Origin of the sequence: Paenibacillus sp. FSL K6-2862, assembly GCF_038005125.1 — a bacterium.
Lineage (GTDB): Bacteria > Bacillota > Bacilli > Paenibacillales > Paenibacillaceae > Paenibacillus > Paenibacillus illinoisensis_A.
The window spans coordinates 188015-303357 of sequence record NZ_JBBOSN010000001.1; the positions used below are offsets into that span (position 1 = coordinate 188015).

The 115343-nt window shown below is 47.8% G+C and carries 86 protein-coding genes, 1 other RNA gene and 1 riboswitch (1 of these 88 cut by a window edge); of the genes, 70 read left to right on the top strand and 17 right to left on the bottom strand.

Features of this window, described 5'->3' with window-relative positions; all coding sequences use genetic code 11:
* From gap to smpB, 8 genes are all read left to right on the top strand, one after another.
* Positions 1–550: the 3' portion of a type I glyceraldehyde-3-phosphate dehydrogenase gene (gene gap, locus MHB82_RS00925; protein WP_095293026.1), read on the top strand. The gene continues 458 nt to the left of window position 1, outside the view; only the last 550 of its 1008 coding nucleotides appear in the window; its start codon lies beyond the left edge, outside the window; it ends in the stop codon at positions 548–550.
* Between the two features lie 149 nt (positions 551–699).
* A complete protein-coding gene (locus MHB82_RS00930; protein ID WP_095362034.1) occupies positions 700–1881 on the top strand; it encodes a phosphoglycerate kinase in 1182 nt (393 codons plus the stop codon).
* Positions 1882–1914: 33 nt separating this feature from the next.
* Entirely contained in the window at positions 1915–2667 is a 753-nt protein-coding gene (gene tpiA / locus MHB82_RS00935; protein ID WP_341173586.1) for a triose-phosphate isomerase, read from the top strand.
* Positions 2667–4211 (top strand): 2,3-bisphosphoglycerate-independent phosphoglycerate mutase, encoded by a 1545-nt coding sequence (gene gpmI / locus MHB82_RS00940; protein ID WP_095362033.1) that lies wholly within the window; start codon positions 2667–2669, stop codon positions 4209–4211. The genes tpiA and gpmI overlap by 1 nt, the downstream gene beginning before the upstream one ends.
* A gap of 240 nt (positions 4212–4451) precedes the next feature.
* Positions 4452–5738, top strand: a complete 1287-nt coding sequence (gene eno / locus MHB82_RS00945; protein WP_095293032.1) for a phosphopyruvate hydratase — start codon at positions 4452–4454, stop codon at positions 5736–5738.
* A 171-nt stretch (positions 5739–5909) separates the two neighbouring features.
* Complete coding sequence (gene secG / locus MHB82_RS00950; RefSeq protein ID WP_095362032.1) at positions 5910–6143, top strand: preprotein translocase subunit SecG; 234 nt, start codon at positions 5910–5912, stop codon at positions 6141–6143.
* A 507-nt stretch (positions 6144–6650) separates the two neighbouring features.
* Positions 6651–9383, top strand: a complete 2733-nt coding sequence (gene rnr, locus MHB82_RS00955) for a ribonuclease R (protein ID WP_341173587.1) — start codon at positions 6651–6653, stop codon at positions 9381–9383.
* 179 nt (positions 9384–9562) lie between these two features.
* On the top strand, positions 9563–10045 hold the full coding sequence (gene smpB / locus MHB82_RS00960; RefSeq protein WP_095362030.1) for an SsrA-binding protein SmpB: 483 nt from the start codon (positions 9563–9565) through the stop codon (positions 10043–10045).
* Between the two features lie 227 nt (positions 10046–10272).
* Here smpB and MHB82_RS00965 read toward each other — a convergent pair whose 3' ends face one another.
* Positions 10273–10509, bottom strand: coding sequence for a hypothetical protein (locus tag MHB82_RS00965; RefSeq protein ID WP_341173588.1), 237 nt, complete (start codon positions 10507–10509; stop codon positions 10273–10275).
* A 113-nt stretch (positions 10510–10622) separates the two neighbouring features.
* Here MHB82_RS00965 and ssrA point away from each other — a divergent pair.
* The 12 genes from ssrA to MHB82_RS01025 all read left to right on the top strand — a co-directional run bounded on the left by ssrA (position 10623) and on the right by MHB82_RS01025 (position 27122).
* Positions 10623–10987, top strand: a transfer-messenger RNA (tmRNA) gene (ssrA, locus tag MHB82_RS00970).
* A gap of 326 nt (positions 10988–11313) precedes the next feature.
* Positions 11314–12444 (top strand): protein kinase family protein, encoded by a 1131-nt coding sequence (locus MHB82_RS00975; RefSeq protein ID WP_341173589.1) that lies wholly within the window; start codon positions 11314–11316, stop codon positions 12442–12444.
* Between the two features lie 207 nt (positions 12445–12651).
* Positions 12652–13704, top strand: a complete 1053-nt coding sequence (locus MHB82_RS00980) for a PIN domain-containing protein (RefSeq protein ID WP_341173590.1) — start codon at positions 12652–12654, stop codon at positions 13702–13704.
* A gap of 769 nt (positions 13705–14473) precedes the next feature.
* Positions 14474–15673 (top strand): DUF262 domain-containing protein, encoded by a 1200-nt coding sequence (locus tag MHB82_RS00985; RefSeq protein WP_341173591.1) that lies wholly within the window; start codon positions 14474–14476, stop codon positions 15671–15673.
* Positions 15670–17112 (top strand): ATP-dependent nuclease, encoded by a 1443-nt coding sequence (locus tag MHB82_RS00990; protein ID WP_341173592.1) that lies wholly within the window; start codon positions 15670–15672, stop codon positions 17110–17112. Before MHB82_RS00985 ends, MHB82_RS00990 begins: the two co-directional genes overlap by 4 nt.
* Before the next feature lie 317 nt (positions 17113–17429).
* Positions 17430–18683, top strand: a complete 1254-nt coding sequence (locus MHB82_RS00995; protein WP_341173593.1) for a mechanosensitive ion channel family protein — start codon at positions 17430–17432, stop codon at positions 18681–18683.
* Between the two features lie 166 nt (positions 18684–18849).
* Complete coding sequence (locus MHB82_RS01000) at positions 18850–19704, top strand: aldo/keto reductase (protein ID WP_095362021.1); 855 nt, start codon at positions 18850–18852, stop codon at positions 19702–19704.
* A gap of 373 nt (positions 19705–20077) precedes the next feature.
* Entirely contained in the window at positions 20078–21655 is a 1578-nt protein-coding gene (locus tag MHB82_RS01005; protein WP_176476229.1) for an extracellular solute-binding protein, read from the top strand.
* A gap of 139 nt (positions 21656–21794) precedes the next feature.
* Positions 21795–22652, top strand: coding sequence for an ABC transporter permease (locus tag MHB82_RS01010; protein WP_095362071.1), 858 nt, complete (start codon positions 21795–21797; stop codon positions 22650–22652).
* Between the two features lie 30 nt (positions 22653–22682).
* On the top strand, positions 22683–23567 hold the full coding sequence (locus tag MHB82_RS01015) for a carbohydrate ABC transporter permease (protein ID WP_095362018.1): 885 nt from the start codon (positions 22683–22685) through the stop codon (positions 23565–23567).
* A 44-nt stretch (positions 23568–23611) separates the two neighbouring features.
* A complete protein-coding gene (locus MHB82_RS01020; protein WP_176476228.1) occupies positions 23612–25945 on the top strand; it encodes a helix-turn-helix domain-containing protein in 2334 nt (777 codons plus the stop codon).
* A 31-nt stretch (positions 25946–25976) separates the two neighbouring features.
* Entirely contained in the window at positions 25977–27122 is a 1146-nt protein-coding gene (locus MHB82_RS01025; RefSeq protein WP_127540576.1) for a glycoside hydrolase family 88 protein, read from the top strand.
* A 102-nt stretch (positions 27123–27224) separates the two neighbouring features.
* Here MHB82_RS01025 and pdxA read toward each other — a convergent pair whose 3' ends face one another.
* The 4 genes from pdxA to MHB82_RS01045 all read right to left on the bottom strand — a co-directional run bounded on the left by pdxA (position 27225) and on the right by MHB82_RS01045 (position 32377).
* Positions 27225–28226, bottom strand: coding sequence for a 4-hydroxythreonine-4-phosphate dehydrogenase PdxA (pdxA, locus tag MHB82_RS01030; protein WP_341173594.1), 1002 nt, complete (start codon positions 28224–28226; stop codon positions 27225–27227).
* Complete coding sequence (locus MHB82_RS01035; protein ID WP_341173595.1) at positions 28223–29518, bottom strand: four-carbon acid sugar kinase family protein; 1296 nt, start codon at positions 29516–29518, stop codon at positions 28223–28225. Before MHB82_RS01035 ends, pdxA begins: the two co-directional genes overlap by 4 nt.
* Before the next feature lie 61 nt (positions 29519–29579).
* Positions 29580–30566, bottom strand: coding sequence for a 2-keto-3-deoxygluconate permease (locus tag MHB82_RS01040; protein ID WP_095362013.1), 987 nt, complete (start codon positions 30564–30566; stop codon positions 29580–29582).
* A 167-nt stretch (positions 30567–30733) separates the two neighbouring features.
* Positions 30734–32377: a sigma-54-dependent Fis family transcriptional regulator gene (locus MHB82_RS01045; RefSeq protein ID WP_255248104.1), complete on the bottom strand. Its 1644-nt coding sequence runs from the start codon at positions 32375–32377 to the stop codon at positions 30734–30736.
* A 275-nt stretch (positions 32378–32652) separates the two neighbouring features.
* Here MHB82_RS01045 and MHB82_RS01050 point away from each other — a divergent pair, with 275 nt between their 5' ends.
* From MHB82_RS01050 to MHB82_RS01095, 10 genes are all read left to right on the top strand, one after another.
* On the top strand, positions 32653–32865 hold the full coding sequence (locus MHB82_RS01050) for a hypothetical protein (protein WP_095362070.1): 213 nt from the start codon (positions 32653–32655) through the stop codon (positions 32863–32865).
* Between the two features lie 171 nt (positions 32866–33036).
* Positions 33037–33741 (top strand): PspA/IM30 family protein, encoded by a 705-nt coding sequence (locus tag MHB82_RS01055; protein ID WP_095362011.1) that lies wholly within the window; start codon positions 33037–33039, stop codon positions 33739–33741.
* 40 nt (positions 33742–33781) lie between these two features.
* Entirely contained in the window at positions 33782–34813 is a 1032-nt protein-coding gene (locus MHB82_RS01060; RefSeq protein WP_127540562.1) for a TFIIB-type zinc ribbon-containing protein, read from the top strand.
* A 38-nt stretch (positions 34814–34851) separates the two neighbouring features.
* Positions 34852–35613 (top strand): TPM domain-containing protein, encoded by a 762-nt coding sequence (locus MHB82_RS01065; RefSeq protein ID WP_445671248.1) that lies wholly within the window; start codon positions 34852–34854, stop codon positions 35611–35613.
* 47 nt (positions 35614–35660) lie between these two features.
* Complete coding sequence (locus MHB82_RS01070) at positions 35661–36683, top strand: SPFH domain-containing protein (protein WP_095362009.1); 1023 nt, start codon at positions 35661–35663, stop codon at positions 36681–36683.
* A gap of 197 nt (positions 36684–36880) precedes the next feature.
* Positions 36881–37108, top strand: a complete 228-nt coding sequence (locus MHB82_RS01075) for a DUF896 domain-containing protein (RefSeq protein ID WP_095293145.1) — start codon at positions 36881–36883, stop codon at positions 37106–37108.
* Positions 37109–37198: 90 nt separating this feature from the next.
* Positions 37199–38158 carry a ring-cleaving dioxygenase gene (locus tag MHB82_RS01080; RefSeq protein WP_341173596.1) on the top strand — a complete coding sequence of 320 codons (960 nt, stop codon included), beginning with the start codon at positions 37199–37201 and terminating at the stop codon, positions 38156–38158.
* 102 nt (positions 38159–38260) lie between these two features.
* Positions 38261–39349 (top strand): low temperature requirement protein A, encoded by a 1089-nt coding sequence (locus MHB82_RS01085; protein WP_095362007.1) that lies wholly within the window; start codon positions 38261–38263, stop codon positions 39347–39349.
* Positions 39350–39772: 423 nt separating this feature from the next.
* Complete coding sequence (locus tag MHB82_RS01090) at positions 39773–42556, top strand: glycoside hydrolase family 3 C-terminal domain-containing protein (RefSeq protein WP_341173597.1); 2784 nt, start codon at positions 39773–39775, stop codon at positions 42554–42556.
* A gap of 114 nt (positions 42557–42670) precedes the next feature.
* Positions 42671–42862, top strand: coding sequence for a hypothetical protein (locus tag MHB82_RS01095; RefSeq protein WP_095362005.1), 192 nt, complete (start codon positions 42671–42673; stop codon positions 42860–42862).
* A 296-nt stretch (positions 42863–43158) separates the two neighbouring features.
* On the opposite strand, the gene MHB82_RS01100 is transcribed toward MHB82_RS01095, so the two are convergent.
* Entirely contained in the window at positions 43159–44064 is a 906-nt protein-coding gene (locus MHB82_RS01100; protein WP_341173598.1) for an AraC family transcriptional regulator, read from the bottom strand.
* Positions 44065–44229: 165 nt separating this feature from the next.
* Between MHB82_RS01100 and MHB82_RS01105 the strand changes: the two genes are divergently transcribed.
* From MHB82_RS01105 to MHB82_RS01180, 16 genes are all read left to right on the top strand, one after another.
* Positions 44230–44964: a copper homeostasis protein CutC gene (locus MHB82_RS01105; protein WP_341173599.1), complete on the top strand. Its 735-nt coding sequence runs from the start codon at positions 44230–44232 to the stop codon at positions 44962–44964.
* A complete protein-coding gene (locus MHB82_RS01110) occupies positions 44961–46421 on the top strand; it encodes an alpha-L-fucosidase (protein WP_341173600.1) in 1461 nt (486 codons plus the stop codon). The genes MHB82_RS01105 and MHB82_RS01110 overlap by 4 nt, the downstream gene beginning before the upstream one ends.
* Position 46422: 1 nt before the next feature.
* Positions 46423–48180, top strand: a complete 1758-nt coding sequence (locus tag MHB82_RS01115) for a glycoside hydrolase family 35 protein (protein ID WP_341173601.1) — start codon at positions 46423–46425, stop codon at positions 48178–48180.
* Positions 48181–48286: 106 nt separating this feature from the next.
* On the top strand, positions 48287–49153 hold the full coding sequence (locus tag MHB82_RS01120) for a sugar phosphate isomerase/epimerase family protein (RefSeq protein ID WP_341173602.1): 867 nt from the start codon (positions 48287–48289) through the stop codon (positions 49151–49153).
* A gap of 211 nt (positions 49154–49364) precedes the next feature.
* Complete coding sequence (locus tag MHB82_RS01125; RefSeq protein ID WP_095361999.1) at positions 49365–50423, top strand: Gfo/Idh/MocA family protein; 1059 nt, start codon at positions 49365–49367, stop codon at positions 50421–50423.
* A 225-nt stretch (positions 50424–50648) separates the two neighbouring features.
* Positions 50649–52061 (top strand): alpha-L-fucosidase, encoded by a 1413-nt coding sequence (locus tag MHB82_RS01130; RefSeq protein WP_341173603.1) that lies wholly within the window; start codon positions 50649–50651, stop codon positions 52059–52061.
* 313 nt (positions 52062–52374) lie between these two features.
* On the top strand, positions 52375–53352 hold the full coding sequence (locus tag MHB82_RS01135; RefSeq protein WP_095361997.1) for an ABC transporter permease: 978 nt from the start codon (positions 52375–52377) through the stop codon (positions 53350–53352).
* Between the two features lie 15 nt (positions 53353–53367).
* Positions 53368–54276: a carbohydrate ABC transporter permease gene (locus MHB82_RS01140; RefSeq protein ID WP_095361996.1), complete on the top strand. Its 909-nt coding sequence runs from the start codon at positions 53368–53370 to the stop codon at positions 54274–54276.
* A gap of 128 nt (positions 54277–54404) precedes the next feature.
* Positions 54405–56042: an ABC transporter substrate-binding protein gene (locus MHB82_RS01145; RefSeq protein WP_341173604.1), complete on the top strand. Its 1638-nt coding sequence runs from the start codon at positions 54405–54407 to the stop codon at positions 56040–56042.
* Positions 56043–56213: 171 nt separating this feature from the next.
* Positions 56214–58427, top strand: a complete 2214-nt coding sequence (locus MHB82_RS01150) for a helix-turn-helix domain-containing protein (protein ID WP_341173605.1) — start codon at positions 56214–56216, stop codon at positions 58425–58427.
* Positions 58428–58482: 55 nt separating this feature from the next.
* Positions 58483–60795, top strand: a complete 2313-nt coding sequence (locus MHB82_RS01155; protein ID WP_341173606.1) for a glycoside hydrolase family 3 N-terminal domain-containing protein — start codon at positions 58483–58485, stop codon at positions 60793–60795.
* A complete protein-coding gene (locus MHB82_RS01160; protein WP_341173607.1) occupies positions 60792–63890 on the top strand; it encodes an alpha-mannosidase in 3099 nt (1032 codons plus the stop codon). Before MHB82_RS01155 ends, MHB82_RS01160 begins: the two co-directional genes overlap by 4 nt.
* A 227-nt stretch (positions 63891–64117) precedes the next feature.
* Positions 64118–64993 (top strand): sugar phosphate isomerase/epimerase family protein, encoded by an 876-nt coding sequence (locus tag MHB82_RS01165; protein ID WP_341173608.1) that lies wholly within the window; start codon positions 64118–64120, stop codon positions 64991–64993.
* Positions 64994–65005: 12 nt separating this feature from the next.
* Entirely contained in the window at positions 65006–65878 is an 873-nt protein-coding gene (locus MHB82_RS01170) for a sugar phosphate isomerase/epimerase family protein (RefSeq protein WP_341173609.1), read from the top strand.
* A 223-nt stretch (positions 65879–66101) separates the two neighbouring features.
* Positions 66102–66338 (top strand): DNA-binding protein, encoded by a 237-nt coding sequence (locus MHB82_RS01175; protein WP_095293111.1) that lies wholly within the window; start codon positions 66102–66104, stop codon positions 66336–66338.
* A 276-nt stretch (positions 66339–66614) separates the two neighbouring features.
* Positions 66615–67043 carry a VOC family protein gene (locus MHB82_RS01180; RefSeq protein WP_110821800.1) on the top strand — a complete coding sequence of 143 codons (429 nt, stop codon included), beginning with the start codon at positions 66615–66617 and terminating at the stop codon, positions 67041–67043.
* An 81-nt stretch (positions 67044–67124) separates the two neighbouring features.
* Here MHB82_RS01180 and MHB82_RS01185 read toward each other — a convergent pair whose 3' ends face one another.
* Complete coding sequence (locus MHB82_RS01185; protein WP_095361988.1) at positions 67125–67979, bottom strand: hypothetical protein; 855 nt, start codon at positions 67977–67979, stop codon at positions 67125–67127.
* A gap of 195 nt (positions 67980–68174) precedes the next feature.
* On the opposite strand from MHB82_RS01185, the gene ytxJ reads away from it, so the two are divergent.
* From ytxJ to MHB82_RS01220, 8 genes are all read left to right on the top strand, one after another.
* Entirely contained in the window at positions 68175–68714 is a 540-nt protein-coding gene (ytxJ, locus tag MHB82_RS01190) for a bacillithiol system redox-active protein YtxJ (protein ID WP_341173610.1), read from the top strand.
* A gap of 305 nt (positions 68715–69019) precedes the next feature.
* The gene (locus MHB82_RS32065; RefSeq protein ID WP_390586954.1) at positions 69020–69082 is read left to right on the top strand and encodes a potassium-transporting ATPase subunit F; all 63 of its coding nucleotides are present in this window, start codon (positions 69020–69022) and stop codon (positions 69080–69082) included.
* A gap of 36 nt (positions 69083–69118) precedes the next feature.
* A complete protein-coding gene (kdpA, locus tag MHB82_RS01195; RefSeq protein WP_341173611.1) occupies positions 69119–70798 on the top strand; it encodes a potassium-transporting ATPase subunit KdpA in 1680 nt (559 codons plus the stop codon).
* 72 nt (positions 70799–70870) lie between these two features.
* Positions 70871–73039, top strand: a complete 2169-nt coding sequence (gene kdpB, locus MHB82_RS01200) for a potassium-transporting ATPase subunit KdpB (RefSeq protein WP_341173612.1) — start codon at positions 70871–70873, stop codon at positions 73037–73039.
* Between the two features lie 262 nt (positions 73040–73301).
* On the top strand, positions 73302–73862 hold the full coding sequence (gene kdpC / locus MHB82_RS01205) for a potassium-transporting ATPase subunit KdpC (protein ID WP_341173613.1): 561 nt from the start codon (positions 73302–73304) through the stop codon (positions 73860–73862).
* A gap of 131 nt (positions 73863–73993) precedes the next feature.
* Positions 73994–76333, top strand: coding sequence for a histidine kinase (locus tag MHB82_RS01210; protein ID WP_341173614.1), 2340 nt, complete (start codon positions 73994–73996; stop codon positions 76331–76333).
* 8 nt (positions 76334–76341) lie between these two features.
* Complete coding sequence (locus MHB82_RS01215) at positions 76342–77922, top strand: ATP-binding protein (protein ID WP_341173615.1); 1581 nt, start codon at positions 76342–76344, stop codon at positions 77920–77922.
* A 1-nt stretch (position 77923) separates the two neighbouring features.
* The gene (locus MHB82_RS01220; RefSeq protein ID WP_095361983.1) at positions 77924–78622 is read left to right on the top strand and encodes a response regulator; all 699 of its coding nucleotides are present in this window, start codon (positions 77924–77926) and stop codon (positions 78620–78622) included.
* Positions 78623–78732: 110 nt separating this feature from the next.
* Here MHB82_RS01220 and MHB82_RS01225 read toward each other — a convergent pair whose 3' ends face one another.
* Positions 78733–80034: an alpha-glucosidase/alpha-galactosidase gene (locus MHB82_RS01225; protein ID WP_153980516.1), complete on the bottom strand. Its 1302-nt coding sequence runs from the start codon at positions 80032–80034 to the stop codon at positions 78733–78735.
* Between the two features lie 195 nt (positions 80035–80229).
* Between MHB82_RS01225 and MHB82_RS01230 the strand changes: the two genes are divergently transcribed.
* The 6 genes from MHB82_RS01230 (at position 80230) to MHB82_RS01255 (ending at position 86490) form a co-directional block, all read left to right on the top strand.
* On the top strand, positions 80230–81057 hold the full coding sequence (locus MHB82_RS01230; protein ID WP_341173616.1) for an AraC family transcriptional regulator: 828 nt from the start codon (positions 80230–80232) through the stop codon (positions 81055–81057).
* 80 nt (positions 81058–81137) lie between these two features.
* Positions 81138–81327: riboswitch (cobalamin riboswitch) on the top strand.
* A gap of 178 nt (positions 81328–81505) precedes the next feature.
* Complete coding sequence (gene nikB / locus MHB82_RS01235; protein ID WP_341173617.1) at positions 81506–82429, top strand: nickel ABC transporter permease; 924 nt, start codon at positions 81506–81508, stop codon at positions 82427–82429.
* Complete coding sequence (gene nikC, locus MHB82_RS01240; protein WP_341173618.1) at positions 82430–83263, top strand: nickel transporter permease; 834 nt, start codon at positions 82430–82432, stop codon at positions 83261–83263.
* 14 nt (positions 83264–83277) lie between these two features.
* On the top strand, positions 83278–84873 hold the full coding sequence (locus MHB82_RS01245) for an ABC transporter substrate-binding protein (RefSeq protein WP_341173619.1): 1596 nt from the start codon (positions 83278–83280) through the stop codon (positions 84871–84873).
* Positions 84873–85670 carry an ABC transporter ATP-binding protein gene (locus MHB82_RS01250; protein WP_341173620.1) on the top strand — a complete coding sequence of 266 codons (798 nt, stop codon included), beginning with the start codon at positions 84873–84875 and terminating at the stop codon, positions 85668–85670. The genes MHB82_RS01245 and MHB82_RS01250 overlap by 1 nt, the downstream gene beginning before the upstream one ends.
* Positions 85671–85743: 73 nt before the next feature.
* Positions 85744–86490 carry a dipeptide/oligopeptide/nickel ABC transporter ATP-binding protein gene (locus MHB82_RS01255; protein WP_341173621.1) on the top strand — a complete coding sequence of 249 codons (747 nt, stop codon included), beginning with the start codon at positions 85744–85746 and terminating at the stop codon, positions 86488–86490.
* A 249-nt stretch (positions 86491–86739) separates the two neighbouring features.
* Here the strand turns inward: MHB82_RS01255 and MHB82_RS01260 are convergent, their stop codons facing one another.
* From MHB82_RS01260 to MHB82_RS01285, 6 genes are all read right to left on the bottom strand, one after another.
* Positions 86740–89682 (bottom strand): DUF5704 domain-containing protein, encoded by a 2943-nt coding sequence (locus MHB82_RS01260; protein WP_341173622.1) that lies wholly within the window; start codon positions 89680–89682, stop codon positions 86740–86742.
* A gap of 450 nt (positions 89683–90132) precedes the next feature.
* Positions 90133–91404, bottom strand: coding sequence for an S-layer homology domain-containing protein (locus MHB82_RS01265; RefSeq protein WP_341173623.1), 1272 nt, complete (start codon positions 91402–91404; stop codon positions 90133–90135).
* Positions 91405–91857: 453 nt separating this feature from the next.
* Positions 91858–92490, bottom strand: coding sequence for a uridine kinase (gene udk / locus MHB82_RS01270; RefSeq protein WP_095293127.1), 633 nt, complete (start codon positions 92488–92490; stop codon positions 91858–91860).
* 192 nt (positions 92491–92682) lie between these two features.
* Positions 92683–93258 (bottom strand): VanZ family protein, encoded by a 576-nt coding sequence (locus MHB82_RS01275; RefSeq protein WP_341173624.1) that lies wholly within the window; start codon positions 93256–93258, stop codon positions 92683–92685.
* A 33-nt stretch (positions 93259–93291) separates the two neighbouring features.
* On the bottom strand, positions 93292–94413 hold the full coding sequence (locus tag MHB82_RS01280; protein WP_341173625.1) for a DUF4179 domain-containing protein: 1122 nt from the start codon (positions 94411–94413) through the stop codon (positions 93292–93294).
* Positions 94397–94930 (bottom strand): RNA polymerase sigma factor, encoded by a 534-nt coding sequence (locus MHB82_RS01285; RefSeq protein ID WP_110821782.1) that lies wholly within the window; start codon positions 94928–94930, stop codon positions 94397–94399. Before MHB82_RS01285 ends, MHB82_RS01280 begins: the two co-directional genes overlap by 17 nt.
* A 347-nt stretch (positions 94931–95277) precedes the next feature.
* Between MHB82_RS01285 and MHB82_RS01290 the strand changes: the two genes are divergently transcribed.
* The gene (locus MHB82_RS01290) at positions 95278–95763 is read left to right on the top strand and encodes a hypothetical protein (protein WP_341176564.1); all 486 of its coding nucleotides are present in this window, start codon (positions 95278–95280) and stop codon (positions 95761–95763) included.
* A gap of 132 nt (positions 95764–95895) precedes the next feature.
* Here MHB82_RS01290 and MHB82_RS01295 read toward each other — a convergent pair whose 3' ends face one another.
* Both MHB82_RS01295 and MHB82_RS01300 read right to left on the bottom strand, forming a co-directional pair.
* Entirely contained in the window at positions 95896–98922 is a 3027-nt protein-coding gene (locus MHB82_RS01295; protein WP_445671212.1) for a DEAD/DEAH box helicase, read from the bottom strand.
* Positions 98919–100682, bottom strand: coding sequence for an SWIM zinc finger family protein (locus MHB82_RS01300; RefSeq protein ID WP_341173626.1), 1764 nt, complete (start codon positions 100680–100682; stop codon positions 98919–98921). Before MHB82_RS01300 ends, MHB82_RS01295 begins: the two co-directional genes overlap by 4 nt.
* Positions 100683–100959: 277 nt before the next feature.
* Here MHB82_RS01300 and MHB82_RS01305 point away from each other — a divergent pair, with 277 nt between their 5' ends.
* Positions 100960–101778 carry an endonuclease/exonuclease/phosphatase family protein gene (locus MHB82_RS01305; protein ID WP_341173627.1) on the top strand — a complete coding sequence of 273 codons (819 nt, stop codon included), beginning with the start codon at positions 100960–100962 and terminating at the stop codon, positions 101776–101778.
* A gap of 147 nt (positions 101779–101925) precedes the next feature.
* On the opposite strand, the gene MHB82_RS01310 is transcribed toward MHB82_RS01305, so the two are convergent.
* Complete coding sequence (locus MHB82_RS01310; RefSeq protein ID WP_095361968.1) at positions 101926–102753, bottom strand: methyl-accepting chemotaxis protein; 828 nt, start codon at positions 102751–102753, stop codon at positions 101926–101928.
* Between the two features lie 249 nt (positions 102754–103002).
* Between MHB82_RS01310 and MHB82_RS01315 the strand changes: the two genes are divergently transcribed.
* The 8 genes from MHB82_RS01315 (at position 103003) to MHB82_RS01350 (ending at position 115027) form a co-directional block, all read left to right on the top strand.
* A complete protein-coding gene (locus MHB82_RS01315; protein ID WP_341173628.1) occupies positions 103003–104931 on the top strand; it encodes an S-layer homology domain-containing protein in 1929 nt (642 codons plus the stop codon).
* Positions 104932–105236: 305 nt separating this feature from the next.
* Positions 105237–107573 (top strand): glycoside hydrolase family 88/105 protein, encoded by a 2337-nt coding sequence (locus MHB82_RS01320; protein ID WP_341173629.1) that lies wholly within the window; start codon positions 105237–105239, stop codon positions 107571–107573.
* Positions 107574–107769: 196 nt separating this feature from the next.
* Complete coding sequence (locus tag MHB82_RS01325) at positions 107770–109104, top strand: ABC transporter substrate-binding protein (protein WP_341173630.1); 1335 nt, start codon at positions 107770–107772, stop codon at positions 109102–109104.
* An 86-nt stretch (positions 109105–109190) separates the two neighbouring features.
* Positions 109191–110102 carry a carbohydrate ABC transporter permease gene (locus tag MHB82_RS01330; RefSeq protein WP_341176566.1) on the top strand — a complete coding sequence of 304 codons (912 nt, stop codon included), beginning with the start codon at positions 109191–109193 and terminating at the stop codon, positions 110100–110102.
* Positions 110099–110947 (top strand): carbohydrate ABC transporter permease, encoded by an 849-nt coding sequence (locus MHB82_RS01335; protein WP_337039361.1) that lies wholly within the window; start codon positions 110099–110101, stop codon positions 110945–110947. The genes MHB82_RS01330 and MHB82_RS01335 overlap by 4 nt, the downstream gene beginning before the upstream one ends.
* 25 nt (positions 110948–110972) lie before the next feature.
* Complete coding sequence (locus tag MHB82_RS01340) at positions 110973–112856, top strand: cache domain-containing sensor histidine kinase (RefSeq protein WP_341173631.1); 1884 nt, start codon at positions 110973–110975, stop codon at positions 112854–112856.
* Positions 112853–114457, top strand: a complete 1605-nt coding sequence (locus MHB82_RS01345) for a response regulator (protein WP_341173632.1) — start codon at positions 112853–112855, stop codon at positions 114455–114457. Before MHB82_RS01340 ends, MHB82_RS01345 begins: the two co-directional genes overlap by 4 nt.
* 21 nt (positions 114458–114478) lie before the next feature.
* On the top strand, positions 114479–115027 hold the full coding sequence (locus MHB82_RS01350; protein ID WP_341173633.1) for a GNAT family N-acetyltransferase: 549 nt from the start codon (positions 114479–114481) through the stop codon (positions 115025–115027).
* The last annotated feature ends 316 nt before the right edge of the window (positions 115028–115343 follow it).

The following is a 115343-nucleotide window of genomic DNA, read 5'->3' on the forward strand; positions in this document are numbered from 1 at the left end:
CTGCCTGGCTCCTATGGCAAAAACACTGCAAGACAAATTCGGAATCGTTCAAGGTTTGATGACTACAATTCACGCTTACACTGGCGACCAAAACACATTGGATGCTCCACACCCTAAAGGTGACTTCCGTCGTGCTCGCGCAGCAGCTGAAAACATCATCCCTAACACAACTGGTGCTGCTAAAGCAATCGGTTTGGTTATCCCTGAACTGCAAGGTAAACTCGACGGTGCAGCTCAACGTGTACCAGTAGCTACTGGTTCCCTGACTGAGCTCGTAACTGTTCTTGGACAAAAAGTAACTGCTGATGAAGTTAACGCAGCAATGAAAGAAGCTTCCGATCCACAAACTTTCGGATACACTGAAGACGAAATCGTATCTTCCGATATCCAAGGTATCACTTTCGGTTCCCTGTTTGATGCAACTCAAACTAAAGTTCTGACTGTTGGCGACCAACAACTGGTTAAAACTGTAGCTTGGTATGACAACGAAATGTCCTACACAGCTCAATTGGTTCGCACTTTGGAGCACTTTGCAAAAATGATTAAGTAATATCTGCAATAACATAGAGCGGAAACAGATGCTATTGTTTCCGCTCTTTATCTATCAACATTTTGCAAATTTCTCAAAAACACCAGGATTGACAGGGGATTTGGGCTCCTGATCGGTCCACCAAATACATGGGTGCGGAGGAAATACAGATGAACAAAAAAAGTGTACGCGATATCGAATTGACAGGAAAACGGGCTTTTGTCCGTGTAGATTTCAATGTGCCGCTCGAAGATGGTAAAATTACAGATGACAAACGTATTCGTGCAACACTGCCAACGATCAACTACTTGATCGAAAAAGGTGCGAAAGTCATTCTTGCGAGCCACATGGGTCGTCCAAATGGCGAAGTTGTGGAATCCTTGCGTTTGACTCCAGCGGCTGAGCGTTTGTCTGAGCTGCTTGGTAAAAAAGTGGTTAAAGCTGACGATTCCATCGGTGAAACCGTTAAAGCGCAAGTTGCTGAACTGAACAATGGTGACGTGTTGTTGCTTGAAAACGTTCGTTTCCATGCAGGCGAAGAGAAAAACGATCCAGAACTCGCAAAACAATTTGCTGAACTGGCTGACGTTTTCGTTAACGATGCTTTCGGAGCAGCTCACAGAGCACATGCTTCAACAGAAGGTATCGCTCACTTGCTGCCAGCAGTATCCGGTCTTTTGATGGAGAAAGAACTTGACGTGCTCGGCAAAGCCATTTCCAACCCTGAGCGTCCTTTCACTGCAATCATTGGTGGATCCAAAGTTAAGGATAAAATCGATGTAATCGACAACCTGCTTAACATTGCAGACAACGTAATCATCGGTGGAGGATTGTCCTATACATTCATGAAGGCTCAAGGCCACGAAGTAGGCCAATCCCTGTTGGATGAGTCCAAACTGGATGTAGCTCTGGGCTTCATCGAAAAAGCGAAAAAACTGGGTAAAAACTTCTATCTGCCAGTAGATATCGTCATTTCTGATGATTTCAGCGCTAACGCAAACACAAAAGTGGTTGAAGTTGGCGACATTCCTGCAGATTGGGAAGGTATCGACATCGGTCCTAAAACACGTGAGATCTATGCTGACGTTGTTAAAAACTCCAAACTTGTTGTATGGAACGGACCAATGGGCGTATTCGAAATTGAGCCTTTCTCCCACGGTACTCGTGCAGTGGCGGAAGCTTGTGCAACAACCGATGCTTACACAGTAATTGGTGGTGGCGACTCCGCAGCAGCAGCTGAGAAGTTCAAACTGGCTGATAAAATGGACCACATCTCCACAGGTGGCGGTGCATCGCTGGAATTCATGGAAGGCAAAGTGCTTCCAGGCGTAGTTGCATTGAACGACAAGTAAGTTTTAAGCTATAGCATGAAGGAGTTGAAAACCATGAGAACACCGATTATCGCAGGTAACTGGAAAATGTTCAAAACGGTTTCCGAATCCAATGACTTCATTCAGGAAGTTAAAGGAAAAGCGGAAGTTGAAGGCGTAGAGACTGTAATCTGTGCACCGTTTACGAATCTGCCTACATTGGTAGAAGCTGTGAAAGGCACAAACATCAAAATTGGTGCTCAAAATCTTCACTTTGAAGACAACGGTGCATTCACTGGTGAAATCAGCGGCGTAATGCTGAAAGACCTGAGCGTGGATTATGTAATCATTGGTCACTCGGAGCGCCGTCAATATTTTGCGGAAACCGATGAGACTGTCAATAAAAAATTGCATGCAGCATTCCGTCACGGATTGACTCCAATCTTCTGTCTTGGTGAGACACTTGAAGAGCGCGAAGCGAACCAAACAAAAGACGTATGCAAAGTGCAAACGGAAGCTGCTTTTGCAGGTTTGTCTGCAGATCAAGCGGCACAAGTGGTTATCGCTTATGAACCAATCTGGGCGATTGGTACAGGTAAATCCTCCACATCCCAAGATGCGAATGAAGTTATTGCTTACATCCGCAGCCTGGTGAAGGATCTGTACGACGAGAAGGTTGCAAGTGCAGTTCGTATTCAATACGGCGGCAGTGTTAAACCAGAGAACGTAACAGAATACCTCGGACAAAGCGACATCGACGGCGCGCTTGTTGGCGGTGCCAGCTTGCAGCCGGCTTCGTTCATCGCGCTTGTTGAGGGGGCGAAGTAATGACAGCTCCAAAACCTGTAGCACTGATCATCATGGATGGCTTTGGTCTTCGTAACACGGTGGAAGGCAACGCAGTAGCGCAAGCCAAAAAGCCGAACTACGATCGCTTCATGAGCCAATTCCCACACACAACTCTCACTGCTTGCGGTGAAGCTGTAGGTTTGCCAGAAGGGCAAATGGGGAACTCCGAGGTAGGTCACCTGAACATTGGTGCCGGCCGGATCGTATACCAGGATTTGACCCGTATCTCCAAATCAATTCGTGACGGAGAGTTCTTCGACAACGAAACACTTGTCAAAGCTGTGCGCGAAGCGAAACAAAACGGCAAAAAGCTTCACCTATACGGATTGTTGTCTGATGGCGGCGTACATAGTCACATCGACCACCTGTTTGCCATGCTGGATCTGGCCAAAAAAGAAGGAATGAATGACGTTTATATTCATGCCTTCCTGGATGGCCGTGACGTTATGCCGGATAGCGGTAAAGACTTCATGAAGAAGCTGATCGCCAAAATTGAGGAAGTCGGTGTAGGACAAATCGCTACGGTTCAAGGTCGCTACTACGCGATGGACCGTGACAAACGTTGGGAACGTGTTGAGAAATCATATCGTGCCATCGTTTATGGTGATGGACCAAAATACAACGACCCACTCAGAGCGGTTGAAGAATCGTATGAGAAGTCCGTATTTGACGAATTCGTTGAGCCAACGGTTATCGTTAAAGCGGATGGTGAGCCGGTAGGTTTGGTGGAAAGCGGCGATTCCGTTATCTTCCTGAACTTCCGTCCTGACCGTGCGATTCAGCTGTCACAAGTATTCACGAACAAGGATTTCCGTGGTTTCGACCGCGGTCCGAAATTCCCAGAAGGCTTGCACTTTGTCTGCCTGACGTTGTTCAGTGAAACGGTTGAAGGTTATGTGGCTTACTCGCCTAAAAACCTCGACAATACACTGGGTGAAGTTCTGGTTCAGAACAACAAGAAACAGCTGCGTATTGCTGAAACCGAGAAATACCCGCACGTTACCTTCTTCTTCAGCGGTGGACGCGACGTTGAGCTTCCAGGCGAAACTCGCGTGCTGATCAACTCACCAAAAGTTGCAACGTACGATCTGCAACCGGAGATGAGCGCTTATGAAGTAGCTGACGCATGTGTTCGCGAGATTGAAGCGGACAAACATGATGCGATCATTCTGAACTTCGCCAACCCGGATATGGTTGGACACTCCGGCATGCTGGAGCCTACTATTAAGGCGGTTGAAGTGACAGATGAGTGCATGGGACGTGTTGTTGATGCAGTACTCGCCAAAGGCGGCGTTGTTCTCATCACAGCTGACCATGGTAACGCGGATATGGTATTCGATGAGCAAGGACGTCCGTTCACTGCTCACACAACGAACCCGGTTCCATTTATCGTTACAGACGCTAACGTAACCTTGCGTGAAGGTGGAATCCTGGCCGATATCGCGCCAACGATTCTGGACCTGATGCAATTGCCTAAACCGGAAGAAATGACAGGTACTTCTGTCATCGCTACCCGTAAATAAGTTACACAGCCACATATACAAAGTGGGAAGTTTGGAGTTTGCCCCTGAACAAAGGAAGCAGAAATGGTCTGAAGAAACGAAGTGTTCGCCTTTATCACATGATTTCAACTTATTAAAATAAGTTCAAAGAAATCAGGGGATAACAGCGATCGGAAGACATTTCTGCTGACGTAGTGACATAAGGGCAAACACAAGTAGTCCCAAATTTAAATAATTCAAATTAAAAGGAGATTATCACTCATGACTATTATTTCTGACGTGTACGCTCGCGAAGTCCTCGACTCCCGCGGTAACCCTACAGTTGAAGTTGAAGTATACCTGGAGTCCGGCGCAATCGGACGCGCAATCGTTCCATCTGGTGCATCCACTGGTGCCCACGAAGCTGTTGAGCTTCGCGATGGTGACAAATCCCGTTACCTGGGTAAAGGCGTTCTGCAAGCTGTTAAGAACGTAAACGAAACAATCGCTCCAGAAGTAATCGGTATGGACGCTTTGGATCAACTGGGTATCGACAAAATGATGATCGCTTTGGATGGTACGCCAAACAAAGGTAAACTGGGTGCTAACGCAATCCTGGCTGTGTCCATGGCTGTAGCTCGCGCAGCTGCTGACGCTCTGGACCTGCCACTGTATGTTTACCTGGGCGGATTCAACGCTAAAGCACTGCCAGTACCAATGATGAACATCATCAACGGTGGTGAGCATGCTGACAACAACATCGACGTTCAAGAGTTCATGGTTCTTCCTGTTGGAGCACCAACGTTCAAAGAAGCTCTTCGCGTAGGCGCAGAAATCTTCCACAACCTGAAGTCCGTACTGAGCTCCAAAGGTCTGAACACAGCTGTGGGTGACGAAGGTGGTTTCGCACCGAACCTTGGTTCGAACGAAGAAGCAATCACTACAATCATCGAAGCGATTGAAAAAGCTGGATACAAACCAGGTGTTGACGTATTCTTGGGTATGGACGTAGCTTCCACTGAGTTCTACAAAGATGGTAAGTACACACTTGCTGGCGAAGGTAAATCTTACACTTCCGCTGAGTATGTTGACCTTCTGGCTTCATGGGTTGAGAAATACCCAATCATCACAATCGAAGACGGTATGTCCGAAGACGACTGGGATGGCTGGAAATTGCTCACAGAGAAACTGGGAGACAAAGTACAACTCGTTGGTGACGACTTGTTCGTAACGAACACTGAGCGTCTGGAAAAAGGTATCAACGAAGGTATTGGTAACTCCATCCTGATCAAAGTTAACCAAATCGGTACACTCACTGAAACATTCGATGCAATTGAAATGGCTAAACGTGCAGGATACACAGCTGTAATCTCCCACCGTTCCGGTGAGTCCGAAGACAGCACAATCGCTGACATCGCGGTTGCAACAAATGCAGGACAAATCAAAACAGGTGCACCTTCCCGTACAGACCGTATTGCGAAGTACAACCAATTGCTCCGCATCGAGGATCAACTGGGCGAACTGGCTCAATACAATGGTCTTAAAGGATTCTACAACCTTAAAAAATAAGCTGTGTTCACAGCTTCTAGGGCAAGCCGGGTAACCGGCTTGTCTTTTTCATTTCTTCATAGCATAGACAGTATCATGGATAAGGTTGTAGATTGGGAATAGCTGTGGTACAATTAAAGTAACTGTTTTTATGGTGAGATGTTATGCCCACATGGGTAGGAGGTGGAAAGAATGGATATTGCTTTGAAATTGCTGCTCGTTGTTTTCTCGATCGGTCTAATCACTGTAGTATTGCTGCAGCACGGGAAAAGCGCTGGTTTGGCGGGTGCCATCTCCGGTGGTGCGGAACATCTTTTCGGTAAAACGAAAGCGCGCGGATTGGATCTTTTCCTGCAACGTGCAACCGTTGTACTGGGTGCAGGATTTATGATCTTGGCTATCGTTGTTACAGTCATTTCCAAGTAAGGAATGCTGCTGTATTGAATGGTAGATCAAGCATATATGAATGAACGACCTAAGATGATGAACCTTCGTTTCGAGAAGAAACGGAGGTTTTTTAATACATTGGCGCATGTCCAAAGATTCCCAACTGCATTTTTTTAACCCATGTAATCTTCGGTTCCCCACTTCCATTTCGTTTTCCTTCCCGTTACTTAGCCCAGTTGCCTATTTAGTGGTTCAATACCAACGACTCTGCTCCATACATTTCATATTTCATCTTTGAACGTAGTTCTTTAAGGAATTTGTTATCCTAAAATCCAATGAAAACGTGTACTCATGAGGTGAAGTGCTGCATTCAGCTAAGGTTTGGATTATTTTGCGGGGTACGGATGCGGTGGATTGAATTCGTGTATACTAGGGTATGAGATAGTGAGGGCATGTGTTACGTGGCATGAAAAGTGCAAAAATTCCGATACATAAAGACAGGTTACAAACCAGATTACACTTTTACGTTTCCCGAGGTGAATATTAATGATAACAGAACAACAATTGCTCGACTTCATGCGGGAAACCGCTTATAAACCGATGACCTATCAGGAGCTGGAACAGCACTTCGAGATTGAAGATGCAGCTGATTTCAAAGCGTTTTTGATCATGCTGAATACACTGGAGGAATCCGGTAAGATTCTGCTTACCCGCAACAACAGGTACGGCATGCCTGAACGCATGAACCTGGTTCGCGGAAGGCTGCAGGCACATGCGAAGGGATTTGCTTTTCTCATCCCTGAGGATAAAGAGCATCCGGATGTCTACATCCATGCCAATGATATGAAGAGTGCGATGAACGGGGACACGGTCCTTGTTAAAGTGACGTCGCAGGGTCCATCCAATGGACGTTTGGAAGGCGAGATCGTCCGCATCGTTACACGTGCAGTTACCCAAGTGGTTGGTGTGTTCCAAAACCATGAGGTTTACGGCTTCGTCATTCCGGACGATAAGCGGATTAACCGTGATATTTTCATTCCGCGCACGAATTCTGCAGGGGCTGTAGATGGACAAAAGGTCGTTGCCAAAATCGTGAGCTACCCGGAAGGTCGCGCTGCAGCAGAAGGCGAAATTATTGAGATTCTTGGACATAAGGATGATCCAGGCATTGATATATTGTCCGTCATTCGCAAGCATCAGCTGCCGGAAGCATTCCCGGATGAAGTGGTGGAAGAAGCAGAACAAGCTCCGGAATCCATTACGGATGAAGAGATCGTGCAGCAGGGCCGCCGTGACTTGCGTGGATTAAACATCGTAACCATCGATGGCGAAGACGCCAAGGATCTGGACGATGCCGTCAATGTGGAGAAGCTGCCGAACGGGAACTACCGTCTGGGTGTTCATATTGCGGATGTCGGCTACTATGTACGCGAGAACTCCAAACTGGATCAGGAAGCATACAACCGCGGATGCAGCGTGTACTTGGTAGACCGCGTTATTCCGATGCTGCCGCATCGTCTATCGAACGGGATCTGCAGTTTGAATCCACAGGTGGATCGCCTTACGCTGTCCTGTGAAATGGAGTTCAACGACCAGATGAAGGTTGTGAACCACGACATCTTCACGAGTGTGATCAAAACCAAAGAGCGTATGACGTATGCCAACGTTCGTAAAATTCTTGAAGGCGAAGAGCCGGAATTGCTGGAGCGTTACAAGGATCTGGTGGATGACTTCCATCTGATGAAAGAAATTGCCCTTAAGCTTCGCGCCATGCGTATGCGCCGGGGTGCGGTTGACTTTGATTTTGAAGAGTCCAAAATCATTGTGAACGAAGAAGGTAAACCGGTCGATATCGTGAAACGCGAGCGTTCCATTGCAGAACAAATTATTGAAGAATTCATGCTGGCAGCCAATGAGACCGTGGCAGAGCACTTCCACTGGTTGAAGGTTCCGTTTATCTACCGTGTGCATGAAGATCCCGATCAGGAAAAATTGCAAAACTTCCTCGCTTTTGCAGCGAACTTCGGACACCATGTAAAAGGACGCGGTAACGCGATCCACCCTCGTGCACTCCAATCCCTGCTTGAGGATATCAATGGAACGAAGGAACAGACGGTCATCAGTACGATGATGCTGCGTTCCATGAAGCAGGCAAAGTATGATGCGGAGATGTCGGGACACTTTGGCCTCGCGGCTGAGTTCTACAGTCACTTCACATCACCGATTCGTCGTTATCCCGATCTGGTCATTCACCGTGTCATTCGGGAAGTGATTGAAAACAAAGGTGCTTTGCCTGAGAATCGTCAGGAATACCTGGCGTCACGCATGTCCGACATTGCGCAGCAATCGTCTGAGCGTGAACGTGTGGCTGTTGAAGCCGAGCGGGATACAGAGAAAATGAAGAAAGCCGAGTACATGCTCGATAAGGTCGGCGAAGAATTCGAAGGCATGATCAGCAGTGTAACCAGCTTCGGCATGTTCATTGAACTTGAGAATACGGTAGAAGGCTTGATTCGACTTAGTGCACTAACGGATGATTATTACCATTTTGACGATCAGCACATGGCTCTCATTGGTGAACGGACCTCGAAATTGTTCCGTATCGGAGATGAAGTGAAAATCCGTGTTGCTCGCGTGAGCATGGAAGAGTACACGATTGACTTTGAAATGGTGGATATGAAGCCACGCAGCGAACGGCCAGGCGGTTTTGGTGGTGGCAACCGAGGCGGCAGAGGCGGACGTCCTGCTGGCGGTGGTGGCCGGAGTGGCGCCAAAGGCGGTTCTGGTGGATTCAGTGGCTCGCGCGGAGGCAGCGGCAGCGGTAGCCGTGGTGGAAGAGCAACGGAAGAGAGCAGCAAGGGTGGACGTGGCAACTTCAGTGGAAAAGGTGGCGGTAAACAGAAAGGTGAACGCCGCACGGGAGATGCCAGTGCACCAGCTGCTGCTCGCGGCAAAGGCACAGGAGCAGTAAGCTTTGGTTTTGGATCGGGTAAAGGTGGATACAGCTCTGGGCCGTCTAGCCAGGACAGCAGCACTGGCAGTCAAGGGACTGATCTGAACAGCGGTAAAGGTCGTGGCGAAGGCAGCTTCAAATCCGGCAAGGGCGGGGGCAAAGGTGGCGGTGGACGCAAAAAGACGTCACCTAGCGGTATCTTTATCGGCGAAGCAGCTACACCTGGAGGTACGCAAGAAGGCGGAGCTCCGCGCCGTAAACGGAAAAAGAACAAAGGTGCATCCGCTAATGGAACTGCCGCTTTTGTACGGAAGAAGAAAAAGTAATATTCGTTTCGCACACTATGAAATGTGTGTAATGAGAAGGGGCGGCATATGCTGCCTCTTTCTTGATTTTAACAGCGGTCCTTGCTACAATTAAGGTCTGGCATGGGGTACCTGGGCTTCATTGGGTGCGCGGCTATAGAGCAAGGTACCGGCTTATTTTACGGAGAAGGAGTGAGGACATGGGCAAGAATGATGGACAGAGTAAAGTGCTTGCACAGAATAAAAAGGCTTCCCATGACTACTTCATTGAAGATACGTATGAAGCGGGCATGGTGCTTACCGGAACGGAGATCAAATCTCTTCGTAACGGCCGTGCGAATATTGGAGATGCGTTTGCCACCATTCGCAACGGTGAAATTCACATTCATAATATGCATATTAGTCCTTTTGAACAAGGGAACCGTAATAATCCCCTCGATCCAACACGTACGCGAAAGTTGCTGATGCATAAAGTGCAGATTCACAAACTGCTCGGGCTGTCGAAGCAGGATGGATACAGCATTGTGCCGCTGAAGATCTATATCCGCAATGGATACGCGAAGTTGCTGCTTGGCTTGGGTAAAGGTAAGAAACAGTATGATAAACGTGAGACTGCGGCCAAGCGGGATGCACAACGCGATATTCAACGGGCAATGCGCGAGAAGCAAAAGATCGCTCGCTGAGTTGAATTATTGTAGTATTGCGACGCGTAATAAGTTAACACTAGATGCGAAATAACTGAGGATCTCAAGTTTGGCCCAGGATTGGGCGGAGCTTGGGATTTTTATTTTAAGTGAGAATTGCTGTTTAAACATTTGGGGAGAGCCTTGAGAAGGTAAACCTGCAAGCACAGGATGCATAAGATAGAGTTAGGTGTGAAGTTGCTGAGCGAACGGATTCAGTTGATGCATTAAATGTAGCTGCTCTCTGCGTAGTCTGTACCAATTGTGGGTAAAATAAAGGAGGTACAATTGTTCGCAATCTCATGCTGGTAAACTTTACTTCGTCCGAGGGACGCGGTATAATATGTAGACGATTGAGCCTCAGATGGTGCATTGGTTAATCTTGCACAGATGCTCAGCCTGCTGGTACGACTTCCAGTAATCTGTACTATATCTGCATTCGGTACTGTGATATGATTATTCATGTAGCAGATAGGAATGCCGAGTTTGAAAGAGCATCTTTTTACCTTGGAGGAAAAAGATGTGCAGCACCTTTGCTCCGTATTCACGGATTAATCCTGGAGCCCTTCTTATATGAGGGGGCGTTTATGGATTCGACGGGGATAGTTCGAGCATGGGTAGCGGGTAGTGGGGACGCGTCCGCTTCATCAACGCTAAAGCCTATTAAACGGCAAACAACAAAACAACTACGCTTTCGCAGCCTAAGAAACTGTGTGCGTGCTTCTAACCTGCATCGCCCATGTGACAGGATTAGGGGCTAACAAGTAGTGGGATACGCTGTCACATCTCCGCCTGGGGTGTGCTGAAGAAGACAATCAGGCTGACCCAACGTATAGCCGGTTACGGGGCGATACTCGGGTGACATCAAAACTGTGACTACACCCGTAGAAGCTTATGTGTCGTTATCTTCGGACAGGGGTTCGACTCCCCTCGCCTCCATTAGTAGTATCAGCAACGGTCACCATTCGGTGGCCGTTTTTGCTTGTATACGAAGGGGAAGGTGTATCGCTCTAGATTTAGGGCATAGGGGTTATCTGACCGAGAATACGAAGTATCTTAGATAGTGTACATTCCTCTCGTATTTGAATCACCTGAGTATCGCCTCTTAATTAGCTTTACATTTTATCGATGAGTCGGTCCTCTTCAGTTTTTGTGACAGTTGGAGATGTGACACTCTATCTTAGTAGAATGCATAATATTGTCCTGGATTGACAATCTCCATCAACTTATGAGACCATAATTTGCAAGTTGATAAAAGGAGGATTACTATGTTGGTGCCAGGGGAACTTGTGAAGTTTGACAGTATGAAAAACTTTAGATATCTTTCTCCATTAGGGTCTGGAGGAACTGGAGACGCTCACCTTTTTAAGGATGAGACGACAGATATGTTGTTTGCGTTTAAGAAATACGCTCCTAAAAATGGTAACAACTCCGAAGATACATATAGACGTTTTGTAGATGAGATTAAAATCTTATTTAATATATCTCACAACAATATTGTGAGAATTTTTAATTACTATTTGTATCCTGAAGCCAAGACAGGCTACCTTCAAATGGAGTATGTAGAAGGCACGGCTCTTAATGAATTTGAACCGGGTTTCGGAAAAGTTTGGGAAGATGTTTTCAAAGATGTTATATATACATTTGAATATTTAGAAGAAAAGAAAATATTACACAGAGACATTCGTCCTGCGAACATACTAATAGACAAAAATGAAGATGTGAAAGTTATAGATTTTGGGTTCGGTAAAAAGTTAGAATTTGAAGAGGCAGGAGGAGAAAGTGTATTTCTTAATTGGCCGGTTACTCAATGGCCTCACGAGACTCAGTTAGAGGGTATATATAATCATCAATCTGAAATTTATTTTATTGGAAAGTTGTTTTATAACATTCTCAGAGATAAAGGGTATGCAAAGCAATTTAAGTTTAACTATATTATTGATAAAATGATTAAATTGGAGCCACACGAACGTTATACCTCATTTAATGATATTTCTCAAGCCATATCACAAGGAGTGATAAGTGAGATTGATTTCTCAAGGATAGAAAAGGAAACATATAAGAAATTTGCTGACGCTCTAGTTGATCATATCTATTACTACAATGATAAAAATGAGCCAATAAATGATATTGACTATATATTAAATAGATTAGGCTCCCTAATCCGGAGTAGTTCACTCGAAACGTTTATACAAAATAACTCTCAACTTATTAGATGTTTTGTTAAAGGGAGTTTTGGGTTCAATGAAAAATGCGATATTATGGTTCAGCATGTGAAAGACTTTTATCAATTATTAGTAAGACTAGATCCATATAAGCAAAAGATTGTACTTGATAATATTCAAACTCGTTTAAGTAGCATCGCAATTAATATAACAGACGATGATTTGCCATTCTAATTTGTGCAAAAAATCATATTCCTGTATCTTGATGAACTTAGTAAGATTTTCGTCCAAACTTCGTATCTGAGGGCTTAATATTAGTTGGGAAAGAGTATAACTCAATACTTAATAATCGGGGTAAAGTACTAGTTATGTTTGATTTTATGAGCTATTGTGGCAGGGCTTAGTGAATTTAATTTAAAATATTATCTAAGGAGAATTTAAATGAGTGGACTATTAACCAATAATGTTTTTATAGATTCCTCTATATACATTCAACGAAATTTTAATTTTACTGATCACTTGCTCGGACAAATATCAACTTTGTCTGCAAATAATCATATTAAACTTTATATAACTAGCATAGTGACAAATGAAATAAAGAATAAAATTGACGACAGAACTAAGGAAGCTAAATCAGCAATTGAATCACTTCGTAAAAAAGGAATGATTCTACGTAATATTAAGGAGTATGACGTAATCTTTAACAACGAAACAAGCGATTTGGTTAGCTCAGCGGTAAAGAAACAGTTTGAAGATTTTATAGAAAATTCGGGGGCTTTAGTAATCCCAGTAGAAGCTGTCTCGGTTGATAAACTTTTAGAGGGTTACTTTCAAATGATACCTCCGTTTAGTAGATCCAAAAAGGCAGAATTTCCTGATGCTATTAATTTGCTAGCAATTGATAATTGGTGTATTACTAATTCCGAACAAATGTATGTTATCTCTTTAGACAATGATCTTGTTAACTATTGTGAAGATAATGTGCGCCTACATTGTCTAGACAGCATTGACTCTTTCCTTAATTTAGTTAATAGTAGTGATGAATACAGGCATAATTTTGTCGTAAATTTATCAGAGAAGTTTTTTGAAAATATTGAAGAGAGTATTATCGAGAATTTCGAATGGCATGGTTTCTCATTAGAAAATGAGAACGGTTCGGTGGAGAATATTAATGTTCTGAGTGTTGAGTTAGAAGATGAAATTAACATTATTCAACTTGAAGAAGATAGAGCAACCCTTCAGTTTGAAGTTAGAGTTACTTTTGAAGCAGAAGTATCATATACTGACTATGAAAATTCATTGTATGACAAGGAGGAAGGAAAGTATATTTTCGAAAAAGAAGTTGAGTTAAAAGTTGAAACTGATGTTTTAGTTCCTGTAATCGTTGAAGTAAGTTTCGATATAACAAATGAATATAAACTTGAAATTACAAGTTGTGATCTTAATGAATCAAAAGATATATATATTAGATTGTACGAAGACGATTACTATTAATGAAGCGCAGGGAGTGGGGACACGACACCTTTATCAACGCTAAAGCATATTAAACTGAAAAAAAAGAACAACTAAGCTTCGTAGCTAATAATTTTTGAGTGCGCTTTCGCTATGTATCAAACATGTACCAGAGTGAGGTCTCAACTTTAGTTGGGATACGGTGTCACATTTCAGCTTCTGGTATGCTACAATAAACAAAGAGCTGAGCCAAAGCAAGAAGTTTGCGGGGCAACACTCAGATGACATCAAAACTGTGAATAAACACGTAGAAGCTTATGTGTCGTTGTCTACGGACAGCGTTTCCCCTGCCTCCATTACGTTAACAAGAAGCACCGATGAGGGTGCTTTTTTATGCTTTTTTATCAATTTAAGTATTAAGATCAATGTGATTTTTTTAAATAAATCCTTTGTATACCCACCCTACTATTGATGGTTTAAAAACAGTATTTTTAGGGATCAGTGATTGTGAATAAAGCTTTTTAATTGAAAGTTAAGATTTTATAATTTAATGAGTGATGAAAAATATGTGTATATAAATTGTTGACGTTACCTGGGTTGGATGTCCATTAAGCTTATGAGATTTTTAAAATAACAAGGTCTAATAATATTGTACTACAAATACACTTTGAGAATCGTTTTTCGTAATCTTATCCTAATTTCTCAGAAACATTTGAGAATTTTTAGATTTAAGTGTTCGTTTATGAACAAAAAAGGTAATTTAAAAATTGTGTCGAATGACTATTCTTATTACGAAAGTTGGAGGGATTGTATGAGGCTTTTACCTTCTGATCCAGATGTGCAAACAATAATTGCTAGAATAAAAAGTGGTGTTATTAATTTACAACCTGAGTTTCAACGTGGTGAAGTTTGGGGAGATGCTAAAAAGCGTAGATTAATAGATAGTATTCTGAGAGATTGGCATGTTCCGCCTATTCATATTATAGAAATTAAAGAGAATGGAAGACAAGAAGTATTAGACGGGCAGCAACGACTAGTGGCGATCAGAGATTTTGTTAATGGGGAAGTTTTAGTCGATGGCAATACAGAACCCCTCGATAATGAAATTTGCGAATTAAACAATCTTGACTATAATTCTTTACCAGAGTTTTGGAAAAATAGATTCGATCAGTTTACTATTCGAATATTTAAGATAGTTGATTATCTTCCTTCGGAGCCAGGCGAACTTTTCTACAGGTTGAATCAGCCGACTAGTCTTACAGCAGCAGAACAAAGAAATGCATTTTTTGGTCCAGCACGTCAGCAAGTTAAAGATATTGTTACAATGTTTGAGAACATTGGGCTAAATAAAGATTTTTTAGGGTTTTCCAACTCGAGAATGGCATTCGATGATGTTATTTCTAAATTTTTCTATATTCTTGATTCGGGGACATTACTAGAAAAAGTAACTTCAAATAGTGTAACTAATAAATATAGATCTCAAGAAGAGTTTAGTAAGGATACTCTGTATAGAGTACATAAGGCAGTTGATTTTTTTGGAGAAGCTAGCATTTTTGTTGACTTTAAAGCCAAATTCAACAAAGCAACATTATTCTCTTGGCTTTGTTTTATTGCACAATTACACTCTAATAGAATTGGTATATCTTCAAAAATACTTGGAAGATATATAAGTTTTTTTGAATACAATAGAGTTAGCCTTAAAACAATTAATATGCAAAATAAATTGAATATGTATAAATATGAAATGAGTTCATTTGATGAAGAACTACTCCGCATATTTAATGACAGAGCTAGTTCTAGAGTAGCTGATACCACATCTGTTATAGCAAGAGATATCGTTTTATGGTACTTTTTTAATAAGTTTCTAAGAGCAGAGTCAATATTGATTGATAATCATATAGAACAGATAGAGAAAATTGATTGGTTTTTCAAAACAAGTTTATTCCCTGATGACCCTAGTATGCTTATTTCTTCTTTAATTGATAGTGCTTCTTGGGGTGTTCATATATGAGATCGGCTCGTACTAATGATCACTGGAGAAGAGTTTACGCGCGCGAATATAGTGTAAACATATCAACTTTAAAATTTAATAATATTGCTGGAGTAGGCGAAGGTACTATAGATTTTAATGGTGGAATAACAGCATTATGTGGTGCAAATGGAGTTGGTAAATCTACCCTATTGAATGCAGTTTTAAGTGTGTTAAAACCTAAGGAATTTCAAAATTCAGTAAGTTATACAAGGTTGTTAGGGTCAATCCTTGATGCTCAAATTACTACGTCTAAGGGAGCAATTAATCAGAGTTTATGTTTCCGTGATGGTATTATTGATGCATCAGTAATTGATGAGGATATTGGGGTAGAGGTAATTATGATAGATCCGTCATCTAATTGCTATGAACAAGTTAAATTCTACAGAAGTATGTCGAATATGGAAGAGTTGTTAGATGGGTATGAGCCCATTATTTCAACTGAAGCCGAAATGAAACAAGTTTCCTATATTATTGGGAAAGAATACACATCTTGTAGTACATATGAAATTGAGGATATAGGCAAATATGGAGTGATCCCCTATTTTCAAGTATCTACTTTAAATGGTAATTATGGCACTGAGACCATGGGCTTAGGGGAGCTCTCAGCACATCAAATTGTTTGGCAGCTTAGGCGTTGTTCTAAAAACTCAATAATACTAATAGAGGAACCAGAGTCATTCCTAGCACCAAAATCACAAGAAGCCCTATTAAATGTTATTGCTAAATATGTGGAGGAAAAAGGGGGGTGGGTTATTTTATCTACCCACTCACCAAACATCTTAGAAAGAATACCAATTGATCACATCAGATTACTAACAAGAGTTGGTGATAAGGTCCAGGTTATGACCCCGAGTAGTCGTGATGCACATTTGACATCATTTGGGGTAGATCCCAAAAAATCATCCGTTCTTCTAGTTGAGGATAAGTTTGCTAGAGAATTCATTAAAATACTATTATCTTACTATGATCCATTTCTTATTCAAAAAATAGATATACTTGAAGCTGGCGACGAAAGTAAATTGAAGAGTATAATTAGGGTTTTTCCAAAATCGAGTTGGTTGAAGATTATTGGTGTTTTTGATGGTGATATGAGAAGTTTTAAGGAAGTGTGTAAATGGCCTTACACATTCTTGCCAGCTAATGTTGCTCCAGAACAGATTCTAAAGGAGGAGGCTCTTCAAAATATAAATTTACTATCTAGCTTGCTCGGTAAATCAGAAGATTTAATATCAATTATACTCTCTTCACTGGAGGGACTTGATCACCATGATTGGTTTATAGAGCTTCAACATAAATTAAGTGTTTCTTACGAACAACTTATCTTTACATTGTTCAAAGTATGGATAAATAAATCAAAAAATAATGAGATAGCTTTAGATGTATATACTAAGATTAATGGATTAATTAATGAGGACTAGAATTTTATTTAAATAATCACAAGTTTCTTCACAACAAAGCCGGAGGGAAATCCAGCTACTTGTCTATTGTTAATATTTTTTTCATTTGCAATAAATAATTGTGATCCAATAAATTAATTTGTGAGTAGATGCTTTTTGAACAAAAACAAGTTTGCCCTCTCGCTGGCCACAACTCATGCTTCTAAAACAAGTTCAGAAGGACCTCCCCAAAAGGATGGTCTTTTTCTTTTGTTAAAATTACATTATCTTGAATTTTGCTTCGTACGAGAGAGTCATTTATAATGAAAAGCTAAACTAGACTGCGTTAGGAGGAAACAATGGATTTTATCAAAAAACAACTAGACGGAACGGGCATGAGTGAACAAACCATTGGCATTCTTTCAAACATCATCATGGTTATTTTTATTGCGGTGGTCTCCATCCTGGCGAATTATATAGCCAAAAGAATCGTGCTGAAGACGGTCCATCATATCGTCAATAACAATCGGTACAAATGGGGCCATATCATTGTGGAGAAAAAGCTGTTCCACAAGCTGTCACATCTTGTGCCGGCCATTATTATCTATTATTCTGCTTATGTCTTTCCATCCTATCAGGCCTTGATTGAAAAGGCTGCAATGACCTACATGATTGTCATCATGATTACGGTTCTCAATGCCTTACTCAATGTGTTTGATGACATATATCGTTCCTATGAAGTCTCCAAGATCAGGCCGATCAAAGGTTATATCCAGGTCGCCAAGATTATTCTTTTCATCATCGGGGGCATTATCGTCATTTCGAGCCTTATTGGTCAGAATCCGTTGATCATTCTCAGTGGACTTGGTGCGTTATCGGCTGTGCTGATGCTGGTATTCAAGGACTCCATCCTGGGCCTCGTGGCAGGCGTTCAATTGTCATCGAATGACATGGTACGTGTTGGCGACTGGATTGAAATGCCGAAATATAATGCAGATGGTGACGTCATTGACATTACACTTAATACGGTTAAGGTAAGAAATTTTGATAAAACAATCACGATGATTCCGAGTTATGCCCTGATATCGGACTCGTTCAGAAACTGGCGAGGCATGCAGGTATCGGGCGGCAGAAGGATTAAGCGAAGCGTCTATATTGATACAAGCAGTATCACCTTTTGCACCGAAGACATGATTGAGGAATTCCGGAAGATCCACTATCTTACCGATTATATCGCTACGCGAATCAATGAAATTAACGAGTACAATATGGAGCATCAGATTAATACGGAGAGCAAAGTAAACGGCAGACAGCTCACGAATGTGGGGGTATTCCGGGAATATATCCATCAGTATCTGAAAAATCATCCGAAGATTCATCAGGATATGACGTTGATCGTGAGACAGCTAGCACCGGGAGACAACGGACTTCCGCTCGAGATCTATGCATTCAGCAATGATATCACCTGGGGAGTGTATGAATCGGTGCAGGCCGATATCTTTGACCACATCTTTGCTGTGGCGCCGACGTTTGGTCTTCGTGCTTTCCAAAACCCAACGGGTCACGATATCGTTCAGCTTAAGGAAAGCCCGCAATTTTCGCGTGGCTACTAAAATATAAATACCAAAGGATACTGAGTTCAGCTCATATGCATTAATGAAGGCCTGCACCGTCTGGAAAGAATTGATTCAATCGTGCATGGAGGGGTAGAATAAACGAGAGGGACTAACTAATTTTCCATTCGTTTCGTATACCTTTTTAGCAAAGGAGAGTCTTCAGATGAATCATCAAATTCCGGAATATACGTTGAATGATGGCTTGAAAGTACCGGCAATTGGGTTTGGTACCTATAGCTTAAAGGGTGCAGAGGGCGTTAAATCCATCGTATCTGCGCTGGATGTGGGTTACCGATTGATTGATACGGCCTATAACTATGAGAATGAGGCGACGGTCGGAAAGGCCATCAAGCAGAGCTCGATTGCGAGAGAAGAACTGCTGATCTCTTCCAAACTGCCTGGGCGTTATCATGATTATAATAAGGCAATCGTAGCCATCGAGGAATCCTTATACAGAGCAGATCTAGATTACTATGACCTATATCTGATTCACTGGCCGAATCCGAAGCAGGGTAAGTATGTAGAAGCCTGGCAGGCACTCATTGAGGCGAAGAAACGTGGATATATCCGCTCTATCGGAGTTAGTAACTTCCTGCCTGAACATAATGAGCGTCTGATTAAGGAGACTGGGGTAGCCCCAAGTCTGAACCAGATCGAGCTGCATCCGTTTTTTGACCAGGCTGAGCAGCGGAAGAAGGATTCGGAGCATGGCATTGTCAATGAATCCTGGAGTCCTATTGGCCGCGGTAATGACGCCGTGCAGGATGTGGTGAAGGATGAGAAGATCCTCCGCATAGCAGAAGCTCATGGCAAAACGGGAACACAGGTCATTTTGCGCTGGCATACCCAGCTGGGTTCCATTCCAATTCCGAAAGCAGGCTCCCTTCAACACCAGAAGGAAAATATCGATATCTTCGATTTTGAGCTGAGCGAGCAGGAGATGGAAGTGATCTCGTCGTTCAATCGTCAAGATGGACGGTTATGGGGACAGGACCCGAGCGAATACGAAGAATTTTAAAAAGTTATAACGAAGACGCGCTTCTTCCCGTAAGGTGAAGTGAACGTGTTTGTAGGCATATTGCCTCCTATTCTGCAGAAATGCAGATAGGAGGCTTTTTGGTGTGTACTGATGTATTTGTTGATCCGACTAAAGTATCCCCTTTCAGGAAAGTGGGCCGTTCATATTTCGGTTTGCCATCAATGCTGGAATATGATCTTGATCTTTTGCCTGCATGTGCAAATCCTGCTCTGGATAAGGGATTATCAAATTTTGGATATCTCGGCAAGAATGGAGGATAGCCATAATAGCGGTCAGGCAGTACCTTTATGAAGAGAGCTCCACATCAAGGGTCAGACATCTTACACGAACACACATGGGGGGACGTGAAGCGATGAAACGGTCATGGAGAAAGCGGCTAGCGGTTGGAATCTGTCTGATGATGGGATTAACTGTCCTTGCAGGCTGCGCAGGAGACAATGGAAACGCTGGCGGGGCAGAGGGAGATGGCCCTACACCAATATCGATCTGGATGTCGATGAACACGAATGCTTCCATTACGCTCAAGAGTATGAATGAAATTACGGCGATTAAGGAATGGGAGAAGAAGACCAACACCAAAATCGAATTCCAGCACCCTGCGGTGGGTGCCGAGACCGAACAGTTCAATGTCATGATTGCCTCGAATCAGCTGCCTGATGCCATGTTTGTAAATGGAGATTACGCCAAGCTGTTCAATGATGGTACCATCATTCGTCTTAACGAGCTCATTGATGAATACGCTCCCAATTTGAAAAAGATTTTGGATGAGAATCCCGAAGTCGCTAAACAGTTAAAAGCAGACAACGGCGATATCTATGCCATTCCGCATCTACGCTTGGGGGAATACAAAACCTTCGGCGGTACATTCATCCGTCAGGATTGGCTCGATGAGCTAAAGCTGGAGAAACCGGAAACGCTGGAAGAATGGGAAACCGTACTTAAAGCGTTCAAAGAGAGAAAAGGCGTGTCCGCGCCTCTGTTGTTCGGTGCACCGCCTAAAATGACAACGATGGGGCCCGCAGCACCGACCTATCTGGAAGCCTATGGGATAACCAACAATGTATTTATGAGAGATGGCAAAGTAGTCTACGGACCAATTGAGCCGGAATACAAGGAATTCCTGACGATGTTCCATCGCTGGTATCAGGAAGGGCTGATCGATCCCGACTTTGCCACCAATGATCAAAAAACATATGACGCCAAAATTTTGAGTAGTCAGGCAGGTGCCTTTTTCACCTTCATCGGTGGAGGTGTAGGCCGCTATCTGCCCGCTCTGCAGGAAACCGACCCGAACGCCAATCTGACAGCCGTGCAATATCCGGTGCAGAATAAGGGCGATGAACCGATGTTTACCGGACGTTCCTGGGAGTGGAGCAGCAGCGGCATCGTAATCACCAATAGCAACAAACATCCGGAGGAAACGGTCAAAGCGCTGGATTACTTCTTCAGTGAAGAAGGGCATATGCTGAAAAATTTTGGTGTGGAGGGCCTGACGTATACGATGAAGGACGGTTACCCGACCTATACCGATGAGATTTTGAAAAATCCGGATGGATTGTCGGTTGCCCAAGCGATGGCGAAACATTTTATAGCCAACTATCCCTTCGTGGGTGAAGATGATGACCGGTACAATGAGCAGTACTATCAGCTCCAGCAGCAGAAGGATGCCGCGATTCTCTTCTCCAAATACAGCGAGAATACACTGAAGGTGGGCCTTCCTCCAACCAGTCTGACAACAGAAGAATCCACGGAATACAGCAAAATCATGAGCGATATTGGAACGTATCGGGATGAAATGTTCGTCAAGTTTGTCATTGGGGTCGAGCCGATCGAGAACTTTGACAAGTACATCGATCAGATCAACAAGTTTAACGTCGAGCGGGCCATTGAAATTCAGCAGGCTGCGCTGGACCGCTATAACGCCAGATAACGAAGAAGCTGTCTGTGGGGAAGCCCCTTTTTACCTCACGGATGCTCTCCTTCGAATTTATAAGGAAGGGGATGGAAAGGTGTCGCACAAGCTCTCCTTGTTATGGCTCAATTACAAAAAGAATAAAGCGATCTATTGGATGGCTCTACCCGTCGTTTTGTATTTTCTCATCTTCAAATATCTGCCGATGTATGGAGCAATCATTGCATTCAAGGATTACTCGGTGGGCAAGGGCATATGGGGCAGTGATTGGGTGGGACTGCAGCACTTCCGCGATTTCTTTCAGAGTTACTATTTCTGGCGGATTTTGAAAAATACCCTGGTGCTGAGCTTCTATCAACTATTGTTCGGATTCCCAGCACCGATTCTTCTTGCCCTTCTTCTCAATGAGCTTCGCAATGAAATATTTAAGCGCACCGTGCAGACGGTCTCATACATTCCGCACTTTATTTCCATCGTGGTCATCTGCGGCATGATTGTGGATTTCTCATCCCGGGATGGGCTGTTTAACACCATTATTGAATACTTTGGCGGCCAGAGCAGTGCTCTTCTCAGTGATCCGGCCAATTTCCGCACCATTTATACCGCTTCATCCATCTGGCAGGAGCTTGGCTTCTCCAGCATCATTTATCTGGCTGCACTCAGTGGAATCAATCCCGAACTCTATGATGCTGCGAATGTCGATGGGGCAAGTCGCCTTCGCCAAGTCTGGCATATTACGTTGCCCGGCATCATTCCGATGATTCTTATTCTGCTGATTCTCCGTATTGGTGGATTGATGGAGATCGGTTTCGAAAAAATCATTCTGCTATACAACCCGAACGTCTATGACACGGCGGATGTCATCTCGACATTTGTGTACCGTAAAGGGATTAGCGAAAGTGCCGAATTCAGCTATACAACCGCGGTAGGCTTATTCCAATCGGTCATTAACTTTACATTGCTCATTGGTGCCAATCGCCTGTCCAAGGCGATATCCAATACCAAGCTATTCTAGTCAGGAATGAGGTGAAGGAGGGGAGTTCAGATGAGAATAAAACGATCACTCGGGGAGCGGCTGTTTGGTGGTGCCAACGCCATCCTGATGACGGGCCTGATTATTGTTACCTTGTATCCGCTGCTGCATGTGCTGAACGCATCGTTCAGTGATTCCGGTCAGCTAATGGCCCACAGAGGTCTGCTGCTCTTTCCGAAAGGACTGACACTGGAGAGCTACAAGCTGGTTCTCAGCAACCCGAACATTCTGTCCGGGTACCGAAACACCATATTCATCGTCGTGGTGGGTACGGCACTGAATCTGTTATTCACCATTCTGGGAGCGTATACCTTGTCTCGCAAAAGCTTCATGCTTCGCAACCCGATCATGCTGGCGATCGTGTTTACGATGTTTTTTAACGGGGGAATCATTCCATCGTATCTATTGATCAACAACACGCTTCATATGGGGAACAGCCTGTGGGCACTGATTATACCTGGGCTGATCAGCAGTTATAATCTCATTATTATGCGGACTTCGTTTCAGGAAATCTCGGAAAGCCTGCTGGAATCGGCACGTATGGACGGGGCGGGAGAGATGTTAATCCTCTGGCGGATCGTAGTGCCGTTATCCATGCCTGTGATTGCAGTGATGATTCTCTTTTATGGAGTTAGCCATTGGAATTCTTGGTTCGGTGCCATCCTGTACATCCGGGATCGAAATCTGTTTCCGCTTCAGCTGGTCCTGCGCGAAATCCTCATCCAGAACAGCACGGACTCCATGACGACTGGGGCATCAGCCGTGGACAAAGAGGCGATCGGGGAAAGTGTAAAATATGCAACGGTCATGGTTGCCACGCTTCCGATTTTGTTTATCTATCCTTTTCTGCAGAAATACTTTGTCAAAGGTGTTATGATCGGAGCAATCAAGGAATAAATCAGTCGTAGGCCATGCCAAACCACCAAGTGAGGAGGAGACTCATGAAGAAGAAAAGCATCCTGTTGTCCTGGAGCATTTCTTACATGGTCATTCTGCTCATCCCGATTGTGATCGGTGCTGCTGTATTTGCCGAGTCCCGCATCTTGCTTGAGGAAGAAGTGAATCGCTCCAACATGGTGCTGCTCTCCCAGGTGCAGGAGACGATCGATAACCAGATTGGGGATATTGGCAGCATCAGCAATCAACTCATGGCCGACTCTCAGTTAACGAGCTTCATTAATCATGCGTCTGAACAGGATGGCCGGTGGCGATTAATGGGACTTGAGCTAATCAAAAATCTGAAGTCTACACGCGTCGGAAACGGCCTAATTAGCGAACTATATATTTATATTAAAGACGCCGATGTTGCCTTGTCCTCTTCTTCTCTTATTCAGAAGACCTATCTGTATGACATGTTCTACAAAGGCACGGATGTATCCGAGGAGGCGTGGACCGGACTTATGCACGATACCGGCACCAGCAGGTTCAGGAAAATGGCGGTTCGGAGTGAAGATCGGCGCATTGAAGACACGCTTGTTTACCTGCAGCCGTTCCCCATCCAGAGTGCTGCGGACAGTCCTGCAACCTTTGTGGTGAATCTTGACCCGAATCGGTTTCAACAGGCGATTGATAATGTCCGTTTGGAAAAAGAGAGCACGGTATTCATCCTGGACGATGAGGGGAACACGTTGTTTTCTACAGGAGGTTCTGAAACCCCTTACAAAATAAATGGAGATCTGAATTACGGGCAAGATTCGGGAGTCAGAACCGAGACGATCGAGTGGAACGGTGAATCCGTCACCATGTCCCAGATCTCTTCCAAGGTCCAGGATTGGAATTATGTATCGATTATACCTACCCGGATCTATGCCAAGAAACTAACGGTCATTCGCAATATCACGATGGGAGGCGTGGCAGCTGGACTTCTGCTGGGCGGGGTAGCGGCCTGGTGGTTCACCAGGAGGAACTATCGTCCGCTGGGACGGATCATGAACATTATCTCCGATAAGGTCAAATGGAAACTGGAGCAGCCGGACGATGAATATGGCATTCTGCAATCGGTGTTGGTCCGTGCATGGGAAGAGCAGGATCAATTCGCGAGCAGGCTCAAGGACCAGCAAAACGTTGTAAGGAGCAATGTGCTTGCCAAGCTGATGAAGGGCAGGGTTCAGGCAGGTGAAGAATTTGCCTCAACGCTGGAACGGCTTGGTATTCACTTCGAGACTCCATCGTTTGCCGTACTGCTCCTTCACATTGAGAATGTGGATGGGTTGTTCCGGACAAAAGTACGCGAGCAGGACCAGGAGGAGAAAGAACAATTTGTGCAGCTCATTCTGACCAATGTGCTTGAGGAAATGATAGGCCCCATTGGCCAAGTGTTCTCGGCAGATATTGATGGAAGGATTGCATTTCTCATCAACATTCGGGCAGATGAGGAGAATACCGGAAACCGGCTGATCAGCGCCATTGAGGAAGCCCAGCGTTTTATCGGATCACGGTTTTGTGTGTACTTTTCGGTGGGGGTAAGCGATGTTCATCACGGCATTGCAGCGATTGGAGACAGCTTTCAGGAATCGGAAGAGGCACTGGAATATCGGCTGATATTGGGGATCGGACAAATCATTGACCAAAACCGGATTCGCAGGCCGAAGGAGGAATTATATTATCCTCTCGATCTGGAGAGACAGCTCATTAATTATATCGCGACAGGCAATTATGCCCGTTCAACCGAAGTGATGAACGAAATTCTCATGACCAATTTTACAGGAGAGCCCTTGTCTGTTGAACTGGCACGCTGCCTGATGTTTGAGTTAATCGGTACCATTCTGAAAGCCACGGAACAGATCAAGTCAGATGACCAGAACGAGATGACGCATCGTAATGATCTGATTCGGCAATTGCTTGCATGCGAGACATTTGAGGAGATTGAAGCCGAGCTGCTGCGAATTCTGGAGACCGTCTGTCAGATGGTGAATGAACGCAAGCGCTCCCGCAACGAAGAGCTGAAAGACCAGCTGATCGAATTCATTGTAGAGAACTATGCAGACGTTAATCTGGGTTTGACCCATTTGTCGGAACGCTTTCGCTTCCATCCAACCTATGTCTCCAAGTACTTTAAGGAGCAGACCGGAATCAACGTGATCGATTACATCAACCAATATCGCATCGAACAATCCAAGAAAATTCTGCAGGCAGAGGAAGGGACCATTCAGGACGTATCCGAGCGCGTAGGGTTTCTCAACAGCAATTCATTCATTCGTGTCTTTAAAAAGTATGAGGGCATTACGCCTGGTCAATATAAGCAAAATAGCAGACTTGTCCAACATGAAGGATGAAAAAATAGATGCATAGAGGAGGACTTGTTCCATGTGGAAAAATGCCATTGATGATGCACTCCAAGTCACGAGAAGCAACATTGACCGATTTGGGGGGCGATTTCCCCATGTAAGTAACGGGGATGAGCATTATGTGCTGAATGATAATACGGAGTGGACGGCTGGTTTCTGGTCAGGCATCCTTTGGTTATGCTCGGAATACACGCAGGACCCGCTGTATCGCGAGGCAGCTGTTAAGACCGTTGATAACTTTCGGGGGCGCATGGAACGGAAGAGCATTTTTGACCATCATGACATAGGTTTTCTCTACTCGTTGTCCTCCAAGGCCCAATGGATCGTGGAACGTGACCCTGCTGCACGTGACCTCACGCTGGAGGCTGCAGATATGTTGATGAAGCGCTGGCGTGAAGAGTCAGGGCTGATCCAGGCTTGGGGACGCAAGGGTGATGTGAATAACGGAGGTCGTATTATTATCGATTGCCTGCTTAATCTTCCATTATTGTTATGGGCGTATGAACAGACCCATAACGAAGAATATCGGCGAGTCGCCAAACTCCACGCGGAGAAAAGCCGGCGTTTTCTGGTTCGTGGAGACGATTCCAGCTATCATACCTTTTATTTTGATCAGGCTACTGGCGAAGCCATTCGTGGAGGGACCCATCAGGGTTATAATGATGGCTCAACATGGACCCGCGGTCAGGCATGGGGGATATATGGCTTTGCGTTATGCAGCCGATATCTGCAAAATGCAGAGATGTTCGAGACAGCGAGGCGTCTAGCCCGTTACTTTATTACTCATGTGCCTGAGGATCATGTAGCCTATTGGGATTTCGATGCACCACAGACCTCCGAAACAAAGCGCGACAGCTCTGCATCCGCTATTGCTGCGTGCGGGATTCTGGAGATCGCCGAGAGATTGGATCCAACAGATCCGGAGCGTCAGTTCTTCCTGGACGCGGTGCAGAATTCAATGGCGTCCCTGGTACAGAATTACTCCACTCACGGGTCCGAAACCGAAGAAGGCTTACTCAAGCATGGTTCCTACTCCGTAAGAGGTGGGGATTCACCGGATGACTATGTCATCTGGGGCGATTATTTCTATCTCGAAGCATTGATGCGTTTGGAACGAGGCATTCCTGGATATTGGTATGACCGGAGATCGAATGGTAGGCAATAATGCAGCAGGGTGTACAAAAGAAAAAGCAGCGATTCTTCCCGACGGGGGAGAGTCGCTGCTTTATTTTGCTTTAATAGTGGAATTCGTTTTGGATACGTTCGGTTACATTTGCGTTTTTGGAGCAAGCTCAATTGCCGAGCGAATGGCTGCCAGCATGCTTTTGTCATCGGCGATGTTTTTACCAGCGATATCGAAGGCGGTACCGTGGTCAACGGAAGTGCGGATGATGCCGCCTTTCAAGCCAACGGTGATATTCACGCCTTCTTCGATGCCCATAACTTTAATCGGAGCATGTCCCTGATCGTGGTAGCAAGCAACTACGATATCGAAGTCACCGCGGCCTGCACGGAAGAACAATGTATCCGCAGGGAGAGGACCAACCACGTTAATGCCTTCCTGCTGCGCACGCTCGATACCTGGCTGCAGTTTTTCTTCTTCTTCACCATTACCGAACAATCCGTTCTCACCTGCGTGTGGGTTAATACCGCATACCGCTACACGTGGATTCTCGAAGCCTGCTTTTTTGAGTGTATCGTGAGCAAGCTTAACTACCGTGTAGGTTCTTTGGGGATTGATGCTGGCAATCGCATCGATCAAGCCCATGTGTGTTGTCAGGTGAATAACCCGCAGGTTAGGCGTCGTAAGCATCATGGAGAAATCCTGTGTATCCGTCAGATCGGCCAGAATTTCGGTATGTCCCGGATACAGGTGTCCACCTTGGTGCAAGGCCTCCTTGTTCAGTGGGGCAGTGCAGATCGAGTTGATCTGCTGTTTTTTGGCTAGGTCAATGGACTTGGCCAGGAATTGAAAGGCTGCATCTCCCGCTATAGGAGACACCTTTCCATATTCGAGATCGGCAGGGATTAGATCCAGATCAATGACATCCACGGTGCCGAATTCATATTTGGCTTCTGAAGGCTCCTGAATGGCATTGACGTTCAAGCTTGATCCAATAACGGGCAGAACGCGTTTCAATATTTTTGCATCACCAATAACGAGTGGGTTGCAGTTGTCGTAGACCTCCTGATGGCCTAGTGCCTTCATAATAATCTCGGGTCCGATACCTGCTGCATCGCCCATTGTAATTCCAACTGTGGGTTTCATACTGGAATCCCTCCTTTTAATTTTTCAATCGCATGGATGAAGACTTCTGGTGTGCCGAAGCCTCCTGCTTTGGTAATGACATGTAAGTCTTCTATTCCAATAAACTTGGATATTGGAACACCAATCTCAAGTTCGTCCAGCAGCTCGAAGCCGCTAATATTCCACTTCATGCAAATTTGCTTGGCGGTGTCCCCACCGGTCATGGATACACCCTTGAAATTGCCCTCTTCAAGTAATCTGGCACAAATCTCGCCCATGGCCCGGACGATTTCGTTGCTGACCTCGGTATGATCCAGACCGCGGGCTTCACCCGTGGCACGTGCCAGTTCAATGTCAACCTGCTCTGCCGTGGAATACAAGACAACGTCATGGCCTGCAAGAGACTTGGCTTTTACTTCTTTATACACACGCTCCATTTCCTCTGTCCGATCTGCTGCGGCGGATACGGCTTTGAAGGAGTGGAATGCAACGGAAGAAACGCTGGTCTGTCCCAGCAATTTCTTCAACTGAGCACGTGAGTTTTTGTTTACACTGCCTACGACAGTTAGAATAGGTCCAGAATTTCCCGGTATAGTCAGTTCCGTTGATTTACCCTCCAGACTGAAATGTCCGGGAAGATAGTTGGCAATTCCTGCAGAGCCTGCCCATGCAAAGGTATATTCCAATGTACTGGTCATTTGCAGGATTTGCTCCAGATGCAGTTCCTCCGTCGAATCAACAAGTACGTATGGAATGCCATTTTCTTTGAACTGGGTTAACTTCTTCTGGATATGCTCCTTGCCTGCTTCCAGATCCGATACGCTGATCTCACCTACTTCATACTTCGTTTGAAGCTTCAGCAGTTCAGGAAGATACGAAACAGTCACAGGTGTTTTGGGATCGTTCGCGATCTCGGTGTCAGCCAGTGGAATTCCGTTCAGGTAATGTACCCCGCTCAGGATCGTACGATTATTCTTCGGATAACCTGGTGCAATCATCATGAAATCCGGTTTAATCACGTCATACAGCGCATCAATCTCAATTCCAATGTTACCACGCATGGTGGAATCCATTTTTTTGAAAATGGTATCGAATCCATTTCTCGTCAGAAACTCGGCTGCATTACGAACGCGCTGGTAAGCTTCATCCGAGGCAATGGAACGGCTGTCCGTGTCGAAAACAACAGCATCGTAATGACGAATATTATTCTCGTCCATGTTAAATAATACACTGGTTTTCAAGCCATGACGGGCAAGCTGAACCCCGCTGTCATTGGCACCAGTCAGATCATCTGCAATAATGGCTAATTTCATGCTGTTCTCGCCTCCTTGAGAAAAAAGTGAATTCATGTCCGCTCAGGATAAGTTCGTTGCTTTATGTGGTCGGTCTTTGATTGTATTTCTCGACGCCGCCTGATTTCTCCAGCCTTTTGGATAGGAAACCGATGAAGATCGGCAATAGAATAGCGGTGGTTACGACACTTGCCGCAATTTGTACGGTAGCAATTTCAGCAATAGGGGCAAAGGAAGCATTGGCCGCTACGATAGCAGCAGGTGTACCTACAGCGTTACCCGCTGTGGAACCTTCCGAAGCTCCGACAATAGGGTTCCAGCCGATGGCTTTGAAGAGCAGGTAGCCAACGCCGCCAGTGATCAATACTGTAATTACACCCAGCATGATGCCGCTTAGTCCACCTTGAATGATAGACGAGAAGTTGATTCCCATACCGAGTGAAAAGGCGAAGAATGGAACGAGCTTGTCACTGCCTTTATGCAGCCATTCAGCCAAGTTGCGATCCAGATTACCAATAACCACACCGACGATCAGTGGAAGCAGTACCGCTACAAAAGCCATCGGGGAGAACATGCCATTGGCGAAGCCCATCGCACCGAAAATAGAGAGTGCAACCATGGTAAGAAAAGGTCCGTCGCTCAGTGCGAGGAATGGATAAGCTGCCTTGTCATCCTCTTTGCCGTATTGTCCGGCCAGGGCGATGTACAGTCCGCCGTTGGAATTCGTCATCGCAGCAATAATGGCAAGCGGTGCCAGACCAAGGAATAATCCATTGGAATCTGCGAAGAAAATGGCGATCAAACCTAATATTGCACCAACAGCCCACTTGAACACAAGCAGTGTAACACCTTTACCGACAGATGAACCGGCTGTCTTGAACGTGATTTGTGTTCCGGCAATCAAGAGGAACAGGGCGATCAGCGTGCTTGAACTGTTAACGAACAGGGCTTCGGTAAATCCACCAATCCGCAAGGCATTGGGGAAGAATGTGTTAATCGTTGCACCAAGTAACAGCGGGACAACCATCATACCGCCAGGAATACGATCTAATGTCGCTTTAATGTTCATAGTAGTAGCTCCTTATTTAAGTAATCGTTTTTATGAAGCGCTTGCAGGGACTATCTTAACGCAGATTGTTTATTTTAGCAACAATAATTTGCTGTAAATTTTAAGTAATCACTCAAGTGTTTAATAATGCAACACATCGAGCAGTAAAAAAAGCACAAACTTAAAGATTATTCTTTAAGTTTGCGCCAAAGTGTGGCCCGGTTAATCCCCAGGCGATCTGCAGCCTTGGATTGATTATTGTTTTCTTCCTGCAGAACGTGTTGAATAATTTCCTTCTCGATCTCTTTCAGCGTACCGTTCAACCTCATCGTGTTTGTTGCGGAATGCTGATTAAGCAGGCGGGACAACGTATCTGTTGAGATCACATAATCCTGCTCATTCAGGGCAGCCTGTTTGATAAGATGCTTCAGCTGGCTGACTGTCATCTGTGGAACCTGCTCCTGGATTAACTGTAGAGCATCCTCTTTGATCTTCACCGCAGCGGTTCCATACTTATGATAATAGTCGGTAAGGAACTGCTGGATCAGTGGTGCCAGATCCTCCAGCCTGTCCGCAAGACTTGGCATCATCATGGTACTCAGCTCGATATCAAGCGTCCAATACGGATTCAAGGGTTCTTCTCCCAGAATGAATACACCAATCTGCCTGCTTAGACAGGTTTGAATAAATGAGGTCACCTCTTCATCATGGAGCCGTTGTTCGATATGATTCAGCTCCACGTTGCGGACTTTGGAGAGCGGTATTTTATGCAAATGACCGGCAGGTACCTGCGATAGGTTTATTTGCAGCAAAAGTCCACCGCCTGAGTACATCTGATGCATGTGTTTTACGAGAAATGATTTGCCTGAATCTGCATGTCCGAGCAGATAGATGGGTTCGTGATTTTCATATAAAGCCCGAATGTTCTTCAACATCACCTGCATGGCTGGTGATTCGGCAACAATGGGCTCGATGGTTATATCCGTGTAGGTGGTTATGCCGAATTGTGCAAACTGGTAGGGCTGTCCTTTTTCAAGCGTGTAGACTTTATAACCCTTATTATTCAGCGTTGTTTCATGGGCCGTTACCGTCAGCTGATAATCGTCGACCATGAACATATGTTGAACCTGGGATTGCTCAAACTCCAGATTGGTATTTATCAAATGAATAAAATTTTCCGTCAGTGGGTTCTGCTCGAAATCGGTCAGGTTTTCAAATACAATATCGTTCCGTTCATCTAAAATAAGCAGATTGGGGTGCTCTTGTGTGACCAGGTTGTTCAAAATGACGGAGATGGCTTGATTCTTGCTCAGATAGCGAAACACCAGCTGGGCATCTTCAAGCGCGCGCATAATGGCTTCCTTGCCAGACTGGATCAATAACCCTTCGAGCCCATAGGTTCTGGCGGTATCTACGGTGATAACATCCCCGACAATCTGACGGTACCCGGATGCTTTCAGCTCCAGCAGCAGCCTGGCGACATCTTCGGAACTGCGAATCGTGTATACCTTGAGGGGCAGGTCCATCAGATCAATAATGGACTGTGCACCTGATGTGATATTGGAAAAGCCAACGATGGCCGTTTTGCCGTTAAACTGGCTGGCCAGAGTCAAGGAACGAATCATGTCATATCCCGAGAGCTGCACATCAATGACGGGAATGGTGACGGCTTCCTTGATCAACTGTGCAGTACCCCCACGGCTAATAATAATTTCGGCCCCGTTTCGTTCGGCTTGTGAGGCCAGTTCGGCCCCCTTTGCCAAGTCTCCCACATCGCATTGAATTGATAATTGAGGAAACCGGGGAATGCACTCTTGTATAATGGTAGTCATGGATTCGTAAGGAGCAATGATATGAACTCGTGTACGCATAATGTTCCTGCCTTTTATAGAAATCTCATTTAATGGTTCCCTTATTATAGCCAACTTACGAGAGATTGGCATCTTTGGCGTAGGACAGCTTCAGAGTGCAGGAGGGTAGAGAAGGATTGCCATGCTGTTTGCTAGCAATGCGACCTGTGATAATTATCACGGAAGATCGGAATCCATTTTTTCAAAATGAATACATAAGCATCAACGATGGCAAGGGAAGAAAGGAGCGTCATGCGATGTCAGCATTTCGTGAAGCGGTAGAGCCGGATCATATCATTCAATGCGTGGTTAATGAGTTTACGTGCAGAGTGCTCTGGAGCGAAGGTCGTCCATGTCTGGAGTATCAGCATGAAGAGGATCTGAAGCATATTACGGCATATGTTGAGGCAAACTTTGGTGTAGAACTGCTGGATGTATTCTTTACCACGGTAGAGAGTCTTCCCGCCTGATCCGGATAGCCATACCATTAAAAATGGATAGTGCAGCGTAAGAGCAACCATCAGCAGGAGCTGATGGTTTTTCATTTGGGAAATGCCGGCCAATCCAGGGAAATGAAACCTCGTTCTTGGAATTCATGTATTATAGGGTATATGTAAACTTTTCGGAGGAGGAACACAGGAATGGGAATCTTATCGAGGTTTAGGGACGTGATGAAGGCCAATGTGAACAGCTTGCTGGCTCGGGCGGAAGATCCGGAGAAGACCGTGAATGAATATATGCGGAGTCTGAGCAGTGATCTGGGACAGGTGAAAGCGGAGACGGCGGCCGTTCTGTCGGAGGAGAGCAGGGCGAAGCGGGCTTTGGATGAATGCAGCGCCGAGATGAAGAAATTGCAGCGGTATGCAGAGAAGTCGGCAGAATCAGGCGATGAAGATAAGGCTCGGAGTTTTCTGGAGAAGAAAGTGAAGCAGACGGAGAAATGGAACGAATTACAGGCAGCGTATGAGCGTGCCTCCGCAAAAGCCAAAATGATGAAGCATATGAATGATAAATTGGTAGCAGATCTGGGACAATTGGAAGCCAGACATACCGAGCTGAAAGGCAGAATGGCAGAGGCGAAGGCCCAGCAGCAGGCCAATGAACGGAATGCTTCAGTAGGGAAAGCAAATGCGGCTTTTCAGGCGATGGAAGAGAAGGCCAATCTGGCTTTGAATGAAGCAGAGGCACTTGCTGAGCTCCGGGCAGGGAAGCAGGAAGATGATCTGGATGAACTTATTGCGCAGCTGGAGAAAGAAATGAACGCGAAAGCGGGTAATAGTGACAATACAGTTCCCAGTGCGGAGGAAGAACTCGCAGCAATTCAGGAGAAGCTGAAGAATAATTAGGATGGATACGTTTATATTTCGTTAATATTGAGGTGAGCAGATGCCAGTTATTGAATACAAGTGTCCCAACTGTGGCAGTGGTATGGTTTTTGACAGCGCGACAGGTTCATTATCCTGCCCGAGCTGTGGGAGACAGGACAACATTGAGCAAATCCCTGATCCGCTCAAGAAACAGGTGTTCACGGAAAATGAAGTGAAGCAATATCACTGTAACAGCTGCGGCGCGGATATCGTCACGGAACCGGAGACAAGTGCAACCACTTGCAGCTTCTGCGGGGCAGCTGTTGTGCTGAGCGATCGGCTGACGGGTGATCTGGCACCCGTCATGGTTATTCCCTTTTCCATCAGCAAGGAGCAGGCGAAGCAGGCATTCAAAAAGTGGTGCCGGAACGGCCTGCTGACCCCGAGCGGATTCATGAGCGCAGACCGGATTCAGAATATTACGGGGATGTATGTGCCGTTCTGGTTATATGAGTTACATAACAAAATCGAAGTTCACGGCCGCGGAACCAAGGTGAGAACCTACACGCAAGGCGACTACCATTATACGGAAACACAGCATTTTGATATTTACCGGAAAATCCGGCTCAACTATGTGAATCTGCCCATTGATGCTTCGGAGAAAATGAAGGATGAGCTGATGGATAAACTGGAGCCGTTTCCCTATAACCAGCTGAAAGAGTTCAAGACCCCGTATCTTGCGGGATACATTGCAGAGAAATACAGCTATACCGATGAAGAGTTATATCCGCGGGCCAAGGAGAAGACCCGATCTTATATTGATTCATATATCGCTTCAACCGTATCCGGATATAACAGTGTAAGTTACACGGACAAACAAATTGATACGACACTTAAAAATGCAGACTATGTGCTGCTTCCCGTATGGATGGTCTATTATGACTTCAATCGTGCCCAATATACCTTTGCCATGAATGGCCAAACGGGAAAAGTGGTCGGCAAACCGCCCATTAGCAAAGCCAAAGTGGCCGGATGGTTCGCTGGCGTTTCCGCCGTGTCCTTATTATCCTTGAAACTGATCTCCTGGATGATGGGAGGTGGGTTCCTTTGAAACAGGTCAAACAGCTTGCAATGGTGAGCACCCTGGTAATGATGATGGTGTTTGGTCTGGCATTCTCCTTTTTGACTGTTCAGACTGCCTCGGCAGCCGAGAGTAAAAATCTCATCTATGATGAGGCCAATCTGCTGAGTGAGCAGGAGAAAAGTGAATTGAACGCACTGGCGAATGAGTATGGAGCCGAGAGGCAGACGGATTTTGTTATCCTGACAACAAACAATACAGATAGTCAAGATGTCGAGCTGCTGACCGAGGATTTCTATGATGAGCAGGGACTGGGGTTCGATAAAGTTCATGGAAATGCTGTCATATTGACGATGGATATGAATTTTCGGGAAGTATACCTGGCTGGATTTTATAAAGCAGAGGATTATCTGGATAACGGGCGACTGCAAGCTATCCGCAGCAGGATCACTTCTGATTTATCCAACGGAGACTACAAGCAAGCTTTCGAGAAATATATAAGGCTCTCTTACGAGTACATGGGATACGAACCAGGGGTAAATCCGAACAATATTTTATTCAACGGATGGTTCCAACTAGGTGTGGCTGTCGCCATCGGAGGCATTGTAGTGGGAATCATGGCCTTTCGTTCAGGAGGGCGGGTTACCGTCAATCGCGCCACGTATGAAGATTCCAGTTCCTCCAGTGTGATTGATCGTCAGGATCGGTATATCCGTACAACGGTGACCAAACAGAAAATTGAAAGAAACAATAACAACGGTGGTGGAGGCGGTGGTGGAGGTACCACCCGTGGCGGCCACTCGCATAGTGGAAGTAGAGGTTCTTTTTAGTATCTGAGCATTTGGGGCAGGACCACATAGAAGGGATGGGAACGAGTATGGGTTTTTTCAAAAATCAATTTTCGAATGTAGTGGAATGGGAAGAATTCAGAGATGACATGATTTTCTGGAAGTGGAGCAACCGGGAGATCAAGAAGGGCAGTAAGCTGATTATTCGTTCGGGTCAGGATGCGATCTTTTTGAACAACGGCAAGGTTGAGGGAATCTTTGAAGATGAGGGCTCATTTAATATCGATTCTGAGATCATTCCGTTTCTGTCTACATTAAAAGGGTTTAAATTCGGGTTCAACAGCGGCATGCGGGTCGAAGTGCTGTTTGTGAATACAAAGGAATTTACCGTTCGGTGGGGAACGCAAAGTCCTGTACTGATTCCGACACCCCAGCTCCCCGGCGGAATGCCGATTCGGGCCAACGGTACGTTCAACTTCAAGGTGAGTGACTACGTCACGCTCATCGATAAAATTGCCGGCATCAAGCAGAGCTATCTGGTCGAGGATGTCAAAATTCGCATGACTTCTGTACTGGATCAGCTGCTTATGAAGTGGATTAGCCGTGAGGGCAAGGATATGTTCAACCTGCAGGCGAACGCGTCGGAGATTGCAAAAGGTATACAAGAAGACCTGGATATGCAAATGATGGACATCGGAATCGGCATTACCGGATTCCAGGTGATGAGTTTCAATTACCCACAAGAGATTCAGGATATGATCACGAAGACCGCTTCGCATGAGATGATCGGTAATCTGCAGAAATACCAGCAGGTTAGCATGACGGATGGCATCGCATCCGGCAAGGTGAAAGGCGGCGGTGCCGCATCGGATATGGCGGGCATGATGATGGGCATGAATATGGCTAACGAAATGATGAAGAACATGAACCAGAATCAAGGCCAGAATCAAAATAATAACAATAACAGTTCAGGCCAAAATACGGATCAACCATCCGCGCCCAAGGAAGGATCTTCTTCCGAGGGGGCCAAGAAGCCGAACTTCTGTCCGAACTGTGGTGCCAAAAATGAAGGTGCCAATTTCTGTCCCAACTGTGGTCAAAAGCTGGTTTAACATAGCGGAATTGAAGAAGGGCTCACATCGGAGTGGAAACTCCGTATGGAGCCTTTTTTTCTTTACTATTTAATTTTGATAAAAGTGTTGACAATACCTCAAAAATGATTTATCTTTAATTTAAGATATTTAATTCAAAGAAAAACGACACCAAAGAATAATATCTGAATCCAATTACAAGGAGAGAGATCAAGATGATGATTCCAACATTGACCAGAATAAATGAACTTTCCAGAAAAGCTAAAGAGGCAGAACTGACAGAGATGGAGAAAGCGGAACAAATTCGTCTGCGCCAGGAATACCTGCAAATCTTTCGCGGTTCGATCAATGATATTCTGCTGAATGTCACCATCTATGATCCGAACGGCGATGACGTTACTCCGGACAAATTGAAACAGGAGCAAGCAAGCCAAAACAACAACTAATTTCAATCGGTCATATATCTTAAAATAAAGATAATACAAATTACAATAAATAAAAAAACTAAAACCACCATATCCAAGGAGGAATTTATAATGACACTTCAAACTGCAGGTATCCACCATATTACGGCTTTTGCGGGAGATCCACAGGCCAATGTCGACTTTTACGCTGGGGTTTTGGGACTTCGTCTCGTAAAAAAAACAATCAACTTCGATGCACCAGACGTGTACCATCTGTACTTCGGGGATGAAAAAGGCAGCCCGGGCACCATTATTACCTTCTTCCCATCTGCCGGATCACCTCGAGGCAAAATTGGCGGCGGCCAAGTCGGCATTACCTCTTATGTCATTCCTCCTGGGACTATTGGCTTCTGGCAGGATCGGCTGGAACGTTATAACATTGAGGTAACCAAAACAAGTCGCTTCAATGAAGAGCTTCTTCAATTCGAAGACAGCGAAGGCTTGCGGCTTGAGCTTGTTGAACGGGAAGAGGGTGCTGCCAGCACATGGGAGCATGAAGGAATTCCGGCAAACAAAGCGATCAAAGGCTTTGGCGGTGCTGTATTGTTCAGTGTGAATCCACAGAGAACAATGGATGCACTGGAGAACATTCTGGGATTCGTCAGAGTGGATGAAAATGAAGAGTATGCCCGTTTCCGTTCCAGCGGAGATATCGGTAACGTCGTGGACGTTCCAGTTACCCGCATACCTCTGGGTGTAGGCGGCTCAGGAACAGTACACCACATTGCGTGGCGTGCCAAAGATTTTGAAGAGCATGAGGCATGGAGAGGGGCCGTATACCAATATGGCTACCAACCAACCCCGGTCCGCGACCGCCAATATTTCAATGCCATCTACTTCAGAGAAGCAGGCGGAATCCTGTTTGAAATTGCAACAGATCCACCGGGATTTGCCAAAGATGAACCTGCTGATGCACTCGGAGAAAAATTGATGCTGCCAGAGTGGTTCGAACAATACCGTGAACAGATCGAAGGCAATTTGCAGCCGATTGTGGTAAGAACGTTGGAACCTGCCGCAACAGCTGCTCAGTAATGGACAATATAAACCATAGCGGCCAGGACGATGTTCCGGCCGCGAATGGATTAACTTTTACATAAGACAAATGAAGACTTGAACCCAAAGGAGCATCGAAGGATGATGGAGAAAAAGGTTACCTGGCTGGAGCTGTTTTACGATCTGCTCTTCGTCGCAGCCGTATCCAAAGCAGGACATGTCCTGCTGCATGCCGAACACGGCGTTATTACGTTTGAATATCTAATGAAATTTGTATTGATCTTCATCCCCGTCTGGTGGGCATGGGTGGGACAGACCCTATTCATTAATCGATACGGTCAGGATGTCCTCAGCCATCGCATCTTTCTCATCCTTCAGCTTCTGTCGGTTCTCGTGATGACGGCAAGTCTTTCGACCCATTTTGATCAGTATTACCTGTCATTCTTCGTAGGGTATATCGGTTCGAGGGCGTTTACCGCGATTCAGTATCTTACGGTTCACAAGTCCAAAAGCCCACATCAACAACAGGCGGCCCGCTATCTGGGGATCTGCTTTATCATCGGTATTCTAATCTCCTCCGGTTCCCTGTTCTTCGATTCATGGGTGCGCTACGTCGTGCTGTATGCGGGGATTGCGGTAGATATCGTGCTTCCGCTGATTGGACGCAAAAATCTGGTAAAGGTACCGATTCAGACGCATCACCTGCTCGAACGCTTTGCACTCTTTACACTCATCCTGCTCGGTGAGTCGGTAGTTAGTATTATTGCTGTACTGCAGGCCGATCACTGGGATCTGAGATCCATCCTGTTTGCCGCCTTTACTTCCATATTCGTCATTGCGATGTGGTGGCAGTATTTCGATAACGTGGAGAAAAAGGTCAGCAAGGAAATTCAGACGGCCGGGCAAGCGATCATCTATGGCCATCTGTTCATCTACATTTCAATGAGCATGATCGCTGCTTCAATTCAGCTGCTGTACCTGAATGAGCTTAATTATGTATTCATGCTGGGATTTGGCTTCGGATCTGTACTGCTCTACTTCTTGTCGACCTCGCTCGTATTTCATCGTTACCGACATGCACACTCAAGACTTCGTCCGTTTCATCTGGTAACGATGGTTGGCGTGCTGGCTGCATTTGTCATTGTGGATCTGATCTATCAGGTTCCGAACTACGTTATCGTGGGTGAAGATATGTTATTCTTTCTTCTATATGCGAAGCTGACGACTTGAATAGCAATTTGAAACGAATTTATAAGTCACGAACGGATTGCGTTCGTGGCTTTTTGGTTTAATTTTTCTAAAATGTCATGTCGACAATGTGAAAAAGCGGTTTCGTGAGTTATTTTCTTCTATAGAATCTGTTAATATGGGACTATGTACAAGTGAATCTACCAAATCACTGAATATCTCATTTATAAGAGGGGCTTGATATAACAATTACATGAGAACGGAGAGGGCAGAAATAACCTGGAGAAGCGAAGCGTTCGCCTTTATCACCGGATTTCTCCCTTAAAAAAGGGAGTCAGGAAATCTGGGGATAAGAGTGATCGGATGGTTGTTCTGCAATTGAAGTGGTCTAATGTAGGTTGTTCTAAGTTCATTTTATACATAGCGATTCATGGATTATGGGGAGAACAATCAGGAGGGAAATCATTGAGTACACATCAAATCGGGGTTCCATTGGAAGGGTTTGCAGAATTTAGCCGCACGGTTGCCGCAGAAGGCGCGGTTCTATTGAGAAACGAAGGTCAAATACTTCCTCTTCGTGACAACGAAAACGTTTCAGTTTTTGGCCGGATTCAAGTTAACTACTATCGCAGCGGCACAGGTTCAGGCGGAAGCGTGCATGTAGCATATACAACGAACCTGCTGGATGGGCTTCGCAGCAAGAAGAACATCACCGTTAATGAAGAACTGGCAGCAGTCTATGAAAAGTGGATTGAGGAAAATCCATTTGATGATGGCGGTAAAGTATGGGCTGCTGAACCTTGGAACCAGAAGGAAATGCCTCTGACAGATGAATTGGTTGCACAAGCAAGAAGCAAGTCCGGCAAAGCCATCGTGGTAATTGGACGTACTGCTGGGGAAGATCAGGATAATGCCGATGCACCAGGCAGCTACCAGCTGACCGAAGATGAGAAAGCCATGCTGAAGCAGGTTACAGCGCATTTTGAACATACCATTGTGGTGCTGAATGTCTCCAATATTATCGATATGAGCTGGTTGAACGAAACGTATGTACATCCGATTCAGGGCGTCATCTACTCCTGGCATGGTGGTATGGAGGGTGGTAACGCGATTGCCGATGTACTGGTGGGTGACGTTACACCGAGCGGTAAACTGACGGATACGATTGCGTATTCCATCGAAGATTACCCTTCAACAAGCAACTATGGCAACGAGTTCAAGAACCTGTATCAGGAAGATATTTATGTGGGTTATCGTTATTTCGAAACGTTTCGACCTGAAAAGGTTCAATTTGAATTCGGTTACGGCCTGTCTTATACGACGTTTGCCATTCAACCGCAAGATGCTCGCACGATTTCCAGAGAAGGCCAAACCTTCATTGAAGTCCGAGTAAACGTGACCAACTCGGGTACAACATATGCGGGCAAAGAGGTTGTACAGGTGTACTACGAAGCACCACAAGGCAAGCTCGGACAACCTGTGAAAGCTCTGGCTGCCTTCGGCAAAACAGGACTGCTCCAGCCTGGAGAATCGGAATTGCTGACGGTAAGCTTCCCGGTACATACTATGGCATCCTACGATGATGCAGGCGTCACAGGATATGCATCTGCTTACGTTCTCGAAGAAGGCACGTATCGTTTGCACGTTGGTACCAGTGTAAAACAAGCAGACCACATCGAAATTGACGGTCAGGATGGGTACATCGTAGAAACGATTCAATTGGTGGAACAGCTGCAAGAGGCGATGGCCCCAACCGAAGATTTCACGCGGATGAAGCCGGGTGTTCGCAAGGCAGATGGGTCATACGAACTTATCTATGTGGACGTGCCGAAGCGTCAGATTTCCATGGCAGACCGGATTGAGAAGAATCTGCCACAAACGCTGGAGCAAACGGGTAACCAAGGTTACAAATTGAGCGATGTCAAAAACGGAAAAGTCAGTCTGGAAGCCTTCATCGCCCAATTGAGCGATCAGGATCTGGCTGCGATCGTACGAGGCGAGGGTATGAGCAGTCCGCTTGTTACCTCGGGTACAGCATCCGCATTCGGTGGTGTCAGCGACAGCCTGTTTAACTACGGCATTCCTGTAGCCTGCACAGCGGATGGCCCGTCCGGCATTCGTATGGATAGTGGGGAGAAAGCGACACAAGTTTCGATCGGTACGCTGCTGGCAGCGACATGGAACACGGATCTGGTTGAAGAGCTGTACGTCATGGAGGGCCAGGAGCTGTTAAGAAATCAGGTGGATACCCTGCTCGGACCTGGACTCAATATTCGCCGCAGCCCGCTCAACGGTCGTAACTTCGAGTACTTCTCCGAAGACCCGCTGATCTCGGGTGTGTTTGCGGCAGCATGCACCAAAGGTATTATGAAGGGCGGATCCAACGCGACCCTGAAGCACTTTGCCTGCAACAATCAGGAGAAACACCGCAGCAAGGTCGATGCTGTAGTCTCGGAGCGTGCCCTGCGTGAGATTTACCTGAAAGGGTTCGAAATTGCTGTGAAACAAGGCGGCGCCAATTCCATCATGACCTCTTACAACCCGATCAATGGACATTGGGCTGCATCCAATTACGATCTGAACACGACTATTCTTCGCGGAGAGTGGAATTTCGACGGGATCGTTATGACAGACTGGTGGGCCATTATGAACGATGTGGTCGAAGGCGGAGAGGCTGACCGCAAATATACAAACTGGATGATCCGTGCGCAGAACGATCTGTACATGGTTGTGCCGAACTATGGCGCAGAGATCAACGGCTGGGATGATAACACGATTGAGTCCTTGGCAAATGGAACTCTGACACGCGGAGAGCTCCAGCGCTCGGCAATCAATATTTGCAAATTCATCATGAATGCACCGGTTTCCTCAAGAAAACACGAAATCGTGGAGAACGTGGCTTCCTTCCAGGCCAATGCATCCCTTGCTGCAGATCAGGTCCAAGTTCTGGCTGAGAATGCACAGGTGAAGCCTGCTGTAGGCGAGCCAGTCTATATGAAAGTGGATGAGGCAGGCCAATATCGGATTATCGTACAGATCATGTCCCCTGAGCCGGAACTGGCCCAAAGCGCATGTAATGTGCTTTTGAATGACCAGTTGATGACGACCATTCAGACCAATGGTACCGAAGGCAAATGGATCAGACAGAAGCTTGTAAAAGTAGAGCTGGAAGCAGGGCTGTATGAGTTGAAGCTGGACTTCACCAAACCGGGTCTGCAGATCGACTGGATTGAATTCAAACAGGTCTAGTACAGGCATACAGGCATCCTGTGATGGGCATGTTGTCACTGGACAGGCTGACTGTTATGATGTTGTTAGGAGATCCTGGAATTCTGAACAATCTGGTCAGGAGTGTTGCGAAGGATGAGAAGGTATAATTTTTGGAGTCCAATCCTGCTGATTGCAGTGGCATTGATTGTAAGAAGCCTGGTAACCAACCTGGGTATGCTGTTCGGCATGTCGCAGGAATCAGCAAGTAGTATCGCCATGATTGCCATGGTGATTGCCGCACTTATTATGTTTAATCGAATGACGAAGGCTCGTCGCAAAAAATAAAAAAAGCCAGGATGACCGATAAGGAAATCAAGGCAAGATAGACACCCTCTGGGGTGTCTTTTTTTTGTATTGACGTGCTGAACCTAACGTTTTAGACTAAACCTAAATCATAATAACGAAAATTAAATAACGAAAATAACAAATCAAGAAATGGATTAAATTTGCACAATGACATGGGAACGCAAAGGACAGAAAAAAAATGAAGAGGCGTAAAGCTCCCCCTACCTGGGATGTTAACCTTCAAAGAGTGAGGAATAAGGACCGCAAATGCACAAGTGATGAGGCTTTGACGGTCCTTATGTCATGGGGCGTGGACGGAACTGGTTCGGTGAGAGTCCGGTACCCCGTCTGAATTGCCTGGAGAAGTGGCTGACGGAGTGATAGCCAAGTTCATCCGCGATATCCTCAATGGTCTTGTTGGTACTGACGAGCAGCTGTTTTGCATGGTTAAGCTTCTTCTCCGTGACATATTGCCGAGGGGAGATGCCGTATATTTCTTTGAATATTTTGGTGCACTGGCTGCGGCTCAGGTTCAGCTCTTCGGCCATCTGTGTGATGGAACCTTCACTCGAAATGATGGTCTGCAGCTGCTCTTCGATGCGATGTGCAGTATCAGCCTTATGCATGGTGACCTCCGGTATGGCGTCCGGGATAGAATCAGCTTCTCCGGATTGCAGCAGGATGATCTCCTGAATGATCAGGAGGATGTAGGCTTGCAGTGCCATTTTCTGAACCGAAGTCAGGGTGATTCTGGTTTCTGTGCCATTTGGAGCTGATAGGGAAGTGGAGGACAGATTGTGCTGCATCTCCCGTTCAATCTTGGCTACATAGGCAGGCAGTTCAGTGGCAGCTGCCTTGCTGTGGGGAATCAGGCGATATTCCTGCTGGCTCAGCGTTCTTCGCAGTTCGGAATCATCAATGTCGAAGTGAATATTAAAAAAGTCAAAGCGTAAATGATGAATCGGTTCCATGTCGCCTGTGGACTCGTTGGTATGGGCGTTCTCCATCTGGTGTCTGGCACCTGCCCGGATGAAGAACCAGTCTCCTGGACCAAGCAGAATTTCATCCGCACCGATCAGCATTCTGCCTTCTCCAGATTGGCAGTACAGAACTTCATATAAATGATGATGGTGCTTTGGATAGACCCAGCCGGGTGATTTCCTGCCAAAATGACAACCCGTAACCTGCAGAGTGCTCGTCATATTGGGAAAGATCACATCCGTATCCATGGAATCACCGCCTTGAACTTGTTGTCACAGATTATACCACTCGGCCAGTAGGCACAAAAGGTCAAAAAACCGGACGCTTTGTGAATGGTGAGAAGCCTCCAGGACTTATATATTGGAAGGAACGAAGGGAGTCATCCAATGAAGAGACAGCCCATACTGGAAGTGATTGCAGTAGATGCAGCAGACGCTAGGACAGCCGAACAGGGTGGAGCAGATCGCATCGAACTAGTCTCTGCCATGTCTGAAGGAGGCCTTACCCCCAGCGTTGGCATTATCGAGCAAGTGGTGTCCCAAGTTACCATTCCGGTATATGTCATGATTCGTCCGCATAGCCGCTCGTTCTGCTATAGCGCCGAGGACATCCGTGTTATGACCCAGGAGGTGCGTATGGCTAGAGAACTTGGGGCATCTGGCATTGTGGTCGGTGCCTTGTCGGAAGGCGGAGAGGTTGATCTTGCAGCCATGGCGTCATGTCTATCCGAAGCACAGGGACTTGGCGTTACATTTCATCGAGCCATGGATGTGAGCGCAAGTCTGTCAGGAACACTCCATTCCATCAGCACGCTGGGACAGGTAGAACGTGTACTGACATCTGGAGGAAAACGGGCAGCACCTGAAGCCATTTCTGAATTGAAACAGCTCCATGAACTGAGTCAGGCGTTGGATATAACGGTAATGGCTGGCTCAGGGGTAACCTTGGACAGGATTAGGGATTTGGTAAGGCAAACGGGTATCACGGAAATACATATGGGTTCAGGTGTCCGATATGAAGGCAGTTTTCATAAGCCCATTCATCCGCAGATGGTTGAAGAAGCCAAACGACATCTGTTAAGTGCATTCCAATCCACGAAAGACGGGAGTGATACACGATGAGTCATGGACTGCAAGCAGCCGATTGGGTCAAGGCAGTAGCACAAGTCAGGCCTTCCAAGCGCCAGCTGGAGTGGCAGGAGATGGAGTTCTACGCCTTTATTCATTTTACGGTAAATACATTCACGGATCGCGAATGGGGGACTGGCGAAGAAAGCCCAGCAATCTTCCATCCTTCGGAACTCAACGCAGAGCAATGGGTAGAGACGTGTAAGGCGGCAGGTATGAAGGGATTGATCCTGACATGCAAGCATCATGACGGGTTTTGTCTGTGGCCAAGTCAGTTTACCGAGCATACAGTCGCAGCCAGTCCGTGGAGAAGCGGCACAGGTGATCTGGTAAAAGAAGTGGCCGATGCCTGCCGTGAGGGCGGATTGAAATTCGGCATTTATTTGTCCCCTTGGGATCGTCATGAGGCATCATACGGGGATTCAGAGAGGTATAACCAGTTTTTCCTCCATCAGCTGCACGAGCTGCTCACCAATTATGGCGATATCTTCTGTGTGTGGTTTGACGGAGCATGCGGCGAAGGTGCGAATGGCAAAAGGCAGGTCTACGACTGGGACGCATACTATGCGCTTATTCGGGAACTCCAGCCGGAAGCTGTGATCTCGGTATGCGGCCCGGATGTCCGCTGGTGCGGCAACGAGGCGGGTCATACACGAGATTCGGAATGGAGTGTTGTGCCGGCAGATATGCAGGATAATGAGAAGATTCAGGAGCAATCCCAGCAGGTGGATGATGGGGAGTTTGCCAGAAGGGTCAATACGCAGGACAGTGATTTGGGAAGTAGAGAGGTCATCCGTGATCTAGGTGACCAACTGATCTGGTACCCTGCCGAGGTGAATACATCCATTCGTCCAGGTTGGTTCTATCATGCAAGTGAAGACAATCAAGTCAAAACGCTGGAGGAGCTGCTTAATGTTTACTACGGCGCAGTAGGGGGCAATGCCAGTTTTCTGCTCAACCTGCCGCCGGATACGCGTGGCCTTATTCACGAACGGGATGTGGAACGGCTGCAGGAGTTGGGAGATGTCCTGCGTACTACGTTTCGAGAAAACCTGGCATTGCATGCAAAGGCTGAAGCATCGGAGACGATGGATGAACAACATGAAGTCTCGCAAGTGCTGAGTGAACAGCGGGATACGTATTGGTGTCCGAGCGAAGGAACGGAGCAAGCGTGGATTGAGGTGGATTTGCTGACGGAGACAGCGTTTGACCGGGTTGTGCTGATGGAACATATCCAGATAGGTCAACGGATTGAGCATTTTACACTGGAGGTTAGCAGGCCAGACGGTACCTGGGATGAGATATATAACGGAACGGTTGTAGGGTACAAGCGAATTTGTCGCTTTCCGAGGGTCACATCGAGAAGGGTTCGATTAACCATTCATCAATCCAGGTGGTACCCGACGTTGTCCAGGATGGGCGTATATCTGAGCGAGCGGGGAGAGGTGTAGCATGGCGGTTTTGACCTATCAAGGTTCACAATTCATGTATGATAACAAGCCTGTTCAAATTTGTTCAGGAGCCATCCATTATTTCAGGGTAGTGCCCGAATATTGGGAAGATCGACTATTGAAGCTGAAAGCTTGCGGATTTAATACCGTGGAGACATACGTGCCGTGGAATTTCCATGAACCAAAGCCGGGACAGTATCGTTTTGAAGGCATGGCGGATCTGGAGCGTTTTATTCAAATTGCAGCAGATGTGGGTCTATATGTGATTATCCGTCCGAGTCCTTATATATGTGCCGAATGGGAATTCGGGGGATTGCCTTCCTGGCTGTTGGCTGATGATGCTATCCGTCTTCGATGTAATGATGAGCAGTTTCTGGCGAATGTGGATCGGTATTATGATGTGCTTTTGCCCAAATTGCAACCGTTCCTCAGCACCCGAGGCGGACCAATCATCGCGATGCAGATCGAAAACGAATACGGCAGCTTCGGAAATGATGCGAGTTATCTGAAATATTTGCGCGACGGCATGGTGAGGCGTGGTATCGATGTACTGCTCTTTACCTCAGACGGACCGACAGACCACATGCTGCAGGCTGGATCAGTGCCGGGGCACCTGGCTACAGTTAATTTTGGCTCAGGGACGCAAGGGGCTTTTGCCAAGCTGCGGACATATCAAGCCGAAGAACCATTGATGTGTATGGAATACTGGAACGGTTGGTTTGATCATTGGGGAGAGTCACATCATACTCGTGATGCAGAAGATGTAGCTGGTGTATTCGAAGAGATGCTGCGAGAAGGAGCCTCAGTTAACTTTTATATGTTCCATGGCGGAACAAACTTCGGATTCTACAACGGGGCGAACTGTCAGCAAAAGAATCAATACGAGCCTACCATTACAAGTTATGATTACGATTCTCTGCTCAGCGAATCAGGGGAGCCGACAGCAAAATTCCATGCAGTACGTGATCTTATTGCCCGGTATAGCGGCCGCGATATGGGAGAGCTCGTGCTGCCTGAATCAAAGGGTACCTTTGCCTACGGGCAAGTGAAGTTGACGGAACAGGCCGAACTGCTGAGACAGGTGGACCGGATCTCGGTCCCGGTTCAGCGAACCAATCCGGAACCGATGGAAAAGCTCGGTCAGGATTATGGATTTATTTTGTACCAAACCCGAATTTCCGGGCCCAGAGAGCGGCAGGAGCTGGTAGTTCAAGAGGTGCATGACCGTGCGCTGGTGTTTGTGGATGGACAATTCCAGGGCGTGCTGGAACGCGGGAACGATGCTTTGTCAGTATCCTTTGAAGTGCCAGAAGAGGGTGCGGACATTACAATCCTTGTTGAAAACATGGGGCGAATCAACTATGGACCTTACCTGAGAGATCCGAAGGGCATTACAGAGGGGGTGCGTCATGGCTTTCAATTTCTATTTGATTGGACGATTCATTGTCTGCCGCTGACGGATCTGTCCGGATTGCAATTCGGCGAAATATCTTCTGATATTGAGAATCCGGCACTTTACCGGGGAAACTTTCAAGTAAACGAACCGCAGGATACCTTTCTGCGTCTGGACCATTGGACCAAGGGTGTTGTTTATGTAAACGGATTCAATCTGGGACGGTATTGGGATAAGGGGCCGCAAAAAACCTTGTACGTCCCTGCGCCTCTGCTGCGCCAAGGAGTAAATGAAATCATCGTGTTTGAGCTGCATAAGACGACTGATCAGGCAGTAACTTTTGTTAATAAGGCAGATTTGGGCTAGGAAAAGGAAAAAAGCATAGCAAACGATTATTGGGAATTGTCGAGCCATCCGGAAAAAGGTATACGTTGGGTATGGTCATCGACTACAAGAGAGGATGAGGTGAAGTATGAAAGTTGGACTCAGTACCTACAGTCTGCAGCAGGCACTTGATCGCAAGGAATTGACTGTGCCGGGTGCCATCCGATTTATTGCCGAGCAGGGCGGCGAGCATGTGGAGATTGTACCGATGGGATTCAGTCTGATCGACAATCCGGAGTTGATTGATGAAATTAAACAGACTGCAGAAGAGGTCGGAATCGACATTTCCAATTATGCGATTGGTGCAAACTTCGCTGTACAGGAGGACGGCGATGCACTGGAGCAAGAGATACAGAATGTGATGAGGCATGTGGATGTCGCTGCTGCACTGGGTGTTAAGCTTATGCGTCATGATGTAGCTTTTCGTCCAGCCGAAGAAGGGACTGTAGCGCAGTTTGAGAAGGACCTGCCGATACTGGTGCAGGCCTGTCAGCGAATCGCCGATTATGCGGCAGGCTTCGGAATTACAACGAGTGTAGAGAATCACGGTTATTATGTGCAGTCCAGCGAGCGGATTCAGCGACTGCTGCATGAAACGGCACGGGAAAATTTCAAGACCACGTTGGATGTCGGCAATTTCCTCTGTGTGGATGAAGATCCGGCGAGTGCCGTGAAAAATAACATTCCATACGCGTCAATTGTGCACGCCAAGGACTTCTACTGGAGATCTTCGTACCGCAATCCCGGTGAAGGATGGTTCCAAACCTCGCACGGCAATTACCTGCGCGGTGCCATTGTAGGCCATGGCGATATAGACATGCCTGAGGTGTTTCGTGTACTGAAGCAATCCGGGTATGACGGATATATTTCGGTTGAGTTCGAAGGCATGGAAAATTGCCAAACCGCCTCACGCATTGCGATGGATAACGTTCGCCGCCTATGGGAAGAGGCATAGGGCTGAGTACTTGTTTTAAATGAAAGTATGAATTACACAGAGCAACGGAGAGGGCAGAAAAAACCTGGAGAAGCGAAGCGTTCGCCTTTATCCCCGGATTTCCACCTTTATAAAGTCATTGAGTAATCTGGGGATAACAGCGATCGGAAGGTGGTTCTGCCAGCGTAGTGTTAGTGTGTTAATAATTTTTATTTATGGAGGGATCAGCACAATGTCCAAATTGAAAGTCGCCGTCATCGGTGCCGGGTCAATATCCGATTGCCACCTGCAAGCCTATGCCAGTAATCCAGACGTTGAAATATACGCCATATGCGACCTGAATGAAGCACGTGCCGCAGACATGGCAAAAAAATATGATGCAACTCATGTATTCACCGATTACAAGGAACTGCTGGCCTTGCCCGAGATTCATTCCGTCAGCATCTGTACATGGAACGATTCACACGCAGAGATCAGCATTGCCGCACTGGACGCGGGTAAAAACGTGCTGTGTGAGAAGCCGCTATGCCAAACCGTAGAGGATGCCCTCGAAGTAGAGAAGGCCGTTCATCGCAGCGGCAAGCTGCTGCAGGTCGGTTTTGTACGCCGCTATAGCGACAATGCGCAGATTCTGAAGAAGTTCATCGATGCGGGTGAGCTGGGCGAGATCTATTATGCCAAAGCATCCAGCTTGCGTCGCCTCGGTAACCCGGGCGGCTGGTTCTCGGATATTAATCGCTCCGGCGGCGGTCCGCTGATTGATATTGGTGTGCATGTCATCGATATTTGCTGGTACCTGATGGGCAGACCAAAGGTGAAATCCGTTTCTGCCAACGTGTCCAATCGACTCGGCAATCGTGCCCATATCAAGAATCTGTCCTTTTACAAAGCAGCAGACTATGACGCTGAGCAGAACACTGTCGAGGATATGGCGAATGCCCTGATTCGTTTCGAAAATGGGGCAAGTCTGCTTGTCGATGTCAGCTTCACACTTCATGCCAAAGCGGATGAAACCTCAGTCAAACTGTACGGCGACAAGGGTGGTGCAGAACTGGAGCCGGAAATCTCGATCATTGGCGAGAAATTCAATACCATTTTGAACATGACCCCGCAGGTAGATTTCAAATCCTTCGATTTTATGGGCTCGTTCCGTAATGAAATCAATCATTTTATCGACAGCACGCAGGGCCGGAAGGAAACGCTTAGTCCGGTAGAGGACGGCGTGGAAGTGATGAAAATGCTCTGTGCCATTTACGAGTCAGCACGCGAGGGACGCGAAATTTCACTGTAATAATGCCCTTATTTGTTGAACTGAACGTTTAAGCCAAAACGGAGAGGGCAGAACCAATCTGGAGAAGCGAAGCGTTCGCGTTTATCCCCGGATTTTCCCTTTGGGAAAAGGGAATCCAAAAAATCCGGGGATAACAGCGATCGAAAGATGGTTCTGACCGCGCAGTGGCCCAGGGTAAAGCTATTTATTCAGCTTATGACATCTAATCCAAAGGAGATGAACGGGATGAGCGAAACCAAAGACGCGGTGCTGGAACAGGAAGAACAGGTCGTTGAAGCAGGGGTACACCATTTTAGCAAAGAGGAAGAATGGGTCAAACCGGATGATCCGCTGCTGCTTGAACGGCTGGAGTGGTTCAAGGACCAGAAGCTGGGGCTGATGATGCACTGGGGCCCCTATTCCCAGCTTGGACTCGTGGAGTCCTGGGCACTGAGCGATGAGGATGGCGATTGGTCGCGCGATGACATCGACTGGACGGACGACATGGAGCATTTCAAGCGAGAGTATTTCGATCTGAACAAAACCTTTAATCCGATCCGCTTCCAACCCGAAGAATGGGCACAGATGGCAGCAGACAATGGCTTCAAATATTTCCTGTTCACGACGAAGCACCACGACGGTTTCTGCATGTGGGACACCCATACGACCGATTATCGGATCACGGGCAAGGATACTCCTTTTCATACTCATAAATATGCGGACATCTGTAGAGTACTCTTTGACGCATTCCGGGCCAAAGGGCTGGGGATATCGGCGTATTTCTCCAAAGCGGACTGGCACACCCCGTATTATTGGGCACCGGGAATGAAGCGCGGAAGCCACATGTGGCGCGGACCATCGTACGATCCCCACAAGTATCCGTGGCTGTGGGAGAAATTCGTGGAGTTCACACATGAACAGATCATGGAGCTGCTGACGAATTACGGGCGGATCGAATGTCTGTGGCTGGATGCCGGTTGGGTGCGAGAGGGTCGCCACGGCCAGGATATCCGGCTGGGAGAAGTTGTGGAGCGGGCTCGTCAGACAACCCAGCCATGGCTTCTATCAGCAGACCGCACGGTGGGTGGACCATATGAGAATATTGTTACCCCTGAGCAGACCATCCCGGAACACCCGATGAATATCCCTTGGGAGAGCTGCATTACGGTAGGTAATTCCTTCGCCTTCGGATTTGATGACCAGTATAAATCGGGGAGACAGCTGGCGCATATTTTGCTGGAAGTAGTGTCCAAGGGCGGCAACTTGGCGCTGAATGTTGGACCGCAGCCGGATGGTCGTCTTCCCAAAGGGGCAGTGAGGGGCATCAAGGCACTTGGTGAATGGCTCAACACCCACGGTGAAGGAATCTATGGAACCCGGATCTGCGGACCTTATTTTACGAAGGATTGGGCCTTTACGCAGAAGCAAGATATTAACACCGTGTACGCCTTCCGTTTATACAGAAACGAGAACGAAGCAGTAGAAGCACAAGTCATCATCCCTTATATGGAGAAAGTAGAGCGAGTCGAACTCATTGGCACCAATGACGCAATTTCGTATCAACAGACGGAAAATGGACTTGTTGTTGATCTGCCACCATCGGCTGTTTCTGGGGCAGCACCGATCACGCATACGTTCAAATTGTTAACACGTGGGTAGATGGCATGTGAATTCCGGGGGAGCAATCAGGGCCTCCGGGATTTTTGTATTTAAGCATATGGAGGTGGAATTCCTGATAATAAAGGCGCAAAAATGCTTGTGCCGCAAGGGTTTATGGAATATGGAGAGGTGGGAGAAAATTACGAATTGATCAAAAAACAAGGTTCCATGTACTATCGAATTAAGAAAGCGCTACCTGATACTATTACTAACACAGTTAGCGCAAAAACATCAAATGGATCGAAAAATAGGATGTTTAAGTGAAATGAATGTAATGTATTATTACACTTGAGGTGTAGAAGGAGTGACGCAAATGAGTCGAGCTACGGAAAGCATACCCGCCAGCCTGGAACTCCAGCAGAGGAATCAGGTGGAGCCCAAAAGGCAGCATCCATTCATCAAAAGCCTCAAGAAGCATTGGGAGCTCTATCTGCTCGTTCTGCCTCCCGTGTTGTATCTGTTGATCTTCAAGTACATCCCCATGGTTGGGGTCCAGATCGCCTTTAAGGATTTTAGTGTAGTCAAAGGAATCTGGGGAAGCCCTTGGGTCGGATTCAAACACTTCGAAGCATTCTTTGAATCCCCCAACTTCTGGCTCCTGATCAAAAATACGATCGGCATCAGCTTCTACTCCCTGATCGCCGGATTCCCCATTCCGATCCTGCTTGCGCTGGCGCTGAATGAAATCCGAACGGGTTACTTTAAGAAGACCGTCCAGATGGTCACCTACGCTCCGCATTTTATCTCCACGGTTGTGATGGTATCCATTATTATTTTGATGCTGTCCCCGCATGTGGGCGTGGTAGACAAGCTGTTCACGCTGCTCGGCTTCCCGATGACCAACTTCATGGGCATTCCGGAATACTTCAAATCCATCTATGTCTGGTCCGGTGTGTGGCAGGGCATGGGATATTCATCCATCATATACATCGCCGCTCTTGCTGGTGTTGATCCATCGCTGTATGAGGCAGCGAAGATGGACGGGGCTTCAAGGCTTCGAAAAATATGGCATATCGACCTTCCAACACTCGTTCCAGTCACCGTTATCATGCTGATTCTGAGTTTGGGCAGCATTATGGGTGTCGGCTTTGAAAAAATATATCTGATGCAGAATCCGCTCAACACAAGCGCATCGGAGGTCATCTCCACGTATGTGTACAAGGTTGGTCTGATCGGTGCAAATTTCAGCTTCTCCTCGGCAGTAGGGTTGTTCAACTCCATTATCAATCTGATCCTGCTGATCATCGTCAACGGCATTTCCCGCAAAGTATCCCAGAACAGCTTGTGGTAAAGGAGGAGCTCATCCATGTTCAACCTGTTTAATCGCAACCGGATCAAGGATCCGCTCGGTGACCGCATCTTCATGGCACTCAACTATATCTTTCTGTTTGCCATACTGTTAACGGTATTTTACCCCCTCTTGTATATCATCAGTTCTTCATTCAGCTCTTCACGAGCCGTTACATCTGGTCAGGTGTGGCTGTTCCCGGTGGACTTTAACATCAAGGCGTACATCTCCATTTTTAAAAGTCAGCAGCTCATGCTCGGTTTCTACAACACGATCATCTACACCGTGGTCGGCACATTCATTAACGTGGCCCTGACCGTCATGCTGGCTTATCCCTTGTCACGCAAGTCGTTCTATGGACGAGGAGCCATTATCATTTTCATGATGATTACGATGTTCTTCGATGGCGGTTTGATTCCAACCTATCTCCTGATGAAGGATCTGCACCTGCTCGATACACGCTGGGCGATGTGGCTGCCAGGGGCGCTCGCGGTGTTCCAGGTCATCGTAGCGAGAACCTTCTTCCAGTCTTCCATCCCGGAAGAGCTCGGAGAGGCGGCGGAAATGGACGGCTGCCGAGATATCCGGTATCTGATCAGTGTCGTTCTTCCGTTGTCGAAGCCCATCCTGGCTGTTATGACACTCATGTATGCCGTAGGTCACTGGAATGCATATTTTGATGCTCTGATCTATCTGCGTTCCGAAAAGTTGTTCCCGCTGCAATACGTTCTGCGCAATCTGCTCATTCTGAATGCGGCTGATCCGGCGATGCTCGCCAATACCAGTCAACAGATGCGGGATCAGGGATTCGAGCAGGTATTGAAATATGCACTTATCGTTGTCGCAAGTATTCCAATTTTGATCATGTATCCGTTTGTACAGAAGCATTTTGTCAAAGGGGTCATGGTTGGTTCCCTCAAGGGATAATTCACAGAAATGATGCCCGGCTGGCCTCTTGAAAGGAGGTGGAAGGAACACGCCGGCTTCCGGGATCGGTTTTATACAAGTGCAGTAAACGAGTTGTATGCCGTTTTGAACAAAAAGGAGGAGTCAGATTGAGAAAATCTTGGATTTCGATGTTGTTTCTGGTCTTTGCTTCAATGGCTTTGTTGTCCGCATGCGGTTCATCCGAAGAATCGGGTACAGGTAGCGATGGTAGCGGCGAGAGCGGTGGCCCTGTAACGATGACTTTCTTTGCCCCGCAAGGCAAAGCGTCCATGGAAGAGAATGAGTTCACCCAATTTATCGAAGACAAGTTCGACGTTACCCTGAAATGGGATCTGGCCCCGACAGACGCATTGCAGGACCGCAGACAATTGCTGCTCGCCAGTGGTGATTATCCCGAAGTGTTCCTTCACGGCAAGTTCACCACCTCAGATCTTCAGAACTATGGAAAACAAGGCGTGTTCCTTCCGCTGCAGGATCTGATTAAGGAATATGGCCCGAATCTGACCAAGATCATGGAAGAGAAGCCATATTTCAAAGAAGCCATTACAGCTCCGGACGGCAACATCTATGCCCTGCCGATTTTCAACGAATGTTACCACTGTACGTACGCACAGAAATACTGGATCAACACGGAATGGCTCGATAACCTGGGCCTGAAAATGCCAACAACGACGGATGAACTGTACACGGTGTTGAAGGCGTTCAAGGAGCAGGACCCCAACGGTAACGGCAAGGCTGATGAGATTCCTCTCACTGGCGCGCCGAACAAGTACGTATGGAACGGCAACATTGATGCCTACCTGATGAACAGCTTTATTTACAACGATAACGATAAGTACCTGATCGTGAACGATGGCAAGGTTGATTTTGCAGCAAACAAGGATGAGTGGAGAAAAGGGCTGGAGTACATGAACAAGCTGTATGCGGAAGGCCTGATTGATCCGGCTTCCTTCACGCAAAACGATCAGGCGATCGGACAGCTGGGGAATAAGGAAGGCGACGAAGTGGTCGGCTCCATTACGACAGCACTGGTCAGCTATCTCGTGAACACCTATGACAAAGATATTACACGTCATCAGCATTGGGAGATCGTTCCCCCATTGAAAGGACCGGATGGCGTACAGACAACAGGTGCTACACAGAGCGTAGGGGAGTTTGAGTTTGCCATCACGAATAAAGCAACAGAAGCACAGCAGATTGCGGCGATCAAAATTGTGGATTACATGTTCAGTGAAGAAGGTGCCCTGTACGCGGAATATGGCCCGACCGAAGGCAAAGGGTGGAAGAAGGCTGATGCAGATGAGAAAAACATTAATGGTGAGCCTGCCAAGTACAGCTACTACAACCTGCCTGAACGTGACCCGAACGTTGTCGTTAATGAAAGCTGGTCGCAGATCGGAGCACATGACTTGTCCAATACGTTCCGTAACCTGTTTGCCGAAGGTCAAAATCCATTAGAGGCAGAAGGCTATGGTACAAGACTGGCTCAAGCGACCAATGTGTATGAACCATATGCACCAAAAGAAGTATATCCGGCAAATGTATTTATTCGTCCGGAGGATACCGAATCGGCAGCACAACTTACCACGGCCATCAAGGATTATGTGCAGACCAATATGGCACAGTTCATTATCGGCAGCAAAAGCATCGATAAGGAATGGGATTCATATGTCAAAGGCTTCGATGGACTGGGACTCAGCAATTACCTTGAGATCTACCAGCGTGCAATTGAGAAGGATCAATAATAGTTGAGGAATTCAAAATCGAGACTGTCCCGAAGTCACCCGTGACCGGGACAGTTTTATCCTTTGACAACCCCACTTCCTCCGATATAATACGGATTATTTATAGGTAGTTAACGACCAGAGCGAGTGGTTGTCGTCACATGTATAAACAGTGGTGGGGGGACCTTGGGGATGAACAACAATTGGTTTAGACGTTTGCTGCTTTCGTATCTGCCTGTGTTCTTTATTGTGACTACGATTCTATTTATTATCTTCTTCCAGATTTTCAATGAACAGAACCGCAAGGAAGCGCTAAAGGCCAATGAATTTCTGGCTTCACAAGTGACGCAGTATTTGGATAATTCCCTGCGCTCGATCGATTTCAAGGTGCTGCGCGAGATTTTGACCAATCCGAATCTGAAAAATTATTACGCGGTAACCGGAAGTGATGATGTCTATGCCGGCATTCAGGCAGTTCAGGTTATCGACGAATTGAAAATAGAATATCCGCTGATCGACTCTATTTATATGGTCCGTTACAGGGATGACAAGGTATTCAGCAATGGCAAGCCCGTGCCCATCGAGGAGTTCCCGGATGCGGCATTTATAGACGACAGCCGGGCTGCAGAAACGCAGAAATGGGTCGGCGGAAGAACCTTCAGGGCCTTTCCCACAGAGGAAGGGAAACAGGTCATTACACTGATCCGCGGAGTCGGCAATGGGAGTGGCCTGATTGTGGTGAATGTTGATCTGCAGACGCTGCAGAAGTCCATTATGCAGATGTATGATCCGGAGTTCACCTTCGTCAATATCTACAATCGGTCAGGCGGCAATCTGTGGGATAGCGGTGTGACAGAAGAGCATACAGTCAAAGCCTCTTCCGGCGAGGTTTTCTCTGAGTTTACTTCCAGCTACAGCGGTTGGAAGGTACAAACGGGGCTGAACAACGGGAAAGTCGTCAAATTTGCTCTGAAATTCTACAATATCTGGTTTGTGTTTGCCGTGGCTGTTGTCCTCATTGGTGTGGTGTGGGTGATCTATGTAACTCGCAGGAATTACAAGCCGATTCAGCAGATCGTCACGTTAATTGAGACGGTTGCTTCACAGAAACAGCCAGGCATGGGCCATTCCAAGGAGAACGAATTCCGATTTATCCAAGCCACGCTGGAACAGATGATTGACCAGACGAAGCAGTACCAGGAGGAGTACGAAGAGAATCTGATTTTGAAGAAGAAATACTTCTTTCAGGAACTGCTGGAGGGAACGAGGGAGTTTACCGCCGATGAACTCTCGGCTGAGATGAACAGGTTCAGTCTCCCGCAATTGGATGACAGATGGACCGTAATGGTCGTTGAGATTGACCGCTATTCCCGCTTCATTGACGAATATCATGTGCAGGACCAGTCCCTTCTGAAATTTGTATTGTCCAGCATTCTGCAGGAGAGTGCCCGCAAGGAAGATACGGAGGTATGGGCGGAGTGGATCTCGGACCATCGCCTGTATGCCATCTTATGGTTGCCGGACACACCGCAGCCGGAAGAGAGTGAACGCAGACTGTTGGAAGGCTATCTGGATCAGGTGGAGCAGTATCTGAACTTCACGGTAACCATTGGAATTGGACGGGTGGCTGTTGATCTGCGTGGTCTCAGAGCATCCTTCAAGGAAGCGGTCCATGCGCTCGATTACAAAGCGGTGCTGGGTGTGAACCGAATTATTCCGTATGGTGATGTACCAGGCTCAACCAATGATGTGTATGAGTTCTTGAAGACCATATCGCTGTTGGTGCAGGCCATGCGGCTGTCTGATGACGATTGGGATAAGCATTTTGACAAACTGTTTAAGCAGATTCATGCCTCGATGCTATCCCGTCAGGAAATTATGAACACGATCCAGCTGCTGTTCCAGCATGTGAACCGGGAATTCGCAGAGCTACCGCGTGAGTATCACGAGCTGTGGGCAGAGGTCATGGGTCATCTGCTTCGGAATTTGGAGGATTGGGAAACGGCTGAAGATCTGCAGGAATTGTGCAAGGATGGCTTCCAAAAACTTGCCGGACAGATGCAGGCGCTCCGTTGTTCCAAAAAACATCGGACGCATATTCTGGAGATTCGCAAGTATATCGAAGAGAACTATAACAATCCTGATCTGTCTTTGAATTATTTGAGTGACCTGTTCGATATTAATCCGAAATATTTAAGCAAGCTTTTCAAGGATGAGATTGGTGAGAAATTTGTGGATTTGCTGATTAGTCAGCGGATTGAGAAGGCCAAACAGTTGATGCAGGAGACGGATAAGGCCATTCAGGAGATCAGTGAGGAAGTCGGATACACGAATTACAACTCATTCAACCGGGCCTTCAAAAATGTGGTAGGGGTCGCACCGAGCGATTACCGAAAAGCCATTTGATCGCAAGTGGAACACAAGCAGCAAGCCAAGCCAAATGCATAAGGAGAATGTGCACATGGATTATAGAGATGCTTCGTTACCGATCCCCGAGCGGGTACAGAATTTGCTTGAACGGATGACTACGGAAGAGAAAATCGGTCAGCTGATTCAGCCGATGGGCTGGAAGACATACCGGAAAGAGTCGGATGGCACCGTACAAGTGACGGAGGAATTCAAGGAGAATATCGCGCAAGGTGGCGTTGGTTCACTATACGGCGTGCTTCGTGCCGATCCGTGGACCGAGGTAACACTGGAAACCGGATTGACCCCGGGCCAGGGAGCGGCTGCCACCAATGAAATTCAGCGCTACGCGATTGAAAACTCGCGTCTGGGCATTCCCATTTTGTTCGGGGAAGAATGTTCGCACGGCCATATGGCGATCGGGGCAACGGTATTTCCGGTGCCGCTGACTGTAGGAAGCACGTGGAATACAGAATTGTACCGCAAGATGTGTGAGGCCATTGCAGTCGAGACTCGCAGCCAGGGCGGAGCAGCAACCTATTCGCCTGTGCTGGATGTGGTACGGGACCCAAGATGGGGACGGACCGAGGAGTGTTTTGCCGAAGATCCGTATCTGATTGGCGAGTTTGCTGTGGAAGCGATCAGGGGATTACAGGGTGACCGTCTCGATTCGGACCGAACCATTATGGCAACGCTGAAGCATTTTGCGGGATATGGAAGCTCGGAAGGAGGGCGTAATGCCGCTCCTGTGCATATGGGTCTGCGCGAGCTGCACGAGGTAGACCTGCTGCCTTTCAAAAAGGCAGTGGAAGCCGGTGCCTGTTCTGTAATGACAGCGTACAACGAGATTGATGGTGTACCGTGCACCTCCAGCACGTATCTGTTGAATGATCTCCTGCGTGAGCAGTGGGGCTTTGAGGGGTTTGTCATCACCGACTTTGGTGCCATTCAGATGCTGGTTAGCGGACACAACACAGCGGAGAACGGGGAGCAGGCTGTAGCTCAGTCTCTTCAAGCGGGTGTGGACATGGAGATGTCCGGATTCATGTATCGTAAACATCTGGCGAAGGCACTGGAGCAGGGATTGATTCATCATCAGGATCTGGATACAGCGGTATGCCGGATTCTGGAGATAAAGTTTAGATTGGGGCTGTTCGAGCAGCCTTATGTCGACCCAGAATTCGCAGAGCGAGTAATTGGTTGCGAAGAGCATGTAGAGCTGGCAAGGAAGGCAGCCCAGGAAGGGATTGTTTTGCTCAAAAATGAGGAGAATCTCCTTCCGATCAGCAAGACGAATCCGAAGATCGCGGTACTGGGTCCGAACGCCAATCATACGTATAACCAGCTGGGAGACTACACCTCTCCACAACCGAGTGGACAGATCGTTACAGTGTTGGAAGGCATACGCCGCAAGGTTGGTGCTCAGGCAGAACAAATCCTGTACGCGCCCGGCTGCCGGATTAAAGGGGATTCCAAAGAGGGCTTCACGCAAGCACTCGCTTGTGCTGAACAGGCTGACGTAATTGTGATGGTTATGGGTGGATCAAGCGCTCGCGACTTCGGGGAAGGCACAATTGATCTGCGGACGGGTGCATCGGTCGTAACGGATAATCCATGGAATGATATGGAATGTGGTGAAGGTATCGACCGTTCATCACTGAATCTGATGGGTGTGCAGCTGGAGTTGGTGCAGGAGGTATATAAGCTGGGCAAACCCGTGGTTGTTGTATATATAAACGGGCGACCTATTGCAGAGCCGTGGATCGACGAGCATGTGCATGCCATTTTGGAGGCCTGGTACCCGGGGCAGGAGGGCGGCAATGCAGTGGCAGACATTCTGTTTGGAGATGTGAATCCGTCCGGGCGTCTGACGATCTCCATTCCCAAACATGTCGGACAGCTCCCCGTCGTTTATAATGCCAAACGTACGCGGGGGAAGAGATATTTGGAGATGGATCTGGAGCCGCAATATCCGTTCGGCTTCGGGCTCAGCTATACCGAATTCGAGTATGACCATGTGAGAGTTGTGCCTGAAATAATCGAACCGAATGGTGAGGCTGAGGTTCAGGTGGAGGTTACGAATACAGGTAAGGTAGCCGGAGCTGAGGTTGTGCAATTCTATATAACGGATGAAGCTGCTTCCGTCACTCGGCCGGAAATGTCACTTAAGGGATTTCGCAAGATCCATCTGGAGCCTGGACAGACTCAAACCGTTACTTTTGCCGTAAATGCAGAGCACCTGGAACTCATGGACTCCCGCCATCAGTGGGTGGTTGAGCCAGGCAAGTTCCGTCTGATGGTTGGCAGCAGCTCTAAAAAGTGGAAGGCATGCGATTTACAAGTGCAAAGTGAGGTGGGATCGGTATGATTCGGCTAAGTCGATTTATAGAGGATATGTCACAGCAGCAATGGTTAGCGAAGCTGGAGCTGCCCGAATGGCAGATGCAGAGGGCCAGATATATACGGCCTGGGGAATACCGGATGGAGCAGGAAGAGGCCTCCGTCCAATCTGTAAATCCCCTTCATAGTACACATGGAACGACTTATTTTATGAGCAAGCTCATTGAAATCCCTAGCGATTGGGAGGATCATGCCATTGCTTTGACTTTTGAAGCGGGTGGTGAAGGATTGCTGAAGGTGAACGGCAAGCCGTATCACGGACTGGATCGCAATCATTGGCTGGTCCCGCTTCCCCGGAGACGGGTTGGGGAATCACCCCTGCTGGAGATTGAGCTGTATGATCCCATTCCGGAGCCGCATGATCCACTGAATCGCCAGGCGGTCATACAGCCGCCGATTCGGGGAGTACGTTCAGCCCTCGTACATATCAATCGTCCACTGCAAAGCCTCATGTATAGCGTAACGGTGCTTGCAGAATCGCTAAAGGCGCTGCCTGAAAAAGATCTGAAGCGTATCCGGCTGGTTCGGGCCATTCACCAAGTCATGGATGAGATGTACAACGAGCCGAAGCGGTGGGTTGAGCCAGCGTGGGTGCAGCGCTTCGAACAATCGCTTGCACTGTCCGTACAGGAGCAGGATCCAGAAGAACAACGGGATGGATTCATGCATCTTGTGGGACAGTCACATATTGATATCGCCTGGCTCTGGCCTGTACGGGAAACCGTGCGCAAGTCCAGTCGTACCTTCTCCACGATGTGTACCTTAATGGACGAACATCCGGGGTTCGTGTATTCACAGAGCCAGCCTCAGCTATACGCATTCGTGAAGGAGCATTATCCGGATCTGTACGAACGGGTCAAGGCTCGCATTGCCGAGGGTCGATGGGAACTCGTCGGTGGCATGTGGGTAGAGCCAGACTTGAATATCCCGAGCGGAGAGTCCCTGGTGCGACAGATTCTGTACGGACAGAACTTCTACCAGGAGGAGTTTGGCAAGCGCTCAAGCATCGAATGGCTGCCGGATACCTTCGGCTACTGTGCGTCCCTGCCGCAAATACTTCAGCTTGCGAATGTTCCCTATTTCATGACCACCAAGCTCAACTGGAATGACACCAATGTGTTTCCTTACGACCTGTTCGACTGGGTAGGCATAGATGGTACCTCAGTGCTGGCGTATCTCAATCACGGGGTGAATGAGCATACGCGTCCCAAGGATGTGGATGAACACTGGCAATCCTATAAACAGAAGGATCTGCATCCGGAGCAAATGCTGCTCTATGGACATGGAGACGGTGGGGGCGGGGTTACACATGAAATGGTTGAGTTCGCGGAGCGCGCCCAGTTCATGGTGGGTCAGCCAATCAGCACATTCAGCACGGCTCAGGCCTTTTTTGAAGAGATTTCAGCCAGCAATCCAGCGTTACCGAAATGGCATGGCGACCTGTATCTGGAACTGCATCGCGGAACATATACGACTCATGCGCGAAATAAACGCAGCAATCGCAAGGCTGAGGTGCTGTATCGGGATGCAGAAATCTGGGGGCAGTTTGCAGGGACTGAAGCAGAGCAGATCAAGAGCAACCTGGACGGCGGATGGAAACTGATGATGCTGAATCAGTTTCATGATATTATCCCTGGCACATCCATTCCGGAAGCTTACGTTACGTCTGCGGAAGAGTACACGAGGGTGTTTGAGCTGGGCACGTCAGCTCTGAATAATTCACTCGGCAGCCTCGCAGAGCGCATTGCAACGGATGGATGGGAAGGCATACCGTATGTCATATTTAACAGTTTGGGCTGGGAGCGAGGAGAAGTGGTGACCCTTAGCGGGGGTGCTGAACTCAGCGGCATGGCAGCGTTTGACCAGAACGGTAATCGGTTGGATTGTGATCTGGTGGAAAAGGAAGACGTACGGACCCTGTCTGTCGTTATCCCATCCATCCCTGCGTTTGGTTATACGACGATATGGCTTCGCCCAGACAAGTATTCTTCTCCGGCTGCATTGACGGAGGACTCTTTCCCTTCCGTTTGGGAGACCCCATTTTATATGGTTGAATTCAACGAGATCGGCGAGATTACCAGATGGTATGACAAATCTGTGGGCCGGGAGTGGTTGAAGCCAGGGGACAAGGCAAATGAGCTGCAATTTTTCCACGACAAGCCAACCTACTGGGATGCATGGGACATTGATCCGAGGTTCGAATCTCAGCCTGCAGGCAAGGTACAGCTAATCTCGAAGGAGATTGTACAGCGGGGTGCAGCCAAGGATGTACTGCGGTTTCGCTGGAAGTTGAATGAATCAGACATCAGCCAGGATATCGTATTTTATCGTCATCAGCGCCGGGTGGATTTCCAGACAAAGGTCAGCTGGAATGAGAGTCATAAGCTGCTGAAGGTTGCCTTTCCGGTGGATCTGGTGGCTGCCAAAGCAACGTATGAAATTCCGTTTGGTGCGCTGGAACGGCCGACACATAACAACACTAGCTGGGAACAGGCACAGTTTGAGGTCTGCGGGCATCGCTGGGCTGATATCTCCGAGGGCAATAGCGGAGTAAGTCTGTTGAATGATTGCAAATATGGATACGACATCAAGGATCGGACAATTCGCCTGTCTCTGCTGCGTGCTCCGAAGTGGCCGGATGAACATGCCGATCATGGCGAACATGAATTTACGTATTCAGTATTGCCCCACCAGGGCGATTGGCGGGAAGCTGGGGTCGTACGTCAGGCGATGGAGCTGAATCATCCGGTTCAGGCCGTTGCCGCAGGCAGGCATGCGGGCGTCCTACCTGCGGAGCACGCCTGGATTGATTATCAGAGCAAGCATGTCATCCTGGATACGGTGAAGGCCTCGGAAGATGGTACGGGCACGATACTTCGTTTCTATGAATCGTCAGGTGGCCGGGAAACGGTACAGGCCCAGTGGAAAGACCGGAATGTAGAGGCAGCAATCGTTAACCTGTTGGAGGATGAAATTAATCCGCTTGCTTCTCAGAAAGGCGCATTCGAGCTGACATTTAGACCTTATGAGATCAAATCGGTGAAACTTAGTCCTGTTAATTAAGGATTAGCCGGGCATCGCCTGGACAGGCAGCTTGGAACCTACACGGTAAATGACGTAAAAGGATATAAAAAAGGTGTTGGATTGATATGTGACGGCGACTCATACTTTAGTTATGATGAGGAAGAGTCGAGGAAGATTCGCTTCTCTATTATTGACGTTCATATCATCTGATTATCGGCTCAGACAGTATCCTGTTTTGAAAATACCAATTCACGGGAGGGCATGACATGACTTTAACGAACAAGATCGGTGTAATCGTGGATAGCTTCGGCGTAGGTGTGCGTGAAGGGTTGAATAAGGCCAAGGATGTGGGTGCTGAAGGGGTGCAAATCTATGCAGTCAAGGGAGAGATGGATCCGGAAAATCTGTCTCCCGCGGCACGCAAGGAGCTAAAAAGCTATATTGATTCCCTGGGCCTTGAAATTTCAGCCCTGGTCGGCGACCTGGGCGGTCACGGATTTCAGGTGAAGGAAGATAACCTGTGGAAAGTCGAGAAGTCCAAGCGCATCGTGGATCTGGCACTTGATCTGGGTACCAATATTGTGACGACCCACATTGGCATTGTCCCGCATGACCCTGCCTCAGAGGTATATGCTACGCTGCACGCAGCATGCGAAGAGCTTGGTCAGTATGCAAAAAGTGCAGGGGCGTACTTTGCGATTGAGACAGGACCGGAGACGGCAGCTGATCTGAAGGGATTTCTCGATACCCTCTCAACGAACGGGGTTTCGGTCAATTTTGACCCGGCTAACATGGTGATGGTAACGGGTGATGACCCGGCTCAGGGTGTGCGTCTGCTGAAGGACTACATCGTACATACCCATGTGAAGGATGGCGTACGCCTGAAGGAAGTCGACCCAAGGGATGTATATGGTGCAGTGGGCTATGCGCCGATGGATCATGAGAAAATTGCCGAAATGGTATCCTCAGGAACCTTTTTCCGTGAGGTGCCGCTCGGAGAGGGTGGAGTGGATTTTAACAGCTATTTTGCTGCCCTACAGGAGATTGGTTATACAGGGTACCTGACGATTGAACGCGAAGTCGGCGATCAGCCTGAACAGGATATCCGCAAGGCGGTTGAATTTATCAAACAATACCGTTAGGGAGCTGAGAAGATGAAAGTGGGCCTGAGTACGTATAGCTTGTTGAACGACTTGAAGTCGGGCGAGGTGACGGTTCTGGACGTAATCGACTGGGTTGCGGCAAATGGCGGCGAGCATATGGAAATGGTCCCGTACGGCTACACGGTGGAAGATAACCCGGAGCTGGCTGATGCAATACGGGAGCGTGCCGCTTCCGCAGGCATTGAGCTGTCCAATTATTCGATGCCAGCCAATTTTGTACAGGAGACGGAAGAGGCTTTTGAGGAAGAAATGGCCCGGGTCAAAAGGCATGTCGATGTCGTGCACCGAATGGGTGTCAAACATATGCGTCATGACGTGACGGCCTTCACCTTGCCGAAAGAAAACATGACCATTGCCTGGTTTGAGCAGCATCTGCCGCTCATGGTTCGGGGAAGCCAGATTATCGCGGACTATGCTGCACAGTTCGGCATTACAACGACGATTGAGAACCATGGGTTCAGTGTGCAGGCAAGCGATCGGGTGCAACGAGTGCTGCAGGCTGTAGACCGCCCCAATTTCAAAACAACGCTAGACATTGGCAACTTTATGTGTGTGGATGAACATCCGATAATCGGTGTCATGAAGAACTTGCCATACGCTTCTCTGGTGCATTTCAAGGACTTTTATTTCCGTCCATATGATGAACATCCGGGTGGTGGTGATTGGTTCACCACAACTCATGGGAATTTTCTGCGCGGAGCCATTGTGGGGCATGGAGATATCCCGATCCGGAAAATTGTGAAGCTGATCAAGGAATTCGGCTACGATGGCAACATCACGGTGGAATTCGAAGGCATGGAAGAGTGCAAGTCCGCCTCCCGAATTGCGATGGATAACCTGCGCCGATTTTGGGAAGAAGCATAAGGCAATCATTCGGTTTTATATTTCGGGCCACTTTATTTTAAGTGGCTTTTTTGGTTTTTTTTACACGATTGTATTCGTGCAGACCGATCTGCGAGTGTCCTCTCAGTAAGCTAACATATATTGGTTCTGTGCGAGGATCAAGTGACGAGGATCACAAGTGTGGTATACTGAATCTATTCAGCCTGGAAATATACTGGCTATGGATAGGAGAGATCGCTGATCTATGCAGGTATTTGAGGACTGGAATCAGAAAGTGAAGAAGACATTTAACGCCACCAACCCCGAGGTTGTTTTGACCGTTTCTGAAGCAGGCACGTTGCTTGGTTTATCGAAAGATCAAATGAAACTGTACGTGGACAAAAACAAGTTAACCAAGGTGCCAATTATGCGAAGCGTGCATCGGTATTTGCTGCTAGAGAGCGAGATTGCCGACATCGTAAAAAAGAACAAATCCATATAGTCCTTACATCAGCCATCTTACCGACACGAGTTCGGGAGGTGGTTGTTTTTCTTTATATACAAGAAAAGGAGGCCGAACCTGCTATCCTAAAGGTTGTACAGTTGGGGCAGAACAGTCCGAGAAAGCAAGGAGAGTCCAGGGATAAGATCTGACCGGAAAGGGTATTGCTTTAAAGAAGGAAATACCTGCTTGTCAAAGGACAACCTGTCCTATATACTCATGTCGCAAGCGGCAGGAATGGTTATCAAAACATGAGCTTAAGGAGATGAAGAACGCATGGCGATTAGTTTGAATGTGTATCTTGTAACGGATGGAAACGGTAAGGAAGCAGTCGCGTTCTACAAAGAGGTTTTTAACGCGGAAGTGTTGGCAATTCAGACATTCGGTGAAGGTCCATCAAGTCCGGATCATCCGATTCCGCCAGAAGCCAAGGATCGTATCATGCATGCTTCTCTGCAGATCGGGGGCTCTGTGCTCATGTTGTCGGATACGTTCCCGGGCATGCCTCATGTCATTGGTAACAACATCAGTGTTACTGTGAATACGGATACCCCAGATGAAGCCAAGCACATTTTCAACAAACTCGAAGATGGCGGAGAGGTGAAAATGCCAATCCAGGAGACATTCTGGAGCCCGGCATACGGCATGGTTACGGACAAGTACGGCGTTCAGTTCCAAATTAGCTGTACACCTGGCCAAGCCTAGCTATTTGTCTTCGACTCTATCCTTAAAAAGCAAAGACCTCCATTGCCTGATTTTATCACGCGAGCTGGAGGTCTTTTTGGCTTAGACTTGCTTTTGAATCTTGGAAGGATTGTTGATCTTATAGGGCACCGGATTTCGAGTGAGCTTCTTCTTAATAATCTTTGCTTCAAAAGTAAGGACATCCCCGACTTCAAGCTCCAGCTTTTTCATCGTGGCACTATGGCTGGACCAGGCTTCACCAAGTTCAACGTGATCAGGCTCGGTGATGGCTACTCCTTCATAAACGATAACTTCATCATCATTGTCGGAGAAATGGTTCGGAACCGTTGTAAATTCCTTGACGACTGCCGTCATCTTCACTTTGCCTTCAGGCAGGTCAATCTTGATCGATTTCGCTTTGCTTGCCGTCTTCGCCTTCGGTTTCGCTTCACTGCTTGTCCCGCCTTGTGGGCCAACATATTCCTCTACGAGTCCATCCGGGTCACCTTTTAGTCCGGAATGGCTTTCCCCGGCATCGATGTCCATGTCATTTAGATCAGATGGAATACCGTCTGAATCAGATGTGGTACCCACGTCGACTGAAGCAGTAGCATGAGCGTTGTCCTCTGTCCGGGAACCGTTCAATGGCTCACTCGCCTTATCTTGTTCTGCTGCCGTCACGGGTCTTACATTGTAGCTCGACGCTTGCATCTCTTTCAGATAAGAGGGATGAATGCAGTGTTTCTGTTCATTATCCAGTTGGATGACGGCTGCCATATGATCCACATAACCAATGATGGTACAGGGTGTGTTCAGTCCGTTTCCTTTATAGTAGAACGTTTTGAGCTTGGTTGCTTTACCCGAAAGCAGGCCCCACTCCTGGCACTTTTCAATGAGTTCCTCATCGTTGTCCAGGGGAATGTATTGCTGGGGCTCTATCATAAATGCATATGTCATTTCGTGATTCCGCCTTTCCATTTGTTTCTCCATTCATCGTTTCCAATTTACAATCAGTGTATCACAAGTATATACCCGGAGATGCATTTTATAAAAGTCGACCAAAGGCATGCCTATGGTATAATTTGAGAAGAATACAGGACAGAAAATTGTTATCGAACCTTATTATACATATCCTTTGAAAGGATGATCACCATGGAGAAAAAAGTGAATCCTCAAGCACTATGGCTTGGGTTAGGTCTAGCACTCGGAGTGAGTATTGGTACGGCAACGGATCAGCTTGCCCTCGGCATTGCTTTTGGCGTGGCCCTTGGCGTCGTGATTGGATCGGCGGTAAGCAAACGGGCGATTGCTGGAACGGAAGATATGTTGAATGAACATGTCCGTGAACTCCGTAGACAGGAGGACTGGGAAGAGGCACTTCAATCTTCGGAGGATCATCCCGTACTCATCCTGAAGCACAGCACCACCTGCCCGATCAGCGCGAGAGCGTACCGCGAGTTTATGGCATTTGTAGGTTCTAATGCGTCCGATCCCAGACAGCAGATGGACTATCGTATTGTCAAAGTCATCGAGAGTCGCCCGCTCTCCCGCCGGATTGCGGAGGAAACAGAGGTACATCATGAATCACCACAGGTGCTGCTCCTGGATCAAGGGCAGGTCATCAAGCACACATCCCACGGCAAAATCACGAAAAAGAGACTGCTGCAATGGGCACAGAATCCGTTTGGATAAAGATCAAATCACCGATAGACCCGTTTTCTTTCAGCCATTGGCGAAGGAACGGGTCTATTTTTACGTTTTTTTTACACCCTGGCAGGGATTTCTTTACCCCCTTTTTACAGCGTTCAGGTATAAGATTTTACACGTAGCAGGTTGGAAGAACGGTAGAGAGAGGGAGGAAGGGCATATGGTCAATGATGCTGGGATGATCGGATTAGTTGTGCTGCTGTTCGTGGTGTTCTGGGGGTTCATTAAATTCTGCGAGAGAGCCTAGGGCTATAGCCAGAAAGGGGAAGATGCATATGACCGTTATAGGAATGATTGTGCTGGCACTGATGGTCTATCTGGGCTATGTGCTGGTGAAGCCGGAGAAATTCTGAATCATTCGGATCGCAGATTAGGGAGGAACTATGGATATGGGTAGCGGTTTATTACAAGTGGCGGTCACGCTGCTGATCATCATACTGCTGGTGAAACCGGTGGGTAGTTATCTGGTCAAGGTATTCGATGGCAAGCGGACAGGACTGGACCGGATCTTCGGTGGACCTGAACGACTGCTCTATCGATTAATGGGGGTTCGGGAGAATGAGTCGATGGGCTGGAAAAAGTACCTGTCAGCTGTGCTCATTTCCAACTTTGTCATGTTGATTTTGATGTTTCTGGTGCTGCGGCTGCAGCAGTTTCTGCCGCTCAACCCGGATGGCATCAGCAACATGCCTGCAGCGCAGGCGTTTAATACAGCAGCATCCTTCATGACCAACACCAACTGGCAGTCGTATACGGGCGAGAATGCCCTGTCATATCTGTCACAGATGCTGGCCGTGACGTTCCCGATGTTTACATCGGCGGCAACAGGCTTCGCTGTAGCGATTGCATTCATCCGCGGACTGGTTGGCCGGAGGGATGAACTGGGGAACTTCTATGTCGACCTGGTGCGGTCGATAACAAGAATCTTTTTGCCGCTGAGCTTCATCGTGGCCTTATTCCTGGTCTTTCAGGGTGTGCCACAGACGCTGGCAGGGGCGGTGAACGCGACCACGCTGGAAGGCGGAGAGCAGACGATCACCCGCGGATTGGTTGCTTCACTCGAGTCGATTAAACACATTGGTACGAATGGCGGCGGCTGGTTTGGAACCAATGCGGCCCATCCATTCGAGAATCCAACCGCACTGGCGAATTTGGTCCACATTGTCTGCATGATGCTGCTGCCCACGGCATTGGTGTATGCCTTCGGCCTGATGGTAAACAACCGGAAGCAAGGCTGGGCATTGTTTGCAGCGATGAGCTTTCTGTTCCTCGTGATGCTCACGACTGTTTTTGTATCGGAGTATCGCGGTGTACCTGCGCTGGATGCCGCCGGCATTCAAGGAAATATGGAGGGGAAAGAGGTCAGGTTTGGTATAGCCGAATCGGCGTTATTTACGGCAGTGACCACAGCTGCGACAACGGGATCCGTCAACAATATGCATGAGTCGCTCACGCCGCTCGGCGGAATGGTGGCACTTGCCGAAATGATGCTCAATAACGTTTTTGGCGGTAAAGGGGTAGGCCTGCTTAACGGATTGCTGTACGTCATTCTGGCCGTGTTTATCTCTGGACTGATGGTAGGGCGGACACCTGAATTTCTGGGCAAAAAAATTGAAGGGAAAGAAGTAAAGCTCGCATCGATTGCGCTGCTGATTCATCCCTTGATTATTTTGGCTCCTACTGCGCTGGCGCTTATGCGGCCCGAAGCGGTAGCCTCGATTTCAAATTCAGGCATGCATGGCCTGACCGAAGTGCTCTATGCTTTTGCATCGGGTGCTGCCAATAATGGGTCCGCTTTTGCCGGACTGAACGCCAATACGGACTTTTACAATATCGCCATTGGTGTGGTGATGCTTCTGGGAAGGTACATCTCCATGATTGCCATGCTCGCGATTGCAGGATCCCTGGCAACGAAACGAGTGGTTCCGGTAACAACGGGTACACTTCGCACGCATACCCCTTTATTTGCAGGGATTCTGGTGATGATGATTATGGTTGTCGGAGCGCTCACCTTCTTCCCATCCCTGGCGCTTGGACCGATCGCTGAGCATTTGGCGATGCTCCAGTAACGGACGGACAGTCTATGGATTGGCACACGGGAAGTACAGCAAGGACGTTAAGCATGGAGGTGCACGAAATTAATGGGTGCTATAGAGCGAAAGAAGGAACAGATGGTGGAAGGAACGGGTAACCAAGCAATCGCAGAAATAGACAAAGAAACATATAGAGCAAGCGGAAAGGGTGAGGGAAAGGAGATTAATCCCCACCACCAAGGTCCAAGCAAAAGGAGAGTAAGCGGGGACATCATACGGCAGGCCTCTCTGGACGCGTTTAAGAAACTTAATCCGATGGTCATGATCAAAAATCCCGTCATGTTTATCGTGGAAGTTGGTACGTTCATCACGCTGCTCTTATGTATCGATCCTGATCTATTTGCTGCATCAGAAGCGGGACGGGGGTACAACATGGCGGTGTTCCTCATCCTGTTGTTCACGCTGCTGTTTGCCAATTTTGCTGAAGCGCTCGCCGAAGGCCGGGGCAAAGCCCAGGCAGATACCTTGCGCAAGACGAAATCAGATACGACCGCCAAGTTGATGCAAAAGGATGGGACAATTCGGCAAGTATCATCGACTCAGTTGAAAAAGGGAGATATTGTCCGCGTGGAAGCAGGAGAACTGATCCCCACGGACGGCGAAATTATCGAGGGATTGGCCTCGATAGACGAATCGGCCATCACGGGTGAATCAGCTCCGGTTATCAAGGAAGCAGGCGGAGATTTTTCCTCCGTAACGGGAGGCACACGGGTTACTTCCGACTATATCGTCATGCGGGTACAGACCGATCCGGGAGAATCCTTCCTTGACCGGATGATCTCTCTGGTTGAAGGTGCGCAGCGTCAGAAAACGCCAAACGAAATCGCGCTCACTACCCTGCTGGCTGTATTGACCCTGATTTTCCTGATCGTCATTCTGACGATGGTTCCGATGGCGAGTTACCTGGGTATTCGCCTTGATTTGGCGACACTGATCGCCCTGCTGGTTTGCCTTATTCCTACAACAATAGGCGGCCTGTTGTCCGCAATCGGGATTGCCGGAATGGACCGGGTCACGCAGTTCAACGTGCTTGCCATGTCAGGGAAAGCGGTGGAAGCGGCAGGGGATATTGATACGCTGATTCTGGATAAGACCGGAACAATTACGTACGGAAATCGGATGGCCTCCGAGTTTATTCCCGTTCAGGGTGCGACCGTGCAGGAGATAACCCGTGCAGCGCTGCAGGCTTCGGTTCGTGATGAGACGCCGGAAGGACGCTCCGTGGTGGAGCTTGCAGGCAAGCAGGGCGAGCGCTGGCCGGAGCAAGAATATGCAGATGCGGAAAGTGTGGAGTTTACGGCCGAGACCCGTATGTCAGGTCTCAATCTCGGCAGCGGAATGCAGATTCGCAAGGGCGCAGTAGATGCCATCAAGCATCATATTGCTTCCCGGGGCGCACGAATTCCTGCCGATCTGGATGACATCTCCAATCGCATTGCCAAGGCCGGAGGTACTCCCCTTGCCGTTGCGATCGATGACCGGATTTACGGTGTAATCTACCTGAAGGATACAGTGAAGCCTGGTCTGAAGGAGAAGTTTGCCGAGATGCGGTCCATGGGCATCAAAACGATCATGTGTACAGGCGACAATCCCCTTACGGCAGCCACGATTGCACTGGAAGCAGGCGTGGATGACTTTATTGCCGAAGCGAAGCCGGAAGACAAGATTGCTGCGATTAAAAAAGAGCAGCAGGCAGGCAAGCTCGTCGCCATGACCGGCGACGGCACCAATGATGCGCCTGCCCTTGCGCAGGCCGATGTGGGCTTGGCGATGAATTCGGGTACCATGGCGGCCAAGGAAGCGGCCAACATGATTGACCTGGATTCTGACCCGACCAAGCTGCTGTCGGTAGTCTCCATTGGGAAGCAGCTGCTGATTACACGCGGCGCACTGACCACCTTTTCGATATCGAATGATATTGCGAAATACTTTGCCATTATCCCGGCGATGTTTATTATCGCCATGCCGCAGCTTCAATCACTGAATATTATGAATCTGGCTTCACCGCAATCGGCCATTCTGTCGGCATTGATCTTTAACGCAATCATCATCCCGCTGCTCATTCCGATTGCGATGAAGGGCGTGAAGTACCGGGCCATGTCAGCCGAGCGGCTGCTCGGACGCAATGTGTTGATCTATGGCGTGGGCGGCGTGATTGTACCTTTTATCGGGATTAAGCTGATAGACCTGATCCTTTCGGGGCTCCATTTGGTGTGACATTAACCCATATAAATTGGACTCCCTTTTACACAAATACGGAGAGGGCAGAACAAATCTGGAGAAACGAAGTGTTCGCCTAAAAGCTTTCTGCAAGAAAGCTGCTTCGGAAGCCCAAGCTTATCCCCATATTTTCACCCTGGGAACTTTAATCAAAAAAATCTGGGGGTAAGAGCGATCGAAAGGTTGTTCTGACCACGCAGTGCGATAGTGTAACAAATTGATTCAAATTGACAAATAACGAATTCAGGATGTGACTGATATGAAGACCATACTGCCTGCTATCCGCTTGTCTGTTGTTCTTATGCTGATCTGCGGCATCGTGTATCCGATGGTGACGACTGCTGCGGCGCAGCTGCTATTTCCAGCAGAAGCGAATGGTAGCCTGATGACCCAAAACGGGAAAGTGATCGGTTCATCCCTGCTGGCACAGGAAGTAAAATCACCGGCCATGTTCCAACCCCGTGCATCCAACGCGAGTTACGACCCGACGGCGTCGGCAGGCTCCAATCGGGCTGTAGCTTCGGAGGAGTATATCGGTGAAATGAAAGATAAAATTGCTCAGCTTAGACAGGAAAATCCGGCACTGCAGCAGATCCCTGCTGATCTGGTAACTGGTTCGGGCTCAGGTCTGGATCCTGACCTTTCGCCTGAAGCAGCAAAAGCACAGATCCCGCGAATTAGTCAGGCGACGGGTCTTCGTGAGCAGCAGCTCGTAGAACTTGTGGAAGCACATGTTCAAGGGCGTCAGCTCGGCATATTCGGCGAGCCGCGTGTCAATGTGACTGCACTGAATCTGGCGCTGACAGCAGAGCTGAATTAGCCTGCAGGAAGTATCTGAGTTCAAGTCAAAAGCGACATGGATTGCCTTATCTATCATTGGCCTTCTTCCGGATTTCGGAAGGGGCTTTCTCCATTTTCGATAAATTGGGAGTGGAAAGGAGACATCAACGGATGCATGAAAGCTTCAAGCGCAGATCAGCCGAGGACATCCTGAAGATGATTACGAAGCTGCAGCAGGGCACGCTCACTATCTATATTGGTCCGGTCAGCGGTTCAGGCAAAACCTATCATATGTTAAGAGAAGGGAATACGCTGCGCCAGCAAGGCATTGATGTCGTGATCTGCGCGGTATCGACCATGCAAAGACCCGAAACCGTGGAACAGCTCGGCGAGCTTGAACGGATTCCGAGTATTCACTGGTGCCGTCAGAGGGATGGCATGGAGATGAAGGATCTCAATATAAATGCTCTGCTGGAGCGCAATCCGGAAGTGGTGCTCGTTGACGGACTGGCGCATAGAAACCGCGAGGGAGCTCTGCATGCTACGAGGCTGGAGGATATTCAGTATCTGCTGAAACACAACATCAGTGTCATCACAACGGTGAATGTCTACGAGCTGGAAGGATATACCGAACTGGCCCGTAAACTCACAGGAATTGCGGCAGAGTATACCGTTCCTGCAGGGACACTTGAATTGGCTGACGAAGTGAAGCTGATCGATGTGACACCGGAAACGGTTTTGACCCGGCTTGCCGAAGGACATTTGAAGGGGTATGAGGGGGGGGCTTTGTTTCGACAAGGCAACCTGGGAATTTTACGGGAACTGGCGCTAAAACTCGTTGCCGAAGGTGTCAATGAGTCCCTGCGGGAACACCGGGAAGAGATGGGCATTATCATGACAACAGGCATTATGGAACGGGTGCTGGTATCAACCCAATATCACTGGAATGGATCCATTTATATTCGAAGAGGGCAGCAGATTGCGAAGCGACTTAATGGTGATCTATGTGTGGTCACGTTCCGCGACATGGGGAAGGCATTAACCAAGGAAGCCACGGTATTTCGCCGAAACATGATCAAGCTGGTGGAGAAATTCGGAGGAGCATTCGAGGAATTGCCCATGACGCATCGTCGCAGGATTCCATCCACCTTGGCACGTTATGCTGCCAGGCAGCAGATTACGCGTATTGTGATGGGTCACTCACGTCATACCCGCTGGCAGGAGTTATGGCAAGGTTCAGTCATCAACTCGCTCCTGCACAAGCTGCAGGGGGTAGATCTGTTCCTGCTTGCAGACCGAACCGAACTGGATGGAGAACGATTACTTCCGGCGAAATTGCCGGATACCCGCAGCACAACCTATCGCAGATTAAGCGATCAAGAAGTGAAGATACAGATCGGCCAGATTCAGCGAGGCAAATTCAAGGTATACATCGGTGCTGCCCCGGGTGTAGGCAAAACCTATATGATGCTGCGGGAAGGCAACGATCTGCTCCGCAAAGGCATTGATGTTCGAATCGGCTTGCTGGAGACGCACAATCGGGCCGAGACCATGGAACAGATCGGACAGCTGCTTGTCATTCCACGGGATCGTCGGACATATCAGGGAGTAGCATTGGAGGAAATGGATACGGAGGCTATTCTTCGCCTTTGCCCGGAAGTCGTGTTGGTGGACGAACTTGCCCATACCAATGTACCCGGAAGCGTAAGGAAAAAACGTTACGAAGACGTGCTTCATCTGCTGGATGCAGGGATCTCGGTCATTACGACCGTTAACGTGCAGCATCTGGAAAGCCTGAACGATGCCGTAGAGCACATTACGGGAATTCGGGTCCGGGAGACGGTACCGGATCAGATTCTGCAAATGGCAGATGAAGTGCAGTTAATCGATGTTGCACCCCAGGCCTTGCGGCAGCGCATGCGGGAAGGTAAAATCTATGCAGCAGCCAAGGTGGAGCAGGCACTTGCGAATTTCTTCCGCATCGGCAATCTGATTGCATTGCGGGAACTTGCCCTGCGGGAAGTGGCCGATGATGTGGATGAACGGCTGGAAGCGAAGGAACAAAAAAGTGCACTTCGGGGCCCTTGGCGAAGACAGGAAGCGGTCTTTGTCTGTGTAAGCAGTGACAAACATGCGGAGCGGTTAATTCGCCGTGGGTTTCGCACGGCCTATCGGTTGAAGGCAGTATGGCATGTACATCATGTACATGTAGGCAGGGCAATGAGTGACGAAGTAAAGGATCAGCTGGAGGCCCTGGAACAGCTAACCGTCCGGCTGGGTGGGGAATTTCATATTCATCACAGTGAGAATCTGAGGGAAGTATCAAGTATTTTGGCAAGCAAGGCAGCAGAGGAAAAAGCAACGCAGCTGGTCGTTGGTCAAGCGAAGAGGCTCTGGTGGTTAAATGGCTATCGTGGTGCCGGATCGGTGGTCAATCGGCTGGTACGGCTGTCCAGACATATGGATGTATTAATAGTTGCAGATTACGATTATGATCCAACCGGGATGTGAACAGTACTGTGCCTGAACGAAACACAGAAGAGAAGGGGATTCCTCGGTTGCACCGGGTTCCCCAATATGTATGGGTAACCATTGGCATTACCTTGTTAACCCCACTGCTTCATGTCATCGGCATGAGTAGTGATCTGGTTAACGTCTCACTCATTTACCTGTTTCCCATTTTGGTGAGCGCCGTTTACTGGGGATTGGGCCCTGCAATCTACGCAGCGAGTCTTAGCGTAATCATGTTTGACTTCTTTTTTGTGCCTCCGAATCTCAGTTTTACCGTTGCGGATCTGCGATATATTTTTTCCTTTATTGTGTATTTGGCCGTAGCTGTGTTAACAGCCACCCTTTCCAGTCGCTTGCGTCAGCAGCTGGAGATGGTTAGGAAGCGTGAGGCCACTACCAATTCATTGTATGCGCTCAGCCGCCAGATGACGGCTGTTACGGATCTGGATACCCTGCTCCATCATATTGCGAGGCAAGTATCACACACACTGGGTACCCAGGCTGCCGTATATTTGCCTGATGCTCATGATGAGCTGAAAGTAACGGCATCTGCTGATGACCTGGGAACCGCAGTCTGGGGTGGAGAGGAATCAGAGATCGCGATTGCCAAGTGGGTGTACAGGAATGGCGAAACTGCAGGGAGAGGTTCTACCAGCCTGCGGGAATCCTCCGGTCTATACGTTCCCTTGCGTACGGAAGATCAGGTACACGGCGTGCTTGCCGTCTGTATGGAGGCCAGTGATATTCAGGAGCAGCGGGAACGGCTGCAATTACTGGAGGCCTGTGGAGGGCTGGCTGCCAGTGCAATTGCTCGCGTCAAACTGGCAGAGGAAGCCAGGGTGGCACAGATGACTGCCGAATCAGAGCGCATTCGCACGGCTTTGCTGGACTCTGTGTCCCATGAACTGCGGACGCCCTTAACGACGATCATTGGATCCGCTACAGGATTGATCGAGAATGACGCCATATTTACCCCGGAAGACCGGAAGGAACTGACGGGCAATATTCGGGATGGAGCCATGCGTATGAACCGACTGGTGACCAATTTGCTGGGCATGGTGAAGCTGGAGAGCGGCATGCTGCAGCTGCGCAGGAAATGGTGTGACGTTGGGGACATGATCAGCGTGGTATTAACGCAAGTAAGGGAATTCAGCAAGCATCGGAGCATTCGTGTGGATTTGCCGGATCAACCGTTATTTATATGTGGAGATGAAGTGCTGCTGGAACAGGTGCTGATCAATGTGGTCAGCAATGCCATTAAATATTCACCTGACTATAGCGAGATTGTCCTCACTGTTACGAGGGATGAGGGGAATTCCAGGCTGACCATTGTGGTAGCGGACAAAGGCGTGGGTATTCCCGATGCGGACAAAGAGCGGATTTTTGAAAAGTTTTACCGGTTGGAATCCTCTCGTCATGTGACGGGCACAGGACTGGGACTGGCTATATGCAAAGGGATCGTTGAGGTTCACGGAGGAACGATTGAAGCAGATCCCAATCCGGGAGGCGGAACAAGAATGAGCATCTGTTTGCCCATGGAAACGCCGGAAGCATTATTTCCCTATAGAGGACAAGGAGAGGTTGAGTAACATGACGGCATCGCAAGGGGCACGCATATTGGTTGTAGATGATGAACCACAGATTCGCAAACTGCTGAAGGTGACCCTGCAGGCTCATCAATTCGAGATTCATGAATGTGGAGATGGCGACGAGGCTGTCATTCAGGCGAGCATCGTTCATCCGGATCTGATCATACTCGATCTGGGTCTGCCGGGGATGTCCGGGATGGATGTGCTGCATCGCGTCCGCGAATGGTCCCAGGTGCCCATCATTGTGCTGACGGCGAAGGAGCGCGAGGAAGACAAGATTGCTGCCCTTGACGGTGGGGCTGATGATTATGTAACGAAGCCGTTTGGCATGGGTGAACTGGTTGCCCGGATTCGGGTTGCGCTTCGCCATGTGGCGAAGACAACCGATGAACCTGTACTGCGTTTTGGGTCTCTCACTGTAGATCTGGCACAAAGGCAGGTGGAGCTGGACGGTTTGCCGATCAAATTAACACCCACAGAGTACGATATGCTGAAGGTTCTGGCCTCCAATGCCGGAAAGATCATTACCCAGCGCCAGCTGCTGCAGCAGGTATGGGGCGGGCATCATCACGAATCCGACAGTCACTATCTGAGGGTCTACGTGGGTCATCTGCGCAAAAAGTTAAAAGAAGACCCTACGCAGCCACGATTCATTCAGACCGAGCCCGGAATTGGCTATCGCTTTTTGCTTCAGGATTAGTATGAAATTGTAACAAGAATCCCTTATTAGAAAAGCGCCGGAGCCTCCTGGATTTACAGAGGTCTTCGGCGCTTTTCTAATCATCAATGAAATAAAAACTATCTTTTGCTTTAGGATGTATACTTCGGCAGCCAATCCCCATGAGCTTCAATCAGTTCATCACACATGGCAACGATGTCATCAATGGACAGCTCGGCAGCCGTGTGCGGATCCAGCATGGCGGCATGATAGATATGTTCCTTCTTGCCCGTCATGGCCGCTTCAATCGTCAGCAGCTGGGTGTTGATGTTGGTGCGGTTCAGTGCCGCCAGCTGTGGAGGCAGGTCACCAATGTATGTTGGGCTGATTCCAGATCCGTCCACCAGACAAGGAACCTCGACACAGGCCTCACGAGGCAGGTTGGTAATTAGACCGGTATTCATTACATTACCGCCAATTTTGTATGGACGGTTCGTTTCCATTGCTTCCATGATGTGCGAAGCGTATTCGCGGCTGCGCGTATGTTCAATATGTTCACTGGCAAACAGTTTCTCGCGCATTTCCTTCCATCCTTCAATCTGGTTCACACAGCGGCGCGGATACTCATCCAGCGGGATGTTGAAGCGTTCGATCAATTCCGGATAATTCCGTTTGATAAAGTATGGATGATACTCGGCATTGTGCTCGGAAGACTCGGTTACGTAATATCCAAAACGATTCATCAGCTCGAACCGCACCATATCATGATGCTGCTCCTTCTGTTTCTCCCTCGCCAGGCGTTTAATCTCTGGATACAGATCCTGGCCATCTCTCGTTACTTCCAGCAGCCAGGCCATATGGTTGATTCCTGCCACTTTTGCAACTACGCCTGTCTGATCCATTCCCAGCGCTTCAAACAAGTGAGGCACGCATACCTGCACGCTGTGGCACAGACCTACCGTTTTGATCCCTCCATGCACGTTCATGACATTGGTCAGTACGGCCATCGGGTTGGTGTAGTTCAGGAACCAGGCGTCAGGACACACTTCCTGCATGTCCCGGGCAAAGTCGAGCATGACTGGAATGGTACGCAAATTACGGAAGATACCGCCAATGCCGAGGGTGTCAGCAATAGTCTGACGCAGCCCGTATTTCTTCGGTATTTCGAAGTCCGTAATTGTACATGGATCATATCCGCCCACTTGAATGGCGTTAATGACATATTTGGCACCGCGCAGTGCTTCTTTGCGGTCTGTGTATTTTTTTACGGAACAACGGCTTCCAAGAGAACGGCCCATACTGGTCAGCAGTCGCTCGGAATCATTCAGCCGTTCGGCATCGATATCAAACAAGGCCAATTCAAAATCCTGCAGTGCTTCAGTCATCATGACGTCACCTAATACATTTTTGACAAAAACGGTGCTGCCTGCACCGAGAAACGTAATTTTGTTCATCTCAAGTCCAGCCTCCCTGAATAATGGTGTACCCCAACTATAGGCCGATCCAGCTTATATAACTATGGTTCAACCTCTCCCTTACATGGCATAATCCCATTTTTGGTCCCGCTTTCAGCTGATATTTAACCAATATACCTGTTATAATCTAAAGTAAGATACATGTTGATGCGGAAGAAGTGAAGGGGTGGGAAGGTGAGTCCAATCGAGATGAACGTGTTGCCCATGGACTGGACACAGATGGAGCTGGTGCTGCTTTTTTTTGGCTGGGAGGATTGTGATCCGTCTCATTATTGGGGTCCGGGGGTACGAGATTCCTATGTGGTTCATTACATTCATGAGGGACGGGGAACCGTTCATATGGAAGATAAGGAGTACCATTTGACGCAGGGTCAGGGCTTCGCCATTCTGCCGGATACGATCATTCATTATGAAGCCGACGCGAACGAGCCTTGGACATACTCTTGGTTCGGATTTAAGGGCGTACATGCCAAGACTTTCATGCAGCGGGCAAACCTGAGTCCAGCATGCCCTGTATTCGAAGCCAGGGATCCAAAGGTAATGGATGGTTTATATGCAGACATGGTTCAGGCCTCATCGCGCAATGGTGGAGATGTATTTAGCCAGAGCCTGCTGTACCGATTAATCGCCGAACTGATCTCCTCATCCCCTGATGAGGACAAGCCGCAGAGGCCCCTTTCCACCAAGGATGAATACATCAGACAAGCAGTTAAGTTTATGGAGAACAGGTACAGCCAGAAGACGTCCATCCTTGATATTGCACAGTCCGTGCGTCTGGATCGTACGTATCTGTCCGGTCTATTTAAGGAGAAGTACGGAAAGTCGTTACAGGCCTTTTTTCTTGAATACCGGATGAATCGCGCAGCAGAGCTGCTGCAGAGCTCAACGCTTTCGGTCAGTGAGGTTGCCCACTCCGTGGGGTATACGGATCCGTTGTTATTTTCCAAGATGTTCAAGCGTGTGACAGGAGTCTCCCCCAAAGGTTCGAGAGAGCGGGAATAGGCTGATGAGCTATTTCAAATTTGAATAAATGCTTTGATCATTATCTGTGAGCCAGCTATACTGGTACAGAATGCATTTCAATTGAATATGTGGAACTGGGTGCTATACCTTCGGGTAGAAGCTTAATAGGGAAGACCGGTGTGATGCCGGCGCGGTCCCGCCACTGTAACAGAGGAGTCATGCAGCGTTATGCCACTGGTTTAGGCCGGGAAGGTGCTGCAATGACGAGGATTCTGGAGCCAGGAGACCTGCCTAGTTTAACAACACAGTAGTACCTACGGGAGATAGGAAGGTGTTTAGAGAGCATGATTTTTTCTGAAAATCTGTTTATTTAAGACGTCCTTATCCGGTATTAGCGGAGAGAGACGTCTTTTTTGATATGCATGGACAAGTCACGTGCGGGGTTGGAGATTGGGGAGAGGATGTCAGACATGTGAGTAGATATATTGTGAAAAGATTCATTCAGCTGGCAGCCGTGTTATTTGGCATTTCGTTTCTGACATTTCTGCTGACCTATCTGTCTCCGGGGGACCCGGCAAGGCTTATGCTCATGTCTACAGGAGTCACTCCGTCGGACGAATTGGTACAGCAGGTGCGTGTCCAGCTGGGACTGGATCAGCCGTTTTGGATACGCTACGGAACCTGGCTGGGACAGGTGCTTACCGGAGATTTCGGAACGTCCTATAAATACGACAGGCCTGTGCTCGACATTCTGCTGTCCAGGCTTCCAGCCACGCTTCGGCTAACAGGAAGTGCCCTGCTGCTGGTCATTCTGATTGCGTTTCCACTGGGTATTTTGTCGGCCGTCTACAGAAACAACGTGCTGGATTACGTCATACGCCTGTTTTCGTTTGCCGGGTTGTCCATGCCCAGCTTCTGGCTCGGGATGCTGCTCATGCTGGTGTTTGGCGTACAGCTCAAGCTGCTGCCCGTCATGGGGAGTTCGGGCTGGAACAGCCTGATATTGCCCGCATGCACACTGGCGTTACCTCTGATCGCCCAATATATCAGGCAGATCCGTACGGTGATTCTGGAAGAGATGTCCCAGAATTATGTAACGGGGGCCAGAGCCAGAGGTGTGAAGGAGAGAGTCATTATGATGCAGCATATTTTACCCAATATATTATTGCCCATCGTTACGCTCATGGGCATGTCTACAGGCGCCCTGCTTGGCGGGGCTGCCATTGTGGAAAGTTTGTTCGTATGGCCCGGTGTAGGGCAGATGGCGGTGGATGCCATCTTTACAAGGGACTATCCCCTGATTCAGGGCTATGTCATCTGGATGGCAACCATCTATGTATTGCTGAATCTGATTGTTGATCTCTGGACACATCTGCATGACCCGCGGATTCGACTGGACGTGGATGTGTGAATGAGAGAATTTAAGCTTATTCTGACACAGCATCGCTGGTTCACGTTTCTATGTTCATTGACCCTCCTCTGGGTCATTCTCGCCATGATTGCGCCGCTGCTTGCACCGCATGATCCACTGGCAACGAATTTTGCCAAGGTACTGCAGCCTGCCAGTTCGGAATTTCCGCTTGGAACCGATCAGCTTGGACGCTGCGTGTTATCCCGTCTCCTTTACGGGGCCAGGATGTCGCTTCTGCTTACATTTATGATGATCGGAATTGTGTTTGTGCTTGGTGTAGCCATTGGTGTTATCGCGGGTTTTGCCCGTGGGCTGACGGATACAGTGCTGATGCGGTTATCCGATACGCTGATGGCCTTTCCAGGATTAATCTTCGCTATCGCAGTAGTGGGGATGCTGGGGCCAGGCCTATTTAATACGGTAATTGCCCTGGCTGTTGTATGGTGGGCGAAGTATGCACGACTGGCAAGAAGTCTGGTGATCTCGCTTCAGCAAAAGGAGTATGTCGCTGCGGCAGCCTTCAGCGGTGCGCGGAAGATTCAGATCATCACCAGAACCATCCTGCCCAATATGCTGTCTCCTCTTATCGTTATGGCGATGATGGATGTGGGCGGCATGATGTTATCCATCTCAGGCCTGTCCTTTTTGGGGCTGGGTGCTCAGCCTCCTGAACCGGAGTGGGGGGCGATGCTGAATGAAGGCAGGCGATATTTGCAGACAGCTCCGTGGCTGTTGATTTATCCGGGACTTGCGATTTTTTGCACGGTGATCATTTTTAATTTGCTGGGCGACAGTCTGAGGGATGTGCTGGATCCCAAGAAAAAGGCAGCTTAACAGGAGGAACGGGAATGAATTCGAGATATGGAAAAACGCTAACGCTTACCATACTGTCATTATTGATCTTATGTATTATCGCGGCATGTGGCCAAACCCCAACAAGTACTTCCACCTCATCATCATCTGGCGAAAAGGCAGCTGAGGCGGGCAAAGGCAGTGCAGGTACACCGACTCATCTGAATGTAGCGCTATTCTGGCTTGGAAGTAATCTGGATCCTGCAGAGGAGTGGAACGGCTGGACCCTTACACGGGCAGCAATAGGAGAGACTCTGATTCAATTTGACGAAAATATGAAATTGGTACCGAAAATTGCGGATAGCTGGGATCGTATTGATGATACGACATGGCATTTTCATATCCGGGACGGTGTAACGTTCCACAATGGGAATAAGGTTACTGCAGACGCGGTGAAGAAGTCCATTGAACGCTCCATGGAGCTGAATGAGAGAGGGCAATCGACCTTGCCGGTGGCTTCCATGACTGCAGAAGGCCAGGATCTCACCGTCAAAACAACGGAGCCTTACGCCTCCCTGCTCGGCAATATTGCTGAACCTTTGTTTGTCATTGTGGATACGAGTACAGATACATCCCAATTCAAGAGCGAACCTATCGCTACAGGTCCATTTATGGTAACAGGCTATACCCCGGATCAGGAGATTGAGGTGAAAAGGTATGACGGATACTGGGACGGGGCAGCCGATGTGGATACCATTACATTCAAATATATCAAGGATGACAGCACACGTGCCCTTGCACTGCAATCGGGTGAGATCGATGTAGCCAGCAACGTGGGACGAAGCAGCTTGGCATTATTCCAGGATCAGAGTCAATATACGATTGATGAAATCCCGAGCCTGCGTACACAGTTTGTATGGTTTAATACGAAAAACCCGCTGCTAAGCGAGCCGGAAGTACGGCGTGCAATCTCGTACGGCATAGACCGCGAGATGTATGCAAACACACTGGTGGGCGGCCAGGCGGCCAAAGGCCCGTTTACCTCGGCTCTGCCTTTTGGCTATGATCAGGTCAAGGGGTATGACTATGAACCAGAGACAGCCAAGAAGCTGTTGGATGAGGCTGGCTACAAGGATGCGGATGGGGACGGTATTCGGGAAAAAGACGGACAGAAGCTAACGCTTCAATTGATCCTCAATTCAGCTTACGAATCGGACTCCATTGTGGCTGCTGCGATGCAGTCCCAACTCAAGGAGATTGGGATTAACCTGGAAATGACCTCTTACGAGGATCTAACTGATCACCAAAAAAGCGGGAACTACGATTTGGCTCTGACCAGCATTAATACAGGAATTACTGGAGATCCCCAGTATATTCTCGACTTTTATTTCAAAACGGGAGCGGAGTGGAACATCGGTGGATACAGCAATCCGAAGCTGGATGCGGTGATTCAGCAGCTGCATTCCGAATTCGATGTGGAGAAAAGATATGAACTTGCTGCAGAAGCCCAGCAGATGATTCTGGATGATGCGGCATACATGTTTATTACCTATACGCCAATTAACATTGTAAGCAAGAGCGCCGTACAGGGTGCGACGATGTATCCGATCGACTTTTATCTCCTGGATCGCAATATCCAGGTTGGGCAATAATGAACGCTTTACTGGGTGTAGACCGCCTTTCTGTAGTGTATAAGAGCGGTTCGCCTGCACTGCAGAATGTATCGTTTGCAATGAATGCCGGAGAGATTATCGGAATCGTGGGCGAGAGCGGAAGTGGTAAATCGACGTTGCTTCGAGCTTTGCTTGGCATGCTGCCAAATGGTGGGCAGTATGTCGGGGGAGACATTGTTTTTCAGGGAAAATCGATATTTAGTTATTCGCAGAAGGACTGGCACGGTGTACGCGGCAAGCGGATGGCTATGGTTTTTCAGGATAGCGGTTCTTATCTGAATCCCATCCGTACAGTAGGAAGTCAGTACATCGAGGCAATCCGTACACACGTTGGACTATCCAAGAAAGCTGCCTATGCTATGGCGGTGGACATGCTCTCACAGATGGGACTGGATGACCCCGAGCGGATGATGAGCATGTATCCCGGCCAGCTTAGCGGAGGCATGAAGCAGCGAACGGCAATTGCCATGGCGGTAACGATGGAGCCAGAACTGCTGCTTGCCGATGAACCGACCAGTGCACTGGATGTAACCACTCAGGTTGAAGTGATCAAACGATTGACCAGCCTTCGGGCAAGTCAGGGAACAGGGATGATCATTGTGACGCACAATATTGCTGTTGCAGCCCATATGGCAGACTACATCGGTGTGATGCAGAACGGGTCACTGGTTGAGTTTGGACAAACTTCAAGCATTATTACAAGTCCACGTCATGCTTATACCCGCGAATTGCTAGCTGCAGTACCTGAATTGGAGGGGAATACGGATGGTAGATGAGAGGATACCCGTTCTGGAAATGAGGAATTTAAGTAAAACCTATGAATCCAGGGGCCAGGGAGCCCATTCAGCATTGCAATCAATCAACCTGAAGCTGTATCCGGGAGAATGTCTGGGAATTGTAGGCGAGAGCGGAAGTGGCAAGAGCACCTTGGCCAAATGTGTGACCCATCTGGAAAAGGCAACCTCTGGGCAGATTATCTATCGTCAGCAGGATATTACACTGATAAGAGGAGAGGCTTTGCGACTGCAGCGCAAGCAGATTCAGATGGTTTTTCAGGAACCTTCTGCGATTTTCAATCCCCGCATGAGGGTGGGATCGTTTATTCTTGAGCCTTTATTGAACTATAAACTGATCAAGCGCAGGCAGGGCGAAAAGGAAATTCATCGTTTGCTGGACCTGGTGGGGTTGCCTGCTGCGATTGCTGACAAGTATCCACACGAAATCAGTGGTGGGGAGCAGCAGCGGGTGGTTATTGCCCGGGCGATCGGAGTGCAGCCGGATGTGATTATATTTGATGAGGCTACCTCGGCACTCGATGTTTCCATTCAGCAGCAAATTTTGAACCTGTTGGTTCAATTGCGTGAGGAGACAGGGATTTCATGTATCTTCATATCACATGACCTGGCTGTGGTGCAGCAGGTTAGCGATCGCACTGCGGTTATGTACAAGGGTGAAGTCGTTGAGGTGTTAGAAAGTGCACAGCTGAATCGTGCAGCCAGTCATCCCTATACGCGGAACTTAATGGCTTCGGTGTTGTCGGTGAAAGAAATCAAAAATAAGATGCGAGAGTATGCCCTCCAAGGCATCACGGGCTGAGTTGGTACGATGTATTGTGGTTTCTATAATGAAGCGAAGAAAAAGGATTATTCCGGGTCATGGTGGTGACGGCCGGAGTAATCCTTTTCCTTTATAAGGACTATAAGAAATGATGAACTGATGTTGAAAAGTACAACAATGTAAGTAAACCGATGTGCGCAAACCGATCTATGCAGACCTATCTATGCAAACCAATATACGCAAGCATAGGTGACTCAGCCGAGTATTAAGCATTGCCTGCTGTCTTTTTTAATGTGGTACTTGGGATTGGAAGTCGTTTCTGCTCGACCGATTGGCATGGTAGAAGACAACATCCCCGTCTTGGATGGGCCAAGTATTGCCTTCAGTATTGACCGGATTGTTCTGAAAGCCCTCCATCTGCCACTGATTCATCAGAGGTGCATAGATGTACTGGAGATGAGGCGCGTCAGTATCGCCATTTCGTAGACTTTCAATATTGAAGTTGACTACGATATACCCATTTCTCAGAAACACAGCGGACTTTTCATCCAACTGATTTTGTCTCGCAAGTGGCTCCATATCCGTGCCTTTCGGCACGGCATATACATCGGCTGGCAGGCTGTATTCTCCATACCAGTGCTGGATGGCTGCATTTGCCCGATCCAAGTTAACACCTTGCGGGATGTCCGTTTTGGGTCCGATCAATGTACGAATGGATGAGGGCAGGATCATCCAATCATAACGTCCCACCCACGTTTTCTGGTGCGAGATCTGATCGACGAAACGAACCATGTATTCTGCCAGTGTGCCTTGGCTCTGCTCCTCTTTGGTCAGTTCATAGGTGTATCGATAACGGGCGGTATCGCCCATTTCGGTACCAGGAACATTTCGTAAACGGGCATTCAGAACCACAAAGCGTTTCTCCAAATCCTGTGCAGATCCGATACGGATAAATCTTTCCTGTCCTCTGTGGTAATACAGATCCACCTCCTGCCGGGAGGTACCGTCCTCGTTCACGAAATGAAAAGTTGGCGTAATCCGTACCCCATCCTGCTGACCAAACATATTACCTTTCGTTTTGAGGTCAAACTTGATATGGTACCCGGTTTTTACAGCCACATTTTTGAATCCCTGTATTGGATGGCTGCCTGGACGAATGGGCAGTACGAAAGGTGCCAGGTTGCCACGAGGGTCACCGTCTATACGATTCAAGCCTGTCCAATAACTGACTCCCGTTGGCTCCGGACTGCCTGGCTGCTTGCGAAAAACATTTTCCCAGTTATAGTCCGAAATGTCGGTGACATGAAAATCGTATAGCCTACCGATGACTTCGACAGGAACCGTATCGGAAGCTACGTGATGGGCCAGGTTGGTATTGGCATCCTGCTGTTCTGTGAAGTTGGAGGGTGCGTTCTCCGCAATGTTGCGGAATTCAATTTCATAGTTGCCCTCGTCTACCCATACCGGGAGGTAAAAGCTGGTGTCCAGCTGGTTTACCGGGATATCTACCCAGGTTTTAGCCGGGATAAATTGGCTTCTGTCCGCGTTGTAGACATCGAACGGGAATTTCACCTGTTTCAATCGAAAATATTTGGCATAGTCCCGATTGCCATAACCGGGGTAACTTGCTGCGTCCAAATGCTGACCAGTCGTTGGTATACGTACAATAAATGGACGTTCCAGAATCAGTGCTGACCGGGTTAGATCCGGAACCGTCTTCTGATTATGAGCTTGATCATCCGATACCAGGGCGTAGTTTACGACAGGGGTGTGCACGGTAACGGTGTTAATGCCGTTAATCGGGAAATCTTTGTTGGCGCCGCCATTTACATTCCCGGGCAGCAGATCGTAATAAATGGTACCGGAACTTGGTGTGTTTTCTTTGTTGACCAGCGTGTTACTAATCATGTTATTTGGCTTATACAGGACATCCTGGCCAATGGTTGTAGGGTTAGGAATATTGGATGGCGTAGGTCCATCCTTGGTCGCCTCTGCATCGTCCATAATCTTGGTATTGTTGAATATGACCGAGTCATTATTCACTTTTGCCTGAGGAGTGTTGGACTCAGCCATTCCCTTCAAACGCGATGTATCATCCGGCACATCTGGAGGTGCATTCAGCCCGCCTGTTAATTTGGGTGGGGTATAGGAGATAGACGTTGTTTGCCCTGGTCTGACGTGGCTCTCCACGTTGTCATCATTTTTGGATACCAAAGTTGGCGGTGTGTATCCGGATGGAGTCATGGTGATCAGTTCACCCGGCAGGGCATAATTCTTCATGGTCGCTTTTGCGATCTTGTACACTTCAAGATTGTTGATTTTCCAGTACGAGTAGTCCCGTGTAATCTGGAAATTGTATGGTTTGGTTACGGTGTCATTAGCTGGAACAGGCGGTCCATCCGTACAGCCATCCTCGGTACAGATATCAGGGCCCGGAACAGTCCACTCCCTGTCATAGGACAGCGTAACACTGCAATCATACGTAACTTTGCCCGACATTTTCGCCCAGGCCTGCTTGAAGAGATAGTTGTCAGCAAATGCATTGGTATACAGTGACTCGGAAGTAGGGATTCCTCTCAGTACATTGAATGTCTCGCTTCCTCTGTTATCTGACTTTATTACACCGTTAGCATTTGGATCAAGGTCACTCATGCTCATGATGGTTTCTGTGGATGGTGGCCCGATTGTCGGTGAACATCCAACACCGCTGCCGCCCCCATTGCCTCCGCCACCCCCGTTCCCGGGATCTTCTTCTACGCCAATCGTTGTGGTTGTGGTTAATTGGAAGTCGTCTTTCTCCCATAGTACGGTGATGGTCGTAGTTCCCCTGCTTACGGCTTGAACTAATCCTGAATTACTAATGGTTGCAACCCCAGGGTTGGAGGAAGTCCATGTCGTTCGCCCATTGCCGCTATTAACATTGGTTTCAGCACCAAAGCTTCCATCACCGGTTTTGGTCTTTACGGTTGCATTTAATTGCTTGGATTGGTTAATGCTGAGTTGACCGCCATTGGTGAGATTGATTTCTTTGGTTGTTTCGGCGATTGCTCGCCAATAGATATCCGTGTTAAACACGTAATCGGCAGAGTATTTAGGTGGATTATAAGGTCTGTATGCTGTTGGCTCGATGGCCCCACCAATTTGTGTAGTAAATCTTACAGATTCGTCATTGAAGGATTCTACGCTTACTAAGATAGGCTTACCTGGCAAATAATAATTTGTGTTATCCATATACATAGGTTTTAAAGAAATTGAGGTAAACTCACTTCGAGGATGACTTTGCCCAAGACTATCATAATAATTTGTTGGTTTATAACTTGGAGCATCTAGAGATAGATCTACACAAACTAATGATGAAGTGGGTTTGTTGGTAGAAGGATTGTTATTAAGTAACTGACCATTACATTCACCATCAACACTCCATTTCATATTATCTAATTGGTATATATATACTCCAATATTACTCATTCCACTACCCTCAACTGGACTGACTTTTTTCTGAGACTTAGCTGGAGTGGTGGGTACAATACGTGGAGCCTCTAAAGGTGGCTTTATTCCCGGCCCTCCTCCAGCGTAGACAGCCGAAGGGGGTGGAAATATCATCGCTATTATTAAAGCTGCCAGTAGTAGTTTCTTTAATAGGCTAAGGAAATGCAAATAGGTCACCCCTCATTTTATTAATTAATTGGGGATTACGTTATAATTAGTTCCATCTTTGAGTGTAAGTCGTACTCCAGGATTAAGTGATTTGTCAAAATGAAGGAGGCCTTGTCCCCAGTAAATTGGATTCTTTACGGTAAATACTCCCTTAGGTCCGAGTAAATCATTAATATGTTTAGGCCCGTATTCACTGAAGGCTTTACTGCTTGGAGAAGTTAATGCATTAATTGTAGGGGAATTAATGAGACTTCCTCCCTGTAACTGGTTCATTGAATTTTTAATGCTTATATCAAATTCAGTAAAGGAATAGTATGCCCCCCTAAGTAACCTGTCCTTTTCATCGACAAAAACTGGGTAGTAAATACTTCTATTAGTACTTTCTACATAAGGATTAATAATGATCCAATTTTTAATCTTCAAGTCTGCATAACTCGTAACGGTAGTTAACTCTTTGTTGCGAACCTTTGCAAAATTACCAGTCACCTTACTGTAGTCATATGATTCAGGAAACTTGTCCTGTCCTGTTTTCTTATATTTAGGCGCAATAATATTGATATTTGTCCCCGTCAAACCAACTGCACGCAACTCATTCAAGCCCTGAAAATCAGCAGGCTTCGTTTTCGCCACACTTGCATAACGAGCAATCAGCACAGCAACTTCGGCCCTTGTCGTGGTGCGATCCGTTCCAAAATTTTTATCGTTAGCAACACTCATCAACCCTGTACCCAGAGCAACAGCGACAGCATTTTTTTGGTTGCTTGCCAGTTTGCCCGTGAAATATTCCTTCGCAGGTATCACAGTATTGGTTACATCAGACAGAGCTTGTTTGTAATCCGAATCAACCACGGTCAGCCCTTGTGCCAGCCAGGTCGCCATTTCACCCCGTGTTAGAGAAGCTTTGGCATCGAGTTTCCCATTGTAGTTAGCAGGGCTGATGAATCCTTTGGCAATCGCAGCAGATACGCCACTTTTTGCCCATTCAGGCACGTCTGTAAAGTTATTGGTTTCTTGTATGGCTGCATTAGGCTGATCGGTTAGTCGTCCGAGAATACTAGCCATTTCGGCCTTGGTCACGGGTGAGCCTGGTTTGAATGTCCCGTCCGCATACCCCTGGAAGAATCCCTGTTCAACTGCGGAGTTGATCGCTGCAGCCGCCCAGTGAGTCGAAGGGACATCTTTGAATTTCAGCGTAGCTTGAGCGGCTTCTACTGAACTCCCGATACTTCCTGAGCCTATTACGCCCCCTGTAAGCAAAGCCAATGCCGTAACCCCGGTTAGAATCATTTTCTTCATGAATACTGCTCCTTTCTAATTTCAATTCCTGGTTGTGGTTATGTACTTGATACTACTAGATACTAAATTTGTGATAATCATCAATATTCTACCATGTACAACTGGGTATTTGGTATTATTTCTCAATATTAGTGTTCCGAATTAAGGTTTAAACCCCCTCCTCTAGACCCATCTAACCTCCCAAAACACAAAAAAAGGCCACGAATCCGTAGATTCATAGCCTTATGCTTTAAGGTAGAAGATCTAAATATGTAGTTACCAAGCTCATATATTTCAAGGATAACCCATTTTCGCCCATTTGAAAAGAGAGAAACAGAATAATACCAAAAATCCAGACTGCACCATGGCAGCCTGGATTTCAGTTGAATTTACATTAAATGTTGTAGCTGATCCGTGCCTACTTCTCTCAAACCAGAAGAGGCAGACGGCTAACAATACTACATTAGATATCTTCTATGCGCCGTTCCATTTCTCTCCGGTCAGGTACTTCTCGGTCAAAATCGACAACATCTGAATGCCGACTTCGTTATGTCCACCTTCGGGGATAATAATGTCCGCGTACTTTTTGGAAGGCTCGATAAAGGCATCGTGCATGGGTTTGACGGTTTCGAGATATTGTTTGTAAACGGATTGAATCGTACGTCCACGTTCCTCCATATCCCGCAACACTCTCCGAAGAATGCGAACATCGGAATCGGTATCGACAAATACCTTGATGTCCAGCAGGGCACGTAGATGTTCGTCGATGAGCACATGAAGGCCTTCTACAATAACGATATGGTTCGGTGCGAGTTCAACCGTCTCATTGGCAGCACGGTTATCTATGGTGAAGTCATATACGGGAGCATATGCCGTTTGTCCTTGCTTCAGCAGGGTAAGATGCTCAATCAACAGATCATTGTCGAATGCAAACGGATGATCGTAATTGGTGAGTCGACGCTGCTCTGGAGTGAGCTGTGATTGATCTTTGTAATAATTGTCCTGGGATATAAACGTCACTTTGCCTGATCCAAGACGGTCGATGACGGAGCGAGCTACCGTCGTTTTACCGGAGCCGGTCCCTCCGGCGATACCAATAATGAGCATGGTTGTTCCATAAACCTCCCTAGATTGGCAGCATGATCAGTAGATGGAGAGCGTCAAAAATGAGCCCTATCTGCATGTCTGTCTGCGAATACACAATTCCTCAATTGTATCACAGCTTGCTGACTTTTTCATCTTAAGGAACAGACCATGTTTTGCCTTTCGGGAGGCATACTCATTTTCAGATTTACGATTCTAACGCATAGTAGAGCGCTTGTGCCCTCGCATCGTCCAGGGAAGAATCAGGTTCTGGCCAATCAGGCGAATGAGCAGACCAAGAATAACAAAACCAATCACACTTCCTGCCGTATTTGCAATCAGATCATTGATATCGGTTGAGCGGCCATTCCCCAGAGTAATCCGGATCACAAGCTGCAATATTTCAATAGAGAAACTTAACATTAGGCCAGCCGCTGCCGCTTTGCGTATCGAGTCAACCGAAGGTTTCAAAAGAGGAAGCAGGAACCCCAGCGGCATAAACAGCACAATGTTCAGAAGGAAGCTTGGCGCATCCGCAGTCAGCAGCGGAACCCATTGAAGGTTCTTATACCAGGGTGTCTGGTTGGCATAGATTCCGATGTTCACATCGATTGGGAAAAATACAAAATGCAGCATGCCCAGCATGTATATAGCGAATGTCAGCATCAGCATATTCTGTTTGCTTGTATATCTGATTCTGCTCACCCTGGCGTGGATCACCAGAGCGAGCAGAATCAGAATGAATAGTGGACCAAGGACACTAAGAGATGAAATGGTAAATTGAATGGACATACGATAACCCCTTTGCAAGGAAATGAGTTCGAGCTATTGGAGCTGAATTTTCATTTCCATTCCCTGAATAAATTGATTGTCTTGGACCTCTTCGGTAAAGTCATCTTTTACTTCAAAAGGCTTCACAACCAGGTATTTTACATCCTTCGCTGTAGTCGCATATATGCTTTCCCATTTCCATTGGTTATCTTCATATATACCCTCGCCGCTGAGTGCAGTCAGTTGCCGACCTTGATCATCATAGATGGCAAACCTGATGTCCTGCAGCTGTTCTTTTTCTTTGGCAGTCAACGTTTCTTTTCCATTCAAACCGATGGCGGCAGTTAAGCGTGTTGTGATAGGAGTAACCTCGGCTTTCGTAACAGTGGCCGTAAACAAGTCATTCTCCATGACGGTATCAGGCTGAACCTTGTGGGTGTCTGTTGTTGATTTTGTAAAAGGAACGGTTAACTCAAACTCATGATCCATGCCTTGCAGCGTCAACTTAACCTTGGCATCGAACTGATCCGGGAATTCACCTTTATGATCCGTAGGAATGACCTGTTCAAAAAGCAAGGTATCGGGCTCGTTCGCCCCGGCTGAACTAAAGAATAGTCCGCCATTTGGGCTAAACCCGTTTACATCGAGGGAAACGTTGTCGACTCCGCTGCTCAGCTTCACAATGTCCTTGCCGTTGTCATACATGCCCTGATTCAGGTTGGGAGCCGTGACATGAACCAGAAATGCTGCACGTGTGCCATCGTATACCGTTTCCAATACCTTGAATTTTACATCCTGATAAGCAAAGGAACTGTTTACTGGAGTAGTCAAACCTTCGCTACCCGCTGTTCTCAGACCCATATCCGCTTCAATTGAGCTGAAGAGACTGCCTACGAGCGGAATGTTGCGCAAAGAATCAGCCATGGCTGGAGACACAAATCCGGATGCAAATACGGTAACACCTAATACACCTGCAGCAACAGCAGCCGCTGCGGTACGTCGCATTCCTTTGTTAACCCGGCGCGGACGATGAGCCTGTTTGCTATTCAGCTCGCTGGGTGATTCGGGAAGGGACTCCAGTGTGGCATCAATTCGAGTGCGTACAAGATTAGACATGACAGGTTGCTCCTTTGCTTGTTTTTTTAACTCCTGATCGATATTAAATAGGTTTGACATGCAATTTTACCTCCCGAAAGTTTTTGAATTTTTGGTATAGCTCCTGCCGTGCCCGGCTAAGTCTCATTTTTACCGCGCTCTCGGATATATTCAGCGTATCCGCTACCTGACGCAGGGTTAGATCCTCAAAATAATGCAGCACAATGACAATTCGTTTCGATTCTTCCAGTCGATCAACTGCTTCTCTCATATCCACCTCGTCGTAGGGACTGGATACTTCCTGCTTGGCAGGCACCTCTGCATATGATGTGGAGAGGGAGCGACGGGAAAGCATGGTATTACATTCGTTGATGAGAATGCGGAACATCCAGGTTTTGAAATATTGGGGTTCACGAAGCGTATGCATGGATTTATAAGCTTTCAGGATGGTCTCCTGAATGGCATCAGCCACGTCCTCCTCTTTTCGCAGCATGGATTTTGCTGTATTGTATAGGGAATTTTCAATTTCTCGGATGAGCCTGATAAAGGCGTCACGATCTCCCTGAATGGCCTGGTTGACGAGATCGGTCGGGTCCATGGATAACAGCTCCTTTCTTGAGATACGGGATAACAGCTCCCCGCTGGGTTTTTACATGAATTAGACTTTCGGTGGGCTGATATGGTCACAATTATTTTTTTAAAGAAAATGTGGTTGCTTAATATGGACGCTTGGGAACGTGCTGTACCCTTCAGATGGGTTGGGGATAGTTAGTAGACGGTTGGGGAGAGGTGGCCTTTCGTACGAAGTTCGTATGAGTACTCAGCTGGTGTATCAATTTTGTCTCAATATTTCTAGTTTGGGTTGAAGGATCTAGGTCCTTTGATATAATGATGTCGAATAATGTCCGTTATGTAACTGTGACGGGATTATTACAATCCAAGGAGGTGATACTTTTGAAAAGAAAAGGTAGATTTATTTCTTCTGTTGTTATGGCATCCATTACGGCAGTATCGGTTGGTTCTTTTGCTTTTACAGAAAGTACATATGCGTCTTCAATAACCCAGTCACCATCGGGTATCTCATCTATTGATTTGCAGGGAATGGACTTGGAAACTGCACTTATGGCTGTTCAGCAGCAGCGTTCCGCGCTGATTGAGTCACAGCTGCAAGCCCAGTTGGAAACAGTACAGAGTCGTAATGCAGCGATTGCGGAACTGAATGGGAAGCTTGCACAAGCCATCGAAAGTGGGGACTTTGATCTGGCGCAGTCTCTCAAAAACCAAATTGATGCTCTCTCCAGCTCTCAACAGATGGACATGCTGCGTCTGCAATCCTTGTCCAACAAGCGTAATGAGGCGTTTGACGTGATGACGAACTTTATCAAAAAAATGCAGGATTCCAGATCATCCATCATCGGCAACATGCGTTAATCTACATTTTTTATCTGACCCATTGTGATCGATGGTCATGAGGTATAACAAAAAGCGAAGTTCTCGACGTAGCGTCGGTAACTTCGCTTTTCTGTTTTCTTAGCCATTAGCCTACATTGCAACTTCCGTCTCTTAACCCGACCAGTCGCGGCGGCGAGTAAAGAGATCCTTCAGCTCGTCCGTTGACAATTCGGTAATCCAGTTCTCGGAGCTGGTGATGATGTTATCGCTAAGCTGCTGCTTGCTCTCCAACATCTCGTCTATACGCTCTTCCAGCGTGCCGAGGGAAATAAACTTGTGCACCTGGACATCCTTCGTCTGTCCCATGCGGTATGCCCGGTCGGTGGCCTGGTTTTCCACGGCGGGGTTCCACCAACGGTCAAAATGAAATACATGATTCGCAGCGGTCAGATTCAGACCCACGCCGCCTGCCTTAATGGAAAGGATGAAGACGGATGGCTGTTCATGCGCAGGCAGTGTGCGGGACTGGAACTGGTCGATCATGCGATCCCGTGCCGTCTTGGATGTGCCACCATGCAGATATAATACAGGCTCCTGCAGTTCCTGCTGGAGAACCTGCTGCAGCATCTGACCCATACCAATGTACTGGGTGAAAATAAGGCATCGCTCGCCCTCTTCACGCAGCTCACGAACAAGCTCCATCAACCGTTCCAGCTTCGCGGAGCGACTGATCAGCATCGCCATGTCCTGTGGACTGTACAGGTCATACTCCGTATTGGAGCCGTCCGAAGACAACGTCTCCGGCAGAGCTTCCTTCGTCAGGAGCAGCGGATGGTCACACAGCTGCTTGAGCTGGGTTAACGCAGATAGAATCGCACCTTTGCGCTTAATGCCTTCAAGCTCTTTCATTTTATCCATCAGTGCCTGCACGGATTGATCGTATAAGGCACTCTGCTCGCCGGTAAGATGAATGTAGGTTTTCATCTCGTTTTTGTCCGGCAGGTCGAGCTGGATATTCGGATCCTTTTTCTTGCGGCGAAGCATAAATGGTTTGACCAGCTGCTGCAGATCCAGCATGCGCTGCTCATCCTTGTCTTTCTCAATCGCGGTGATAAACCGGGTTTGGAAAGCGCGTGCGCTGCCAAGGTATCCCGGATTAATGAAGTCGTAGATGGACCATAGCTCGGCCAGCCGGTTTTCAATTGGTGTACCTGTTAATGCGATACGGTGTTTAGCGGGGAAACTGCGTACCGCCATGGATTGCTTGGTTTGCGCATTTTTAATGTTCTGTGCCTCGTCCAGACAAATGGAAGCCCAGGTGTATGACTGTAACATCTCTTGGTCCAGGGTAGCGGTAGCATACGACGTAATGATGATATCCACCTGCTCGGTCTGTTCCCTGAAGGCTTCTCCGCTAAGCCTGCGTGCACCGTAGTGAAGACTGACGTTAATCGAAGGTGCAAAACGGCTGATTTCCTTCTGCCAGTTGCCCAGTACCGAAGTGGGGCAGACGAGAAGGGCGGGAGCATCCCCGGGTAACCGCTGCTGATTCTCCTTGAGGTGCAGCAAATACGTAATAAACTGAATGGTCTTGCCAAGCCCCATATCGTCCGCAAGGCAGGCTCCAAGGCCGAATTTGCGCAAGAATCCAAGCCACGCAAATCCTTCTTTTTGATAGGAACGAAGTTCTGCATGCAGCCCAGTCGGAACGGGAAGGGAGGGAGCTCCGCCTTGTCCGCCCCCAAGCTGTGCAATGATCCGGTTCAGGTGCTCATTCAGCTCGACCTCCAGCCGAATGTTCTCATTAGACTGAGGTGGCAGCTCCTCCTCGGTTTGCTGTCCTTCCTTCCATTTCTGATGACGATATTCACGCTGTTCATTTTGCAGCAGATGCAGGTGCAGAATGTCTTGAAACGACAGCCCCTGTTCCCGGTCGACACCGCCCATGGCCCGGCGAATCTGCTCCAGCAGGGCAGGGTCGAGCGGTACCCATTCTCCGCGGAACCGTACCAGCCGCTCGTTGCGGGCAACGAGGTCGGCGAACTCCTCTTCACTAAGATCGGTATCTCCAATCGCAATACGCCAGTCAAAATGAATGATCGAGTCCAATCCGAAGAAGGACTGTCCGCGTTCGCTGCCTTCCTCCGGCTTCACCTTGGCACGAAGCTTGGGTTTCTTCTTGCGGGCTGCTTCCCACCATCCCGGAAGCAGTACCTGCCAGCCGGATTCCAGCAGTCTGCCGCTTTCAATGGTAAGGAACTGCCATGCTTCCTGATCACTGAGCGGATCGCTGAACACATCACGGCTCCCGCTGATGGAACGGCTAATTCGCGGCAAATGTGCACGCAGCTGCTCCAGCCACCCGGCAGAACGGTCAAGGATAAATGCTGTCCACACCTCCGGCCATTCGCCTTCAAGTCTTCCGCGGGAATCAAGCCGAACGGGAACCAATGAAGCAGCATCCAGCTTATCCTGCAAAACTACACGCAGCCGCCATGCGGGTTCATCGTCATCCGGCTCAAGCAATTGCAGAAGCGGGCGGAACGGGGCAGCGTCTGCTTTCCAACCGATGGAGACAAGCCAGGCCTGAGCATCCATTCCTGCTGTCCTTGGTGGTGTCCCCCCTTGAGGGAACAGCTGAGGGAACTCGCGCCGCAGATCCGTTGCAGCTTCCTCGGTGTTATACCACCGCTGGAATACAGTAGCAGAATAGGCCGCGTTAAGTCCTTCGGCGTAGCTCTCGTCTGTCTCGTCAAGGGCTTTGCTCAGCGCAGATCGATCCTGTGGTTTCATGCTATCCGGATCCCAGCTCCATTGCAGCTGACCTGTACGATAAGCAGCGAAGCTGGGGACATATTTTCTGTTTTCAATGGTTGCAGCAAGTGTAGGAGCAAGCCTGATCAGATGAGCTGCCTGCTCGTCCCATTTCCATTCAATGTGCAGCAGCATGTGCATCTCTGAGAAGAACGGGATGACCTCTTCCGCAGGCAGTACCACCAGATCAATATCTTCGATCTGTCTCGTCTCCAGCTCGGTTCCGTAGAAGGAAGGAGCATGCCAGGCAAATAGTCGTTGCTTAAGCGACTGCCCTGATACAAAATGATGAGTATTAAGGGCTCCATAAAATAAGGCATCACCGTATCCGGTTAATGCGACGTGGACTTCAATCGTTTCGGTATAGGGATGTATAAGGCTCATGAGATCAACTTACCTTTCCGAAGTTCTTCCTGCAGCGCACGCAGTCTGCTATTCCGCACAGCCAGTGCGGTGATGAAATCTTCCCAGCGTTCCTCTTGCTTCAGTTTTTTGTAGATTTTGGACAGCCGCTTCAGCAGCTTGACTGCTGCCTTGTAGCCGTCCCTGTTCTTGTGGCCGATATAACGCTCCACTGCCTGGTGGTAGAACGGGAGCAGGAGTTCAGGTGCATCCTTTTCAATCGGCTGCAGCACCGCCACGCGAAATTCAAGCGGTTCTGTCTCCGTACTCAACTGAAAATCAATCCAGCGCCGCCACTGTCCGCGGCTATGCATGGCTTCTTCGTAAGCCGGACGGGAGTGAGGGAGCATGCTGACCAGGGTATCCCACATGTGATTTTCCATCTCGGGAAGATGCTTGATCGTCATGTCCCACAGCTGCATATAATCCTGCAAAGGTTCATTCCTGCGATTGGCCAGCAGTGGTCCAAGCTGTGCAAGCCATGCACCGAGCCGTTTCCAATCCGATTCATCCGTGAGCACATGCAGAAAATGCAGCAGATGTTCTGCCGGGATGCCGTACGCCGTACTCCCGCTCGTCAACCGTTGCCAGGCTTGCTCGTCCTGATGCAAGTGGAAGTATATCCAGCTTTGTGCGAGCACAAGTGGCAAGGGCGCCGATTTTCCAGGCTTACCGGACTGGCTGCTGCCTGTCAGATTGGCAACACTTAGCACACTACCTACGCTATTGCTTGGTGTGTTCACGGCAGCTTCTTTCAACTGATTTTCGATGTCCTGTAAAATGTTCAGCTCCGATATGAGCAAATGACCATTTTGTAAGTGAGGAACGATCCAATTTAGCCAAACCTGCCGATAGATCGGCGTGAACAGCATCAGTGTGGACGTCTCGGACATCATTTGTGTGCGGAGGTACGTTATGGTTTCTTCAAGCCGCTTCCAGAGCTGCTTAAGCTTATTGTCCGGAAGCTCAGCGAATTGAAGAGGGCGGCTCAGTACCTGATCCATGCCTTTCTGAAGTGCATCTACAGCAAGTTGTGCCGGGTAACTTAGATAGACAGGTGTATGACTGATAGGATGGCGAGAAGGGATGCAGTATCGCATAAGGTACAGATGTACATGGAATTCAAATAGCTGATCCATCCCGGCGGATAATTTGGGCTTAATCGCATACAGTTCATCGGCAGCTTCTTGCACATATGTTGTACTCGGCGTGCCTGTGCCTAATCGGGCCAAGCATTGTTCGAACAGTTCATGCCACTCCGTAATTTCCAGGGCTGCAAGCTCTAGTGCCCGTTCCCTAATCTGACTGTACTGTTGATGAGGGATATCCGTATCCTGCTCGGATACCACATCGGAGCGAAATGCAGACATGGAAGCTGCGGGTTTTGGTGCCTGTTTCAAAGCGGTGCTGGAATGAGCATTAACGATGGCGTGCACGGGCCTTTCCAGCAGCTCGGCATAACTCATCATAACGGCAATGATATGTTTACAGCGCGAACCCACCGGGCAGGTACAGTAGCTGGTGGGCAGAGACTGGACGCTTAAGGTGACGTTATACTCTTCAGAGCCCTGCACGTCTGCTGTGATACCGTGATGTTCCGTAAAGGTTAATGATCCAACGCGTTTCTGTTTATAATATTGGAATCCGCGCATAATCGTCAGATTATTAAAGTGCTCGGCAACCTCTCGAATCAATTGCTGCCACTGTGCATCATCCAGATTCATGTCAATCGGTATGTTCATCATTCCATCTCCTGGGCAATCATAGGTTTAACGATCCATACGCCTCAACGTATGGTGTGGATTTTCTGTATCCATCATATCAGTTATGGGTGTCCGCGTGCATGGATTGAGAGAACTTGTAATAGACTTTTTGATCATTATAAATGGAAACAGCAGGGGTGGATTTACCCACTGCATGCGTTATTGCTCCATATTGTGTATGCTTAGCGTATGTATTCCTTTCAGGAACGATACAGGCCTTAAGGTGGTCAATTTTATTCAACAGGAGAGAGCATATATGAAAATACTTACGTTAAATACACACGCCTGGGCGGAAGAAGACCAGTTGAACAAGATCAGTCAGCTGGCAGATTTTATTAATGCACATCAGTTTGATGTAATCTCCATGCAGGAGGTCAATCAATCCATAGAAGAGTCGGCATTGTCTGCAGAACACTTGCAGCATTTTATCTCAACCGATCCTGATGCCGTGATCAAAAAAGACAATTACGCTCATGTCTTGCTGACGCAGCTGACCGATACCTATTACTGGACATGGGTTCCAACGCATGTCGGATTCAGCAAATACGATGAGGGTCTGGCGATCCTGAGCCGTACGCCGATTACAGCTTCTTTTGAAGAATATGTCTCTCACATGCGCGATTATAGCAACTACCGGACACGCAAAATTGTGGGTATACAGACGGCCGTTGAAGGTGAGGCGACGTGGTTTGTTAACGGACACTATAACTGGTGGGATGATGAACAGGAACCATTTAAGGGACAGTGGGAATTAACAGAGAGTAAACTTGCTCCATATCTGAATCAACCGCTGTTTATTATGGGAGATTTCAATAATGTTGCGGAAGTGCGCGGGGAAGGCTACGATCACATCATCAGCCAAGGCTGGAATGACCTTTACACCACTGCCGAACAAAAAGATGATGGAGCAACGGTAGTCAAAGCTATTGCCGGATGGGCTGACAACAAACGCGATCTTCGGATTGATTACATCTTCTCCAAACATCCGGTGCAGGCGAAGTCTTCTACTGTCGTGCTTAACGGCAAGAACGGCCCAGTTGTATCTGATCACTACGGGGTAGCGGTGGAAATTTAGCAAATGATTCTGGTTGTCCCGTTGCAAAAATGAAAAGCCTCCGCTGAATTCCTACACAAGGAAATCAGTCGGGGGCTTCTTTTATTAAAGGCCTATGTACATAAAATTGCGTTTTGTCTATTTGTCCGTTCTATTATCTTGCTATTCCTACTCCAAGGCCAGCATCTCGGTCACGAATTTTTTCAGATTCGCACTGGTTTCGCTGAGCTGCTCAATACTTTGCATAAACTCACTGACCAACTGTGCCTGATCCACGGTTGCGGTTGTAATCTGCCCAATCTCCAGCTCCATATGCTTCATTGAATCTTGAACGCTGCCTAGCGAAGTTTCGATATCTGAGGCTGCTTGTTTGGTGTGATCCGATAGCTTGCGAACTTCACTGGCAACAACACCGAACCCACTTCCCAGATCACCGACGCGAGCGGCTTCGATCATGGCGTTCAGGCCAAGCAAATTGGTTTGTTCAGATACTTCGCGAATCACATTGGTTACCTTGGTCACACTGATTGAATTCTCTGCGGCTTGTTTGGAGTTGCGCAAGATCTCTTCCGAAGTCGCGGATAGTTCCTCCGAATGGGCTGCAATCTGCTGAATGCCACCAAGCAGGGCGTTAATGGTTGCTTCATTTTCACTGATTAGTTTCTCAAGGGTGATATGGTTATCCAGCGCGTAATTTACGCCCAATATGCCAACAACCTGGTCGTTCTCTTGAATTGGAATAAGAATGGCGTCAAAAGGTCTGCCTTGCAGATCGCCTGGCATTCTTGCAACGGTACGGGAATCCCGGTTCGTCAGCATTTTGAAATCCTTATAGTCTTCGTGCAGCTCGTCTCCTACTTTTACACCAATCTCCAGCCCGTTGGCCTCGGCAAAATATAACACTTTCTCATGATCATTAATGGATATGGAAACATCGTCACGAAACATCTGTCTTACAAAAGGCATAGCATTAACCAAAGATTCAAGAATACTCAAGGCTCATCTTTCCTTTCCCATACAAAAAGTGGAATTTCCAATCTAATACCTTTATCGGCAGGCCATTCCCATTTTTAAACCGATTCTCTGATTTTGTCGATATTAGACGATTTGTTCAGAATTGGTTCAGAGCTTCCTTATATAATGTGCAGGACGTGATATGCCTGTATTTATTGATTGAAGTTGAATTCCATCTGTAGTATCCACACCTGGATGACACTTGTATATTTTGGATTGGGGGAGCTTTTCTTGAAAAGACATCATTTTATCTGTTCGCTGCTTGCAGCTTCATTGTTAACAACACCTTTGTGGAACATACAGGCCAATGGGGCAGCTGTATTTACGGATATTGAAGGTTCATATGCCAAGGACGCGATTGTAAGACTGCAAAATGAAGGGATCATTACCGGAATCAGCGATGTTCGCTTCAATCCGGCAGGTGAAATCAAAAGACAGGATTTTGCTGTGATCTTGGCCAAAGCATTAAAACTGGATACATCTAATGTACCTTCCAGCCCGACATTTTCGGATGTGCCTGCAAATAGCTATGCTTACGCTTCAATCGAAGCCGGGTATCAAGCGGGATTATTGAACGGCATGGGTAACGGGAAATTCGGCTCGGGTCAGACGTTATCGAGACAGGATATGGTGGTAACCCTGATGAGAGCGATGGGGACGGACGTAACGGGCAAAGCCGCTTCATTAACGTTTAAGGATAGCGGCAACATCTCGGATTATGCCAAGGATGCAGTCGGCGCGGCCCAGGAAGCCGGCTTCATTGTGGGCGACAGAAATAACAAGTTCAATCCAATGCTACAGGCAGATCGTCAAGCGGTAGCTCTGACCGCTTCCCGTTTTCTGCAGGCAATAGAGGAAAAGCTAACTACAAAACCTGAACCAACGCCAGTACCGGAAACTGAGCCGGAACCAGCACCAGCACCAGCACCTGCCCCAGCTCCATCGACAACCACGAACAGCGGGGGTTCATCGTCAGGGGGCAGTAGCGGAGGAGGCACCATCCCTTCGGTACCGGCTGACATAACGGCACCAACAGTGAATGTGAACCGGATTTTCTTTAACGATAACTACAGCGGAACACAAGATCAGCTTTGGGGAGAGGCAGGAGCAGTAAGCGAAGCGGGAGCTGTCGTTAAAGCATATCCATGGAAAGATCTCAACGAGAATGGAAAAGTGGACAGCGACGAGTTGAAAACAGCCATTGTGCTTGGCGAGAGCTTGATTGATGGTTCGTTCACAGCGGTGGATATCGGGGATTATCCATCCGGGATATACCGGTTTATTTTGACCGCTACGGATAAGGCAGGCAACGAATCTGCCCGGGACGTGGCGAGTTTGTTAAAGATTAAGCTGGTCCATAATGAGCAGCCGGTACTGGACGTTGAGGCCCCGACTGTGGACATCAGCAAATTTAAAGTTATTGATAACTACAATGGTACGTTTGATCAAATTCAGGGTGAGCCAGGGGCCATTGGTGAAGAGAATGCCATTGTGGCTTTCTACAAATGGACGGATTCGAATGGTAATGATATCGTGGACGAGGAAGAGCTTGCTAGTCCTCTTCTGCTTGGCCCTAGCCAGGCTGACGGTTCGCTGCCTCCGACCATTTTGCTTAACCTTCCGCCAGGAGAATATAGATATGTAATTACTGCCAAGGATCAGGCTGGTAACGAGTCACCTAAAGATAATGAACATGTGTTTACATTTGCGCTCGTCAAAGGTGAGGCTCCAGTAGATATTCCAACTGCTGCATCAAGCCATTTTGGGTTTGATGGGAAAGAAGATAAAACGAAATATCTCCAAACGGAATATCAGAATCTCCCTTTTACCTTGGATTATAGTCTAGGGGAAGAATTTGTAGATGGTATGATTGAATATTCAACCGATGCATTTAAGTTTACTGAGGATGATTCCTATGTTATTAATGGTATTCCTTACACCATCGGTGACAGTCAGATCAGTAATGATGGCCATACCCTTAGACTTGATAAATTAAATTCAGGCGCTGGTACTGTAGTCACTTTGAAATTGGGGAACAAAATGAATGACGTAAGAAAACAGTATGATATGTTTATTCGTGTGGATGCAGATGGGAACGGACTGGCCAAATCTGAATATGCTGAAGATAGACTAATCATTAACTTTACCATTTTCGGATGATATGCATCGGACCGGGCCACAACCTTGTGGTCCGGTTTTTTTGCTGGGGAAAAGGACAGAAGGATCGAATAAAAATAGTGAAAGTGCAAACAAATTTCTATAGCCAACCAACAAACCTGTCAGTTATACTGGGGATATTATTCGGCTGTTTTGCAATAAGCTTGGAGTCAATAAGCTTACGCTTCAATTGCCTTGGAACAAGGGATTTTCTCACCAAGGTTAAGCGCTATACTTAAATAGTATACTTGGATAATTACGTTTGAAGAGAGTATGTTCATTCCATCCGGAGAGGACTGTGGCAATCCATGACAACGTATTTTGATGAACCGCAGAGCATGTACTACCGTTTTGGAGAGGATCAGGATCAGATATTGAAAGTGCTGGCGGAGAGGTATATCGGCGCCAATGCGCAAGCTGACTTTGTATATCGGATGTTCCAGAAGTCGGGTATTCTGCAGAACGAGAAAGGGTTGTATGATTTCAATCTGAGTGAACGATTCACGAATGCCCACAAAGGACAAGTAGCCTATGCCGCAGCCCTGGTATGGGGAGATGAGAATCGAAACCTGGATGTTCTCGTTCGCTGCTACGGGCCTGTTCGATTCTATTTTAATGATCAGCTGGTGTACCGCTCAACGGTAATGGACGAGATTAATCCGGACTCCACGGTAAAATTGGGGATCGACATCAAGCCGGGCTGGAATACGTTATTGCTTGAAATGAAATATACTCCTGCCGGTTTTGGATGCCAGTTTGGTTCAGATGAAGGGAAGGTGCGCATCTTGAATGTGCTTGCTCCTTTTCAGGAACGTCACGGACAGGGTGGATGGGTCTATACGAAGCCTATTGACCAGGAAGAAGCTGTGCGCGCATTTAGTACTTCATCCACATCTGGAAGCATTCAACCTAATTGGAACCTGTTTGGACAGGAACAGGATGATATATTTGAGTGGTTTCCCAATAAGGAGTGGTCCCTTGAACAGCAGGCCAGACCGACATTGGAGCGATTATATGGACATGTTCCCGGACAGCGGGCCTACGCTTGGACACGAATAAATAATAGGGACTCGGCGGGAAGCCTTATAAGTTTATCCGGCCATTCTTCCGGACCACTAACGATATGGGTAAATGGGAAGCCAGCTGTACAGTTAAAGGAAGCAGGATCATTTGAGTCTGAAATACAGGCATCTTATGGTCAGAACGATCTATTGGTATGCAGCGTATGCAGCGCGACCACTGAGCCATGGAGGTTTACTTTAAACGCAGCCGTGAACGGGAAGCAGCTTGAATTGGAGCTGCCCAAACATGTGCATGGAGCTTCAGGACAGAAGTGGATGTATGTTGGTTCTTTCCAAGCTGGAATGGAGCCGGAAGTACAAGATTTATTGCGCACAGACCGTGTTTACAGGATAAATGCTTCTCCGGCCAGCAATGAAGACGATAACCAAAACAAGCATGCGGAGCATACGTATTGGCAGTTGGATCAGCCAGATGCTTGGATTCGCCCGTATTATGAAAATGCAATGCTTAGCAATAAGTGGACAGTTGGCAGTGTGACCAATTACGGCCGCTGGGATTACCCGCTTGGTGTAACGGTTTATGGACTACTGCAAACCGGGCGTTATCTGGATCGCCCCGATATCATTCGTTATGCAGCAGAACATGTGCAGGCATGCACCCGAATGTATGATTACTCGCTATGGGATCGGGAACAGTACGGGTTCCCGGCAGTTAACCAGCAGTTGGTCATGATGAAAATGCTGGATAACTGCGGCTCTTTTGGTTCAGCCATGCTTGAGGCGTACTCGGAATGTAATGAACCGACGTTCCTACCGATTGCTGAGCGTATTGCTGATTTCATGCTCTTCCGGTTGGAGCGGCAGGAAGACGGCGCGTTTTACCGCGAGTGCATTGGAGAATTCGCCGAGAATACGATGTGGGCAGATGATCTCTACATGAGTACCCCATTTCTGGTCCGGTATGCTCGCCTGACTGGGAAGCAATCAGCGCTGGACGAGGCAGCGAGACAATTTCTACTTTATCGCAAATATCTGTTTATGCCTGAATTCAAAATCATGTCTCATGTATATGATTTCAAATATGAACAAGCGACTCATATTCCGTGGGGACGTGGGAACGGATGGACACTGTTTTCCCTGACTGAAGTTTTGGAGGCTTTGTCAGCAGAGCACCCTGATCGCCCGGCATTAATCCAGTTCTTCAATGAATTGTGTGATGGTTATGCAGCTTTGCAGGGAGAGGGAGGATTATGGCATCAGGTGCTGAATGATGCAAACACGTACCAGGAAGCTTCCTGTACCGCCATGTTTGCTTATGGGTTTGCGCGGGGCGTTCGCTTCGGCTGGTTGGAGCAGCCAGAGCGTTATATTGAAGCTTCAGAGCGGGCATGGAGTGAGTTGACCCGGACAGCTATCGACCGCCAAGGCAATGTACACGGGGTATGCAGTGGGTCCAGATATGCTTTTACGGCGGAATACTACGATAAGGATCTGCTGACTGTAACGAATGACAACCATGGTATTGGCATTATGATGCTGGCAGGTACCGAAGTGGCGAAAATGAAAGAGCACTTGGCCAGGCAGACCACAACACCTGCTACAGTGACGCAACCCTCCATGTGAGTAAAGATGAGGTCACTATGAAGATGATGTATTCTTGACTTGATAAACCGCCGGAGAATTTACTCCGGTGGTTTTTACTCCCTAACCCCTTACTTTTTTGACAGGAAAGCTTACTTTTGTTTATGTCATGAGCGGTAATACGCCGTTACAATAGTTTTGTAAGCGATTCCATAATAAAAGGGGAGAAAATTCATTCATGTTGATCACTAAAAAATGGGTAACTCTGTTCTGCATGTCCCTATTGTTATTGGCTACAGCCTGTTCCGGAGCATCTTCCGGGTCTACTGCTTCATCTGGTGAGGGAAGTGAGGAAGCTGCATCGGGCAACATTCAACTGCGCATGACCTGGTGGGGATCACAGACTCGCCATGATCTGACGACCAAAGTGATTAAACTGTTTGAAGAGAAACACCCCGGTATTACAATCAAACCGGAATACTCCGGATGGGACGGATATTTTGACAAGCTGACCACGCAGGTAGCTGGTTCGAATGCACCGGATATTGTACAGATGGATTATGCTTTTCTTACCGACTTTGCCCGGCGTGGTGCACTTCTCGATCTGACCCCATACAGCGAGAGTAAAGAGCTACGTACAGATGACCATGACGCGAGCATGCTCAAAGCCGGATCGATTGATGATAAATTATATGCAATTACGTTAGGCGTAAATGCACCCGGAGTCATTTACGACGCGACTCTGTTTAAGGAACTTGGAATCGAAGAACCTCAGGAGAGCTGGACGTGGAAGGACTTTAGCGATATTGCAGCCAGGATTGCTGCAGAAAAGGGTGAAGGTTTCTACGGATCAGCGGATGTATCGGGAACGACCAACATGTTTGAGGTTTTTATTCGTCAAACAGGCAAGGGACTATTCGAAGGTGGGACGATGGCGGCAACCCCTGAGGAGCTTCAGCAGTGGTTTGACATGTGGGGAGCCCTTCGCGAGAACGGGGGCGTTACCCCTGCCGAAGTGACAGCGTCCACAACCAACGCATTGGAGACACGTCCGATCTCGCTGGGTACGGCCGCCATGGATTTTGCGTGGTCCAACCAATTATTGACGTTCCAGCAGGTGAATAAAAACCAAGATCACAAGCTTGGCATACAAGTGCTCCCGCATGGCGAGAACGAAAAACAAATCGGTGAATACCTGAAAGCAGGTCAGTTCCTGTCGGGTTACGCCAAAACCAAACATCCGAAGGAAGTGGCCATGTTTATTGACTTCATGGTGAACGATCCGGAGGCAACTGCTATTCTCGGCTCCGAGCGGGGAGTACCCGTCAACTCCAGCATTCGTGAGAAAATGCAGCCTACGCTGCCTGAAGCGGAGCAAGCCATCTTCCAGTTTATCGACGTCGTATCCAAAAACTCCAGTGAAATCGATCCTCCTTACCCGCAGGGATTTTCCGAAGTGGATACCAGCTTCAAGAGCGCAAGTGAGCAGATCGCCTTTGGTCAAGGCAGCACATCGGATGTGATTGCCCAATTCATTGAAGGTGCCAAGGCGACACTTGCATCGAGTCAATAGAGCCTTGAACAGATCTGGACTTCAAATTCCGCGGGGAGGTTGCGAAGATGAGTACAACGCAGATCGGTCAAGCCCGAACCGAGCGTATGACAGCCCGACGGGTGAAACGGAGGTATGCCCATAGTGGAGCAGCACTTCTGTTTCTGGCCCCATGGCTGGTTGGGTTATTGTTTCTGACCCTGGGCCCAATGTTGGTTTCACTATACATTTCGTTTACAGACTATAGTATCCTGGCCGCCCCTTCCTGGGTCGGTCTGGGTAACTACACGACCATGTTTACCTCGGATAAGCTGTTTATCCAGTCGTTGAAGGTGACCTTTACGTATGTTGCTGTGTCCGTTCCGGTTAAATTGATCTTTGCCTTGCTTGTCGCGATGCTGCTTAACAAAGGAATTCGCGGGCTGGGTATTTACCGGACCGTATATTACATCCCCACCTTGCTTGGAGGCAGTGTGGCCATCGCCATGTTATGGCGTAAAATGCTGGGTGGCGACGGCCTGCTCAATGGCGTGCTTGCCATGGTGGGTATCAAGGCACCGGATTGGGTGGCTAATCCAAAATATGCGCTGTACTCCATCGTGCTGTTGTCCGTATGGCAGTTCGGATCATCCATGATTATTTTCCTGGCAGGCCTGAAGCAGATTCCACCTGAATATGACGAAGCTTCTGCGGTAGACGGTGCTGGTCCGTTCCGGCGTTTCTTCAATATAACGCTGCCGATATTATCGCCGGTTATCTTTTTCAATGTGGTCATGCAGCTGATCACCTCCTTTCAATCGTTCACGCAAGCCTTCGTCATCAGCAATGGCAGTGGGGGTCCTGTAAATTCAACATTGATGTACTCCCTGTATCTCTATAAGAAGGGATTCTCCTTCTTTCAGATGGGTTACGCATCGGCGATGGCCTGGGTGCTGGTAATTCTGATCGGCGTGTTTACTTTGCTGGTATTCCGCAGCAGCAAGCTGTGGGTCCATTATGAGGATGGTGGAAAATCATGATTGGACAACGGAATTCTGCTCTTTGGGTCATGGCGAAACATATTTTAATTTCAGGAATTGCCCTCGTCATGCTGTATCCAGTGCTCTGGATGCTGGGCAGTTCGTTCAAGCCGGGACATATGATCTTCACGGAGACGTGGTTCTGGCCGCAGGAATGGAACTTTCAAAATTACATGAATGGCTGGACCGGAATCCAGGGTAACCCATTCTCCCGTTTCCTGACCAACTCCATTGTCCTGTCACTGGGTGCGGTCCTGGGTAATGTGGTCTCTTGTTCAATGGCAGCGTATGCCTTTGCCAGACTGGATTTTCGTTTCAAGGCAATCTGCTTCGGCCTGATGTTAATGACGATCATGCTACCGCATCATGTGACGCTGATTCCGCAATATATCCTGTTCAACCATTTGGAATGGGTGAATACGTACCTGCCTCTGGTGGTTCCCAAATGGCTTGCTACGGATGCCTTCTTTATTTTCCTGATGGTTCAATTCTTCCGCGGTCTGCCCAAAGAGCTGGATGAGGCGGCAACCATTGATGGCTGTGGACCTGTACGCATATACACGAAGGTCATTATCCCGTTGGCCTTTCCAGCGCTGGTGACCACGATGATCTTTACCTTTTTGTGGACATGGGATGATTTCTTCAGTCAACTGATCTATTTAAGCGATGTCAGCAAATACACGGTACCGCTGGGGCTGCGCTTGTTCCTGGATTCCAGCTCCCAATCGGATTGGGGTCCGATGTTTGCCATGTCGGTGTTATCGCTCGTGCCTTGTTTCATCGTATTTATGGTCTGCCAAAAGTACTTCGTGGAAGGGATCGCGACCTCCGGACTCAAAGGGTAATTTCCAAACGAAATGAGTTGGTTTCATGGGGAAACGAAGATTATCCCTGTTTATCAATCACAAACTGCAGCAAAGCAAGCTCACCACGCTGATGGTGACTTGCTTTATTGCGTTTAACCTGCTGCTTGTATCAGGCATCGTCTGGCTGGCATATCAGTCTTTCTCTACCGTAACCTTTACCGAAATCAGCAAAGCACGGCTGGCACTCCTTAACGAGAGTACCAGGCGTGGCTTTGATTTTATTACTGGAGTGACAGGAACCGCCTATTCGCTGGCAAGCAACAGAGAGCTCTCAAGTTTGCTGGAGACGGCAGGAACAGGGAGGCTTACACAGATTCACCAAAGACGAGAGTTAGCCAAAATACTGGACCATACGCTTGTTGTTAGTGAAGGCATCACTTCCGTGGAATTGTATACGGATGCGTTCAATGGGGTTAACGTCACGATGCCTGACCGGATCTTTCCAGTAGATACGATTGCAGGGGACGAATGGTTCGCAGCTCTGGAACATGCAGATGCAGCCTGGGTACCTCTGCGGGAAAATGAATCAGGACATTCCCTGGTTGGTTATGCCCAGCGGATCTTCGACAGTCGTGGCAGTACGGCGGCCTATGTCCTTATCCGTTTGAGCCGTGCCGATATTGTACGCCGATTTGCAGACATGCCCATGGTATTGGATGGACAGGTGCTGCTCGTGGACACGGCGGGGAACGTCATAATGCAGATGGGTGGTGCCGATCCGGTAAGGGCTTATGAGCAACGTTCCAGTGGTCATGAAGATGTAGTTGTCGCTAATTCGCTCCTGCCAGTGGATACAGCCGCTCGGGGAACGCTACCGATCGTAGACAGTGAATGGATTCAAGAGCATGCCCAGCAGAATGAAGATGGATTCGAGGTGGTATCTGGCGACGGTGGCGGTGCGCAGCTCGTGCTGTATTCCAAGCCCGCTACACTTCAGTGGCGTTTGGTACAGACGATTCCCGTACATACCCTCCTATCTCCGGTCAGGTATGCCGGATGGCAGGTGCTCGGTATTGCTGTGGTCGGACTGGTATGTTCAGCCGTATTCGCGTATTTGTTTGTCCGGCGCATTATCCGGCCCCTTCGTCAGCTGATTAAGCGAATGAGACAGCTTGAGAAGGGTGACTTTGAAACCAGGGTACATCTCTCGTTTACCCAGGAGTATGCTCATCTGGCTTATGGCTTCAATCATATGGCTTCCAGACTGACGGAATTGATGAATCAGGTGAAGGAGGAGAGCCGCGCCAAGCGAGAGGCCCAGACAAGTCTGCTGGAGGCACAGATCAAACCTCACTTTCTCTACAATACACTGGATATGATCCATTGGCGTGCGCTTGATTATGAAGCCAAAGACATTAGCCGCATGATTGTTCAGCTCAGCAAACTTTTACGCATTGGCCTTAGTGGAGGCAAAATGTTCATTAAAATTCGTGATGAGCTGGAGCATGCCCGTTGTTATGTCAGCATCCAGGCCGAAAGATTGCCTTTCTCCATTCATTATGAAGAACAGATCGATCCGCGTGTCCGGAGCTGTTACATCCCCAAAATTATTTTGCAGCCCTTTATTGAAAATGCCGTCATACATGCAAACCCCAAAGATGAGACACTTCAAATCCGTGTGGAAATATGGGAAGAGACTGAGGATCCATCCAGGGTTGTTATTCAAATTATAGATAATGGTCAAGGTCTGCCAGCAGAGTGGAGGCTGGAAAGTTCACGAGGTATCGGTGTGAGGAATGTACATCAACGCATTCAGTTATATTGTGGCAGAGGATATGGCGTTCATTTACGTACAGGTAGCTCGGGTGGTGTGCAAGTAACGATCTCACTACCGCGTATTGAGACGGAAGAGCAGTTAAATCTCTGGCTGGACGGTGAAAACATATGAAAACCATCATGCTTGTAGATGACGATCCACATATGATTAAGGCTTTAACCGAACATATTGAGTGGCCTTCTCTGGGTCTGAGAATTGCAGGCACAGCTTCCAACGGCGTAGATGCGCTTGAACAATTCGAGCGGCTGCGCCCTGATCTGGTCATGACCGATGTTTACATGCCAGGGATGACAGGGTTGGAGGTAACACAGGCAATTCGCCGCAATTATCCTCATCTGCCGATTATCATTTTAAGTGGATACGACGAATTCGAGAATGCTCGGGCCGCCATGCGGTGGGGAGTGAATCATTTTTTGCTGAAACCGGCAGAGGTGGAAGAGATCGAATCCGTGCTGCGTGAAGTTATGTTGGAACAGGAGGTGCGAGAGCGGCATGAGCGGCTGGAGCGAACATACAAGCAGGAGATCGGAAAGGTAGTTCCCTATTTGCGCAAACAGTTTCTGCACGAACTCCTGACCACACGTTATCAGGCCAATGAGTTGCCTAGCGAACGTATGGATTATGTGGGTATTCCCTTGTCTGCACAGGTAAGCACGATTAGTCTGCAGCTGAATCGCCCCGGATTTCTGACAAAGATGAAAGAGCGTGACTGGCAGCTGCTCCGCTACGGGGCGGCTGATATTATTCAGGAAACGATTAAGGAACAAACGGTGCGCTTACCGAACAGTCAGGTTGAGATCGTGGATTATTCAGATCGGGTTTTTGTGCTGCTCCTTTTTGGCGGAGAAGAGCTGCTTGATGAGATGTACTCTATTGTGGAAAGGATGATTGACCAAGTATTTACGTATCTCAAAATGGAGATGAGTGCTGGGATTGGAACACCCAAAAATCATCTGTGCGAGGTAATGGACTCTTATTTGGAGAGCAGAGAAGCACTTGAGATGGCGGAATTTCAGGGAGGAAGCCGAATCTATTCATATAACTCCATCCAAAGAGTGGAAACGAGTGTACATGATTATTCTATGCTGCTGCAGCAATGGAACGAGTCATGGGCAGACATGAAGATTGATTTGGCAGAAGAAGCATGGCTTTTAATCCGCCAGATGTTTAAGGTTGGTAAGTGTACTGGCCTTCAGGATGTACAGGTGGTAGCCGTAAGTCTTTTTAATACCTTAATTCACAGTTGGAATAGACAATACCCCCTGTTGCGCCCGCCCATGGCCATGAGCAAGTTTCTCAGGGACATTCAAACCAAATATTCATTGCAGGATCTGCTATGCTGGATGGATGCATTTATTGGAGAATGGATCGAGCAGACACGGAAAGAGATGACAGAGAAAAAGAGCAATAAACTTGTCGACCAGGTGAAACAGTATGTGGAGCAGCATTATGCTGAAGAAATCAGTTTTGAGGCTATAGCGAAGGGGCTTTTTGTACATCCCAAATATCTGAGCCAGCTATTCAAAAGGGTAACCGGGGAAAATTTCGTGGGTTATCTAAACGGATATCGAATCCAAAAGGCAATAGAACTGCTGCAATCAGGTCATTACATGGTCTACGAGGTTAGTGAGATGACGGGGTTCCGGAATGCGACGTATTTTAGTCAGGTATTTAAAATGCTTACGGGCAAAAGTCCATCCGAATTCGGATAGGAGATAGAGGGAAGGGTAGATATGAAGATTCAAAAACAGGAGTTTATCATAAAAGGAATGGCTTTTTCGATTAGATCGGCAGAAGAAAAGGATGCGGAGTCCTTATCCTCGCTTCGTGTACAGATTGATGGAGAAACGGAGAACATGGACCGGGAGCAGGGCGAAGCTTATATCGATGCAACGGGGTTCAGGAACATTATCTGTTTGGACACAGAGAAAGATCGAAACTTGTTTCTTGTGGCTACTGTGCAGGATGAGATTGTCGGGTATGCCAGATGTGAGGGGTCTGACCTGAAGCGGTTTTCCCATAGAGTTGAATTTGGGGTGTGTGTTGCCCGAAATTACTGGGGCTATGGCATCGGGAATAAGCTGCTGGAATTGTCACTCCATTGGGCTGACAGAAGCGGTGTTGAGAAAGTGATGCTGACTGTATTAGAAACCAATGATAAAGCAATAGAGCTATACCATAGCATGGGTTTTGAAATTGAAGGTGTGTTGAAAAAGGACCGCAGACATGCGAACGGAGAGTACTACGATACGATTGTGATGGGTAGATTCGGAAACAAGTAGAGAGAACCGACGGTGGTTGGGCCATTGTAATCGGATATCTAATCATGGGCTTCTATTATTAATAGAGGATATATAACGTAGTAGGTGATTTGTAGTAGATCATATAAGTTGTATAAAAGGTCACCAGAATGCTTTCCACTGCGAATCCAGAAATGCTTCCGACAAAGAAACTAATGAGTCTCACCTCTTACTGTAACGATACATGTCTACCTGAATGAATGGATTGGAATAGATGTTGACCTCTGTCTGATAAGTTTAGATATAGTCTGCACACTGATGACTGCAGGAGTATTAGTCAATGTATCTATGTAACTCT

What these genes read in the sequence shown, in the direction of transcription:
- MHB82_RS00930 (WP_095362034.1), top strand. Translation starts at nt 700, where the DNA reads ATGAACAAAAAAAGTGTACGCGATATCGAATTGACAGGAAAACGGGCT.
- tpiA (WP_341173586.1), top strand. Translation starts at nt 1,915, where the DNA reads ATGAGAACACCGATTATCGCAGGTAACTGGAAAATGTTCAAAACGGTT.
- gpmI (WP_095362033.1), top strand. Translation starts at nt 2,667, where the DNA reads ATGACAGCTCCAAAACCTGTAGCACTGATCATCATGGATGGCTTTGGT.
- eno (WP_095293032.1), top strand. Translation starts at nt 4,452, where the DNA reads ATGACTATTATTTCTGACGTGTACGCTCGCGAAGTCCTCGACTCCCGC.
- secG (WP_095362032.1), top strand. Translation starts at nt 5,910, where the DNA reads ATGGATATTGCTTTGAAATTGCTGCTCGTTGTTTTCTCGATCGGTCTA.
- rnr (WP_341173587.1), top strand. Translation starts at nt 6,651, where the DNA reads ATGATAACAGAACAACAATTGCTCGACTTCATGCGGGAAACCGCTTAT.
- smpB (WP_095362030.1), top strand. Translation starts at nt 9,563, where the DNA reads ATGGGCAAGAATGATGGACAGAGTAAAGTGCTTGCACAGAATAAAAAG.
- MHB82_RS00965 (WP_341173588.1), bottom strand. Translation starts at nt 10,509, where the DNA reads ATGAATAATCATATCACAGTACCGAATGCAGATATAGTACAGATTACT.
- MHB82_RS00975 (WP_341173589.1), top strand. Translation starts at nt 11,314, where the DNA reads ATGTTGGTGCCAGGGGAACTTGTGAAGTTTGACAGTATGAAAAACTTT.
- MHB82_RS00980 (WP_341173590.1), top strand. Translation starts at nt 12,652, where the DNA reads ATGAGTGGACTATTAACCAATAATGTTTTTATAGATTCCTCTATATAC.
- MHB82_RS00985 (WP_341173591.1), top strand. Translation starts at nt 14,474, where the DNA reads ATGAGGCTTTTACCTTCTGATCCAGATGTGCAAACAATAATTGCTAGA.
- MHB82_RS00990 (WP_341173592.1), top strand. Translation starts at nt 15,670, where the DNA reads ATGAGATCGGCTCGTACTAATGATCACTGGAGAAGAGTTTACGCGCGC.
- MHB82_RS00995 (WP_341173593.1), top strand. Translation starts at nt 17,430, where the DNA reads ATGGATTTTATCAAAAAACAACTAGACGGAACGGGCATGAGTGAACAA.
- MHB82_RS01000 (WP_095362021.1), top strand. Translation starts at nt 18,850, where the DNA reads ATGAATCATCAAATTCCGGAATATACGTTGAATGATGGCTTGAAAGTA.
- MHB82_RS01005 (WP_176476229.1), top strand. Translation starts at nt 20,078, where the DNA reads ATGAAACGGTCATGGAGAAAGCGGCTAGCGGTTGGAATCTGTCTGATG.
- MHB82_RS01010 (WP_095362071.1), top strand. Translation starts at nt 21,795, where the DNA reads ATGGCTCTACCCGTCGTTTTGTATTTTCTCATCTTCAAATATCTGCCG.
- MHB82_RS01015 (WP_095362018.1), top strand. Translation starts at nt 22,683, where the DNA reads ATGAGAATAAAACGATCACTCGGGGAGCGGCTGTTTGGTGGTGCCAAC.
- MHB82_RS01020 (WP_176476228.1), top strand. Translation starts at nt 23,612, where the DNA reads ATGAAGAAGAAAAGCATCCTGTTGTCCTGGAGCATTTCTTACATGGTC.
- MHB82_RS01025 (WP_127540576.1), top strand. Translation starts at nt 25,977, where the DNA reads ATGTGGAAAAATGCCATTGATGATGCACTCCAAGTCACGAGAAGCAAC.
- pdxA (WP_341173594.1), bottom strand. Translation starts at nt 28,226, where the DNA reads ATGAAACCCACAGTTGGAATTACAATGGGCGATGCAGCAGGTATCGGA.
- MHB82_RS01035 (WP_341173595.1), bottom strand. Translation starts at nt 29,518, where the DNA reads ATGAAATTAGCCATTATTGCAGATGATCTGACTGGTGCCAATGACAGC.
- MHB82_RS01040 (WP_095362013.1), bottom strand. Translation starts at nt 30,566, where the DNA reads ATGAACATTAAAGCGACATTAGATCGTATTCCTGGCGGTATGATGGTT.
- MHB82_RS01045 (WP_255248104.1), bottom strand. Translation starts at nt 32,377, where the DNA reads ATGACTACCATTATACAAGAGTGCATTCCCCGGTTTCCTCAATTATCA.
- MHB82_RS01050 (WP_095362070.1), top strand. Translation starts at nt 32,653, where the DNA reads ATGTCAGCATTTCGTGAAGCGGTAGAGCCGGATCATATCATTCAATGC.
- MHB82_RS01055 (WP_095362011.1), top strand. Translation starts at nt 33,037, where the DNA reads ATGGGAATCTTATCGAGGTTTAGGGACGTGATGAAGGCCAATGTGAAC.
- MHB82_RS01060 (WP_127540562.1), top strand. Translation starts at nt 33,782, where the DNA reads ATGCCAGTTATTGAATACAAGTGTCCCAACTGTGGCAGTGGTATGGTT.
- MHB82_RS01065 (WP_445671248.1), top strand. Translation starts at nt 34,852, where the DNA reads ATGATGATGGTGTTTGGTCTGGCATTCTCCTTTTTGACTGTTCAGACT.
- MHB82_RS01070 (WP_095362009.1), top strand. Translation starts at nt 35,661, where the DNA reads ATGGGTTTTTTCAAAAATCAATTTTCGAATGTAGTGGAATGGGAAGAA.
- MHB82_RS01075 (WP_095293145.1), top strand. Translation starts at nt 36,881, where the DNA reads ATGATTCCAACATTGACCAGAATAAATGAACTTTCCAGAAAAGCTAAA.
- MHB82_RS01080 (WP_341173596.1), top strand. Translation starts at nt 37,199, where the DNA reads ATGACACTTCAAACTGCAGGTATCCACCATATTACGGCTTTTGCGGGA.
- MHB82_RS01085 (WP_095362007.1), top strand. Translation starts at nt 38,261, where the DNA reads ATGATGGAGAAAAAGGTTACCTGGCTGGAGCTGTTTTACGATCTGCTC.
- MHB82_RS01095 (WP_095362005.1), top strand. Translation starts at nt 42,671, where the DNA reads ATGAGAAGGTATAATTTTTGGAGTCCAATCCTGCTGATTGCAGTGGCA.
- MHB82_RS01100 (WP_341173598.1), bottom strand. Translation starts at nt 44,064, where the DNA reads ATGACGAGCACTCTGCAGGTTACGGGTTGTCATTTTGGCAGGAAATCA.
- MHB82_RS01105 (WP_341173599.1), top strand. Translation starts at nt 44,230, where the DNA reads ATGAAGAGACAGCCCATACTGGAAGTGATTGCAGTAGATGCAGCAGAC.
- MHB82_RS01110 (WP_341173600.1), top strand. Translation starts at nt 44,961, where the DNA reads ATGAGTCATGGACTGCAAGCAGCCGATTGGGTCAAGGCAGTAGCACAA.
- MHB82_RS01115 (WP_341173601.1), top strand. Translation starts at nt 46,423, where the DNA reads ATGGCGGTTTTGACCTATCAAGGTTCACAATTCATGTATGATAACAAG.
- MHB82_RS01120 (WP_341173602.1), top strand. Translation starts at nt 48,287, where the DNA reads ATGAAAGTTGGACTCAGTACCTACAGTCTGCAGCAGGCACTTGATCGC.
- MHB82_RS01125 (WP_095361999.1), top strand. Translation starts at nt 49,365, where the DNA reads ATGTCCAAATTGAAAGTCGCCGTCATCGGTGCCGGGTCAATATCCGAT.
- MHB82_RS01130 (WP_341173603.1), top strand. Translation starts at nt 50,649, where the DNA reads ATGAGCGAAACCAAAGACGCGGTGCTGGAACAGGAAGAACAGGTCGTT.
- MHB82_RS01135 (WP_095361997.1), top strand. Translation starts at nt 52,375, where the DNA reads ATGAGTCGAGCTACGGAAAGCATACCCGCCAGCCTGGAACTCCAGCAG.
- MHB82_RS01140 (WP_095361996.1), top strand. Translation starts at nt 53,368, where the DNA reads ATGTTCAACCTGTTTAATCGCAACCGGATCAAGGATCCGCTCGGTGAC.
- MHB82_RS01150 (WP_341173605.1), top strand. Translation starts at nt 56,214, where the DNA reads ATGAACAACAATTGGTTTAGACGTTTGCTGCTTTCGTATCTGCCTGTG.
- MHB82_RS01155 (WP_341173606.1), top strand. Translation starts at nt 58,483, where the DNA reads ATGGATTATAGAGATGCTTCGTTACCGATCCCCGAGCGGGTACAGAAT.
- MHB82_RS01160 (WP_341173607.1), top strand. Translation starts at nt 60,792, where the DNA reads ATGATTCGGCTAAGTCGATTTATAGAGGATATGTCACAGCAGCAATGG.
- MHB82_RS01165 (WP_341173608.1), top strand. Translation starts at nt 64,118, where the DNA reads ATGACTTTAACGAACAAGATCGGTGTAATCGTGGATAGCTTCGGCGTA.
- MHB82_RS01170 (WP_341173609.1), top strand. Translation starts at nt 65,006, where the DNA reads ATGAAAGTGGGCCTGAGTACGTATAGCTTGTTGAACGACTTGAAGTCG.
- MHB82_RS01175 (WP_095293111.1), top strand. Translation starts at nt 66,102, where the DNA reads ATGCAGGTATTTGAGGACTGGAATCAGAAAGTGAAGAAGACATTTAAC.
- MHB82_RS01180 (WP_110821800.1), top strand. Translation starts at nt 66,615, where the DNA reads ATGGCGATTAGTTTGAATGTGTATCTTGTAACGGATGGAAACGGTAAG.
- MHB82_RS01185 (WP_095361988.1), bottom strand. Translation starts at nt 67,979, where the DNA reads ATGACATATGCATTTATGATAGAGCCCCAGCAATACATTCCCCTGGAC.
- ytxJ (WP_341173610.1), top strand. Translation starts at nt 68,175, where the DNA reads ATGGAGAAAAAAGTGAATCCTCAAGCACTATGGCTTGGGTTAGGTCTA.
- kdpA (WP_341173611.1), top strand. Translation starts at nt 69,119, where the DNA reads ATGGGTAGCGGTTTATTACAAGTGGCGGTCACGCTGCTGATCATCATA.
- kdpB (WP_341173612.1), top strand. Translation starts at nt 70,871, where the DNA reads ATGGGTGCTATAGAGCGAAAGAAGGAACAGATGGTGGAAGGAACGGGT.
- kdpC (WP_341173613.1), top strand. Translation starts at nt 73,302, where the DNA reads ATGAAGACCATACTGCCTGCTATCCGCTTGTCTGTTGTTCTTATGCTG.
- MHB82_RS01210 (WP_341173614.1), top strand. Translation starts at nt 73,994, where the DNA reads ATGCATGAAAGCTTCAAGCGCAGATCAGCCGAGGACATCCTGAAGATG.
- MHB82_RS01220 (WP_095361983.1), top strand. Translation starts at nt 77,924, where the DNA reads ATGACGGCATCGCAAGGGGCACGCATATTGGTTGTAGATGATGAACCA.
- MHB82_RS01225 (WP_153980516.1), bottom strand. Translation starts at nt 80,034, where the DNA reads ATGAACAAAATTACGTTTCTCGGTGCAGGCAGCACCGTTTTTGTCAAA.
- nikC (WP_341173618.1), top strand. Translation starts at nt 82,430, where the DNA reads ATGAGAGAATTTAAGCTTATTCTGACACAGCATCGCTGGTTCACGTTT.
- MHB82_RS01245 (WP_341173619.1), top strand. Translation starts at nt 83,278, where the DNA reads ATGAATTCGAGATATGGAAAAACGCTAACGCTTACCATACTGTCATTA.
- MHB82_RS01250 (WP_341173620.1), top strand. Translation starts at nt 84,873, where the DNA reads ATGAACGCTTTACTGGGTGTAGACCGCCTTTCTGTAGTGTATAAGAGC.
- MHB82_RS01260 (WP_341173622.1), bottom strand. Translation starts at nt 89,682, where the DNA reads ATGGATAACACAAATTATTATTTGCCAGGTAAGCCTATCTTAGTAAGC.
- MHB82_RS01265 (WP_341173623.1), bottom strand. Translation starts at nt 91,404, where the DNA reads ATGAAGAAAATGATTCTAACCGGGGTTACGGCATTGGCTTTGCTTACA.
- udk (WP_095293127.1), bottom strand. Translation starts at nt 92,490, where the DNA reads ATGCTCATTATTGGTATCGCCGGAGGGACCGGCTCCGGTAAAACGACG.
- MHB82_RS01275 (WP_341173624.1), bottom strand. Translation starts at nt 93,258, where the DNA reads ATGTCCATTCAATTTACCATTTCATCTCTTAGTGTCCTTGGTCCACTA.
- MHB82_RS01280 (WP_341173625.1), bottom strand. Translation starts at nt 94,413, where the DNA reads ATGTCAAACCTATTTAATATCGATCAGGAGTTAAAAAAACAAGCAAAG.
- MHB82_RS01285 (WP_110821782.1), bottom strand. Translation starts at nt 94,930, where the DNA reads ATGGACCCGACCGATCTCGTCAACCAGGCCATTCAGGGAGATCGTGAC.
- MHB82_RS01295 (WP_445671212.1), bottom strand. Translation starts at nt 98,922, where the DNA reads ATGAGCCTTATACATCCCTATACCGAAACGATTGAAGTCCACGTCGCA.
- MHB82_RS01300 (WP_341173626.1), bottom strand. Translation starts at nt 100,682, where the DNA reads ATGAACATACCGATTGACATGAATCTGGATGATGCACAGTGGCAGCAA.
- MHB82_RS01305 (WP_341173627.1), top strand. Translation starts at nt 100,960, where the DNA reads ATGAAAATACTTACGTTAAATACACACGCCTGGGCGGAAGAAGACCAG.
- MHB82_RS01320 (WP_341173629.1), top strand. Translation starts at nt 105,237, where the DNA reads ATGACAACGTATTTTGATGAACCGCAGAGCATGTACTACCGTTTTGGA.
- MHB82_RS01325 (WP_341173630.1), top strand. Translation starts at nt 107,770, where the DNA reads ATGTTGATCACTAAAAAATGGGTAACTCTGTTCTGCATGTCCCTATTG.
- MHB82_RS01330 (WP_341176566.1), top strand. Translation starts at nt 109,191, where the DNA reads ATGACAGCCCGACGGGTGAAACGGAGGTATGCCCATAGTGGAGCAGCA.
- MHB82_RS01335 (WP_337039361.1), top strand. Translation starts at nt 110,099, where the DNA reads ATGATTGGACAACGGAATTCTGCTCTTTGGGTCATGGCGAAACATATT.
- MHB82_RS01340 (WP_341173631.1), top strand. Translation starts at nt 110,973, where the DNA reads ATGGGGAAACGAAGATTATCCCTGTTTATCAATCACAAACTGCAGCAA.
- MHB82_RS01345 (WP_341173632.1), top strand. Translation starts at nt 112,853, where the DNA reads ATGAAAACCATCATGCTTGTAGATGACGATCCACATATGATTAAGGCT.
- MHB82_RS01350 (WP_341173633.1), top strand. Translation starts at nt 114,479, where the DNA reads ATGAAGATTCAAAAACAGGAGTTTATCATAAAAGGAATGGCTTTTTCG.